Annotated in this window: 109 protein-coding genes, 4 tRNA genes and 1 rRNA gene (1 of these 114 only partly in view); 69 read left to right on the plus strand and 45 right to left on the minus strand. The window is 54.5% G+C overall.

The annotated features are described in order from the left end of the window. A 5S ribosomal RNA gene (rrf, locus tag JGF26_RS16810) occupies window positions 1-102 on the plus strand; the annotation flags it as partial. Between the two features lie 223 nt (window positions 103-325). Here rrf and JGF26_RS16815 read toward each other — a convergent pair. From JGF26_RS16815 to aspA, 6 genes are all read right to left on the minus strand, one after another. Further along, window positions 326-401, minus strand: a tRNA-Phe gene (locus JGF26_RS16815). A gap of 127 nt (window positions 402-528) precedes the next feature. Continuing rightward, window positions 529-1104 carry a transcriptional regulator gene (locus tag JGF26_RS16820; protein ID WP_028016412.1) on the minus strand — a complete coding sequence of 192 codons (576 nt, stop codon included), beginning with the start codon at window positions 1102-1104 and terminating at the stop codon, window positions 529-531. Window positions 1105-1153: 49 nt separating this feature from the next. Further along, a complete protein-coding gene (locus tag JGF26_RS16825) occupies window positions 1154-2845 on the minus strand; it encodes a protein-disulfide reductase DsbD (RefSeq protein ID WP_134708434.1) in 1692 nt (563 codons plus the stop codon). After that, window positions 2821-3144, minus strand: a complete 324-nt coding sequence (gene cutA, locus JGF26_RS16830; RefSeq protein WP_028016414.1) for a divalent cation tolerance protein CutA — start codon at window positions 3142-3144, stop codon at window positions 2821-2823. Before cutA ends, JGF26_RS16825 begins: the two co-directional genes overlap by 25 nt. Before the next feature lie 113 nt (window positions 3145-3257). After that, window positions 3258-4559 carry an anaerobic C4-dicarboxylate transporter gene (locus JGF26_RS16835; RefSeq protein ID WP_028016415.1) on the minus strand — a complete coding sequence of 434 codons (1302 nt, stop codon included), beginning with the start codon at window positions 4557-4559 and terminating at the stop codon, window positions 3258-3260. Window positions 4560-4674: 115 nt separating this feature from the next. Beyond that, complete coding sequence (gene aspA / locus JGF26_RS16840; protein WP_003855923.1) at window positions 4675-6111, minus strand: aspartate ammonia-lyase; 1437 nt, start codon at window positions 6109-6111, stop codon at window positions 4675-4677. Window positions 6112-6446: 335 nt separating this feature from the next. Between aspA and JGF26_RS16845 the strand changes: the two genes are divergently transcribed. After that, window positions 6447-6911 (plus strand): FxsA family protein, encoded by a 465-nt coding sequence (locus tag JGF26_RS16845; RefSeq protein WP_025758222.1) that lies wholly within the window; start codon window positions 6447-6449, stop codon window positions 6909-6911. Between the two features lie 32 nt (window positions 6912-6943). Here JGF26_RS16845 and yjeH read toward each other — a convergent pair whose 3' ends face one another. Further along, window positions 6944-8185, minus strand: coding sequence for an L-methionine/branched-chain amino acid transporter (yjeH, locus tag JGF26_RS16850; protein ID WP_134708435.1), 1242 nt, complete (start codon window positions 8183-8185; stop codon window positions 6944-6946). A 179-nt stretch (window positions 8186-8364) separates the two neighbouring features. Between yjeH and JGF26_RS16855 the strand changes: the two genes are divergently transcribed. The 3 genes from JGF26_RS16855 to JGF26_RS16865 all read left to right on the plus strand — a co-directional run bounded on the left by JGF26_RS16855 (window position 8365) and on the right by JGF26_RS16865 (window position 10821). Further along, a complete protein-coding gene (locus JGF26_RS16855; protein ID WP_003855929.1) occupies window positions 8365-8658 on the plus strand; it encodes a co-chaperone GroES in 294 nt (97 codons plus the stop codon). Between the two features lie 31 nt (window positions 8659-8689). Then, window positions 8690-10333 carry a chaperonin GroEL gene (gene groL, locus JGF26_RS16860; protein WP_014882201.1) on the plus strand — a complete coding sequence of 548 codons (1644 nt, stop codon included), beginning with the start codon at window positions 8690-8692 and terminating at the stop codon, window positions 10331-10333. Between the two features lie 134 nt (window positions 10334-10467). After that, entirely contained in the window at window positions 10468-10821 is a 354-nt protein-coding gene (locus JGF26_RS16865; RefSeq protein ID WP_023310115.1) for a DUF4156 domain-containing protein, read from the plus strand. A gap of 45 nt (window positions 10822-10866) precedes the next feature. On the opposite strand, the gene epmB is transcribed toward JGF26_RS16865, so the two are convergent. Continuing rightward, entirely contained in the window at window positions 10867-11895 is a 1029-nt protein-coding gene (epmB, locus tag JGF26_RS16870; protein ID WP_028016419.1) for an EF-P beta-lysylation protein EpmB, read from the minus strand. A 40-nt stretch (window positions 11896-11935) separates the two neighbouring features. On the opposite strand from epmB, the gene efp reads away from it, so the two are divergent. The 3 genes from efp to ecnB all read left to right on the plus strand — a co-directional run bounded on the left by efp (window position 11936) and on the right by ecnB (window position 12947). Then, window positions 11936-12502 (plus strand): elongation factor P, encoded by a 567-nt coding sequence (gene efp / locus JGF26_RS16875; RefSeq protein ID WP_010427766.1) that lies wholly within the window; start codon window positions 11936-11938, stop codon window positions 12500-12502. Window positions 12503-12560: 58 nt separating this feature from the next. After that, the gene (locus JGF26_RS16880) at window positions 12561-12692 is read left to right on the plus strand and encodes an entericidin A/B family lipoprotein (protein ID WP_024907352.1); all 132 of its coding nucleotides are present in this window, start codon (window positions 12561-12563) and stop codon (window positions 12690-12692) included. Between the two features lie 108 nt (window positions 12693-12800). Next, entirely contained in the window at window positions 12801-12947 is a 147-nt protein-coding gene (ecnB, locus tag JGF26_RS16885; RefSeq protein WP_003025482.1) for a lipoprotein toxin entericidin B, read from the plus strand. Window positions 12948-12984: 37 nt separating this feature from the next. Here the strand turns inward: ecnB and JGF26_RS16890 are convergent, their stop codons facing one another. Then, the gene (locus JGF26_RS16890) at window positions 12985-13584 is read right to left on the minus strand and encodes a LuxR C-terminal-related transcriptional regulator (protein WP_028016420.1); all 600 of its coding nucleotides are present in this window, start codon (window positions 13582-13584) and stop codon (window positions 12985-12987) included. A 262-nt stretch (window positions 13585-13846) separates the two neighbouring features. On the opposite strand from JGF26_RS16890, the gene sugE reads away from it, so the two are divergent. Next, complete coding sequence (gene sugE / locus JGF26_RS16895; RefSeq protein WP_028016421.1) at window positions 13847-14164, plus strand: quaternary ammonium compound efflux SMR transporter SugE; 318 nt, start codon at window positions 13847-13849, stop codon at window positions 14162-14164. On the opposite strand, the gene JGF26_RS16900 is transcribed toward sugE, so the two are convergent. Both JGF26_RS16900 and blaACT read right to left on the minus strand, forming a co-directional pair. Beyond that, entirely contained in the window at window positions 14161-14691 is a 531-nt protein-coding gene (locus tag JGF26_RS16900) for a lipocalin family protein (RefSeq protein WP_028016422.1), read from the minus strand. The two genes, sugE and JGF26_RS16900, sit on opposite strands and share 4 nt — an antisense overlap. 96 nt (window positions 14692-14787) lie before the next feature. Beyond that, window positions 14788-15933, minus strand: coding sequence for an ACT family cephalosporin-hydrolyzing class C beta-lactamase (gene blaACT, locus JGF26_RS16905; protein WP_134708436.1), 1146 nt, complete (start codon window positions 15931-15933; stop codon window positions 14788-14790). 132 nt (window positions 15934-16065) lie between these two features. Here blaACT and ampR point away from each other — a divergent pair, with 132 nt between their 5' ends. After that, window positions 16066-16941: a LysR family transcriptional regulator AmpR gene (ampR, locus tag JGF26_RS16910; RefSeq protein WP_028016424.1), complete on the plus strand. Its 876-nt coding sequence runs from the start codon at window positions 16066-16068 to the stop codon at window positions 16939-16941. Between the two features lie 30 nt (window positions 16942-16971). On the opposite strand, the gene frdD is transcribed toward ampR, so the two are convergent. The 4 genes from frdD to frdA are packed head-to-tail and all read right to left on the minus strand — an operon-like array spanning window position 16972 to window position 20265. Further along, the gene (gene frdD / locus JGF26_RS16915) at window positions 16972-17331 is read right to left on the minus strand and encodes a fumarate reductase subunit FrdD (RefSeq protein ID WP_013095272.1); all 360 of its coding nucleotides are present in this window, start codon (window positions 17329-17331) and stop codon (window positions 16972-16974) included. Between the two features lie 10 nt (window positions 17332-17341). Further along, window positions 17342-17737, minus strand: a complete 396-nt coding sequence (gene frdC / locus JGF26_RS16920; protein WP_134708437.1) for a fumarate reductase subunit FrdC — start codon at window positions 17735-17737, stop codon at window positions 17342-17344. A 10-nt stretch (window positions 17738-17747) separates the two neighbouring features. Continuing rightward, complete coding sequence (frdB, locus tag JGF26_RS16925) at window positions 17748-18482, minus strand: fumarate reductase iron-sulfur protein (protein ID WP_028016426.1); 735 nt, start codon at window positions 18480-18482, stop codon at window positions 17748-17750. Next, window positions 18475-20265, minus strand: a complete 1791-nt coding sequence (gene frdA / locus JGF26_RS16930; protein ID WP_028016427.1) for a fumarate reductase (quinol) flavoprotein subunit — start codon at window positions 20263-20265, stop codon at window positions 18475-18477. Before frdA ends, frdB begins: the two co-directional genes overlap by 8 nt. Before the next feature lie 310 nt (window positions 20266-20575). Between frdA and epmA the strand changes: the two genes are divergently transcribed. After that, on the plus strand, window positions 20576-21553 hold the full coding sequence (gene epmA, locus JGF26_RS16935) for an elongation factor P--(R)-beta-lysine ligase (protein WP_028016428.1): 978 nt from the start codon (window positions 20576-20578) through the stop codon (window positions 21551-21553). Between the two features lie 195 nt (window positions 21554-21748). Beyond that, window positions 21749-23248 (plus strand): glutamate/gamma-aminobutyrate family transporter YjeM, encoded by a 1500-nt coding sequence (gene yjeM, locus JGF26_RS16940; RefSeq protein ID WP_134708438.1) that lies wholly within the window; start codon window positions 21749-21751, stop codon window positions 23246-23248. 38 nt (window positions 23249-23286) lie between these two features. On the opposite strand, the gene mscM is transcribed toward yjeM, so the two are convergent. The 3 genes from mscM to rsgA form a co-directional block, all read right to left on the minus strand. Then, window positions 23287-26610, minus strand: a complete 3324-nt coding sequence (mscM, locus tag JGF26_RS16945) for a miniconductance mechanosensitive channel MscM (RefSeq protein ID WP_028016430.1) — start codon at window positions 26608-26610, stop codon at window positions 23287-23289. Between the two features lie 19 nt (window positions 26611-26629). Next, on the minus strand, window positions 26630-27598 hold the full coding sequence (gene asd / locus JGF26_RS16950; protein WP_134708439.1) for an archaetidylserine decarboxylase: 969 nt from the start codon (window positions 27596-27598) through the stop codon (window positions 26630-26632). Between the two features lie 97 nt (window positions 27599-27695). Then, entirely contained in the window at window positions 27696-28748 is a 1053-nt protein-coding gene (gene rsgA / locus JGF26_RS16955) for a small ribosomal subunit biogenesis GTPase RsgA (protein WP_032666746.1), read from the minus strand. Window positions 28749-28855: 107 nt separating this feature from the next. Here rsgA and orn point away from each other — a divergent pair, with 107 nt between their 5' ends. The 4 genes from orn to JGF26_RS16975 all read left to right on the plus strand — a co-directional run bounded on the left by orn (window position 28856) and on the right by JGF26_RS16975 (window position 29897). Continuing rightward, window positions 28856-29401, plus strand: a complete 546-nt coding sequence (gene orn / locus JGF26_RS16960) for an oligoribonuclease (RefSeq protein WP_028016433.1) — start codon at window positions 28856-28858, stop codon at window positions 29399-29401. Window positions 29402-29597: 196 nt separating this feature from the next. Continuing rightward, window positions 29598-29673: transfer RNA gene (locus JGF26_RS16965), tRNA-Gly, on the plus strand. Between the two features lie 36 nt (window positions 29674-29709). After that, window positions 29710-29785: transfer RNA gene (locus JGF26_RS16970), tRNA-Gly, on the plus strand. Window positions 29786-29821: 36 nt separating this feature from the next. Beyond that, window positions 29822-29897, plus strand: a tRNA-Gly gene (locus JGF26_RS16975). Between the two features lie 270 nt (window positions 29898-30167). Here the strand turns inward: JGF26_RS16975 and queG are convergent. Continuing rightward, entirely contained in the window at window positions 30168-31307 is a 1140-nt protein-coding gene (gene queG / locus JGF26_RS16980; RefSeq protein ID WP_028016434.1) for a tRNA epoxyqueuosine(34) reductase QueG, read from the minus strand. On the opposite strand from queG, the gene nnr reads away from it, so the two are divergent. From nnr to rlmB, 14 genes are all read left to right on the plus strand, one after another. Further along, window positions 31306-32829, plus strand: coding sequence for a bifunctional ADP-dependent NAD(P)H-hydrate dehydratase/NAD(P)H-hydrate epimerase (nnr, locus tag JGF26_RS16985; protein ID WP_134708440.1), 1524 nt, complete (start codon window positions 31306-31308; stop codon window positions 32827-32829). The genes queG and nnr overlap by 2 nt on opposite strands. After that, window positions 32822-33283, plus strand: a complete 462-nt coding sequence (gene tsaE / locus JGF26_RS16990) for a tRNA (adenosine(37)-N6)-threonylcarbamoyltransferase complex ATPase subunit type 1 TsaE (protein ID WP_128348298.1) — start codon at window positions 32822-32824, stop codon at window positions 33281-33283. Before nnr ends, tsaE begins: the two co-directional genes overlap by 8 nt. 16 nt (window positions 33284-33299) lie before the next feature. Next, window positions 33300-34634 carry an N-acetylmuramoyl-L-alanine amidase AmiB gene (gene amiB / locus JGF26_RS16995; RefSeq protein ID WP_128348297.1) on the plus strand — a complete coding sequence of 445 codons (1335 nt, stop codon included), beginning with the start codon at window positions 33300-33302 and terminating at the stop codon, window positions 34632-34634. A 9-nt stretch (window positions 34635-34643) separates the two neighbouring features. Beyond that, on the plus strand, window positions 34644-36488 hold the full coding sequence (gene mutL, locus JGF26_RS17000) for a DNA mismatch repair endonuclease MutL (RefSeq protein ID WP_028016438.1): 1845 nt from the start codon (window positions 34644-34646) through the stop codon (window positions 36486-36488). Beyond that, window positions 36481-37431, plus strand: coding sequence for a tRNA (adenosine(37)-N6)-dimethylallyltransferase MiaA (gene miaA / locus JGF26_RS17005; RefSeq protein ID WP_049005159.1), 951 nt, complete (start codon window positions 36481-36483; stop codon window positions 37429-37431). The genes mutL and miaA overlap by 8 nt, the downstream gene beginning before the upstream one ends. An 85-nt stretch (window positions 37432-37516) precedes the next feature. Further along, window positions 37517-37828, plus strand: a complete 312-nt coding sequence (gene hfq / locus JGF26_RS17010) for an RNA chaperone Hfq (protein ID WP_008502919.1) — start codon at window positions 37517-37519, stop codon at window positions 37826-37828. Between the two features lie 73 nt (window positions 37829-37901). After that, the gene (hflX, locus tag JGF26_RS17015; protein ID WP_028016440.1) at window positions 37902-39182 is read left to right on the plus strand and encodes a ribosome rescue GTPase HflX; all 1281 of its coding nucleotides are present in this window, start codon (window positions 37902-37904) and stop codon (window positions 39180-39182) included. A gap of 56 nt (window positions 39183-39238) precedes the next feature. Further along, entirely contained in the window at window positions 39239-40501 is a 1263-nt protein-coding gene (hflK, locus tag JGF26_RS17020) for an FtsH protease activity modulator HflK (protein ID WP_028016441.1), read from the plus strand. Window positions 40502-40503: 2 nt separating this feature from the next. Further along, on the plus strand, window positions 40504-41508 hold the full coding sequence (hflC, locus tag JGF26_RS17025) for a protease modulator HflC (RefSeq protein WP_028016442.1): 1005 nt from the start codon (window positions 40504-40506) through the stop codon (window positions 41506-41508). A gap of 71 nt (window positions 41509-41579) precedes the next feature. Further along, a complete protein-coding gene (locus JGF26_RS17030; protein WP_010427497.1) occupies window positions 41580-41777 on the plus strand; it encodes a DUF2065 domain-containing protein in 198 nt (65 codons plus the stop codon). Between the two features lie 104 nt (window positions 41778-41881). Next, on the plus strand, window positions 41882-43180 hold the full coding sequence (locus tag JGF26_RS17035) for an adenylosuccinate synthase (protein WP_024907332.1): 1299 nt from the start codon (window positions 41882-41884) through the stop codon (window positions 43178-43180). A gap of 193 nt (window positions 43181-43373) precedes the next feature. Next, window positions 43374-43799, plus strand: coding sequence for a nitric oxide-sensing transcriptional repressor NsrR (gene nsrR / locus JGF26_RS17040; RefSeq protein WP_023293453.1), 426 nt, complete (start codon window positions 43374-43376; stop codon window positions 43797-43799). A gap of 38 nt (window positions 43800-43837) precedes the next feature. Next, window positions 43838-46279 carry a ribonuclease R gene (gene rnr / locus JGF26_RS17045; protein ID WP_028016443.1) on the plus strand — a complete coding sequence of 814 codons (2442 nt, stop codon included), beginning with the start codon at window positions 43838-43840 and terminating at the stop codon, window positions 46277-46279. 69 nt (window positions 46280-46348) lie between these two features. Continuing rightward, the gene (rlmB, locus tag JGF26_RS17050; RefSeq protein WP_028016444.1) at window positions 46349-47080 is read left to right on the plus strand and encodes a 23S rRNA (guanosine(2251)-2'-O)-methyltransferase RlmB; all 732 of its coding nucleotides are present in this window, start codon (window positions 46349-46351) and stop codon (window positions 47078-47080) included. Window positions 47081-47121: 41 nt separating this feature from the next. Here rlmB and JGF26_RS17055 read toward each other — a convergent pair whose 3' ends face one another. Further along, window positions 47122-48396, minus strand: a complete 1275-nt coding sequence (locus JGF26_RS17055; RefSeq protein WP_028016445.1) for an MFS transporter — start codon at window positions 48394-48396, stop codon at window positions 47122-47124. 201 nt (window positions 48397-48597) lie between these two features. Between JGF26_RS17055 and JGF26_RS17060 the strand changes: the two genes are divergently transcribed. Continuing rightward, window positions 48598-50220, plus strand: a complete 1623-nt coding sequence (locus JGF26_RS17060; protein WP_134708441.1) for an isovaleryl-CoA dehydrogenase — start codon at window positions 48598-48600, stop codon at window positions 50218-50220. On the opposite strand, the gene JGF26_RS17065 is transcribed toward JGF26_RS17060, so the two are convergent. From JGF26_RS17065 to bsmA, 3 genes are all read right to left on the minus strand, one after another. Next, window positions 50217-52148 carry a methyl-accepting chemotaxis protein gene (locus JGF26_RS17065; RefSeq protein WP_128348294.1) on the minus strand — a complete coding sequence of 644 codons (1932 nt, stop codon included), beginning with the start codon at window positions 52146-52148 and terminating at the stop codon, window positions 50217-50219. The genes JGF26_RS17060 and JGF26_RS17065 overlap by 4 nt on opposite strands. A 170-nt stretch (window positions 52149-52318) precedes the next feature. Beyond that, window positions 52319-52594: a DUF1471 family protease activator YjfN gene (gene yjfN, locus JGF26_RS17070; RefSeq protein WP_028016448.1), complete on the minus strand. Its 276-nt coding sequence runs from the start codon at window positions 52592-52594 to the stop codon at window positions 52319-52321. A gap of 148 nt (window positions 52595-52742) precedes the next feature. Next, window positions 52743-53072, minus strand: a complete 330-nt coding sequence (gene bsmA / locus JGF26_RS17075) for a biofilm peroxide resistance protein BsmA (RefSeq protein WP_028016449.1) — start codon at window positions 53070-53072, stop codon at window positions 52743-52745. Window positions 53073-53209: 137 nt separating this feature from the next. Between bsmA and yjfP the strand changes: the two genes are divergently transcribed. Next, the gene (yjfP, locus tag JGF26_RS17080) at window positions 53210-53932 is read left to right on the plus strand and encodes an esterase (protein WP_028016450.1); all 723 of its coding nucleotides are present in this window, start codon (window positions 53210-53212) and stop codon (window positions 53930-53932) included. Here the strand turns inward: yjfP and ulaR are convergent. Both ulaR and ulaG read right to left on the minus strand, forming a co-directional pair. After that, the gene (gene ulaR, locus JGF26_RS17085) at window positions 53929-54684 is read right to left on the minus strand and encodes an HTH-type transcriptional regulator UlaR (protein ID WP_028016451.1); all 756 of its coding nucleotides are present in this window, start codon (window positions 54682-54684) and stop codon (window positions 53929-53931) included. The two genes, yjfP and ulaR, sit on opposite strands and share 4 nt — an antisense overlap. Before the next feature lie 109 nt (window positions 54685-54793). Next, the gene (gene ulaG, locus JGF26_RS17090; protein WP_028016452.1) at window positions 54794-55858 is read right to left on the minus strand and encodes an L-ascorbate 6-phosphate lactonase; all 1065 of its coding nucleotides are present in this window, start codon (window positions 55856-55858) and stop codon (window positions 54794-54796) included. A 358-nt stretch (window positions 55859-56216) separates the two neighbouring features. Here ulaG and ulaA point away from each other — a divergent pair, with 358 nt between their 5' ends. The 6 genes from ulaA to JGF26_RS17120 are packed head-to-tail and all read left to right on the plus strand — an operon-like array spanning window position 56217 to window position 60624. Beyond that, window positions 56217-57617, plus strand: coding sequence for a PTS ascorbate transporter subunit IIC (ulaA, locus tag JGF26_RS17095; protein ID WP_028016453.1), 1401 nt, complete (start codon window positions 56217-56219; stop codon window positions 57615-57617). A gap of 12 nt (window positions 57618-57629) precedes the next feature. Then, on the plus strand, window positions 57630-57935 hold the full coding sequence (ulaB, locus tag JGF26_RS17100; protein ID WP_000218355.1) for a PTS ascorbate transporter subunit IIB: 306 nt from the start codon (window positions 57630-57632) through the stop codon (window positions 57933-57935). Window positions 57936-57944: 9 nt separating this feature from the next. Continuing rightward, window positions 57945-58412, plus strand: a complete 468-nt coding sequence (gene ulaC, locus JGF26_RS17105; protein ID WP_028016454.1) for a PTS ascorbate transporter subunit IIA — start codon at window positions 57945-57947, stop codon at window positions 58410-58412. A gap of 12 nt (window positions 58413-58424) precedes the next feature. Then, window positions 58425-59075, plus strand: coding sequence for a 3-keto-L-gulonate-6-phosphate decarboxylase UlaD (ulaD, locus tag JGF26_RS17110; protein ID WP_023345304.1), 651 nt, complete (start codon window positions 58425-58427; stop codon window positions 59073-59075). A 9-nt stretch (window positions 59076-59084) separates the two neighbouring features. Beyond that, window positions 59085-59945 (plus strand): L-ribulose-5-phosphate 3-epimerase, encoded by an 861-nt coding sequence (locus JGF26_RS17115; RefSeq protein WP_028016455.1) that lies wholly within the window; start codon window positions 59085-59087, stop codon window positions 59943-59945. Further along, the gene (locus JGF26_RS17120) at window positions 59938-60624 is read left to right on the plus strand and encodes an L-ribulose-5-phosphate 4-epimerase (RefSeq protein ID WP_028016456.1); all 687 of its coding nucleotides are present in this window, start codon (window positions 59938-59940) and stop codon (window positions 60622-60624) included. The genes JGF26_RS17115 and JGF26_RS17120 overlap by 8 nt, the downstream gene beginning before the upstream one ends. Before the next feature lie 141 nt (window positions 60625-60765). On the opposite strand, the gene yjfY is transcribed toward JGF26_RS17120, so the two are convergent. Next, the gene (gene yjfY, locus JGF26_RS17125; protein WP_028016457.1) at window positions 60766-61041 is read right to left on the minus strand and encodes a DUF1471 family protein YjfY; all 276 of its coding nucleotides are present in this window, start codon (window positions 61039-61041) and stop codon (window positions 60766-60768) included. A 345-nt stretch (window positions 61042-61386) separates the two neighbouring features. Between yjfY and rpsF the strand changes: the two genes are divergently transcribed. The 4 genes from rpsF to rplI are packed head-to-tail and all read left to right on the plus strand — an operon-like array spanning window position 61387 to window position 62826. Next, window positions 61387-61782, plus strand: coding sequence for a 30S ribosomal protein S6 (gene rpsF / locus JGF26_RS17130; RefSeq protein ID WP_014830397.1), 396 nt, complete (start codon window positions 61387-61389; stop codon window positions 61780-61782). Between the two features lie 6 nt (window positions 61783-61788). Then, on the plus strand, window positions 61789-62103 hold the full coding sequence (gene priB, locus JGF26_RS17135; RefSeq protein WP_008502895.1) for a primosomal replication protein N: 315 nt from the start codon (window positions 61789-61791) through the stop codon (window positions 62101-62103). A gap of 4 nt (window positions 62104-62107) precedes the next feature. Next, window positions 62108-62335, plus strand: a complete 228-nt coding sequence (gene rpsR, locus JGF26_RS17140) for a 30S ribosomal protein S18 (RefSeq protein ID WP_000135199.1) — start codon at window positions 62108-62110, stop codon at window positions 62333-62335. A gap of 41 nt (window positions 62336-62376) precedes the next feature. Further along, a complete protein-coding gene (gene rplI, locus JGF26_RS17145) occupies window positions 62377-62826 on the plus strand; it encodes a 50S ribosomal protein L9 (protein ID WP_028016458.1) in 450 nt (149 codons plus the stop codon). 68 nt (window positions 62827-62894) lie between these two features. On the opposite strand, the gene JGF26_RS17150 is transcribed toward rplI, so the two are convergent. After that, window positions 62895-63533, minus strand: a complete 639-nt coding sequence (locus tag JGF26_RS17150) for an OapA family protein (RefSeq protein ID WP_032666753.1) — start codon at window positions 63531-63533, stop codon at window positions 62895-62897. A 233-nt stretch (window positions 63534-63766) separates the two neighbouring features. On the opposite strand from JGF26_RS17150, the gene fklB reads away from it, so the two are divergent. Both fklB and cycA read left to right on the plus strand, forming a co-directional pair. Beyond that, window positions 63767-64387, plus strand: coding sequence for an FKBP-type peptidyl-prolyl cis-trans isomerase (gene fklB, locus JGF26_RS17155; protein ID WP_028016460.1), 621 nt, complete (start codon window positions 63767-63769; stop codon window positions 64385-64387). Window positions 64388-64699: 312 nt separating this feature from the next. Continuing rightward, complete coding sequence (cycA, locus tag JGF26_RS17160; protein WP_024907315.1) at window positions 64700-66109, plus strand: D-serine/D-alanine/glycine transporter; 1410 nt, start codon at window positions 64700-64702, stop codon at window positions 66107-66109. Between the two features lie 86 nt (window positions 66110-66195). Here the strand turns inward: cycA and ytfE are convergent, their stop codons facing one another. Continuing rightward, the gene (gene ytfE / locus JGF26_RS17165; RefSeq protein ID WP_028016462.1) at window positions 66196-66858 is read right to left on the minus strand and encodes an iron-sulfur cluster repair protein YtfE; all 663 of its coding nucleotides are present in this window, start codon (window positions 66856-66858) and stop codon (window positions 66196-66198) included. A gap of 242 nt (window positions 66859-67100) precedes the next feature. Here ytfE and JGF26_RS17170 point away from each other — a divergent pair, with 242 nt between their 5' ends. Next, window positions 67101-68750, plus strand: coding sequence for a methyl-accepting chemotaxis protein (locus JGF26_RS17170; protein WP_028016463.1), 1650 nt, complete (start codon window positions 67101-67103; stop codon window positions 68748-68750). Here the strand turns inward: JGF26_RS17170 and JGF26_RS17175 are convergent. From JGF26_RS17175 to JGF26_RS17185, 3 genes are all read right to left on the minus strand, one after another. Continuing rightward, window positions 68747-69712, minus strand: coding sequence for a DMT family transporter (locus tag JGF26_RS17175; protein WP_028016464.1), 966 nt, complete (start codon window positions 69710-69712; stop codon window positions 68747-68749). The genes JGF26_RS17170 and JGF26_RS17175 overlap by 4 nt on opposite strands. A 75-nt stretch (window positions 69713-69787) precedes the next feature. Continuing rightward, window positions 69788-70612, minus strand: coding sequence for an AraC family transcriptional regulator (locus JGF26_RS17180; RefSeq protein ID WP_108089452.1), 825 nt, complete (start codon window positions 70610-70612; stop codon window positions 69788-69790). Between the two features lie 81 nt (window positions 70613-70693). Beyond that, window positions 70694-71542 carry an SDR family oxidoreductase gene (locus JGF26_RS17185; RefSeq protein WP_108089453.1) on the minus strand — a complete coding sequence of 283 codons (849 nt, stop codon included), beginning with the start codon at window positions 71540-71542 and terminating at the stop codon, window positions 70694-70696. Window positions 71543-71626: 84 nt separating this feature from the next. Between JGF26_RS17185 and JGF26_RS17190 the strand changes: the two genes are divergently transcribed. Further along, window positions 71627-72013, plus strand: a complete 387-nt coding sequence (locus tag JGF26_RS17190) for a helix-turn-helix domain-containing protein (RefSeq protein WP_134708442.1) — start codon at window positions 71627-71629, stop codon at window positions 72011-72013. Window positions 72014-72084: 71 nt separating this feature from the next. On the opposite strand, the gene JGF26_RS17195 is transcribed toward JGF26_RS17190, so the two are convergent. Continuing rightward, window positions 72085-74028 (minus strand): bifunctional 2',3'-cyclic-nucleotide 2'-phosphodiesterase/3'-nucleotidase, encoded by a 1944-nt coding sequence (locus JGF26_RS17195; protein WP_049005173.1) that lies wholly within the window; start codon window positions 74026-74028, stop codon window positions 72085-72087. A gap of 190 nt (window positions 74029-74218) precedes the next feature. On the opposite strand from JGF26_RS17195, the gene cysQ reads away from it, so the two are divergent. Beyond that, window positions 74219-74959, plus strand: coding sequence for a 3'(2'),5'-bisphosphate nucleotidase CysQ (gene cysQ, locus JGF26_RS17200; protein ID WP_028016469.1), 741 nt, complete (start codon window positions 74219-74221; stop codon window positions 74957-74959). Here the strand turns inward: cysQ and JGF26_RS17205 are convergent. Next, the gene (locus JGF26_RS17205; RefSeq protein WP_028016470.1) at window positions 74953-75510 is read right to left on the minus strand and encodes a YtfJ family protein; all 558 of its coding nucleotides are present in this window, start codon (window positions 75508-75510) and stop codon (window positions 74953-74955) included. The two genes, cysQ and JGF26_RS17205, sit on opposite strands and share 7 nt — an antisense overlap. Window positions 75511-75834: 324 nt before the next feature. Here JGF26_RS17205 and JGF26_RS17210 point away from each other — a divergent pair, with 324 nt between their 5' ends. Further along, complete coding sequence (locus JGF26_RS17210) at window positions 75835-76041, plus strand: DUF1107 domain-containing protein (RefSeq protein WP_028016471.1); 207 nt, start codon at window positions 75835-75837, stop codon at window positions 76039-76041. A 71-nt stretch (window positions 76042-76112) separates the two neighbouring features. Here the strand turns inward: JGF26_RS17210 and JGF26_RS17215 are convergent, their stop codons facing one another. Continuing rightward, a complete protein-coding gene (locus JGF26_RS17215; protein ID WP_028016472.1) occupies window positions 76113-77450 on the minus strand; it encodes a hemolysin family protein in 1338 nt (445 codons plus the stop codon). A 208-nt stretch (window positions 77451-77658) separates the two neighbouring features. Continuing rightward, window positions 77659-78300 carry a peptide-methionine (S)-S-oxide reductase MsrA gene (gene msrA / locus JGF26_RS17220; RefSeq protein WP_134708443.1) on the minus strand — a complete coding sequence of 214 codons (642 nt, stop codon included), beginning with the start codon at window positions 78298-78300 and terminating at the stop codon, window positions 77659-77661. A 224-nt stretch (window positions 78301-78524) separates the two neighbouring features. On the opposite strand from msrA, the gene tamA reads away from it, so the two are divergent. Genes tamA through JGF26_RS17235 form a run of 3 tightly spaced genes read left to right on the plus strand, consistent with a single transcriptional unit; the run spans window position 78525 to window position 84378 of the window. Beyond that, window positions 78525-80258, plus strand: a complete 1734-nt coding sequence (tamA, locus tag JGF26_RS17225) for an autotransporter assembly complex protein TamA (protein WP_049005175.1) — start codon at window positions 78525-78527, stop codon at window positions 80256-80258. Continuing rightward, complete coding sequence (gene tamB / locus JGF26_RS17230) at window positions 80255-84031, plus strand: autotransporter assembly complex protein TamB (protein ID WP_134708444.1); 3777 nt, start codon at window positions 80255-80257, stop codon at window positions 84029-84031. The genes tamA and tamB overlap by 4 nt, the downstream gene beginning before the upstream one ends. A gap of 2 nt (window positions 84032-84033) precedes the next feature. Further along, on the plus strand, window positions 84034-84378 hold the full coding sequence (locus JGF26_RS17235) for a gamma-glutamylcyclotransferase (RefSeq protein WP_014830431.1): 345 nt from the start codon (window positions 84034-84036) through the stop codon (window positions 84376-84378). 43 nt (window positions 84379-84421) lie between these two features. On the opposite strand, the gene JGF26_RS17240 is transcribed toward JGF26_RS17235, so the two are convergent. Both JGF26_RS17240 and ppa read right to left on the minus strand, forming a co-directional pair. Next, on the minus strand, window positions 84422-86005 hold the full coding sequence (locus tag JGF26_RS17240) for a methyl-accepting chemotaxis protein (protein ID WP_028016476.1): 1584 nt from the start codon (window positions 86003-86005) through the stop codon (window positions 84422-84424). Window positions 86006-86217: 212 nt separating this feature from the next. Beyond that, the gene (gene ppa / locus JGF26_RS17245; RefSeq protein ID WP_010427397.1) at window positions 86218-86748 is read right to left on the minus strand and encodes an inorganic diphosphatase; all 531 of its coding nucleotides are present in this window, start codon (window positions 86746-86748) and stop codon (window positions 86218-86220) included. A gap of 308 nt (window positions 86749-87056) precedes the next feature. On the opposite strand from ppa, the gene ytfQ reads away from it, so the two are divergent. The 5 genes from ytfQ to JGF26_RS17270 all read left to right on the plus strand — a co-directional run bounded on the left by ytfQ (window position 87057) and on the right by JGF26_RS17270 (window position 93269). Next, window positions 87057-88013, plus strand: coding sequence for a galactofuranose ABC transporter substrate-binding protein YtfQ (gene ytfQ / locus JGF26_RS17250; RefSeq protein WP_014068659.1), 957 nt, complete (start codon window positions 87057-87059; stop codon window positions 88011-88013). Between the two features lie 64 nt (window positions 88014-88077). Beyond that, the gene (gene ytfR / locus JGF26_RS17255; protein WP_129996829.1) at window positions 88078-89580 is read left to right on the plus strand and encodes a galactofuranose ABC transporter, ATP-binding protein YtfR; all 1503 of its coding nucleotides are present in this window, start codon (window positions 88078-88080) and stop codon (window positions 89578-89580) included. 10 nt (window positions 89581-89590) lie between these two features. Further along, window positions 89591-90616 (plus strand): galactofuranose ABC transporter, ATP-binding protein YtfT, encoded by a 1026-nt coding sequence (ytfT, locus tag JGF26_RS17260; protein WP_028016478.1) that lies wholly within the window; start codon window positions 89591-89593, stop codon window positions 90614-90616. Next, entirely contained in the window at window positions 90603-91604 is a 1002-nt protein-coding gene (gene yjfF / locus JGF26_RS17265) for a galactofuranose ABC transporter, permease protein YjfF (RefSeq protein WP_028016479.1), read from the plus strand. Before ytfT ends, yjfF begins: the two co-directional genes overlap by 14 nt. Window positions 91605-91697: 93 nt before the next feature. Next, window positions 91698-93269 (plus strand): methyl-accepting chemotaxis protein, encoded by a 1572-nt coding sequence (locus tag JGF26_RS17270; RefSeq protein WP_134708445.1) that lies wholly within the window; start codon window positions 91698-91700, stop codon window positions 93267-93269. Here the strand turns inward: JGF26_RS17270 and JGF26_RS17275 are convergent. Beyond that, window positions 93241-93597 (minus strand): LysR family transcriptional regulator, encoded by a 357-nt coding sequence (locus JGF26_RS17275; RefSeq protein ID WP_049005179.1) that lies wholly within the window; start codon window positions 93595-93597, stop codon window positions 93241-93243. The two genes, JGF26_RS17270 and JGF26_RS17275, sit on opposite strands and share 29 nt — an antisense overlap. A gap of 150 nt (window positions 93598-93747) precedes the next feature. Next, a complete protein-coding gene (gene fbp / locus JGF26_RS17280; RefSeq protein WP_049005180.1) occupies window positions 93748-94746 on the minus strand; it encodes a class 1 fructose-bisphosphatase in 999 nt (332 codons plus the stop codon). A 197-nt stretch (window positions 94747-94943) separates the two neighbouring features. Between fbp and mpl the strand changes: the two genes are divergently transcribed. Then, window positions 94944-96317, plus strand: a complete 1374-nt coding sequence (mpl, locus tag JGF26_RS17285; protein WP_028016483.1) for a UDP-N-acetylmuramate:L-alanyl-gamma-D-glutamyl-meso-diaminopimelate ligase — start codon at window positions 94944-94946, stop codon at window positions 96315-96317. 72 nt (window positions 96318-96389) lie between these two features. Here the strand turns inward: mpl and yjgA are convergent, their stop codons facing one another. Beyond that, window positions 96390-96941, minus strand: coding sequence for a ribosome biogenesis factor YjgA (gene yjgA, locus JGF26_RS17290; RefSeq protein WP_008501414.1), 552 nt, complete (start codon window positions 96939-96941; stop codon window positions 96390-96392). Between the two features lie 95 nt (window positions 96942-97036). Here yjgA and pmbA point away from each other — a divergent pair, with 95 nt between their 5' ends. From pmbA to JGF26_RS17350, 12 genes are all read left to right on the plus strand, one after another. Further along, complete coding sequence (pmbA, locus tag JGF26_RS17295; protein ID WP_032666755.1) at window positions 97037-98389, plus strand: metalloprotease PmbA; 1353 nt, start codon at window positions 97037-97039, stop codon at window positions 98387-98389. A 41-nt stretch (window positions 98390-98430) separates the two neighbouring features. Then, window positions 98431-98817 (plus strand): cytochrome b562, encoded by a 387-nt coding sequence (gene cybC / locus JGF26_RS17300; protein WP_134708446.1) that lies wholly within the window; start codon window positions 98431-98433, stop codon window positions 98815-98817. Window positions 98818-99137: 320 nt separating this feature from the next. Then, window positions 99138-99476 (plus strand): glycine dehydrogenase, encoded by a 339-nt coding sequence (locus JGF26_RS17305; protein WP_028016486.1) that lies wholly within the window; start codon window positions 99138-99140, stop codon window positions 99474-99476. A gap of 10 nt (window positions 99477-99486) precedes the next feature. Continuing rightward, window positions 99487-99849, plus strand: coding sequence for an SFCGS family glycine-rich protein (locus JGF26_RS17310; RefSeq protein ID WP_023293430.1), 363 nt, complete (start codon window positions 99487-99489; stop codon window positions 99847-99849). A gap of 2 nt (window positions 99850-99851) precedes the next feature. Next, on the plus strand, window positions 99852-100151 hold the full coding sequence (locus JGF26_RS17315; RefSeq protein WP_008501409.1) for a DUF4312 family protein: 300 nt from the start codon (window positions 99852-99854) through the stop codon (window positions 100149-100151). Between the two features lie 22 nt (window positions 100152-100173). Beyond that, window positions 100174-100950, plus strand: coding sequence for a DUF4311 domain-containing protein (locus JGF26_RS17320; RefSeq protein ID WP_006810337.1), 777 nt, complete (start codon window positions 100174-100176; stop codon window positions 100948-100950). Between the two features lie 13 nt (window positions 100951-100963). After that, window positions 100964-101605 (plus strand): DUF4310 family protein, encoded by a 642-nt coding sequence (locus JGF26_RS17325; RefSeq protein ID WP_015572508.1) that lies wholly within the window; start codon window positions 100964-100966, stop codon window positions 101603-101605. 42 nt (window positions 101606-101647) lie between these two features. Next, a complete protein-coding gene (locus JGF26_RS17330) occupies window positions 101648-102781 on the plus strand; it encodes an amidohydrolase/deacetylase family metallohydrolase (protein ID WP_129324123.1) in 1134 nt (377 codons plus the stop codon). Continuing rightward, entirely contained in the window at window positions 102765-103883 is a 1119-nt protein-coding gene (locus JGF26_RS17335) for a DgaE family pyridoxal phosphate-dependent ammonia lyase (RefSeq protein WP_134708447.1), read from the plus strand. Before JGF26_RS17330 ends, JGF26_RS17335 begins: the two co-directional genes overlap by 17 nt. Next, entirely contained in the window at window positions 103880-104620 is a 741-nt protein-coding gene (locus JGF26_RS17340) for a KDGP aldolase family protein (RefSeq protein WP_028016490.1), read from the plus strand. The genes JGF26_RS17335 and JGF26_RS17340 overlap by 4 nt, the downstream gene beginning before the upstream one ends. A 54-nt stretch (window positions 104621-104674) precedes the next feature. Continuing rightward, on the plus strand, window positions 104675-105811 hold the full coding sequence (locus tag JGF26_RS17345) for a lactonase family protein (RefSeq protein ID WP_134708448.1): 1137 nt from the start codon (window positions 104675-104677) through the stop codon (window positions 105809-105811). A 19-nt stretch (window positions 105812-105830) separates the two neighbouring features. Further along, a complete protein-coding gene (locus JGF26_RS17350; RefSeq protein WP_134708449.1) occupies window positions 105831-107741 on the plus strand; it encodes a PRD domain-containing protein in 1911 nt (636 codons plus the stop codon). Window positions 107742-107773: 32 nt separating this feature from the next. On the opposite strand, the gene nrdG is transcribed toward JGF26_RS17350, so the two are convergent. The 5 genes from nrdG to treR all read right to left on the minus strand — a co-directional run. After that, a complete protein-coding gene (nrdG, locus tag JGF26_RS17355) occupies window positions 107774-108238 on the minus strand; it encodes an anaerobic ribonucleoside-triphosphate reductase-activating protein (RefSeq protein ID WP_134708450.1) in 465 nt (154 codons plus the stop codon). 140 nt (window positions 108239-108378) lie between these two features. Beyond that, on the minus strand, window positions 108379-110517 hold the full coding sequence (gene nrdD / locus JGF26_RS17360; protein ID WP_028016496.1) for an anaerobic ribonucleoside-triphosphate reductase: 2139 nt from the start codon (window positions 110515-110517) through the stop codon (window positions 108379-108381). 371 nt (window positions 110518-110888) lie between these two features. Continuing rightward, window positions 110889-112532: an alpha,alpha-phosphotrehalase gene (gene treC, locus JGF26_RS17365; protein ID WP_028016497.1), complete on the minus strand. Its 1644-nt coding sequence runs from the start codon at window positions 112530-112532 to the stop codon at window positions 110889-110891. A 51-nt stretch (window positions 112533-112583) separates the two neighbouring features. Further along, the gene (gene treB / locus JGF26_RS17370) at window positions 112584-114002 is read right to left on the minus strand and encodes a PTS trehalose transporter subunit IIBC (protein ID WP_049005214.1); all 1419 of its coding nucleotides are present in this window, start codon (window positions 114000-114002) and stop codon (window positions 112584-112586) included. A 128-nt stretch (window positions 114003-114130) separates the two neighbouring features. Then, window positions 114131-114216, minus strand: partial view of a trehalose operon repressor TreR gene (treR, locus tag JGF26_RS17375; protein WP_028016499.1) — the end only. Its footprint extends 862 nt past the window's final position; only the last 86 of its 948 coding nucleotides appear in the window; its start codon lies beyond the right edge, outside the window; it ends in the stop codon at window positions 114131-114133.

Consider the following 114216-nt stretch of genomic DNA (forward strand, 5'->3'; position numbering starts at 1 on the left):
CGCGGTGGTCCCACCTGACCCCATGCCGAACTCAGAAGTGAAACGCCGTAGCGCCGATGGTAGTGTGGGGTCTCCCCATGTGAGAGTAGGGAACTGCCAGGCATCAATCAGGAAGAACCCCGTACCGCAAGGTACGGGGTTTTTTGCTTTTTGCGTCAAAAATGTCAGGTAGTGACTTTGCCCTGCCTTCAGTAGCGCCCATAGAACATGGTAAGGCCAGCCACTTGGTTTCTTTGAAAGATGATTTAAGCGGTGGAAACAACATTTGAGGTTTGATAAACGCAGAAAAGCAAAAACCCAGCCATAGGCTGGGTTCTTTAAATAGTGGTGCCCGGACTCGGAATCGAACCAAGGACACGGGGATTTTCAATCCCCTGCTCTACCGACTGAGCTATCCGGGCAACGGAGCGCATTAAACCGCAATCAGGCCTTATCGTCAACATTATTTCAGGAAAAGCTGTTCAACTGCTTAAGTTTGCGGCAATCTGACGGTTTACGCGCCGAATCAGCCCAATTTAGCCGATTCGTTTACGTCAATGCTCCGCCCATACGGCATTGAGCAAAGCGCAGAATGTCTTCAGCCAGGCGATGTGCCGTATCGACATCAGCCTGGCTACGGTTTACCAGCATGCGGCTCAGACAACCCTCCAGCACGAGCTCCATCTGCTTAGCCACCATTGCCGGGTCATCCACTTCCAGTGTGGTCAGCAGTTCGTGGGTGAAGTCATGCGCCGCCCGTTTTTGCTGATCCGCCAACTGATGGATAGGATGGCCAGGGTCAGGATAGAACGTACAGGCTGCAATAAACAGGCAGCCCGGATAACGGTTGTTACTGACACATTCGGTCAGGGCGGTATAGCGCGCCAGCAGCTTTTGTTCCGCTGTCAGTTCTTCGTTCAGCATCAGTTGCCTGCGCCAGACATCAACCTGCTGGCTGAGATAGCGCAGAGCATCATAAAGCAGAGCCTCTTTATCCGGCCAGAAGCGCTTAAGCTCATCCAGAGGGTAATCGATACGGTCGGCTACCATCTCAAGCGTGGTGCTGGCGATCCCTTGAATCTCAAGTAATTGCAGGGCTTGTCCCAGTACGTCTTCACGTTGCACGGTTTTCTCCTCCGCTATTCCCAACGGTTTGTCCCGTCTAAAGTGTTGTTTACGGTTGGCGATCGCGCAAATGTGTGCTGAAAGCAGCCGCATCCATAAACCCGGTTACGCGCTGTTCCGGCTGCTCTTTCCCCTGTTCATTGAAGAACAAAATGGTTGGCAGACCGAGAACATTAAGTTGTTTCAGCAGGGCCTTGTCCTGTGCACTGTTGGCTGTAACGTTCACCTGGAGGAGAACAGTCTCTTTCAGGGCGCTTTGCACCTGTGGATCGCTAAAGGTGTATTTTTCGAACTCTTTACAGGCGACACACCAGTCAGCATAGAGATCGAGCATCACCGGTTTACCTTTTGCCTCTGCCAGGGCGCTGTTGAGTTCATCCACGTTTTTAATTTGGGTGAAGTTCAGATGCGCTTGTGTCTGACCCACCGGTGTGCCGAACGCCCAGTCCTGCAGAGGGCGTATGCTCACCAGCGCGGCAGCCAGCAGCAGGATTTGCACCAGGCGCATCCATGGCTGTTTCGCCCCCAGGCTGACGAGAAATGCCCAGGCAAAGAATGCTACGCCGAGCATCGCCCATAGGCGCAAGCCCCAGACGTCGCCAATGATACGCTCAAGGAGGAATACCGGCAGCGCGAGGATGACAAAGCCAAACGCGGTTTTCACCGTTTCCATCCACGGACCACTCTTAGGCAGCAGACGATTACCAAATACTGTTACCAGAATGAGCGGTAGACCCATCCCTAAAGCATAAAGGTACAACGTACCCCCGCCGAGCCACATATTGCCGCTCTGGGCGATGTAGAGCAGGATGGCGCTCAGTGGGGCCGTAGTACACGGGGAACAAATAAGACCGGCAATCGCCCCCATCGCAAACACGCCGCCTGCAGAGCCCCCCTGCTGACGGTTACTCATCAGCGTTAAGCGGGTTTGCAAAGCCGACGGTAACTGCAGAGTAAACAGGCCGAACATCGACAGTGCCAGCAGGATGAAGATCACCGACAAGCCAATAAGAACGTAAGGATGCTGCAGTGCTGCCTGGAACTGTAATCCGGCAGCGGCGACCACAAGGCCGAGCGCCGTATAGGTAAGCGCCATACCCTGCACGTAAATAAAGGCCAGAAGCAGCGCGCGGGCGGTGGAAAGGCGTTTCTTACCGCCCAGCACGATGCCAGAGATGAGCGGATACATCGGCAGCACGCAGGGGGTAAAAGCAATGCCAATGCCAATCAGTAAGGCCCACAGTGCGGAGAACGGAAGGTCAGCGGGAGCTTCACGCTTCTCGCCCGAAGGAAGAGGGGTAACCGTGGTTGACGCTTTCACTTCACTGAGTGGAACCACCTTCGTTTCAGGGGGATAACAGAACCCGGCATCCGCACACCCCTGATAGGTCACCGTCAGCGTGGCGCCTTTATCGGCCTGATTCACCGTAACAGGCACGCTCAGGCGCTGGCGATAGATTTCACTTTTGCCGTAAAACTCATCCTTATGCCACTCGCCTGGGGGCATCTGTAAAGCGCCCACGTTTGCCTGAGCTGGCGTGATGCTTACCTGCTTGCGGTAGAGGTAATACCCCTCTTTGACCTGCCAGTTGAGATTTAGGTCGTGCTGATTTTGCTGAAAATCGAAAATGAACGCCTGGTCGGCAGGGATAAAATTCGAACGGCCGGGTGCGTCAAACAACCCGGCAAATACTGACGTGCTGCACAGCAGCAGGATCAGCGTAAGGAAGCGTTGAGCCATGAGAGATAGTCGTTATCGCCGTGGACTACTGGCAACACCAGCAGCTCTGGGGTTTGGTAAGGATGATGAGATTTGAGGCAGTCCAGGAGTGCCTGCTGGTTCGCCTGATTCGTTTTTAACAGCATCTGGACTTCGTACTCCTGCTCCAGTTTACCTTCCCAGCAGTAAAGGGAGGTGGCTCCGGGGAGGAGCGTCACGCAGGCAGCCAGCTTTTCGGCCAGCACTTTGGCGGCGAGATCCTGGGCAGAGGCTTCATCAGGGGCGGTGCACAATACGACAACAGCATCAGGCGTGTTCACAAGTCGACCTCCTCATCACGAAAGTCTTCACTATATCACGCGAGGCGATTGGTCATTAATGAATCGGGCCGCAGAGCGGCCCGATTTTAACTATTTTTACAACAACGCATGGTTTACAGCACGATGCCGCCGATGATAAATCCGAGGATCACGCACAACGTAATGGCGACCACACCCGGGATCAGGAACGCATGGTTAAACACGTATTTACCGATACGGGTTGAGCCGGTGTCGTCCATCTCCACTGCGGCCAGCAGAGTTGGATAGGTTGGAAGAACAAACAGAGCAGAAACCGCCGCAAACGAAGCGATTGCCGTCAGTGGCGTTACGCCCAGCATCAGGGCCGCAGGCATCAGTGCTTTGGTGGTCGCCGCCTGAGAGTAAAGCAGGGTAGCGGCGAAGAACAGGACTACCGCCAACAGCCATGGGTAGTTGTGCAGCAGGTCACCCGCAACGGTCTGAATGTCGCTGATGTGTGCTTTCACGAAGGTATCACCGAGCCATGCAACGCCCAGTACGCAGACACAGGCGCTCATACCGGATTTAAAGGTGCTGGCGTTCAGCACTTCGCTGGTGTCAATTTTGCAGGTGATGCTAATCAGCGTAGCGATGGTCAACATGAACACCACAATCGCTTCGTTACGCGGCAGCACCGGGTTCTGGATCAAGCCCACCGTGTCACTGATGGCGGTCGCGTAGAACATGACTGCGACGATACCGATCAGGAACAGCAATACCGAGCGTTTTGCATGCGGTTTCAGTTCGAAGACCTGGCTACCACGCAGTTTCACTTCACCCTTAGCCAGACGTTCCTGATACACCGGATCGTCTTTCAGTTCGGCGCCAAGGAAGTTACACAGTACGGCAGTAATCATCACCGCAATCAGCGTCACTGGAATACAGATCGCCAGCAGCGTCAGGTAACTCACGCCCATCGGTTCAAGAATACCGGCGAAGAAGACTACGGCAGCGGAAATTGGCGACGCGGTGATTGCAATCTGCGACGCAACTACCGCAATGGAGAGCGGACGAGAAGGACGAATACCTTGCTCTTTCGCCACTTCGGTAATCACCGGCAACGTAGAGAATGCGGTGTGTCCGGTTCCCGCGAGAATGGTCATAAACCAGGTCACCAGTGGGGCAAGGAAGGTGATGTATTTTGGATGGCGGCGCAGCATACGCTCCGCCAGACTCACCAGGTAGTCCATACCGCCTGCCACCTGCATCGCTGCGATAGCGGCAATAACTGCCATGATGATTTCGATAACGTCAAAAGGTATTGCACCGGGTTTGATCTGAAAGATAAGGGTAAGAACGAGCACCCCGAGACCGCCGGCAAAACCGATGCCGATACCCCCGAGTCTTGCTCCCAAATAAATCGCCAACAAGACGATGACGAGTTCTGCTCCAAACATAAGGACCTGCCTTGCTTATTAACAAGTTGATATTGAATTGTTGTATTTTGGTAACGCTTATAAAGAAAAAAGGCACGTCACAAGTGACGTGCCTTAAGAAGCCTAGCCTGAACGGTTACTGTTCGCTTTCATCGGTATATCGTTTCGCTTTATATGCCGGGTGCATCAGGTTTTGGGCCGAGAAAATATCGTCCAGCTCGGCTTCGGTCAACAGTCCGCGTTCCAGCACCACTTCACGTACGCTCTTACCGGTTTCGGCGCAAATCTTACCGACGATGTCACCGTTGTGGTGGCCGATGAACGGGTTGAGGTAGGTGACGATCCCGATGGAGTTATAGACATAACCTTCACAGACTTCTTTATTCGCTGTGATGCCGTTAATGCATTTTTCCAGCAGGTTGTAGCAGGCGTTGGTCAGGATGTGGATGGATTCAAACATCGCCTGGCCAATCACTGGTTCCATCACGTTCAGCTGCAACTGACCCGCTTCAGAGGCCATGGTCACGGTCGTGTCGTTACCGATGACTTTGAAGCAGACCTGGTTCACCACTTCTGGTACAACCGGGTTCACTTTGGCTGGCATGATGGACGAGCCCGCCTGCAGTTCTGGCAGGTTGATTTCGTTCAGACCCGCACGCGGACCAGAGGAGAGCAGGCGCAGGTCGTTACAGATTTTGGACAGTTTCACCGCCAGACGTTTTAGGGCGCTGTGTACCATCACGTAAGCGCCGCAGTCGGAGGTCGCTTCAATCAGGTCTTCTGCAGGGACAACCGGCAGGTTAGAGACTTCAGCCAGTTTCTGTACCGCCAGTTGCTGATAGCCATCCGGGGTGTTCAAACGTGTACCGATGGCGGTTGCGCCCAGGTTCACTTCAAGCAGCAACTCGGAGGTGCGCAGCAGGTTTTTCGTTTCTTCGTTGAGCAGCACGTTAAACGCGTGGAATTCCTGGCCGAGGGTCATTGGCACTGCGTCCTGTAATTGGGTACGACCCATTTTCAGGATATCCTGGAACTCAACCGCTTTACGCTGGAAGCCATCGCCCAGTTGGTTAATTGCGTCCACCAGTTTCACTACAGAGGCATACACCGCGATACGGAAACCGGTAGGGTAGGCGTCGTTGGTGGACTGGCATTTATTAACGTGGTCGTTCGGGTTCAGGTACTGGTATTCACCTTTCTGGTGACCCATCAGCTCCAGGCCAATGTTTGCCAGTACTTCGTTGGTATTCATGTTGACAGAAGTGCCCGCGCCGCCCTGATAGACGTCAACCGGGAACTGGTCCATGCATTTGCCGTTGTTCAGCACTTCATCGCAGGCCGCGATAATCGCATTTGCCGCGCTTTTAGGAATGGTTTGCAGCTCTTTGTTGGCCAGCGCTGCGGCTTTTTTCACCATCACCATGCCACGGACAAATTCAGGGATGTCGCTGATTTTGCTGTTGCTGATGTAGAAGTTTTCAATCGCTCTCAGAGTGTGGACACCGTAGTAGGCATCCGCTGGAACTTCCCTGGTACCCAACAAGTCTTCTTCGATACGAATGTTGTTTAACATGTGAACCTTCTTTTCAAGCTGCCGATGGATTGTACTAAACACACAGTATTAATGTGGTTTTGAATATTTTCTGACCGACGATTATTCCCTCAATCAGCCAGATGCTCGAGATCATATGCTGATGATAGCGAATTGCCGTAAGCTGGATCACTTATTATCGAGCCGATTCCATGATAATTATTAATCTGTGAAATGAGTCACCGCTTTAATATTTCCAAAAAAAATATCCGTGCAAACTGATTGAAATTTCGCTAACCGTCACCATCTCATACAAACGCGCGTCGCGAACACATTCAGACAGGGGCCCAACGGCACCTGCCACACAGGAGATGCCAGTGCGCTGGATACCGTTTATTGCTTTCTTTCTCTATGTTTACATTGAGATTTCCATTTTCATCCAGGTTGCCCATGTGCTGGGCGTCCTGCTGACGCTGATTCTGGTGATTTTCACCTCTGTCATCGGCATGTCGCTGGTGCGTAATCAGGGTTTCAAAAATTTCCTGATAATGCAGCAGAAGATGGCTGCTGGTGAAAGCCCGGCCGCGGAGATGATCAAAAGCGTGTCTCTGATTATTGCGGGTCTGCTGCTGATTCTGCCGGGGTTCTTCACCGACTTCCTCGGCCTTTTATTGCTTCTGCCACCGGTGCAAAAGCACCTGACCATGAAGCTGCTGCCGCATCTGCGCTTTAGCCGTATGCCGGGCGGTGGGTTCAGCACCGGCCCGGGTGATACGTTTGAAGGGGAGTATCAGCGTAAGGATGAACAGCACGACCGTTTAGACCATAAAGACGATCGGTAATTTTGTTGCCCGGTAGCTTCGCTTACCGGGCACTACAGGCACGCATCGCGCTTCGGTAAAAACACCCACAGCACCGTCAGCATGATAATGGCGTACAGACTCTTCCATCCCACCATCGCCAGTAGTAACAGGCAAAGCACGCCTCCGATGACCGCCAGTACTTTGTAGCGACCTTTCAGCAGCCGACAACCCGACAGCATGCACAGCAGATAGATCATAATGAAAATGCCGTTGGCGTAGACGATCAGCGCATCCAGATTGATATTCAGGGCGTAAATACACAGCGTACTCAGCACGCAACAACCCAGCACGGCATTCAGAGCAGTTAATGGAAGCTGGCGTTTTGACAGACGCGCGAGACGGCTTTCAGGCTTGTACAACGCTTGCGACCACACCAGGCGGGCAAAACTCTGAATGTAGATATTGAGGCTGGCAAAACAGGCGAGATAACCAATCACGCAGGCCACCCAAAGGGCTTTCACCCCAAACAATTGCACCACAATGCCTGGTAGCGAGGCGGCAGCCGCTTTATCCGCCCCGAATGCGTTAAAGTGCAGCACAAGCACGGTACACGCCCAATAGACCGTTCCCGCCAACAACAGACCAATCATCAGCGCGCGCGGGAAATCGCGTTCAGGTTGCGTAAACTCGGAAGCCAGATGGGCGAACGCTTCAAGTCCAACAAAGCACCAGAACATGACGGAAAGCGCAGCGAAAAGCTGCGAATGGTCGACATCCTTGAGTGCCGGGAAGGGAATTTCCGCTACGGTGAGATCTCCTGCCCACCAGATAGCGACAATCAGTGCGACGATAAGGATTGCGACCAGCGTTTGCAGATTGGCACTGGAACTGGCTCCGCGCGAACCGACCCACCAGACAATCGCCAGCGTACCTAGTTCGGCTAACAGCAACTGCTCATTATGCCAACCAAACAGCGCCTGGCCAAAGCCGGTCGCAATATGAAGCGCCGCAGGCAGGCCAACCGGAATGACGGAGAGAAACAGCCAGCCGGTAACACGCTGCAACCGCGGGCCAAAGGCCAGCCCGACAAAATGCGCCACGCCGCCTGCGCTGGGAAAATGCCGCCCCAGGATGGCAAACACAATGGCTATTGGGAAAACCAGCACAATCAGTACCGGCCACGCCCACAGGCTGTTATTTCCGGCAACCATCGCCGCCAGTGCGGGTACGGCAAACACGCCCGTCCCTAACAAGGAGGTTGAGAGCAGGCCAACGCCTTGCGCCAGCCCCAACTCCTGCTTGAGTCCACTCATTGACATCGCCCTGCCAGTACTAAAAGAGAGGCGATGGTAACACTTTCGCAAATTTTTTTTTCAACTCCCCCTTGAAGGGGGAAAAAGCTATCCCCATCTCTCAGGGCACTAGTCGGAAAACCGCATGCGGGCCGGCGTCATCCATAACTGATAATGACTTTCTCAAAGGAGAGCTATCAATGAGTATTCGTCCGTTACATGATCGTGTGATCGTCAAACGTAAAGAAGTTGAAACCAAGTCTGCTGGCGGTATCGTTCTGACCGGTTCTGCAGCAGCCAAATCAACGCGTGGCGAAATCATCGCTGTCGGTAAGGGCCGCATCCTGGAAAACGGAACTGTGCAGCCACTGGACGTTAAAGTTGGTGACATCGTAATTTTCAACGATGGCTACGGCGTGAAATCCGAGAAGATCGACAATGAAGAAGTGTTGATCATGTCCGAGAGCGACATTCTGGCAATTGTTGAAGCGTAATTTACGCACGAGAATTTGAGGAAATAAGAACATGGCAGCTAAAGACGTAAAATTCGGTAACGACGCTCGTGTAAAAATGCTCCGCGGCGTAAACGTACTGGCAGATGCAGTTAAAGTAACTCTGGGCCCGAAAGGCCGTAACGTAGTGCTGGATAAATCCTTCGGCGCGCCAACCATCACCAAAGATGGTGTTTCTGTAGCACGTGAAATCGAACTGGAAGACAAGTTCGAAAACATGGGTGCGCAGATGGTGAAAGAAGTTGCCTCTAAAGCGAACGACGCTGCAGGCGACGGTACCACCACCGCGACCGTACTGGCGCAGGCTATCATCACCGAAGGTCTGAAAGCCGTTGCTGCGGGCATGAACCCAATGGATCTGAAACGTGGTATCGACAAAGCTGTCGCTTCCGCTGTTGAAGAACTGAAAGCGCTGTCCGTACCGTGCTCTGACTCTAAAGCCATTGCTCAGGTTGGTACCATCTCCGCTAACTCCGACGAAACCGTAGGTAAACTGATCGCTGAAGCGATGGACAAAGTCGGTAAAGAAGGCGTGATCACCGTTGAAGACGGTACCGGTCTGGAAGACGAACTGGACGTGGTTGAAGGTATGCAGTTCGACCGCGGTTACCTGTCCCCATACTTCATCAACAAGCCAGAGACTGGTGCTGTTGAACTGGAAAGCCCGTTCATCCTGCTGGCTGACAAGAAAATCTCCAACATCCGCGAAATGCTGCCAGTGCTGGAAGCCGTTGCGAAAGCAGGCAAACCGCTGGTTATCATCGCTGAAGACGTTGAAGGCGAAGCGCTGGCGACCCTGGTGGTTAACACCATGCGTGGTATCGTGAAAGTGGCTGCGGTGAAAGCACCTGGCTTCGGCGATCGCCGTAAAGCGATGCTTCAGGATATCGCTACTCTGACTGGCGGTACCGTTATCTCTGAAGAGATCGGTATGGAGCTGGAAAAAGCGACCCTGGAAGACCTCGGCCAGGCTAAACGTGTTGTGATCAACAAAGACACCACCACCATCATTGATGGCGTAGGTGAAGAAGCCGCTATTCAGGGCCGCGTTGGTCAGATCCGTAAGCAGATCGAAGAAGCCACCTCTGATTACGACCGTGAAAAACTGCAGGAGCGCGTAGCGAAACTGGCAGGCGGTGTTGCCGTAATCAAAGTGGGCGCAGCGACCGAAGTTGAAATGAAAGAGAAGAAAGCACGCGTTGACGATGCCCTGCACGCGACCCGTGCTGCGGTAGAAGAAGGCGTGGTTGCTGGTGGTGGTGTTGCGCTGGTGCGCGTTGCCGCTAAACTGGCTGGCCTGACTGCGCAGAACGAAGATCAGAACGTGGGTATCAAAGTTGCACTGCGTGCAATGGAAGCACCTCTGCGTCAGATCGTATCCAACGCCGGTGAAGAGCCATCTGTGGTTGCGAACAACGTGAAAGCGGGCGAAGGTAACTACGGTTACAACGCAGCGACTGAAGAATACGGCAACATGATCGACTTCGGTATCCTGGACCCAACTAAAGTGACCCGTTCTGCTCTGCAGTACGCGGCATCTGTTGCTGGCCTGATGATCACTACCGAGTGCATGGTGACCGACATGCCTAAAGGCGACGCACCTGACTTAGGTGCTGCTGGTATGGGCGGCATGGGCGGTATGGGCGGCATGATGTAATCGTGCGTTCTACGTCGTAGAATGTGAAAAACCCCCGGGCAGAAATGCTCGGGGGTTTTTCTTTTGGTCATCTTTTAGGTATAAGGTTTACACACGGACAACTACTGTCCAGCTTATTGAAAACGAGGAATAACATGCGCGTAAAAGTCTGTGCAGGGATCGTAGGAGCAGCATTGCTGCTGGCGGGTTGTAGCTCCAGCAATGAACTGTCGGCAGCGGGCCAGGGCGTTCGCTTTGTGGAAGATAAGCCTGGCAGTGAATGTCAGCTGTTAGGCACCGCAACCGGTGAGCAAAGCAACTGGATGTCAGGTCAGCATGGCGAGGAAGGTGGTTCTATGCGCGGTGCGGCGAATGCCCTGCGTAACCAGGCTGCGGCCATGGGTGGGAACGTGATTTACGGCGTAAGCAGCCCAACGCAGAGTATGCTGTCCAGCTTCGTGCCGACCGCCAGCCAGATGAATGGCCAGGTCTACAAGTGCCCGAACTGATTGCCTTTTCCCTCTCCCGTTGGGAGAGGGTTAGGGTGAGGGGAATTAGTGTTGCCGCAACTGTAAATCCAGCGGCGTCTTGCTTGGCTCACCGCCAATCTCACGTGCCAGTTTCGGCACCATATAGCCTGAAACCAGCGTTAACAGTTCGCGCATAATCTGCCGGGCTTCTTCATCCGTTACCATGAAATGTGCCGCACCCTGAACGCGATCCAGCACGTGCAGGTAATAGGGCATTACTCCGGCATCAAACAGGGCATTGCTCAGGTCAGCCAGCACGTGGGCGCTATCATTCACGCCACGCAGCAGCACGCTCTGGTTTAGCAGCGTCACGCCCGCTTTACGCAGACGCGCCATCGCCGCGCGAAAATCATCGCCAATTTCGTTCGCGTGGTTAATGTGGTTCACCAGCAGCACCTGCAGTCGAGACTGCTCCAGGCGCGACACCAGGCCGTCAGTGATACGCGCCGGAATGACAATCGGTAAACGGCTGTGAATGCGCAGACGCTTAATGTGCGGGATGGCTTCAAGCTGAGTCAGCAGCCAGTCCAGCTCGTGATCTTTCGCCATCAGCGGATCGCCACCGGAAAAAATAATCTCGTCCAGCTCCGGATGGGCGGCAATATAGTCCAGCGCGACCTGCCAGTTGCGTTTATTGCCCTGATTTTCCGCATACGGGAAGTGCCGACGGAAGCAATAACGACAATTTACCGCGCAGCCACCTTTTACCAGCAGCAGGGCTCGGTTGAGATACTTATGCAGTAAACCTGGCACCACACTGTTCTGCTCTTCCAGAGGATCGGTGCTATAACCCGGCGCGGTGACAAATTCATTCTGCGAAGTAAGTGTTTGTTTTAAAAGTGGATCGTCGGGGTTGCCTTTCTCCATCCGTGCCACAAACGCACGGGGAACGCGCAGGGCGAAAAGGCGCTTTGCCTCGCGTCCTGCAAGCAACTCTGGGTGCTGATCGAGGTCTAAAAGACGCAGCAATTCATCAGGACTGGTGATTACATCGGCAAGTTGCGATAACCAATCTTCTCTGGACGGGGTGTTTAGGGTTACAATATGCGCCATTTTGTGGCTTAGCTACCAGTTAACAAATTTAGAGGGCCTTATGGCAACGTACTATAGCAACGATTTTCGTGCTGGTCTTAAAATCATGATGGACGGCGAACCGTACGCGGTTGAAGCCAGCGAATTCGTTAAACCAGGTAAAGGCCAGGCATTCGCACGCGTTAAGCTGCGCCGTCTGCTGACCGGTACCCGTGTTGAGAAAACCTTCAAGTCTACTGATTCCGCTGAAGGCGCTGATGTTGTTGATATGAACCTGACCTATCTGTACAACGACGGTGAGTTCTATCATTTCATGAACAACTCTACTTTCGAACAGCTGTCTGCTGATGAGAAAGCGGTAGGTGACAGCGCGAAATGGCTGCTGGATCAGGCCGAGTGCATCGTGACCCTGTGGAATGGCCAGCCTATCGCTGTGACCCCACCTAACTTCGTTGAGCTGGAAATCGTTGAAACCGATCCAGGTCTGAAAGGCGACACCGCAGGTACCGGTGGTAAGCCAGCCAAACTGTCTACCGGCGCAGTGGTTAAAGTTCCACTGTTCGTACAGACTGGCGAAGTGATCAAAGTGGATACCCGCTCCGGCGAATACGTATCCCGCGTGAAGTAATTTACGTTATGATTGAAGGCGCAGCGCCCGCTGCGCCTGATTTTTACAGGCAGGGATGATGAAACGTACCGTTAAAATTCTGCTTCTGTTAGCGCTTTCCAGCGCATTACTCTCCGGCTGTAACACCACGCGTGGAATGGGACAAGATATCCAGGATCTCGGCCATATCATTTCTCACGCCGCCAGCTAAGTTCGTCTAATTTTCCTAAAAATGCTTCCTTTTCCGTCAGCCGACGGGATCTTGTCTATTCTTAAGTTGCTATACACAAAACAACTTTGGCTATAAAAGGAAGATATTATGGTTAAGAAGACAATTGCAGCGATCTTTTCAGTCCTGGTACTTTCTTCGGTGTTAACGGCCTGTAATACCACGCGTGGCGTCGGTCAGGATATTTCTGAAGGTGGTAGCGCAATCTCTGGTGCGGCAACAAAAGCCCAGCAGTAATTAACAAACGGTACGGGACCTGATGGGTTTCGTACCGTCAGCTTTCTGATTCCTGCAAGGATAAAAACGGTGAAAAACGCGTATCCATATGCAGTTTCATGCGGATATTTCGTTTATAGGTATAGACCGTTTTCCCGTTGATACTCAGGTGAGCGGCAATTTTCTGATTGCTCGCACCGTCCATCCACAATGTCAGCACTTTCTCTTCCTGCCGGGTCAGCAAGGGGGCCGCCGTCGTCGGCCTGTCAGCGCTTGCGCGCGAGACTAATGCGTCGTTGATAACCGTTGCGACTTCTTCGAGGCTGGCGTTTTTCAACAATGACGACCAAACCGGGAACTGCCCGAGCCAGTCCGTCATGCTGTTGTCTTCTCCCGATTGCAGCAAGATAAAAGGCAATTTTTCACTGGCGTTAAGTAGGGTAGAGAGCTGTTGGAAATGGTGAATATCCTGCCTGAAGCCGTACAGGTCAGCGATAACCAGATTGGGTTTCCATTGCAGAATGTGCTCTCTGGCAAGAAATAGATTATTCAGCCCGGTCACAACGTAGTGCCCAGGGAACAAACCGGAGTGATTGAGCCATGCTTCAAACCCTGCGCGGGTGAAGTGACAACGGTCAATCAATAGAATTTTGAACATATTTTATTCGCAGTCGGCTAGTGGTTTGGCTTCCTGCCATCAGAAAGCACATCATCATAGAGAAGTCAGATGAGTGGTAAATGCTTGAACTCCGCGCCATACTGCGGCTATTTCTTGCCTTAACGTGTTCAGCAGAAAGGGATTGAAAAAAAATCGCACGCTAAGCAAAATAAAGGGCGTAATCTTTGCCTTACGGGACGACCCGTAAGCGTATCTTTCACCGGGGACGGCCCCAACTTACCTGTAAGTTAAGGAGCCTGAAATGTCCTGGATCGTTCTTTTAATTGCCGGCCTGCTCGAAGTGGTATGGGCGATTGGTCTCAAGTACACCCACGGATTTACCCGTCTGACGCCCAGCGTCATTACCGTTACCGCGATGATAGTCAGTATCGTCCTGTTGTCGTGGGCGATGCGTTCTTTGCCTGTGGGAACGGCTTATGCTGTCTGGACAGGCATCGGCGCCGTAGGCGCTGCCATCACGGGCATTCTGCTGCTGGGAGAGTCAGCGAGCCTGGCACGTATCGCCAGCCTCGCTCTGATCGTGGCCGGTATCATTGGGTTGAAACTCAGCACGCATTAATGGGGTTGTTCTACCCAGATGAGTTTTGACACATCAAACCCCTGCCGGGTCGCAACATCCAGCATCTGCTGTTTCATCTCAGACGAGATGGTTGGCGTGCGGGAGAGTATCCACAGGTAGTTGCGATCCGGCCCGCAAACCAGCGCATGGCGGTACTCTTTGTCGAGTGCTATCACGTTGTAGCCGCCATAGAAGGGGCCAAAGAAGGAGACTTTGAGCGCGGCCCTCCGTGGATCGCCAGTGAAGTATGCTTTTCCTGTCGACTGCTGCCACATCTCCCGGTCGGGATTATAGCCCCTGTTGATCACCTGAATACCGCCATCATCCATCGGACTGTAATTCGCAGTGACTTTCTCTAAGCCCCGTTCAAACCGATGGTCCAGGCGGGCGATTTCATACCATGTTCCGAGGAAGCGTTGTGCATCGAAAGGCGTGACAACGGTAACGCCAGAAGGTGGGGTAGGGGAACTACAGGCAACCACTAAAAACGCGGCTGTCACCGCGGCGATAACAGGCAGAATGCGCATAGGAGTTTCCTTACTGTTTTTTTGTTAAGTGTAGATGACGGCAAGGAAAATGCGGGGTGTTTTGCCGGGTAAGCAGAGTCGCCACCCGGCAATGTTTTACTTCAGCGCGTCGAGGATACGATATGCCGCCTCAACTCTCGCCGGGTTCGGGTAGCTTTTATTCGCTAGCATCACAATGCCAAGCTGCTTTTCTGGAATAAACGCCACATAGCTACCAAACCCGCCAGTAGAGCCCGTTTTATGCACCCAGGACGCTTTTACCGGAGGGGCCGTGGGATTCACTTCTACCGCAGGCAACGGTGCCAGGGCAACCTTATTATCACTACCCTCGACCACGGTTTTGGCTTCTACCGGCCAGTTCAGCATCTCCCAGCCTAACCCTTGATACATGGCACCTACGCGCCAGTATCGGGATTGCGCAAGGGCGATACCTTGCTTCAGAGAGGTATCCTGCAGAGTATCGGGAGACATGTTCGCCATCACCCAGCTCGCCATATCTTTGACGTTGGTTTTCACACCATAGGCTTCGGCATCCAGCATGCCCGGCGAAACGTGGACGGCTTTACCGTCACGGTATCCCCAGGCGTAATGCTCTCGTTCAGATTCCGGAACGTTAATCCACGTATGGTCCAGCTTGAGCGGCTTAAAGACCCGCATCGTTATGGCCTGCTCATAGTTCATACCGGAAGGTTTAACCGCAAGGGCGCCAAAAAGACCAATACTGGCGTTCGCATAAAGACGCGTGGTTCCCGGCTTCCACTCTGGCTGCCAGTCCTGATAGAAGCGCAGCAGAGAGGCGTTATCGGTCACCTCATCCGGTACCTGTAATGGCAGACCACCCGCAGTATAGGTAGCCAGATCCAGCATGCGAATTCCCTGCCACTGCTTGCCTGTCAGCTCAGGCCAGTATTTTGTTACCGGATCGCTCAGCGAAATTTCACCGCGAGCAATGGCATCGCCACCCAGGACGCCGGTGAAGGTTTTACTTATAGAACCCAGCTCGAACAACGTTTGCGGGGTAACAGGTTTGTTCGCCGCGATATCGGCTTTGCCGAAGGTAAAGTAGTGCGGCTGACCCTGATAAATTACGGCGACCGCCATCCCCGGGATGGTCTGCGCTTTCATCAGAGGGGTAACGGTACGTTTCACCACATCAGCCAGCTGTTTTTCTGACATCGGTGCAGCAAAGACGGAGCAGGAGGTGCTGAGTAACAGGGCGCAGCAAAGGGATTTTTTCATCATCAGTTATCTTCCGTAATAGCAGGTCAAAGGAGTGTCCGGGCCCGTCAGACAGCTGTAGTCTGTGGGATTTGACTGTCGCTGACAAACGGTTAAATTTAGCATTAGCTGTTAATTTTTCTAACGGATGGGCCGATGACTCGCAGCTATCTCCCGCTTAATTCGCTTCGTGCTTTCGAAGCAGCCGCAAGGCATCTCAGTTTTACTCATGCCGCGATAGAGCTGAATGTTACCCATTCTGCTATCAGCCAGCATGTTAAGACGCTGGAACAGCACCTGAACTGCCAGCTTTTTGTCCGTGTTTCGCGCGGGCTGATGCTGACGACGGAAGGTGAGAATTTGCTGCCAGTGCTTAACGATTCGTTCGATCGTATCGCCGGAATGCTGGATCGCTTTGCCAGCCATCGCGCGCAGGAGAAACTCAAAATTGGTGTGGTAGGAACCTTCGCGACCGGTTTTTTATTCTCGCGGTTGTCTGATTTCCGCCGCTGCTCTCCGCATATCGATCTTCACCTTTCAACCCATAACAACCGCGTCGATCCGGCGGCTGAGGGGCTTGATTACACGATCCGCTACGGTGGCGGGGCGTGGCACGGGACCGAAGCGCAGTTCCTTTGTGATGCGCCGATGGCTCCGCTTTGTTCACCCGATATCGCCGCCGGGCTCCATACTCCGGCCGACATTCTGAAATTTACCCTGCTGCGCTCCTACCGGCGCGATGAGTGGTCGGCGTGGATGCAGGCGGCGGGGGAGCATCCCCCGTCACCCACGCATCGGGTGATGGTGTTTGATTCGTCTGTCACCATGCTGGAAGCCGCGCAGGCCGGTGTGGGAATTGCGATCGCTCCGGTCGATATGTTTACGCATTTGCTCAACAGCGAGCGCATTGTACAGCCGTTTGCCACACAGATTGATCTGGGCAGTTACTGGTTAACAAGACTACAGTCGAAAGCCGAAACCCCGGCAATGCGTGAGTTTGCGCAGTGGCTGGTGGGCAAAATGCAGAACTAAAAAGGCCCGCCGGAGGGCGGGCCAGAAGGGTCAGATGGTGACCACGGCAATCAGCGTTACTACGGTCAGAATGGTTGCCAGGCCGTAGAACACCCATTTACCGCTCGGGACATGGATTTTCAGGTCATGCATCGCATGGTGAATACGGTGCAGGCCACACCACAGCGGCAGGACGATCATCAGGAAGATGAATACGCGGCCGATAAAGCTACCCGCAAACGCCAGCACGCGTTCGTAGCTCAGTGCATCACCCGGGAACAGCCCCAGCGGCAGCATAATGCCGACCAGCAGGATGATCACAGGTGCGATGATGGCACTCCACATGCCGCCAGCGCCAAACAGTCCCCAGAAGACCGGCTCGTCAGAACGTTTTGGATTTGGATTGATCACAGTAGTCTCCTTACCAGAACAGTGCGACAAACAGAATGACCACAGTGACCAGAAGCGTCACTGCCCAGAGGCCTTTAATTACCGGCTCTGGCCCCATTTTCTCGCCTTTTACGATGATGTTCGCCGCTTTTGGCGCCAGTTCAAACCAGGTTTTGGTATGAAGCAGCGCGGCCGCGAGCACGATCAGGTTCAGGACCACAATGATCGGGTTTTGTAGAAAGCCAACAAAGCTTGCCCAGGCTTCCGGACCATGCTTGAGGGCAAAAACACCGTACATCAGCTCAAGACTGAACCAGACCGCCGGCACCGCTGTGCCTTCACGCAGCATATAGAAGCGATAAAACGGCAGATTTTTCCACCAGGTGGACGGCACTGGCCGTACATAGGCTTTGCGTTTAGTCGTCATTATGCACTCCTTAGCGTGGTTTCAGGGTAGCGATAAGAAAGTCTTTCGAGCTTTCCACTTTACCCTGCTGAATAGCGGCGGCCGGGTCGACATGCTTCGGACAGACTTCGGAGCAGTAACCCACGAAAGTACAGCTCCAGACGCCGTTCTGGCTGTTAAGCTGCGCCATACGTTCTTTTTTACCGTGGTCGCGGCTGTCTTCGTTATAGCGGTGCGCCAGCGTAATGGCGGCCGGGCCGATGAATTCGGGATTCAGGCCAAACTGTGGACATGCGGCGTAACACAGGCCGCAGTTGATGCAGCCAGAGAACTGATGGTATTTCGCCATCTGGGCCGGGGTCTGGGTATTTGGACCCTGATCCGGCGTGCGCGGATTGCCGATGATGTAAGGCTTAATGGCTTCCAGACTTTCGATAAAGTGGGTCATATCGACCACCAGATCGCGCTCAATCGGGAAGTTGCCCAGCGCTTCAACCTTGATGCCCTTGGTGTAATCACGCAGGAAGGTTTTACAGGCCAGTTTCGGCACTTTGTTAACCATCATGCCGCAGGAGCCGCAGATGGCCATGCGGCAGGACCAGCGGTAGCTCAGGTCTGGTGCCAGGTTATCTTTGATATAGCCAAGCGCATCCAGCAGAGAGGTTTGCTCGTCATAGGGGACTTCATAGAAAGCGCTATGTGGTGCGGTGTCCACTTCCGGATTGTAGCGCACCACTTCAACTTTCAGTTTTTGCATCTCAGCCATTCGCCTTCTCCTTCTTCTCGGCGGCTTCTGCTTCTGCGCCGTACACGCGTTTAGCCGGTGGCAGCGTGGTGATTTTCACGTCACTGTAGTCCAGACGTGTGGTGCCATCTGCATCGCGCCAGGCGAGAGTGTGTTTCAGGAAATTGACGTCGTCACGTTCGGTACAGCCTTCATCAAGACGCTGATGCGCCCCGCGTGACTCTTTACGCGCCAGCGCAGAGTGCGCCATACATTCTGCCACGTTCAGGCCGTGACCCAGCTCGATGGTATAGAGCAGGTCGGTATTGAAGACGCTGGAGGTATCGGTAATGCGCACACGTTTGAAACGCTCCTGCAATTCCGCCAGCTTATCGACGGTTTTTTGCATCAGCTCAGGGGTACGGTAGATACCGCAGCCTTCTTCCATCGACAGGCCCATCTCGTCGCGGATCTTAGACCAGTTCTCGTTACCTTCCTGGTTCACCAGGTCTTTCAGGCGTTTTTCAACGTCAGTAACCTGAGCATCGAGCGCGGCACCGTTAGCTTCGCCCGCTGTAGCCGCGCGTTCCATTGCGCGCTCGCCCGCCATGCGACCAAAGACGACCAGCTCTGCCAGCGAGTTCGACCCCAGGCGGTTGGCGCCGTGCAGGCCCACAGAAGAACACTCGCCGACCGCAAACAGGCCTTTGATACGGGTTTCGCACTGCTGGTCGGTTTCGATCCCGCCCATGGTGTAGTGCGCGGTTGGACGTACCGGAATCGGTTCTTTCACCGGATCAACACCGACGTAGGCTTTTGCCAGTTCGCAGATGAACGGCAGGCGTTCCAGCAGCTTCTTCTCACCCAGGTGACGCAGGTCGAGATAGACCACATCGCCGCGTGGTGTGGAGATGGTGTTGCCTTTGCGCCACTCGTGCCAGAAGGCCTGGGAGACTTTGTCGCGTGGGCCGAGTTCCATGTATTTGTTTTTCGGCTCGCCAAGCGGGGTTTCCGGGCCCATGCCGTAATCCTGCAGATAGCGGTAGCCATTTTTGTTGACCAGAATACCGCCTTCACCACGGCAGCCTTCCGTCATCAGAATGCCGGAGCCCGGCAGGCCAGTCGGGTGATACTGTACGAACTCCATATCGCGCAGCGGCACACCGTGGCTGAGCGCCATGCCCATACCGTCACCGGTGACGATGCCGCCGTTGGTATTGTAGCGATACACGCGGCCCGCACCGCCCGTTGCCATCACCACCGCATTAGCGCGGATCTGGACGAGCGTGCCTTCCATCATGTTCATCGCCACCAGGCCGCGAGCCTGTCCGTCATCAACCAGAATGTCGAGGACGAAATGTTCATCAAAGCGCTGAATTTGTGGGAACTGAAGAGAGGTCTGGAACAGAGTGTGCAGCATGTGGAAGCCGGTCTTATCGGCGGCGAACCAGGTACGTTCGATTTTCATTCCACCGAAGCGGCGAACGTTGACGCTGCCGTCCGGACGGCGACTCCACGGACATCCCCACTGTTCAAGCTGGGTCATCTCCGTAGGACAATGGTGTACAAAGTAGTCAACCACATCCTGTTCGCAAAGCCAGTCGCCCCCTGCAACCGTGTCGTGGAAATGGTATTCAAAGCTGTCATGATCCTGCGCGACGGCGGCGGACCCTCCTTCAGCTGCAACCGTGTGGCTGCGCATTGGATAGACTTTTGAAATCAATGCGATTTTAGCGTTGGGATTAGCTTGTGCTGCAGCAATCGCAGCACGTAATCCAGCACCGCCAGCGCCAATTACGGCAAGATCGGCTTGAAAAGTTTGCACGACATTCCTCCAGATTTTTGTTATTTCGCAACGCGACAAACTAAAGGTAGTTCACCTGCCCAAAGGGACAATTGCGAAAGCGTTTCCACTGCTCCTTTATGGGTAAAACAGTATAACCGTGTAGATGTCAGGGAAATTTGACGTGTTCGATTTTTTTGCTGTTCTGTACGGTGATTTATCATCGTGATTGATGAATTGCGTCACGTAATTACGCACCTAAATGAAATGCGCGTTTTTACTGCGCAAAATTTGTCTCTGTCCCCGCTAACGAGTAGACTTCGTGCCCTTGTCTGAAATCGGAGAATTACCCATGAGCGAAACGGCCACCTGGCAGCCGAGCGCATCCATCCCAAATCTGTTAAAACGCGCTGCAATTATGACGGCGATCCGCCGTTTCTTTGCCGACCGCGGAGTCCTGGAGGTGGAAACGCCGTGCATGAGTCAGGCAACGGTAACCGATATTCATCTGGTCCCGTTTGAAACCCGTTTTGTTGGCCCGGGGCACTCTCAGGGCATGAATTTGTATCTGATGACCAGCCCGGAATACCACATGAAACGCCTGCTGGCGGCAGGATGCGGTCCGGTGTATCAGCTGTGCAGAAGCTTCCGTAATGAAGAGATGGGGCGTCACCACAATCCGGAATTCACCATGCTGGAGTGGTATCGTCCGCACTATGATATGTACCGTCTGATGAATGAGGTGGATGACCTGCTGCAGCAGGTGCTGGATTGCTCAGAAGCGGAAACTCTCTCCTATCAGCAGGCTTTCCAGCGCTATCTGGAAATCGATCCATTGTCAGCGGACAAGACTCAATTGCGCGAAGTGGCGGCAAAACTGGATCTCAGCAATGTGGCAGATACTGAAGAAGATCGCGATACGCTTCTGCAGTTGCTGTTCACGTTTGGCGTTGAACCGCAGATTGGCAAAGACCGCCCGACGTTTGTCTATCACTTCCCGGCAAGCCAGGCGTCTCTGGCGCAGATCAGCACGGAAGATCATCGTGTGGCAGAGCGTTTTGAGGTCTATTACAAAGGCATCGAGCTGGCGAACGGTTTCCACGAATTGACGGACGCGCGTGAACAGCAGCAGCGCTTCGAGCAGGATAACCGTAAGCGTGCCGCGCGCGGTCTGCCGCAGCAGCCCATTGATGTTAATCTGCTTGAGGCATTAAAAGCAGGTTTGCCGGATTGCTCCGGCGTGGCGCTGGGTGTTGACCGCCTGGTGATGCTGGCGCTGGGTGCAGAACAGTTGGGCGATGTGATTGCGTTTACGGTCGATCGTGCCTGAAAAAATGCCGGGTGGCGCTGCGCTTGCCCGGCCTACTCCCCCGGTGGCAATTTTCCTTTCCATTTCGCATAACAACATTAAAAACTGCCACATTCTCTATACACGGGTCTTTTTCTTAATTTGCTCCCTATAGGCACAATTTTTGTCTGGTCTTCTGCTACCATCCGCGCAGATTAATTTCCTTTGGATGGTTCTATGTCCCACTCACTCAAAAAGATGACCCTCACCGGGCTCATCCTGATGATTTTTACCTCCGTCTTTGGCTTCGCTAATAGTCCGTCGGCCTTTTACCTGATGGGTTACAGTGCGACGCCGTTCTATATCGTTTCAGCCCTGTTCTTCTTCATCCCATTCGCGCTGATGATGGCGGAAATGGGGTCGGCATACCGGAAAGAAGAAGGAGGGATCTACTCGTGGATGAATAACAGTATCGGCCCGCGCTACGCGTTTATTGGCACGTTTATGTGGTTCTCCTCTTACGTTGTCTGGATGGTCAGTACTGCGGCCAAAGTTTGGGTACCGTTCTCGACGTTTGTTTTCGGTAGCGATAAAACCCAGGTCTGGTCTCTGGCGGGCCTCAGTTCTACACAGGTGGTCGGGATTCTGGCCGTTTGCTGGATGGTGGTTGTGACGCTGGTCGCGTCTAAAGGCATCAATAAGATTGCCCGGATTACCGCCGTGGGCGGGATCGCAGTGATGTGTTTGAATCTGGTGCTGCTCCTGGTCAGTATCGCTATTCTGTGCCTGAACGGCGGTCACTTTGCGCAGGAGGTGAACTTTGTTGCTTCGCCTAACCCAAGTTATCAGTCCGGCCTTGCGATGCTCTCTTTCGTGGTATTCGCCATTTTCGCCTACGGTGGTATCGAGGCGGTAGGGGGTCTGGTCGACAAAACGGAGAACCCGGAAAAGAACTTCGCGAAAGGGATTATATTTGCCGCCATCGTCATTTCCATTGGCTATTCGCTGGCAATCTTCCTCTGGGGGGTCAGTACCAACTGGCAGCAGGTGTTGAGCAACAACACCACTAACCTTGGCAACATTACTTATGTGTTGATGAAAAGCCTGGGAATGACGCTGGGACAGGCGATGAACCTGACGCCGGAAGCGGCGGTGACAATGGGCATCTGGTTTGCGCGCATTACCGGCCTGTCAATGTTCCTCGCCTATACCGGCGCGTTCTTTACGCTGATCTACTCGCCGCTGAAAGCGATTATTCAGGGTACGCCAAAAGCGCTGTGGCCAGCGCGTATGACGCAACTGAATACGGCGGGAATGCCTGCCAACGCGATGTGGATGCAATGCCTGTTGGTGTGCGTGTTCATTCTGCTGGTGTCGTTTGGCGGTGATACCGCGTCAGCGTTTTATAACAAGCTGACCCTGATGGCGAACGTGTCAATGACGCTGCCGTATCTGTTCCTGACGCTGGCGTTCCCGTTCTTCAAAGCGAAGCAGGGTCTTGAACGTCCGTTTGTGATTTTTAAAACCCGCACGTCAACGCTACTGGCGACGACTGTGGTCGTGCTGGTGGTGGCGTTCGCGAATATCTTCACTGTCATTCAGCCAGTGATTGAGGCGAATGACTGGAACAGCGCGATGTGGATGGTTGGCGGCCCGATCTTCTTCTCGCTGCTGGCGATGGGGATTTATGAGAATTACCGCCGACGCTCAGTGGCGTACGTCACGGAAGCGGTGTAGCGGTTAAAACGCCCCTCCCGAAAGAGAGGGGCGAAGATTTACAGGCTTCCCGCCGGGCGCTTACGTGCCGCCGACGTCAATGTTCTTCCCGTTTTACGTCCGTCCAGACTTTCCAGACGCATCTGGAACGGTGGGAATGGCATATCAATACCATGCTCGCGGAAGCCAGCCAGAATCAGCTGGTGGATCTCGTGGCGCAGCGGCATACGGTGTCCCATTTCTGCAGCGTAAATACGCAGCTCGAAAATCTGAATCCCCTGCTGCAAATCGACCAGGAATACTTCCGGTGCCGGGTTATCGAGCACCAGCGTGCAGCGCTCGGCTGCGGTGTAGAGAATTTGTGTCACCTCTTCACTGTTGGCATCCGACGGTGCCGGTAGTGTCAGCACCACACGTGTGACCGAGTCTGACAGCGACCAGTTGATGAACTGTTCGGTGATGAATGCCTTGTTCGGCACGATGATCTCTTTACGGTCCCAGTCGCTGATCGTTGTGGCGCGGGTATTGATCTTCGTTACGCTACCGGTCAGATCGCGGATCGTCACCGTATCGCCTATACGAATCGGTTTTTCAAACAGGATGATCAGGCCGGAAACAAAGTTAGCGAAAATTTCCTGCATGCCAAAGCCAAGTCCAAATGTCAGCGCAGCGACCAGCCACTGTAATTTAGACCACTCAATGCCAATCATTGAGAAACCCACCATCCCGCCAAAGAGCAGGATCAGGTATTTAGTGATGGTGGTAATGGCGTAGCCCGTGCCGGGGGTTAAATCCAGATGTTGCAGCAGAGCCAGCTCCAGGAGCGCCGGGAAGTTACGTACCAGTTGGGTAGTAATGATCAACACCAGAATGGCAATCAGTACTGAACCTAAGGTTATAGGCTCCAGACTTTCCACGCCCTGAACTGTAGATGTCACGTCCCAGAGAGAGATGTTCTCCAGGAAGCCAAACGCGGAGTGAATTTCCGACCACAGCACGATCACCGACAGGAGAGCAATCAGCATCAGGATAGAGCGCACCAGGCGCAGGGACTGGGTACTGATGGCATCCAGATCCAGTTCGACATCGTCCGCCTCCGTCGTCCCTTCCGTGCTGTTGACGTGGTTTGGCTCATCCTCACCCCGCGCACGCTGAGCGAGGATTTCTGCCCGGCGATGCTTGGCACGGTCGAAGGCCAGACGGCGGCGCTGAATCAACATCCAGCGACGGATGACGTGATACACCACCAGAAGCAGGAACCAGATCGCCACCGAGGTTTCCAGCCGCGCCAGCAGCGCCTTCGAAGTCGCCAGGTAACCCACCGCCGCTGCCAGCATCGCAATCAGCGGAGCGCTCAGCAGCAGGTTCCAGAGCAGGCGGTTGAACATGTTGTCGCCGCTACCGGATTTATCAAGATAGAGCGGTATACCGGCGCGTTTCAGGCTGAGCGTGACGATGGCCAGCGCCCCGCATATCAGCATAAAGCAGAGGCGACCCAGTGAGCCTGAGAACTCCCGGTCGTTAAGATTATCGAACATAATCAGCGCCATAATGAGTGGCACAATCAGTCCGATGCTCATCAGATAGTAACGCATAGCGCGTGCAACACGATTACGCGGCCAGCCAAAGTGGGCGATGAACAGGCCATTTGGCCGCGCGAATGTGGCGCAAATCATCACGACCCACAGCAGTGGAACCGTCGCGGTGACGCCATCGCCTATCGCCACGGCGAGCGGATAGGGCCAGGCTTCCCGCAGGCCGTACCCCAGCGTCATCCACAATACCGGTAGGGGAGAGGCCACGAGAATCGACCAGAACACCGTGCGGAGCGTCAGCCAGAAGTGATCCTGGGTGACTTTCCCCACGCGCGAACTGGAACGCTCCAGAAAACGGGTGAAATGTCTGCGCGAGTAAATGCTAAAGCCCACCAGAATCAATGCGCCCAGCAGTGGGAAAATGGTCTCTTTGCTGGTGAGCATCATCACGCTGGCCTGTCCCAGCTGGCTGAAGGTGTCCAGTGAAATCAGGCGGCGCAGATCCTGAACAATCTCAATTGGCCACGAGAAAGTCATTGGACGCACGTCAGAGGTCCAGAAGAGGTAACGGTGCGTTGCCTCGTTTACCTCTTTCAGCGCATCTTCAAGCTGACTGTTTGATACCTTCAGCTTGGTAAGCTCGAGGATCAGCGTATCACCGCCCTGGAGCAGTGAGTTCAGGAGTTCACGCTGGGTGCGCAACTGGGCTTCAAGGATCCGGTTTTGCTCACTGCTCAGAGGTTGCCCGTCAGCCTGACGGATCTGGCGAATTTGCGGTTGTTTATTGAGAAGATCTTCAAAGTGCAGTCGCTGAACGCGTAGCTGGGCCATCTCGGTATCCAACTGCTGCGGCTTCGGCATTTCCGGCAGGCGTGCAACCTGAGCTCGTAACGCCTCGCCCAGCAGGTTTGATGACCCAAGCCACTGCGACTGTTCGCGCAGAGTGTTGAGCGCCTGGCGGACCTGCAGGGTTTGGTTCGTCGCCTGCCGCTGTTGTGAAGCGACCAGGTCCATACGCTGTGCCTGCTGGTTCAGTGCCGCTGAAAGCTCACGGTTGATCTTGAACTGATCGACGATGCCGACGGGCAGGTTAGCGCTGTTTTCCGCCAGTAGCTCGGTACTTTCCAGCGCGCGTTCGGCCTCGCGCTGGCGCTGGCTATTCAGCTGGTTACGTAGCGCCTGGAGATAAGCATCAAGCTGTTCGCTCTGTTTTTGCGCCAGTTCTGAACGCATCCGCGATAGCTCCTGGCGGTTATTGGCGGAGAGCTGCGCCAGCTCCAGTTCATCGACCAGCGCTTTCAGGCGGGCAGACTCAGCCTGCAGCCCAAGGTTTTGTGCCTGGTTTTGCGGCGTGTTGCCGGTTTGTGTGCCGACGCGGCGTTCAACCTCGTTGAGCTGACGGCGGGCATCGGTTTGCTGTTGCGGAAGCTGGCTGAGGGAGTCGGCAATTTCACGCGCTCGCTCCTGCTCCTGCTGGGCAAGGCGGCTCTTTTCCAGAAGCTGGCTGCTGACCTGCAGGATCTCCTGGTTCAGGGCGTCCGAGGTCATGCCTGCGGGCACGTCGCGCGGTTCGTCACGCAAATTATTGAGCTGCGCGCGCAGCGTCTGCGAGAGTTTGGGGAAGTTGTCGATAACCTGCTGATATTGCTGAGCGCGCTCAAGGGAGCCTTTCCGCTCCTCAAGCGCGTTCAGGGCAGACTGGAGCGACTCGACGGTCTCTGGCTGAGCGGGTTTGGCCGCTTTTGCCTGCTCCAGTTCCTGCGTTATCTGTTTGGCGTCGGGGGCTGTCGCTGCGTACGCCCCCATGCTGAGGCACCAGGCCATCAGTAGAACGATAATCGGGCGCACGTCAGCGATCCTTCTGTTGTTAGCCTTCGTCTTTTTTGTCGTCAACCAGCGGGCTGGCGTCGTGCTCGGCGTTAATCTCTTCCTGTGACAGCGGAGCAGGTTCTGCATCTGGCGTCACGAAGGTTTCGGTAGAGACCGCCAGCGGCTGGCCCAGTTTGGTGACCGACAGGCTTTCGAGCTGTTCAGCCAGCTTCACTTTGCCCGGCGCAAAAAGGTTGATCACGGTAGAGCCCAGCTTGAAGCGACCCATCTCCTGACCTTTCAGCAGGGCGACAGAGCCTTCCGCTTCACCGGCAGGCCAGGTCCAGCGCTTGATCACGCCTTCACGTGGCGGAGTGATGGTGCCTGCCCAGACGGTTTCGATGCTGCCTACGATGGTGGCACCCACCAGAATCTGCGCCATTGGGCCAAATTCAGTATCAAACAGGCAGATGACGCGTTCGTTACGGGCAAACAGGTTTGGTACGTTTTGCGCGGTCAGATGGTTCACGGAGAACAGATCGCCCGGAACGTAGATCATTTCACGCAGAATACCGTTGCACGGCATGTGCACGCGGTGGTAGTCGCGCGGTGACAGATACGTGGTGGCAAACGTACCGTCACGGAACAGGTCTGCCATCAGGTAGTTACCCGCCAGTAAGGCCTCCAGGCTGTAGTTGTGGCCCTTCGCCTGCAGGATTTTGTCGTCTTCGATGTTACCTAACTGGCTAATCACGCCATCTGCAGGCATCACCAGCACGTTAGGATCGGTATCAACCGGACGAACCTCGTCGCGCAGCGGACGGACGAAAAACTCGTTGAAGGTGCGGTAGCTGGCGGTATCCGGCTTCTGCGCCTCTTTCATGTCGACCTTGTAATATTTTACGAAAAGGTCGATGACCAGTTTGGTCAGCCAGCCTGCTCGTTTGCTTGCGCCCCAGCCCGCCAGGCGAGTGAGCCACAGTTTCGGCAGAATGTATTGAAGCGAAAGTTTAAATGCGTTTAACAAGGTAGCCTCCAGGCCATTGTTTTGTCGTTCCTGATCCGGTGGCAGAGCACCGGAACCTGAAAAAAGGGGACGATTTTAGCGATGCTTAGCTTAGTTGTCAGTTATCAGAATCAGAAAAGTTTTTACGCGTTTTTACTTGATCCATGCTCTCAAGAATACGGTGGTAATTCTCGAAGCGAGTCTCCGCGATTTCACCGTTCTCTACCGCTTCACGGATAGCGCAACCTGGGTCGTTATCGTGTTTACAGTCGCGGTATTTGCAAGCGCCTAAATAATCATGGAATTCGACAAATCCGTTGAAGATTTGTTCCGGCTCGAGATGCCATAAACCGAATTCGCGCACCCCCGGAGAGTCGATCACATCGCCGCCATGTGGGAAGTGATACAGGCGTGATGCGGTGGTCGTGTGCTGGCCCAGACCCGAGACATCAGACACATCGTTGGTGAGGATCTCCTGCTGGAGACCAAGCAGGTTATTCAGCAGGCTCGATTTACCCACGCCGGATTGACCCGCGAAGATGCTGATACGATCGGTGAGCGCCTCTTCCAGCGGTTTCAGGCCATCTTTGGTGTAGCTGGAGACCATCAGAACGCGGTATCCAATCTTGCGATAGATATCCATCTGTTCATTGACGAAAGCCATTCCTTCGTCATCCAGCAGATCGATTTTGTTCAGCACGATAATCGGTTCAACCTGCAGTGTTTCGCAGGCGACGAGGTATCGGTCGATAATATTGAGTGAAAGTTCAGGCAAAATCGCCGAGACGATAACGATTTGGTTAATGTTGGCGGCAATCGGTTTCACGCCGTCGTAGAAATCGGGACGGGTTAACACAGACGTGCGCTCATGGACCGCTTCAACGATACCTTTTACCGTAACACCTTCCGCCGCCTCTTTACCCGGACGCCAGACGACGCGGTCACCGGTCACCAGAGAACGAATGGTCCGGCGGATGTTGCAGCGGTGGATCTCACCATCGGCGGATTCCACGTCGGCATGCATACCGAAACGGCTGATGACTACGCCTTCCGTTGGTTCGCCAAAGAGGTTGTCGTCGTAATCGACCTTCTCCGAAGTGGTTTTAAGACGGCGCTGGTGATTGGCATTCACGCGGCGCTGCTGCCCTTTGGAGAGTTTATTTTTACTCAATCGCGCTGGCTCCTGGTCGCCCGTAAGGGGCAAAACCTCTATGATACACTCTAATTAATACTAGTTAACCTGCTACTGCCGGTTATGCGAGAAGGGTGGAAAATAACATGAGCGCGGATGAAAACAACCTGATTTGGATCGATCTTGAAATGACCGGGCTGGATCCCGAGCGCGATCGCATCATTGAGATTGCAACCCTGGTGACCGATGCCAACCTGAATATTCTGGCGGAAGGACCGACGATTGCTGTTCATCAATCTGATGAACAGCTTGCATTGATGGATGACTGGAACGTGCGTACCCATACCGGCAGCGGTCTGGTGGATCGCGTGAAGGCCAGTACTCAGGGTGACCGTGAGGCGGAGCTGGCGACGCTTGAATTCCTGAAACAGTGGGTTCCGGCAGGCAAATCGCCAATCTGTGGTAATAGCATCGGCCAGGATCGCCGCTTTCTGTTTAAGTACATGCCGGAGCTCGAGTCTTACTTCCACTACCGCTATCTGGATGTGAGCACCCTGAAAGAGCTGGCTCGTCGCTGGAAACCTGAAATCCTGGATGGCTTTAAAAAACAGGGGACGCATCAGGCAATGGACGATATTCGTGAGTCTGTTGCGGAGCTGGCGTATTACCGCGAAAACTTCATTAAGCTGTGATTTTGAGATCCGGCGCCTTGCGTGGCCGGGTTTTTGCCGTTAAATTGTGCAGCTTGCCGATTAAATAAGCATTTGAACTGAATTTCGAAAAAATCGCTTTCAGGGGGGTTGCAGCTAAAAGGATTTCTCGTATAATGCGCCTCCCGTAACGACAGAGAATTACACGTTACGACAGCAACAAAAGCAGTACAGATTTGCGGGAATAGCTCAGTTGGTAGAGCACGACCTTGCCAAGGTCGGGGTCGCGAGTTCGAGTCTCGTTTCCCGCTCCAAAATTTGAAAGTGCTTTTAAAGCATGCACCACCCAAGCGGGAATAGCTCAGTTGGTAGAGCACGACCTTGCCAAGGTCGGGGTCGCGAGTTCGAGTCTCGTTTCCCGCTCCAAAATTTGAAAGTGCTTCCACAGCACGCACCACCCAAGCGGGAATAGCTCAGTTGGTAGAGCACGACCTTGCCAAGGTCGGGGTCGCGAGTTCGAGTCTCGTTTCCCGCTCCAAATTCTTCTTCATCTTTAAAATATCCACAGCGAAAAGAGTCGTTGGGGACGTTTTCTGTTGTCTCTGAAATACTCTTGTGAACAGAGTTATCCACAGAAATTACGTTTAATCGGAATCGGCTAAAAACTTAGCAGGGTGAATAGTATTCGTGTAATTGGCTGTATTATATGAATAAAATTTGATTTCAAAATGTTATTGAGATCACTTGACCTCTTCTCCAGTCCCGATGCTGCTTGAGTTTGTATTTTTATACACAGGCTGTGAATATATTATGCGTCGCGCGTAAGCCCTTTCTCAATCACCCTCACCAGGCGTTGTTTCTTCGGTAATTGCACCTCGACTACGCAGGCATTTCGCTTCTCGATTTGCTGTGCAACCGCCCATTCTATGTGTTCATCGAGAAGTGGGTGCTCACCTCTGCGGCTTTCGAGCGCCTGAATATTGGCTTCATCCCAGGGCGCATTCCCCAGTGCAACGGCAACATTACGTAGCCAGCGCAGATGGCCAATGCGACGAATGGCAGACCCTTCTGTCACTTTCAGGAACCAGGCTTCGCTCCAGGCGAACAGCTCAACGAGTTGCGGTGCGTGCAGAGCTTTACGCGGACTGAAATCTTCTTCATCCGTGAGTTGTGAATAGCGGTTCCATGGGCAGATCAGCTGACAGTCATCGCAGCCGTAGATTCGGTTGCCGATAAGCGGCCGGAACTCCTCAGGGATCGCACCTTCCAGTTCGATAGTGAGGTAGGAGATGCAGCGGCGAGCATCAACAGTATAGGGTTCAACGATCGCGCCGGTGGGGCAGATGGTCATACAGGCCACGCAGCGGCCACAACCTTCCTCTACCGGGCCGTCTACCGGCAGCGGTAAATCAATCAGCAGTTCCCCGAGGAAGAAGAACGATCCGGCGTCGCGGCTAAGGATAAGTGAGTGCTTACCTGTCCAGCCAAGCCCGGCTTTTTCAGCGATCGGGCGCTCAAGAATAGGCGCAGAATCGACAAAGGGTCTAAAATTCAGCGAAACACAGTGCTGCTGAATAGTTTCCCCGAGTTTTTTTAAACGGTTACGCAGAAGTTTATGGTAATCACGTCCAAGGGCGTACCGGCTGACGTAACCCAGCGAGGGGTTTTTTAGCGTGCGCGCAAAAGCCGCGTTGGCGGGCAGGTAGTTCATGCGTACGCTGATGACACGTAATGTGCCCGGCAAAAGCTCGTGCGGACGGGCGCGCATCATGCCATGACGCGCCATCCACTCCATTTCGCCGTGGTATTGTTTGTCCAGCCAGGCTTGTAGTTTCGGCTCGCTGGCGGAGAGGTCGGTATCGGTAATGCCTACCTTCTGGAAGCCAAGCTCAGCACCCCACTGTTTAATTTTTTGCGCTAACTGATTGAGATCGAGGGGCTGTGACATGACGGACCATACAGTGAAGAAAAACCCCGCAAGTATACCACATTCCATCTGGCATGCGGACGACCTCTGGCGCGCCGAAAAAGAGGCAGCAGACAGCCTCGGTATCACCCTATATGAACTCATGCAGCGTGCTGGCGAAGCCGCGTTTAACGTTGCCCACAATGCATACCCGCAATCCAGACACTGGTTGGTTTTGTGCGGGCACGGCAATAACGGCGGTGACGGTTATGTTGTCGCCCGTCTCGCCGTTGCAGCGGGTATCCGCGTCACGTTGCTGGCGCTGGTGAGTGATAAACCGCTGCCGGAGGAGGCCAGCGCGGCCCGAGATGCCTGGCTGAATGCCGGCGGTGTGATTCATGCACCTGATATCCTCTGGCCGGAGGATATGGATCTGATTATTGATGGTCTGCTCGGGACCGGTCTACGCAGTGCGCCGCGTGAGAACATTACCGCGTTGATTACACATGCCAATTGCCATTCCGCGCCGGTGGTGGCGCTGGATATTCCCTCAGGCCTGATAGCACAAACTGGCGCGACGCCGGGGGCAGTGATTCAGGCGGCGCATACGGTAACATTCATCGCCCTGAAGCCGGGTTTACTGACCGGCAAAGCGCGGGGTGTGGTCGGCGTACTGCACCACAATGCGCTGGGTCTGGACAGCTGGTTAGCTGGTCAGGAAACGCACCTTTCGCGCATTGATGCTTCGCAGCTTGCAGAGTGGCTGCCCCCGAGACGTCCCACATCCCATAAAGGCGATCATGGCAAACTGGTGATTGTCGGGGGGGACTACGGTACGGCGGGGGCTATCCGCATGGCGGGTGAAGCGGCATTGCGAAGCGGTGCTGGTCTGGTGCGAGTCCTCACGCGCATCGAGAATATTGCGCCGATCGTTACTGCCAGACCCGAGTTGATGGTGCATGAGCTTACGCTCCCGATGCTCGAGGAAAGCCTCGAGTGGGCAGATGTGGTCGTTATCGGCCCCGGGCTTGGGCAGCAGGCGTGGGGTAAACAGGCCCTGCAAAAGGTCGAGAATTTTCGTAAACCGATGCTGTGGGATGCTGACGCACTGAACCTTCTGGCAATCAACCCGGATAAGCGTCACAATCGCATTCTGACGCCACACCCCGGCGAAGCCGCGCGTCTGCTTAACTGCAGCGTGGCAGAAATTGAAAGCGATCGCTTACTTTCTGCTCAGCGTCTGGTAAAACGTTACGGAGGTGTTGCCGTTTTGAAAGGGGCAGGAACCGTCGTCGCCAGTGACGAGGCGCTGGGCATTATTGATGCCGGAAATGCGGGCATGGCGAGTGGCGGAATGGGTGATGTGCTTTCAGGCATCATTGGCGCATTGCTTGGACAGAAACTTCCCCTTTATGATGCAGCCTGTGCGGGCTGCGTGGCTCATGGTGCAGCGGCAGATCAACTGGCTGCACGTTACGGTACACGCGGTATGCTGGCCACCGATCTTTTTTGCACGCTGCGGCGTGTTGTTAACCCGGATGTGATTGACGTAGAAAATGACTAATCGAGCGATTCCTTTACCTGATGAACAAGCCACTTTAGATCTCGGCAAGCGCGTGGCGCAGGCCTGTCAGGGGGCAACCGTCATTTATCTGTATGGTGATTTAGGTGCGGGTAAAACCACCTTCAGCCGGGGCTTTTTACAGGCGTTAGGGCATAGGGGGAATGTGAAAAGCCCAACCTACACGCTGGTAGAACCGTACACCCTTGAAAATCTCATGGTGTACCACTTCGATTTATACCGCCTTGCGGATCCTGAGGAGCTGGAATTTATGGGGATCCGTGATTATTTTGCCAATGATGCCATTTGCCTGGTGGAGTGGCCGCAACAAGGTGCGGGTGTGTTGCCTGACCCGGATGTCGAAATTCACTTAGATTACCAGGCACAAGGGCGTGAGGCACGCATCAGTGCGGTTTCCTCATCAGGGTGTTCCTTACTGGCTCGTTTAGCCGGTTAAGCTTAGGGATAACGGGATGATTAATCGCGTTAAAAGTTGGTTATTGGCTGCCACCGTGCTGCTGTGCGCGCAGGCCGGGGCGGCTAACCTCTCAGATATTCAGGTATCGAACGGTGAAAGCCAGGCCCGGATCACATTCAGTTTTATGGGTGACCCTGAATACGCTTTTTCACAGCCAGACAGCCACAGCGTGGCGCTGGATATCAAACAAACCGGAGTGATTCAGGGATTACCGCTGCAGTTCAGCGGTAACAATCTGGTGAAGAGCATTCGCTCAGGCACACCACAAGATAGCCAGTCATTGCGCCTGGTGGTTGATCTCACCGAAAAGGGCAAAACGAAGGCGGTCAAGCAACAAAACGGCGCGAACTATACGGTGGTTTTTACCATCAATGCTGATGTACCTCCACCACCGCCTCCGCCAGTGGTGGCAAAACGCGTCGAAGAACCAGTTTACACGCCGCGTCCTTCTGAACCTGCACGTAATCCGTTTAAATCGGACAGCGACCGCATTACCAGCGTCACCAGCAGTAATACCGTCACGCGTCCTGCGGCCAGCACACGGCACGCGGTTAGTGGTGATAAGGTGATTATCGCGATTGATGCAGGGCATGGTGGTCAGGATCCCGGCGCGATTGGTCCTGGTGGCACACGGGAGAAAAACGTCACGATTGCGGTAGCTCGTAAGCTGCGGACGTTGTTAAACGATGATCCGATGTTCAAAGGCGTTCTGACTCGCGACGGCGACTATTTTATCTCTGTAATGGGCCGCTCAGATGTGGCGCGTAAACAAAATGCCAACTTCCTGGTCTCCATTCATGCGGATGCAGCGCCAAACCGTAGCGCGACTGGCGCATCGGTATGGGTGCTTTCGAACCGCAGGGCGAACAGCGAAATGGCAAACTGGCTGGAAGAGCACGAGAAACAGTCTGAACTGTTAGGCGGTGCGGGTGATGTGCTGGCAAACAGCCAGTCAGATCCATATCTCAGCCAGGCAGTGCTGGATTTACAGTTCGGTCATTCCCAGCGCGTCGGTTATGATGTCGCCACTAACGTATTGAATCAGTTGCAGGGCATCGGAGCATTGCATAAGCGTCGTCCGGAGCATGCGAGCCTGGGGGTTCTGCGTTCGCCGGATATTCCATCCATTCTGGTGGAGACAGGCTTTATCAGCAATAACAGTGAAGAGCGTCTGCTGGGCAGCGACAGCTACCAGCAGCAACTTGCCGAAGCCATTTATAACGGTTTGCGTAAATATTTTGAGGCGCATCCTCTGCAGTCCGCGCCACAGGGCGGGGCAGCTCAGACGGCCAGTGCCGCGCAGCCTGGCGAGATAACTGCGACCAACTAAGGAGAATTCATGCCGATTCAGGTTCTACCGCCGCAGCTTGCGAACCAAATCGCCGCCGGTGAGGTGGTAGAACGCCCTGCGTCGGTGGTGAAGGAGCTGGTGGAAAACAGCCTCGATGCGGGCGCGACCCGCATTGATATTGATATTGAACGCGGTGGCGCGAAGCTAATCCGCATTCGTGATAACGGCTGTGGTATCAAAAAAGACGAGCTGGCGTTAGCGCTGGCTCGTCACGCTACCAGTAAAATTGCTTCTCTGGATGATCTGGAAGCCATCATAAGCCTCGGTTTTCGCGGTGAAGCGCTGGCCAGTATCAGCTCGGTTTCCCGTTTGACGCTGACCTCCCGCACGGCTGACCAGGCAGAAGCCTGGCAGGCCTATGCTGAAGGGCGCGATATGGATGTGACGGTCAAACCTGCGGCGCATCCTGTCGGTACGACGCTGGAAGTCCTGGATCTGTTCTACAACACTCCCGCCCGACGCAAGTTCATGCGTACCGAAAAAACCGAGTTCGGCCATATCGACGAAATCATCCGTCGTATCGCGCTGGCCCGTTTCGATGTCACCATTAACCTCAGTCATAATGGCAAAGTGATGCGCCAGTACAGAGCGGTGGCCGAAGGCGGGCAGAAAGAGCGTCGACTGGGAACTATCTGTGGAACACCGTTTCTGGAACAGGCGCTGGCCATTGAGTGGCAGCATGGCGATCTGGCTTTACGCGGCTGGGTGGCTGACCCAAACGCCAGCAGCGCGGCGTTCGCGGAGATCCAGTATTGCTACGTGAATGGCCGCATGATGCGGGACCGTCTCATTAATCACGCCATTCGTCAGGCCTGCGAAGATAAGCTCGGAGCCGACCAGCAACCTGCTTTTGTGCTTTATCTGGAGATCGACCCGCATCAGGTCGACGTGAACGTCCATCCAGCCAAGCATGAAGTAAGGTTCCACCAGTCACGACTGGTACACGATTTTATCTATCAGGGCGTGCTGAGCGTATTGCAACAGCAGGTTGAACCGGTGTTGCCACTGGAAAATGAAGAGCCTGCCCCACGTTCGTTCCCGGAAAACCGTGTTGCTGCGGGCCGGAACCATTTTGCGGAACCCGCTGCGGTACGTGAGCCGGAAGCGCCGCGTTTCTCCTCTGCAGGGAGCGCTCCGCGCCCAACGGGAGCAAACTACCCGAACGCCCAGCCTGGCTATCAAAAGCAGCAGGGGGCGTTGTATCGCAAACTGCTGGAAACCCCAGCCGCGGAGCGCAAAGAACACATCCCGGTAGCGTCGTCTTCCCTGGACGCTCATAGCCAGAGCTTTGGCCGGGTGTTGACGATTGTCGTACCGGATATGGCACTGCTTGAGCGTGACGGCAAATTGATGCTTCTGGCATTGCCGGTAGCCGAACGCTGGCTCAAACAGGTGCAGCTCACTCCGGGAGAAAATTCGGCCTGCGCGCAGCCGCTGCTGATCCCGGTTCGTCTGAAAATATCCGCTGAAGAAACAAGGGTATTGCAACGTGCAGAGGCCCAACTGGCGCAGATGGGCATTGAAATTGTGCTCGAACCACAACATGTGACAATTCGTGCAGTGCCTTTACCCTTACGCCAACAAAATTTACAAAACTTGATTCCTGAACTGATAGGCTACCTGGCGCAGCAAACATCCTTTGATGCCGCCAACACCGCGCAGTGGATCGCCCGTCATCTGGCAAGCGAACACACGCCGTGGAGTATGGCGCAGGCCATTAGCGTGCTGGCAGAGGTTGAACGTCTTTGTCCGCAACTGGTGAAATCGCCGCCAGGGGGTCTATTACAACCTGTTGATTTACAAACGGCGATGAACGCCCTGAAACATGATTGACGTAAGCAAGGCGAGCCTGCCTAAGGCGATTTTTTTGATGGGTCCAACGGCCTCCGGCAAAACGGCACTGGCCATTGAGTTGCGTAAAGTTTTGCCCGTAGAGTTGATTAGCGTTGATTCCGCCCTCATCTATCGGGGGATGGACATCGGCACGGCGAAGCCTGACGCAGAAGAGTTGCGTGCGGCACCGCACCGTTTGCTGGATATTCTCGACCCTGCTCAGGCTTACTCCGCAGCGGATTTCCGCCGGGATGCCTTAGCTGAGATGGCCGAGATAACAGCGGCGGGACGTATACCGCTATTGGTTGGCGGAACCATGCTCTATTTCAAGGCGTTGCTGGAGGGGCTATCACCACTGCCATCAGCGGATCCTGAGGTAAGAGCGAAAATTGAGCAGCAGGCGGCAGAGCAGGGCTGGGACGTTTTGCACAAGCAACTGGCAGAGATTGATCCGGTTGCTGCAGCACGGATCCATCCAAATGATCCGCAAAGGCTTTCCCGGGCACTGGAAGTTTTTTTCATTTCGGGTAAAACTTTAACGGAACTGACGCAAACGTCAGGAGAGGCTCTGCCGTATCAGGTGCATCAGTTCGCCATCGCCCCGGCGAGCCGTGAACTGCTCCATCAGCGAATTGAGCAGCGTTTTCATCAGATGTTAGCTTCAGATTTTGAAGCAGAAGTGCGGGCGCTATTTGCCCGTGGAGATTTGCATACGGATATGCCTTCCATTCGTTGTGTGGGATACCGCCAGATGTGGTCGTATCTTGAAGGTGAGATTTCATACGATGAAATGGTTTATCGAGGTGTTTGCGCCACGAGACAGTTAGCGAAGCGCCAGATCACCTGGTTGCGCGGTTGGGAGGGGGTTCACTGGTTAGACAGTGAAAAACCGCAACAGGCGTTAAACGAAGTGATTGAGGTTGTTGGTGATATCGCTCACTGAATGTGTACAATTGAGACGTATCGTGCGCAATTTTTCAGAATCGCAAGGTTCTAAGTACAAAACAAGCATATAAGGAAAAGATAGAATGGCTAAGGGGCAATCTTTACAAGATCCGTTCCTGAACGCATTGCGTCGGGAACGTGTTCCAGTTTCTATTTATTTGGTGAATGGTATTAAGCTGCAAGGTCAGATTGAGTCTTTCGATCAGTTCGTGATCCTGTTGAAAAACACGGTCAGTCAGATGGTCTACAAGCACGCGATTTCTACTGTTGTTCCGTCTCGTCCGGTATCTCATCACAGCAATAACGCTGGCGGCGGCACTGGCAGTAACTACCATCACGGCAGCAACGCGCAGGGTTCTTCAACGCCAGCGCAGGACAGCGACGAGACCGAATAAGGTCTCTGCTGTTATCCACACGGGGAGCCAGGGATCCTGCGTTCCCCGCTGATCTTTTTAGAGAGGTTTACGCTTGTTTGACCGTTATGATGCCGGTGAGCAGGCGGTGCTGGTACACATCTATTTTTCGCAAGACAAAGATATGGAAGACCTCCAGGAGTTTGAATCTCTGGTCTCTTCCGCCGGTGTCGAAGCAATGCAGGTGATTACCGGTAGCCGTAAAGCGCCGCACCCAAAGTATTTTGTTGGTGAAGGTAAAGCAGTTGAAATTGCGGATGCCGTAAAAGCAACTGGCGCTTCAGTTGTGTTGTTTGATCATGCGCTGTCTCCGGCCCAGGAACGTAACCTGGAAGCGCTTTGCGAATGCCGTGTTATCGATCGCACGGGTTTGATTTTAGACATTTTTGCTCAGCGTGCGCGTACCCATGAAGGTAAGTTGCAGGTTGAGCTGGCGCAGTTGCGCCATCTGGCAACGCGGCTTGTGCGTGGCTGGACCCACCTTGAGAGACAGAAAGGCGGGATTGGTTTACGCGGTCCGGGGGAAACCCAGCTCGAAACCGACCGTCGTTTGCTGCGTGGCCGTATTACCCAGATCCTCTCACGTCTGGAACGCGTTGAGAAACAGCGTGAGCAAGGTCGTCGTGCACGCTCAAAAGCCGACATCCCAACGGTGTCGCTGGTGGGGTATACCAACGCCGGTAAATCCACCCTGTTTAACCAGATTACTGAGGCACAGGTTTATGCCGCAGACCAGTTGTTTGCGACCCTGGACCCAACGTTACGTCGTATTGACGTCGCCGATGTGGGTGAAACAGTGCTGGCGGATACCGTAGGGTTTATCCGCCATTTGCCTCACGACCTGGTGGCGGCGTTTAAAGCTACCCTGCAGGAGACGCGACAGGCGACCCTGCTGGTGCACGTGATTGACGCGGCGGATGTTCGTGTGCAGGAGAACATCGACGCGGTAAACGTGGTGCTCGAAGAGATCGACGCCCACGAGATCCCAACGCTGTTGGTAATGAACAAGATCGATATGCTGGAGGATTTCGAGCCGCGTATTGATCGAGATGAAGAGAACAAACCGATTCGGGTCTGGCTTTCTGCCCAGTCCGGTATTGGTGTGCCACTGCTTTTCCAGGCTTTGACAGAACGTCTTTCCGGTGAGGTAGCTCAGCACACGCTGCGATTGCCGCCACAGGAAGGCAGGCTGCGCAGCCGGTTTTATCAGCTTCAGGCGATAGAAAAAGAGTGGATGGAGGATGACGGCAGCGTGGGGATGCAGGTGCGTATGCCGATCGTTGACTGGCGTCGCCTCTGTAAACAAGAACCTGCGCTGGTCGACTATATCGTCTGATCAGAAAGGGGATGCCTGAATAATTCGCCCTTGCATAACAAATATGGAGCATATACATGGCGTGGAATCAGCCCGGTAACAACGGACAAGACCGCGACCCGTGGGGAAGCAGCAATAATCAAGGCGGCAACTCTGGGGGAAATGGCAACAAAGGTGGTCGCGAGCAGGGGCCGCCGGATCTGGATGATATCTTCCGCAAGCTGAGCAAAAAGCTTGGTGGCCTTGGCGGAGGTAAAGGTTCTGGCTCGGGTGGAAATTCTACCCAGGGGCCGCGCCCGCAAATGGGTGGCCGCGTGGTGGGCATTGTTGCCGCTGCGGCGGTGATCATCTGGGCTGCCACCGGGTTCTACACCATTAAAGAAGCGGAACGCGGTGTCGTCACCCGTTTCGGTAAGTTCAGTCATCTGGTGGAGCCAGGTCTTAACTGGAAACCGACCTTCATTGACGACGTTACCGCGGTAAACGTGGAATCCGTCCGTGAACTGGCGGCGTCTGGTGTGATGCTGACCTCTGATGAGAACGTGGTGCGCGTTGAGATGAACGTGCAGTACCGCGTAACCGATCCTGAACGTTATCTGTTTAGCGTGACCAGCGCCGATGACAGTCTGCGCCAGGCGACTGATAGCGCCCTGCGTGGTGTTATCGGTAAATACACCATGGATCGTATCCTGACCGAAGGTCGTACCGTTATTCGTAGCGATACCCAGCGTGAGCTGGAAGAGACCATTCGCCCGTACAACATGGGTATTACCCTGCTGGACGTCAACTTCCAGGCTGCTCGTCCGCCGGAAGAGGTGAAAGCGGCGTTTGATGACGCGATTGCTGCCCGTGAAAACGAACAGCAGTACATCCGTGAAGCGGAAGCGTATACCAACGAAGTGCAGCCACGTGCTAACGGCCAGGCGCAGCGTATTCTTGAAGAAGCTCGCGCATATAAAACCCAGACCATCCTGGAAGCACAGGGTGAAGTGGCGCGTTTCGCGAAAATTCTGCCGGAATATAAAGCGGCTCCGGAAATTACCCGTGAACGTCTCTATATCGAGACCATGGAAAAAGTGCTGAGCCACACGCGTAAAGTACTGGTTAACGACAACAAAGGCGGAAACCTGATGGTACTGCCACTGGACCAGATGCTGAAAGGCGGTTCGGCTCCGGCGGCGAAAGCTGACACCAGCGGTTCCAATAACCTGCTGCGTCTGCCACCTGCGTCGTCCAGTAGCTCAAGCGCAACAACCACGCCTTCTTCGAACGATGGTGACATCATGGACCAACGCCGTGCTAACGCGCAGCGTAACGACTACCAGCGTCAGGGGGAATAAGGATGCGTAAGTCAGTTATTGCGATCATCATCATCGTACTGGTCGTGCTTTACACCTCTATTTTCGTTGTGAAAGAGGGTGAACGAGGGATCAAATTCCAGTTCAGCAGCGTCGTCCGTGATAGCGACAAGCGTCCGGTGATCTATGAGCCGGGCCTGCACTTCAAAGTGCCGTTCATTCAGTCGGTGAAAACGCTTGATGCCCGTATCCAGACCATGGATAACCAGGCTGACCGTTTCGTGACCAAAGAGAAGAAAGACCTGATCGTTGACTCTTACATCAAGTGGCGTATCAGTGATTTCAGCCGTTACTTCCTGGCGACAGGCGGCGGCGACGTTTCTCAGGCTGAAGTGCTGTTGAAACGTAAGTTCTCTGACCGTCTGCGTTCTGAGATTGGACGTCTGGATGTGAAAGATATCGTGACCGATTCCCGTGGTCGTCTGACGCTGGAAGTGCGTGATGCGCTGAACTCCGGTACCGCAGGCACCGAAGACGAAGTCTCAACACCGGCAGCGGATGATGCGATTGCTAAAGCGGCTGAACGCGTTCAGGCTGAAACCAACGGCAAAGTGCCGGTGATCAACCCGAACAGTATGGCGGCCCTGGGTATTGAAGTCGTTGACGTGCGTATTAAGCAGATCAACCTTCCTGTGGAAGTGTCCGAGGCGATCTACAACCGTATGCGCGCCGAGCGTGAAGCGGTCGCCCGTCGTCACCGTTCACAGGGTCAGGAAGAGGCTGAGAAGCTGCGCGCGGCAGCGGACTACGAAGTCACCAAGACGCTGGCGGAATCTGAGCGTCAGGGACGTATTCTGCGCGGTGAAGGTGATGCAGAAGCCGCGAAGCTGTTTGCAGATGCCTTCAGCCAGGATCCGGACTTCTACGCCTTTATCCGTAGCCTGCGAGCTTACGAGAATAGCTTCCAGAGCAACCAGGATGTGATGGTCCTCAGCCCGGACAGCGATTTCTTCCGTTATATGAAGACGCCAACCAACGCGACGCGATAAACTCAGGCTCGTTTGAGTATTCAAACCACCGCTCTTCACGGAGCGGTGGTTTTCTTTTATAAGGAATAAAAATGAATTCAACCATTTGGCTCGCGCTGGCGCTGGTGTTAGTTCTGGAAGGTCTTGGCCCGATGCTTTATCCGCGCGCATGGCGTCGTATGATTGCGACGATGAGTCAGCTCCCTGATAATATTTTGCGTCGTTTTGGTGGCGGTCTTGTGGTTGCTGGCATCGTGATCTACTACATGTTGAAGAAAACGATTGGCTGATCAAAAAGTGGTCGGATTTGGCGTATTTTGAGGTCAAAAAGTGCTGTATATCTGAAAAAGCGATGGTAGAATCCATTTTTAAGCAAACGGTGATTTTGAAAAAAATGGGTAACAACGTCGTCGTACTGGGCACCCAATGGGGTGACGAAGGTAAAGGGAAGATTGTTGATCTTCTGACTGAACGGGCTAAATATGTTGTACGCTACCAGGGCGGTCACAACGCAGGCCATACTCTCGTAATCAACGGTGAAAAAACCGTCCTCCATCTTATTCCATCAGGCATTCTTCGTGATAACGTCACCAGCATCATCGGTAACGGCGTTGTGCTGTCTCCTGCTGCGCTGATGAAAGAGATGAAAGGTCTGGAAGACCGTGGTATCCCTGTTCGTGAGCGTCTGCTGCTCTCCGAAGCTTGCCCGCTGATCCTGGATTATCACGTGGCACTGGACGTTGCGCGTGAGAAAGCGCGTGGCGCGAAAGCGATCGGTACCACCGGCCGTGGTATCGGCCCGGCTTACGAAGACAAAGTAGCTCGTCGCGGTCTGCGCGTGGGCGACCTCTTCGACAAAGCAACCTTCGCTGAAAAGCTGAAAGAAGTGATGGAATATCACAACTTCCAGCTGGTGAACTTCTACAAAGCTGACGCTGTTGACTACCAGAAAGTACTGGATGACGTCATGGCGATTGCTGACATTCTGACCGGTATGGTTGTTGATGTATCCGATCTGCTGGACCAGGCGCGCAAGCGTGGCGATTTCGTCATGTTTGAAGGTGCGCAGGGTACGCTGCTGGACATCGACCACGGTACCTATCCGTACGTAACCTCTTCTAACACCACCGCGGGTGGCGTGGCGACCGGCTCTGGCCTGGGCCCACGTTACGTGGATTACGTTCTGGGTATTATCAAAGCTTACTCCACTCGCGTGGGTGCAGGTCCATTCCCGACCGAACTGTTTGATGAAACCGGCGAGTTCCTGTGCAAGCAGGGTAACGAGTTTGGCGCGACCACCGGTCGTCGTCGTCGTACCGGCTGGCTGGATGCGGTTGCAGTGCGTCGCGCAGTGCAGATCAACTCCCTGTCTGGCTTCTGCCTGACCAAGCTGGACGTACTGGACGGCCTGAAAGAAGTGAAAATCTGCGTAGGCTACCGTATGCCAGATGGCCGCGAAGTGACCACCACTCCGCTGGCGGCTGACGACTGGGAAGGCATCGAGCCAATCTACGAAACCATGCCGGGCTGGTCTGAGACCACTTTCGGTGTGAAAGAGCGTAGCGGCCTGCCACAGGCGGCGCTGGATTACATCAAGCGTATTGAAGAACTGACCGAAGTGCCGATCGATATTATTTCTACCGGCCCGGATCGTACTGAAACGATGATCCTGCGCGACCCGTTCGACGCATAATCTTCGTGACTGCTGGCCTGCGGGGGTGACCCGTAGGCCGGATAAGCGTAGCGCCATCCGGCGACCACTCCTCGATCTCTGCTTTTTCGCCCCGTCAGTCAAATAAATTAGCCGCTAACTATCTGGCTGGTTTATCATCATTAATGAATATCTCAGCGGTTTGTCCGCGATTTCCCTTTTTCCTGAGGTTGATGTGCAGTTAACAAGTTTCACCGATTACGGCTTACGCGCGCTGATCTACATGGCGTCGTTACCCGATGGGAAAATGACCAGTATCTCTGAAGTGACAGAGGTCTACGGCGTGTCTCGTAATCATATGGTCAAAATAATCAATCAACTTAGTCGTGCCGGATATGTTGCTGCCGTTCGCGGGAAGAATGGGGGGATCCGTCTCGGTAAACCGGCGCAGAGTATTCGTGTTGGCGATGTGGTACGTGAGCTGGAGCCATTGTCTCTGGTGAACTGCAGCAGCGAGTTCTGCCACATTACGCCCGCCTGCCGTCTGAAAAAGGCGCTTTCTAAGGCCGTGCAAAGTTTTCTCAAGGAACTGGATAACTACACGCTGGCCGATTTGGTTGAAGAGAATCAACCGCTTTATAAATTATTGCTGGTGGAATGAAGAAAATTTCCACCGGAGCTGACAACGGAGGAACCGACATGTCACAAGATCCATTCCAGGAACGCGAAGCCGAAAAATACGCGAACCCTATCCCCAGCCGCGAGTTCATCATTGAACACTTAACAAAACGCGAAAAACCCGCCAATCGTGAAGAACTTGCCGTTGAATTAAATATTGAAGGTGAAGAGCAAATTGAAGCCCTTCGCCGTCGCCTGCGCGCCATGGAGCGTGACGGGCAACTGGTCTTTACTCGCCGTCAGTGCTATGCGCTACCAGAACGCCTTGATCTGCTGAAAGGAACCGTCATTGGTCACCGTGACGGCTATGGCTTCCTGCGCGTGGAAGGTCGTAAAGACGATCTGTACCTTTCATCTGAACAGATGAAAATGTGTATCCACGGTGACCAGATCCTGGCCCAGCCGCTGGGCGCTGACCGTAAAGGTCGCCGCGAAGCTCGCGTGGTGCGTGTGCTGGTGCCAAAAACCAGCCAGATTGTTGGCCGCTACTTTACCGATGCGGGCGTCGGCTTTGTGGTGCCGGACGACAGCCGTCTGAGTTTTGATATCCTGATCCCACCTGAAGAGGTTATGGGCGCGCGCATGGGCTTTGTGGTGGTGGTTGAGCTCACCCAGCGTCCTACCCGTCGCACTAAAGCGGTCGGGAAAATCGTGGAAGTATTGGGCGATAACATGGGCACCGGCATGGCTGTTGATATGGCGCTGCGTACCCATGAGATCCCTTACATCTGGCCGAAAGCGGTTGAAGAACAAATTGAAGGCCTTCGTGAAGAAGTGCCTGAAGAGTCTAAAGCTGGCCGCGTGGACCTCCGCGATCTGCCACTGGTGACGATTGATGGCGAAGACGCCCGCGACTTCGATGATGCGGTGTACTGCGAGAAAAAACGCGGTGGCGGCTGGCGCCTGTGGGTTGCCATCGCGGATGTGAGCTACTATGTTCGCCCGCACACCCCGCTGGATAACGAAGCACGCAACCGCGGTACCTCGGTTTACTTCCCGTCACAGGTTGTGCCGATGCTGCCGGAAGTGCTCTCTAACGGCCTGTGCTCCCTTAACCCGCAGGTTGACCGCCTCTGTATGGTTTGTGAGATGACCATCTCCACCAAAGGGCGCTTAACAGGTTACAAATTCTACGAAGCAGTCATGAGCTCACATGCGCGCCTGACCTATACCAAAGTCTGGCATATGCTGCAGGGCGACCAGGATCTGCGCGAACAATATGCGCCGCTGGTGAAGCACATTGAAGAGCTACATAACCTCTACAAAACGCTGGATCAGGCTCGTGAAGAGCGCGGCGGGATCTCCTTTGAGAGCGAAGAGGCGAAGTTTATCTTCAACGCGGAACGTCGCATTGAACGTATCGAACAGACCCAACGTAACGACGCGCACAAGCTGATTGAAGAGTGTATGATCCTGGCGAACATCTCGGCGGCACGTTTTGTTGAGAAAGCCAAAGAGCCTGCGCTGTTCCGTATTCACGATAAACCGTCGACGGAAGCCATCACCGCGTTCCGTTCAGTACTGGCTGAACTGGGTCTGGAGCTGCCTGGTGGTAACAAGCCAGAGCCGCGTGATTATGCCGAGCTGCTGGAATCCATTGGCGACCGTCCGGATGCAGAAATGCTGCAGACCATGCTACTGCGCTCCATGAAGCAGGCGATTTACGATCCGGAAAACCGTGGGCACTTCGGTCTGGCGTTGCAGTCCTACGCGCACTTTACGTCGCCAATTCGTCGATACCCGGATCTTTCCCTGCACCGTGCAATCAAGTATTTGCTGGCGCAGGAGCAGGGCCATAAAGGGAACACGACTGAAACCGGAGGCTACCACTATTCAATGGAAGAGATGCTGCAACTGGGTCAGCATTGTTCCATGACCGAACGCCGCGCGGATGAAGCGACCCGTGAAGTCTCAGACTGGCTGAAGTGCGACTTTATGCTGGATCAGGTCGGTAACGTTTTCAAAGGTGTGATCGCCAGCGTGACCGGTTTTGGTTTCTTTGTTCGTCTCGATGAGCTGTTTATCGACGGTCTGGTGCATGTCTCCAGCCTGGATAACGACTACTACCGTTTTGACCAGGTCGGGCAGCGTCTCATTGGCGAATCTGGCGGTCAGACCTATCGTCTGGGCGATCGTGTGGAAGTGAAGGTCGAAGCGGTCAATATGGACGAACGCAAGATCGACTTCAGCCTGATCTCCAGCGAGCGTGGCCCGCGTAATGTGGGTAAAACGGCGCGTGAGAAGGCGAAAAAGGGTGGCAACGGTAATACCAGCGGCAAACGTCGTCAGGCGGGTAAGAAAGTGAACTTCGAGCCAGATAGCGCCTTCCGCGGCGAGAAGAAAAAGAAACCGAAGGCAGCGAAGAAAGAAGCTCGCTCCGCGAAAAAGCCTTCCGCTAAGACCCAAAAAATTGCCGCCGCTACCAAAGCGAAGCGCGCGGCGAAGAAAAAGCAGGCGGAGTAATTCCGCCCCTTACCCTGACCCTCTCCCCATCGGGGAGAGGGAAAAGTATCGTCATAATGAGAACCATCAATGAGTGAAATGATTTACGGCATCCACGCGGTGCAAGCCCTGCTGGAGCGCGCACCGGAGCGTTTTCAGGAAGTGTTCATTCTGAAAGGGCGTGAAGACAAGCGTCTGATGCCGCTGATCCACGCCCTGGAGGCACAGGGTGTGGTGATCCAACTGGCAAACCGCCAGTTCCTGGATGAGAAAAGTGACGGCGCGGTTCACCAGGGGATCATTGCCCGCGTGAAGCCGGGTCGTCAGTATCAGGAAAACGATCTGCCGGATCTGATTGCCGAGCTGGATAACCCATTCTTCCTGATCCTCGATGGCGTTACCGATCCGCACAACCTCGGTGCATGTCTGCGTAGTGCTGATGCTGCCGGTGTACACGCGGTCATCGTGCCAAAAGATCGCTCTGCACAGCTGAACGCCACGGCCAAAAAAGTGGCCTGCGGCGCGGCAGAGAACGTTCCGTTGATCCGTGTTACCAACCTGGCGCGCACCATGCGTCTGCTGCAGGAAGAGAATATCTGGATTGTCGGTACCGCCGGTGAAGCCGATCATACCCTCTATCAGAGCAAAATGACTGGCCGTCTGGCGCTGGTGATGGGAGCCGAAGGTGAAGGTATGCGTCGTCTGACGCGCGAGCACTGCGATGAGCTAATCAGCATTCCGATGGCGGGCAGCGTGTCGTCTCTGAACGTTTCTGTTGCGACGGGCATCTGCCTGTTTGAAGCGGTGCGTCAGCGGGGCTAGCCTTTCGTGCCCGGTAAGCACAACGCCACCGGGCATTAGCCTCACTCCTCTAACGACCGCAAATGGTCATCCTTCCTGAGCGTCATCAGCGCCGCAATGCTCACCACTGCTGTCGTCATGACGTAGTACGCTGGAATATCCAGATTGCCCGTCTCTTTAATCAGCCCGGTAATAATCAACCCTGCGCAGCCTGAAAAAATAGCGTTCGACAGGGAGTAAGCCAACCCAAGCCCGGTATAGCGCACACGCGTCGGGAACATCTCAGAGAGCATCGCCGGGCCAGGCCCTGCCAGCATTCCCACCAGACCACCTGCAATCAATACCACCAGCGCTTTCACTGCCAGCGTACTGGATTCGGCCTGCAGGATTTTCAGGAGTGGCAGGGCGAGGATCAGCAGCAGCGTGGTGGCGATAATCATCACCGTGCGACGCCCGATCCGGTCGCTCAGGATCCCAGAGGGAATGATGGTGAGTGCAAAACCAATATTCGAAATCACCGCTATTAATAACGCCTGGTTAAAGCCGGTGTGCAGCGCTGACTGCAGGTAGGTTGGCATAATCACCAGATAGGTATACCCCGCCGCTGACCAGACCATCACCCTGCCAATCCCCATTATGATAGCTCTGAGGGTCGCAGCGGTATCCGCCCGAGCGGTGACCGGTTTGTCCTGCTGCTGCACAAAGCTGGGGGTCTCTTCCATGCTTACCCGAAGCCATAGTGCGACGACGCCCATGGGCAGCGCCAGGAAGAACGGAATGCGCCAGCCCCAGTCATGCAAAGCTTCAGGGGTGAGGAGGGCGGAGAGCAGCGCGACAATGCCTGCGCCTGCCAGCAATCCCAGCGCCACGGTGAAGGATTGCCACGCGCCGTACAGGCCGCGCTTGCCGCGCGGGGCAAACTCCGTCATCAGCGAGACCGCACCGCCGTACTCGCCGCCCGCGAACAGCCCCTGCAGGATGCGAAGCAGTGTAATAATGAGCGGTGCGGCAATCCCGATGCTGGCGTAGACCGGCACCACGCCGATAGCGGCGGTAGCGAGCGTCATCAATACCAGCACAATGATTAGCGTTGGCTTACGGCCAATCCTGTCGCCAATGCGGCCAAACACCACCGCGCCCAGGGGACGGAAAAAGAAAGCGATGGCAAACGAGGCGTAGGTCAGGATCAGGCTGGTTAGCCCCGCTTCCCCCTCAAGCTGGAAGAAGTTTTTCGCAATAACGGTCGCCAGAAAACCGTAGACCGCAAACTCATACCACTCGATAAAGTTACCAATGGAGCCTGCAATTAATGCTCGCTTGTGCGCATCCGGTTGCATAACGATCCTCACTGAAGGGGGTAAGAATAAATTATTCAACAAAAGAGAAGTGATGAAATAGTTTATTCTTATGTTCTGTGAGCTATTTCACGAATGATATCAGCAGGATCGCCACTGTGTGACTTCACTCCCATGCAGCGTGTATGCGGTCTGTCCATACTTACCTTCATTGCCACCGAGCCACTGAAGGAGGGAGACAGCATGCACTGGCAGACCCATACCGTTTTTAATCAACCAGCCCCACTCTCAAACAGTAACCTTTTCCTCTCTGACTGCGCCCTGCGTGACGCAGTTTCCCGGGAGGGTGCCGAGTGGGATAGTGAGTTGCTCGCCAGCATCGGGCAGCAGTTAGGCACCGCTGAGTCACTGGAGCTGGGCAGGCTGGCGAACGTGAATCCACCTGAGCTATTACGCTATGATGCCACCGGGGAGCGGCTGGATGATGTCCGCTTTCATCCCGCATGGCACTTGCTGATGCAAGGACTCTGTGCCAACCGTGTACACAACCTGGCGTGGGAAGAGGAGGCGCGAAAGGGCTCTTTTGTCGCCAGAGCCGCACGGTTTGTTCTACATGCGCAGGTCGAAGCCGGCACGCTTTGTCCCATAACCATGACTTTTGCTGCGACACCCTTGCTACAGCAGACGCTCCCTAAAATATTTCATGAATGGCTGACGCCGCTACTCAGCGATCGCTACGATCCTCATCTTGCTCCAGGATCGCAAAAGCGTGGTCTGCTGATCGGCATGGGGATGACGGAAAAGCAGGGCGGATCCGACGTTCTCAGCAACACCACCAAAGCAGAAAAATGCAGCGATGGTAGCTACCGGCTGGTGGGACACAAATGGTTTTTCTCGGTACCTCAAAGCGATGCGCATCTGGTGCTGGCCCAGGCGAAAGGCGGACTCTCCTGCTTTTTTGTTCCCCGTTTTTTGCCTGACGGACAACGGAATGCCGTGCGTCTGGAGCGGCTGAAAGACAAGCTCGGTAACCGATCCAACGCCAGCAGCGAGGTGGAGTTTCTTGATGCCTCCGGCTGGCTGCTTGGGGAAGAGGGCGAAGGCGTGCGGCAGATCCTGAGAATGGGCGGGCTGACGCGTTTTGACTGCGCACTAGGCAGCCACGGGCTGATGCGCCGGGCGTTATCTGTGGCGCTTTACCACGCCCATCAGCGGCAGACGTTCGGGAAAAACCTTATCGATCAACCCTTGATGCGCGATGTGCTGAGCCGTATGGCCCTGGTGCTGGAGGGGCAAACTGCACTGTTATTTCGTCTGGCGCGGGCGTGGGATAAACGCGCGGATCCGCAAGAAGCCGCCTGGGCTCGGTTGTTCACCCCTGCGGCGAAATTTAGCGTGTGCAAAGCCGGAATCCCCTTTGTGGCAGAAGCAATGGAAGTCCTCGGCGGTATGGGCTACTGCGAGGAGAGCGAACTGCCACGACTCTACCGCGAGATGCCGGTAAACAGCATCTGGGAAGGATCGGGCAATATTATGTGCCTGGATGTGTTGCGCGTACTGACTAAGCAGCCCGGTGTCTTCGACCTGCTGGCCGACGATTTTGCGCAGGTGAAAGGGCAGGACAGACACTTCGATCGTAGCTGGCGGCAACTACAGCAAAAACTGCGTAAACCTCAGGAGGCACAGGGGCGGGAGATCGCGCAGCAGCTTTTCTTACTGGGGGCCGGGAGCCAAATGCTGCGGCACGCATCGCCACCCGTGGCGCAGGCGTGGTGCCGCATGATGCTTGATACCCGCGGTGGGACGCTGATGAACGAGCAGGTGCAAAGTGACCTGCTGCTGCGTGCCACCGGCAGGGTTGGCTAGTTTTTCAGCTGGAACAAGCTCACCAGTTGGGTGAGGTGTGAACCCTTCTCGCGCAGCGTTTGTGCCGTTTGTTCGCTGCGTGAGACGCGATCGGCGTTGATGTGTGATGCTTCGCCAATATGGGTCATAGCAAGATTAACCTGACCGATTCCTGCGGATTGCTCGCGTGACGCGTGGTTAATCTCCATGACCAGCTGGCTGATGTTATCAATATGAAGAATGATGGAGTCCATCGCCAGACGCGTCTGTTCGGACAGCGCGTGTCCTTCACTGACTTTCCTGAGCGTATCGCCAATCAGCTGTTCAATCTCCTTCACTGCGTTAGCGCTACGTCCAGCCAGAGCGCGAACTTCCTGCGCGACCACCGCAAAACCTTTTCCGTGTTCACCAGCACGAGCCGCCTCTACTGCCGCATTGAGCGCCAGGATATTGGTCTGGAAAGCGATTGACTCAATCACGCGCGTGATGTCTTCGATGCGTTTTGACGCTTCCCGGATGTCATCCATGGTGGCAACCGCATGGGTTACCGTCTCGCCACCCTGATGTACCGCGAGCGAGGTTTCACTTACCAACTGCTGTGTTTGCTCCATATTGGCCGCGTTTTGCTGTACGGTTGCGGCCAGTTGCTCCATGCTGGCGGAGGTCTCTTCCACGCTGCTGGCCTGTTTGTTGATCTGCTCGGAAATCTCGCCGGTATCGGAGGCCAGGGCGTTTGTCCCCATATGGATTTCACCTGCCGCTTCACGAACCTGCAGAACCATTTTTTGCAGTCCGCCACCGATACCATTGATGGCATCAACCAACTGACCAACCTCATCCTGGCGCGTTACGGGAAGGCTGGAACGCAGATCGCCCGCAGCATACTGACGAGCCAGATGAATCACATTTCTCAGCGGTTGGGTAAGCATCCGACGAATAATCATCACAAAGAGGCCCGCGAAGAGTACAGACAACACCACACCAGCCAGCAGGAAACGGTCACGCAGAGTGGTCACGCTTGAGAGCAGTACGGATTTATCCACTTCGCCGACGATGGTCCAGTTCCAGCCGGGCAGCGGGGTATAGGCCATTTTCACCGTGCTGCCATCTTCAGTGATGCGTTCCAGTGTGCCGGATTTGTCACTCAGCAGCTGCTGTTGTGTTGCACTGTCCCATTTCGGGAACTGGCCCTCCTCGCTGGAATGGAACAGATACTGGCCGTGCGTTTTGCCGTTGCTGCGATCCAGCACAAAGAAGTGGCCGCTCTCACCCAGGCGGCGGTTGAGGATTTTCTCGCGCATGACGTTCCAGGAGCGGGTGATGTCCACGCCGACAAAGACGATCGCAATGATCTGTCCTTCGGCGTTTTTAACGGGCTGGTACTGGGTGATGTAACGCTTGCCAAACAGCAGCGCCAGTCCACGGTAGACTTCGCCTTTGCTTACGGCAGCGAAGGCCGGGCTGGAGACATCCAGAACAGTACCCATTGCACGCTCGCCATTCTCTTTGCGCAGGGAAGTGGCCACGCGAACAAAGTCGTTACCGCTGCGTACAAACAACGTTGAGATCGCTCCCGTACGATTCAGGAACTCGTCCGAAAGGGTGTTATTTTCATGCAGCCCGGTTTCTCCGCCTTTCAGAAGCGGAACGCTAAGCCCGTTTATCGTCTGGGGTTGGGAACGATCAATATTCAGAGGCTGCGGTAAAAAGGTGGAAAACAGGCGGGTATAACTCTCGACCTCTTCACTCAGGCTGGTGTTAAACATCTGCACCATATCGACCATGCCAGTGGACTGGTTATGCAGATCCTCGACCGCAAGCTCTTCAAGCTGCTGGCTGGCTTTTTGGCTGAGCAGAAAAGTGAAAAGCAAAAACAGTATGGCGACACTGACACCCGTAAGCAGTGACAGCTTCGTACCAAGTCCTGCACGGCGAAAAAAATTGATCATAAATTGCTCATCATTGAAAAGGTATGGTTCTTCAACGGCAGAGCGGGGATGACGTTTATCCCTTTAATGTAACAAAGTGTTATTTAATTGTTTTTAATATGTTTGTTGCGAGGGGAAAAATTTGCAAAAACGAAAAGCCACTAAAAGTAAGTGGCTTTTATTGGGAGGGGTTAAACATAAAGAATGGCCTGTACGCGCCAATGATCAACATGGTTATCTTCCTGCATCTGGATGATTCGATACCAGGAAGCGCCCTGCTCATCGGCCTTCAATGCAACTACACGTTCAACGTCTTGCGGGCTCCCTGAAATATTATTCACGGAGATCTGGCCTATTTCATTCAGACCCGTTACACAATCAGCACTGGCGAATTCTGCTGACTGTGCGGTTGTGCTCACAAGGCCAGCTGAGAGCAACAGAGAGGTCAAAGCAAGAGTTCGTTTCATCGTCAGCTCCATTTCACATATTTCCGGTATCCGCCGGGCAATCCTTCGCAAATAAACTCACTTCCATTGTCGCGGGCATGGAGTTTATTGTGGACAGGAAAATGTCTATGGACGCAAAGCAGTGTAAATGTCGTTCAAAGGAAGACCATTACTTATGGTACAAAATTGCCTGTGAGTACCACTGTCCCGTTATGATGGTTTCATCGATCATAATGATGACGTAATAATCTGCTTTGGCGGCGACGGCTTGTGCTTTTATTGCCTCTTCAGCGTCATCCGGAGAGCCGCGAACCAGCGCGGAGACCGTGCCCATTCGCTGTAATCCTTCCGTCTGATTACGACGAATCTCCTGTGGATGATCGGCGACCGGCGGAGCGGGCTGCGGCGTTCCCTGCAGTGCGTTACAGCCACTGAGCAGAGACACCAGCAATAAAGCAGCAAACCTGCGCATAACCATATCTCGTTTCCTGATAGCCATAGTGTAGTTGTCTGTGAATTTAGTTTTGGGGGAATGTTCCCGAAGTGTTATCTGGGACGTATATTTCGAATGAAAATGACGTGAAAGCGTAACCCAGTTCTCAACATTATGAATCATACATTCGGACAGGGTCGACAATGATTGAAATTGAAATACGCCATCTCGGCGGCCATGAAATTTTACACGCGATACCAGCGGGAAAACGTGATGTGCCGCTGCCTGTTATCGTTTTTTATCATGGGTTTACGTCTTCGAAGCTGGTTTACAGTTATTTTGCGGTGGCGCTGGCTCAGGCCGGCTTTCGAGTGGTAATGCCGGATGCACCTGACCACGGCGCACGCTTTACGGGTAATGAACAGGCGCGGCTTGGACAGTTCTGGCACATTCTGCACGGCAGTCTGACCGAGTTTGCCGGGTTGCGTGATGCGCTCTATGAGGCAGGGCTGGTGGCTGATGATCGTCTGGCCGTGGCCGGGGCGTCAATGGGGGGCATGACGGCGCTGGGGATTATGACGCATCACCCAGAGGTGAAATCCGTCGCCTGCCTGATGGGCTCGGGCTATTTTACCTCACTGGCGAAGACGCTTTTTCCCCCTCAGGATTTAACGGAAATGACCGCGACGCTGGCAGAGTGGGAAGTGACCCGGGCATTGCCGCGTCTGGCCGATCGTCCCCTGTTGCTGTGGCATGGTGACGCGGATGATGTGGTCCCACCCGATGGAACCTTCCGTCTTCAACAGTCGTTGCAGCGCGAGGGACTGGATAGCAACCTGACCTGCCTGTGGGAAGCGGGCGTCCGCCACCGCATCACGCCCACGGCACTGGACGCCACGGTGGCATTCTTCCGCCAGCATTTTTAAACGCGCAGGACTTTGACGCCCTGATCCTCCAGTTTCTGGAGGATCTCTGGGTTGGCCCCTTTGCCGGTGATCACCATGTCGATCTGTTCGGCGCGGCTGAATAACATCCCTGCGCGCTCGCCCACTTTGCTGCTGTCGACCAGCACAACGAGCTTGCCCACAACGTTAAGCATGTTTTGCTCCGCCATCGCGGTCAGCATATCGGTTTTATACAGGCCATCTGCCGTCAGGCCTTTGCCGCTGGTAAACATCCAGTGCCCGGCATAGAGACTGTTTTCGCTGTCCTGAGGGCTAAGGGTGATGGACTGGCTTTTGTTGTACTGCCCGCCCATGATCACCACGCTCTCATGCTCCTGGTCGATGAGATAGTTGGCGAGCGGTAAGTAGTTGGTGATGATTTGTACCGGTTTTCCGCACATCTCCCGGCCCAGAAGAAACGCCGTGGAGCCGCAGTTGATGACCACGCTCTCGCCGGGATTCACCAGCTGCGATGCGGCTCTGGCAATACGCACTTTTTCATCATGATTTTGTGCCTGATGAATGTTCATTGGCGTCCAGCGTGGGCGTTGTTGGCTGATCGCTTCTGCGCCGTTGCGGACTTTTTTCAGTTTCCCGCTCTCATCCAGCTTGTTGATATCCCGCCGTGCTGTCGCCGGGGAAATCCCTAAATGCTCGATGACTTTCTCGACGGTGATGAAACCTGTTTGCGCCAGGAGTTCCAGGAGAATTTGATGCCGTTGCGCTTCCGTCATGAGCTATTCCGATAAGAATTGATTTGAAAAGATGATATTTGAAATAGCATGAAATTACTAAAATAATTATGGAATCGCCAGACAGAAGTCTGGCGATTTGGCTTCACAATCAGAGGAAGGACTTGAACGGCAGGTCGGGTTCGATGGTGAAGCAATCATCAAAGCCACGCGGGTAGTGATACTCGAGATTGTCTTTGTCCAGTGGCCAGGTGAACTTGCCTCCAACCTGCCAGATGAATGGCTTGAAGCCATATTTCAGACGATCTTTTTTCATCTCCCACAGTACGCGGATTTCCTGTGGGTCGGCCTGGAAATTGGACCAGATATCATGGTGGAACGGGATCACCACTTTGGTGTTCAATGCTTCCGCCATGCGCAGCATATCAGCGCTGGTCATCTTGTCAGTGATGCCTCGTGGGTTCTCGCCGTAGGAGCCCAGCGCCACGTCAATCTGATGTTCATTACCGTGCTTCGCATAGTAGTTGGAGTAGTGAGAGTCACCGCTGTGGTACAGAGAGCCGCCAGGGGTTTTAAACAGATAGTTAACCGCGCGCTCGTCCATGCCATCTGGTAGTACCCCAGCGGCTTTCTGATCGGCAGGCAGAGTAATCAATGCGGTACGGTCAAAGGCATCAAGCGCGTGGATTTCAATGTCTTTAATTTTCACCACATCGCCCGGCTTCATGACAATGCAGCGCTCTTTCGGTACACCCCAGCCAATCCAGAGATCCACGCAGGTCTGCGGTCCGATAAACGGGACGTCATCGGCACAGTTTTGCATGACCGCTGCCGCTACATTTACGTCGATATGGTCGTTGTGATCGTGCGTTGAGAGAACAGCATCGATCTGCCGAATAGCAAATGGATCAAGCACAAAAGGTGTCGTACGCAGGTTTGGCTGCAGTTTTTCCACACCCGCCATACGCTGCATCTGATGGCCTTTTTTCATCAACGGGTTGCCGTGGCTCTGTTTGCCCGTACCGCACCAGAAATCGACGCAAATGTTCGCACCACCTTCTGATTTCAACCAGATACCGGTACAACCCAGCCACCACATTGCAAAGGTACCGGGAGCAACCCGTTCCTGCTCGATCTCTTCGTTCAGCCAACTACCCCATTCCGGAAAGGTGCTCAGAATCCATGATTCGCGGGTGATGGTGTTTACTTTACTCATCGTTTGACTCCTGGTTTTAATCAAAAGTAATCACAATGTGATTTGTTGTGATTAATGCTGGCACCATTTGACGTACTTTGCAACGGTAAAAATGAGGAATTTTATCTGTTCGACTTCACGGATTATCCGCTTTTACCTTGTTAGACTATCTCTTATTAATTATTAATTACATGAATTATAAAGATTAAATTATTTATCTCAGAGGGCGGTGAAAATCATTACTCACAGCATGGAAATAATTTGCGTGATACGTCACAAATAATCAAATTCAATCTTGTGGTGATTATTTGTGATTACTAGAGTGATGGCACCAACCACACAGGGATTGCCCCTCGTGTTCTCATTTCTGGAGAGAGTTATGGAGATCCTCTACAACGTCTTTACCGTGTTCTTTAATCAGGTAATGACTAACGCCCCGCTGCTGCTGGGTATCGTGACGTGCCTGGGCTATATCCTGCTGCGCAAGAGCGTCAGCGTTATTATTAAAGGCACGATTAAGACCATCATTGGTTTCATGCTGTTGCAGGCAGGGTCAGGCATTCTGACCAGCACGTTTAAGCCTGTCGTGGCCAAAATGTCGGAAGTGTATGGCATCAATGGTGCGATCTCTGACACATATGCATCAATGATGGCCACTATCGATCGCATGGGTGATGCCTATAGTTGGGTCGGTTATGCGGTGCTGCTCGCACTGGCGCTGAACATTATTTATGTTCTTCTGCGCCGCATTACAGGCATTCGCACCATCATGCTGACGGGACACATCATGTTCCAGCAGGCGGGGCTCATTGCGGTTTCTCTCTATATTTTCGGCTACCCAATGTGGACCACGATTATCTGCACCGCAGTGCTGGTATCGCTCTACTGGGGTATCACCTCCAACATGATGTACAAGCCAACACAGGAAGTGACTGATGGTTGCGGTTTTTCCATCGGCCATCAGCAGCAGTTTGCCTCCTGGATTGCTTACAAAGTTGCACCGTACCTGGGTAAAAAAGAAGAGAGCGTTGAAGACCTCAAGCTGCCTGGCTGGCTGAATATCTTCCACGACAACATCGTTTCTACGGCGATTGTGATGACTCTCTTCTTCGGCGCCATTCTGCTCTCCTTCGGCATTGATGTAGTGCAGGCGATGGCAGGGAAAACCCACTGGACGGTCTATATCCTGCAGACCGGCTTCTCCTTCGCAGTGGCAATTTTCATCATCACTCAGGGCGTGCGTATGTTCGTTGCCGAGCTGTCTGAAGCCTTCAACGGGATTTCCCAGCGCCTGATTCCTGGCGCAGTACTGGCGATTGACTGTGCGGCTATCTACAGCTTCGCACCGAACGCGGTGGTCTGGGGCTTTATGTGGGGCACTATCGGCCAGCTGATTGCGGTGGGCATCCTGGTAGGCTGCGGCTCCTCAATCCTGATTATCCCTGGTTTTATCCCGATGTTCTTCTCCAACGCCACCATCGGCGTCTTTGCAAACCACTTTGGCGGCTGGCGCGCGGCGCTCAAGATCTGCCTGGTGATGGGCATGGTGGAAATTTTCGGTTGTGTGTGGGCGGTCAAGCTCACCGGCATGAGCGCCTGGATGGGCATGGCGGACTGGTCAATTCTGGCGCCACCAATGATGCAGGGCTTTGCATCCGTCGGACTGGTCTTTATGGCCGTCATCATTCTGATTGCTCTGGCTTATATGTTCTTCGCGGGCCGCGCTCTGCGCGCTGAAGAAGATGCGGAAAAACAAACAGCAGAAGTGTCTGCTCATTAAGGAGTTTCGATTATGACCGTACGTATCCTGGCTGTGTGTGGCAATGGGCAAGGTAGCTCCATGATCATGAAGATGAAAGTGGACCAGTTTTTAACCCAGTCAAACATCGACCACACGGTGAATAGCTGCGCAGTGGGTGAATACAAAAGTGAACTGAACGGCGCGGACATCATCATCGCCTCTACCCACATCGCTGGTGAAATCACCGTGACGGGCAACAAATATGTGGTGGGCGTGCGCAACATGCTGTCGCCTGCGGATTTCGGACCAAAACTGCTGGAAGTGATTAAAGAGCACTTCCCACAAGACGTGAAGTAAGGACGCCACATGAAACTACGTGATTCTCTGGCAGAGAATAATTCCATTCTTTTACAGGCTGAGGCCAGCACCTGGCAGGAAGCGGTGAAGCTGAGCGTGGATTTACTGGTTAAAGCTGATGTTGTCGAGCCACGTTATTACCAGGCCATTCTGGATGGCGTTGCTCAGCACGGCCCTTACTTTGTCATTGCACCGGGCCTGGCCATGCCGCATGGCCGGCCGGAAGAGGGGGTGAAGAAAACCGGCTTTGCCCTGGTGACGCTGAAAACGCCGTTGGTGTTTAACCATGAAGATAACGACCCGGTAGACATTCTTATCACCATGGCCGCTGTTGATGCCAATACCCACCAGGAGGTGGGCATCATGCAGATCGTGAATCTGTTTGATGACGAGGCCAATTTCGACCGTTTACGTGCCTGCCGCACCGAGCAGGAAGTGCTGGATTTAATTGATATCGCCACTGCGGCGGCAGTTTAAGAGGAATTGAACATGTCATTACCAATGTTGCAGGTTGCGCTGGATAACCAGACGCTGTCCCACGCTTACGAAACGACCCGTCTGATTGCAGAAGAAGTGGACATCATCGAAGTTGGAACCATTTTGTGCGTGGGCGAAGGTGTCCGTGCCGTTCGCGACCTGAAGGCGCTCTATCCGCACAAAATCGTGCTGGCGGATGCCAAGATTGCGGACGCAGGCAAAATTCTCTCTCGTATGTGTTTTGAAGCTAACGCCGACTGGGTCACCGTGATCTGCTGTGCGGATATCAACACCGCCAAAGGCGCGCTGGACGTGGCAAAAGAGTTTAACGGCGACGTGCAGATTGAACTGACCGGCTTCTGGACCTGGGAGCAGGCGCAGGAGTGGCGCGACGCGGGCATTCAGCAGGTGGTTTACCACCGTAGCCGTGATGCACAGGCTGCAGGCGTGGCGTGGGGTGACGCAGATATAAGTGCGATTAAACGTCTGGCTGATATGGGCTTTAAAGTGACCGTTACGGGCGGCCTGGCGCTGGAAGATCTGCCGTTATTCAAGGGTATTCCAATTCACGTCTTCATTGCGGGTCGTAGCATCCGCGATGCTGCCTCCCCGGTAGAAGCGGCGCGTCAGTTCAAACGCTCCATCGCTCAGCTTTGGGGCTAAGGAGCGGGTATGTTGTCAAAACAAGTCCCGCTTGGCATCTATGAAAAGGCACTCCCCGCGGGGGAGTGCTGGCTGGCGCGGTTACGGTTGGCAAAAGAGCTGGGTTTCGATTTTGTCGAAATGTCAGTGGATGAGACAGACGATCGCCTCTCTCGCCTCGACTGGAGCCGTGAACAACGCCTGGCGCTGGTGGGCGCTATCGCTGAAACGGGTGTGCGCGTGCCCTCCATGTGTCTCAGTGCCCATCGGCGGTTCCCGCTTGGGAGTGAAGATGATGCCGTGCGTGCTCAGGGTCTGGAGATCATGCGGAAAGCCATTCGCTTTGCTCAGGACGTCGGCATCCGGGTGATCCAACTGGCGGGTTATGACGTTTACTATCAGGAAGCCAACGATGAAACGCGCCGTCGTTTCCGTGACGGCCTGAAAGAGAGCGTCGAGATGGCAAGCCGTGCGCAGGTGACGCTGGCGATGGAGATCATGGATTATCCGTTAATGAACTCGATCAGCAAAGCGCTGGGCTACGCGCACTATCTGAATAATCCGTGGTTCCAGCTCTATCCTGATATTGGCAACTTGTCGGCATGGGATAATGACGTGCAGATGGAACTGCAGGCAGGTATAGGTCATATCGTGGCGGTTCACGTCAAAGATACGCGGCCTGGTGTGTTCAAAAATGTTCCGTTCGGCACCGGGGTGGTGGATTTCGAACGGTGCTTCCAGACGCTCAAGCAGACAGGGTATTGCGGGCCTTACCTGATTGAGATGTGGAGTGAAACGTCGGATGACCCGGCCGCGGAAGTGGCGAAAGCGCGCGACTGGGTGCGTGAGCGAATGGCGCGGGCGGGTATGCTGGAGGCTGAACATGCTTAAGCTCAAACAGCAGGTCTTTGAGGCCAATATGGATCTGCCGCGTTACGGCCTGGTGACCTTCACCTGGGGTAACGTCAGTGCTATCGATCGCGATCGAGGGGTGATCGCGATTAAGCCGAGCGGTGTGGCGTATGAAACCATGAAAGTGGACGATATGGTGCTCGTGGATCTCGAAGGAAATGTTGTCGATGGCAAATGGCGACCTTCTTCCGATACGGCCACTCACCTGGCGCTTTACCGGCGTTATCCTTCACTGGGTGGTGTTGTGCATACGCACTCAACGCATGCTACGGCCTGGGCACAGGCGGGTCTGGCAATACCCGCTCTGGGAACTACGCATGCAGATTACTTCTTTGGCGACATCCCCTGTACACGGGCACTTACGCAGGATGAAGTGGAAGGTGAGTACGAACTCAACACCGGTAAGGTGATTATTGAGACCTTGGGAGACAGTGAGCCGCTGCATACACCGGGCATTGTGGTGTACCAGCACGGTCCGTTCTCGTGGGGTAAAGATGCCCACGACGCTGTCCATAATGCGGTGGTCATGGAGGAGGTGGCACGAATGGCGTGGATTGCCCGCGACATTAACCCACAGCTTCAGGGCATTGATGATTACCTGATGGACAAGCACTTCAAGCGTAAGCACGGCCCAAACGCATATTACGGGCAAAAGTGAATAAGTGCTCTGGAATACCAAAAAACAGTTGTAACCGGTGGTATTTCAGAGCCATTCATAAAAAAAAGCCCCCGGGCTGGGGGCAAGTTAAACTATGGCTATGTTCTCGTTGTTGGGCTTCCTGGTGCTAGCGTTAAAACGTTATCTGTATATATCTGCACTGGCGTGCATGTTGCCGTTGCTACCGGGTTCACGCATCAGAATGACGTGATAGTATGTAGCACCCTGAGCATCGGTTTCTTTGTTAAGAGCCTGATCTGCTTCACTTTCAGTGGCGAAATTATGATTGATGTAGATTACGCCCAAGCTTTGCACATCATCCATGTTTCTGGCCTGTCGGCTGTCTATTTTGATAGCTGCCATCGCGTTTGCACTGAGCAAAAGCGCAGCCATTATGGCTAATACGATTTTTTTCATGATATGCGCTCCACGACTGCGTGCTGTGAGAGAGTGGTGTGATACTCCTTCTTTAATTCAGATGACCTCTGATTAAAGTGTAATCACTCATTCGGCGGGAAAGCGTGACCATTTCTGATGCTGTTGTTCAAAAAAACAACGCTTTCGGATGTGAATAATTTTAAATCATCCACTTAGACCAGCTTTGCGCTTTGTGCGAATTATTTGTGCAATCAGCTTGAGTTTCCAGGGGTGTGCAAGTATTATGACGCGTCAATTTTTCAGCCGACCTTTAACACGTTCCTTGCCTCCCCGGGCCTCGGCTGACCCAGACAGGAGGCTGAATAATCCGTAAGGAGCAATTCGATGCGTCATTACGAAATCGTTTTTATGGTCCATCCTGACCAGAGCGAACAGGTTCCGGGTATGATCGAGCGCTACACTGGTGCAATCACTGCAGCAGCGGGCACGATCCACCGTCTGGAAGACTGGGGCCGCCGTCAGCTGGCTTACCCGATCAACAAACTGCACAAAGCTCACTACGTTCTGCTGAACGTTGAAGCGCCGCAGGAAGTGATCGATGAGCTGGAAACTAACTTCCGCTTCAACGATGCCGTTATCCGCAGCATGGTTATGCGTACTAAACACGCAGTTACCGAAGCATCTCCGATGGTTAAAGCGAAAGACGAGCGCCGCGAGCGTCGCGATGATTTCGCAAACGAAACCGCAGATGATTCTGATGCTGGGGATTCTGAAGAGTAATTTCTGATGACCAACCGTCTGGCGTTGTCCGGCATCGTATGCAGGGCTCCCCTTCGAAAGGTCAGTCCATCAGGAATTCCGCATTGCCAGTTCGTGCTTGAGCATCGTTCTGTGCAAGAGGAAGCCGGGTTTCACCGGCAGGCATGGTGCCAAATGCCCGTTATTATTAGCGGACACGAAAACCAGGCCATTACTCACAGTTTAACGGTCGGTAGTGCAGTAATCGTTCAGGGGTTCATCTCTTGCCACAAGGCAAAGAACGGTCTGAGCAAAATGGTTCTGCATGCCGAGCAGATTGATTTGATAGATTCTGGAGACTAGCCATATGGCACGTTATTTCCGTCGTCGCAAGTTCTGCCGTTTCACCGCGGAAGGCGTTCAAGAGATCGACTATAAAGATATCGCAACGCTGAAAAACTACATCACCGAAAGCGGTAAGATTGTCCCAAGCCGTATCACCGGTACTCGTGCAAAATACCAGCGTCAGCTGGCTCGCGCTATCAAACGCGCTCGCTACCTGTCCCTGCTGCCGTACACTGATCGTCATCAGTAATCGGGCACGGTCCATTAATACGACTTTAAGAGGATAAGGTAATGCAAGTTATTCTGCTTGATAAAGTAGCAAACCTGGGCAGCCTGGGTGATCAGGTAAACGTTAAAGCGGGCTACGCTCGTAACTTCCTGGTTCCACAGGGTAAAGCTGTTCCAGCTACCAAGAAAAACGTAGAGTTTTTCGAAGCACGTCGCGCTGAACTGGAAGCCAAACTGGCTGACGTTCTGGCGGCTGCTAACGCTCGCGCTGAGTCAATCAACGCACTGGGCACCGTTACCATCGCTTCCAAATCTGGCGACGAAGGTAAACTGTTCGGTTCCATCGGTACCCGCGATATCGCTGATGCAGTTTCTGCAGCAGGCGTTAAAGTGGCTAAGAGCGAAGTTCGTCTGCCGAACGGCGTTCTGCGTACCACTGGTGAGCACGAAGTTGACTTCCAGGTTCACAGCGAAGTGTTCGCTAAACTGGTTGTTAACGTTGTAGCTGAGTAATTTTTTACTCTGCTCACGTCGAGACGCCGGCCTTGTGCCGGCGTTTTGCTTTTTAAAGAACCGGGTTCTTAACGTGCCCTGATAAAACTGCCATCTGGCTGACGGGTAAACAGCACCTGCTGACCATTTCCCGTATCAATCGTTAGCCCGGTGACCACACCGCTGGCATTCTGACGAATCTGCACCATCTGACCATTTTGCAGGTTGCTGAGCGGCTTACCTGAACCCTCCACCTGCGCCATGGCATACACATCCGTTGGCGGCAGGTTATGGTCGCGGAACAGCTGCGCCAGGGTTTTGCCTGGTTCTACGCGATAAGAGCGCCACTGCTGCTGGATACCGGTGGGCTGCTGCGTCTGTGGCTCAGCAGCGGCCTGTTCCTGCGGCTGTTCATCCTGGACCGGTTCTGGCTCAACTGGCGCGACCTGACCCGGATCGTTAGACGGCGTGACCAGCTGCGTCTGCATGGGTTGTGCATCAGGCTGAGGCCGCGTCTGCGACTGAATGTCCAGCTGTGCATTGCGGGTGACGGGCGCGGTATTGACATCATCGCCGCCGGAAGGAAGCAGGAAGCCCACGATCACCATCAGCGCGCCGATGATGATCCCTCTGCGATGCAGGGGAGGCAGCGGGTCCATGATGCGAAAATTGTCCGGCGCCTGCCAGATTTTCGCCAGGGTAGGTTTCAGTTCAAATCGCCCGGGCATGGCTCTCCTCCTGCTCCGCGTATTTTTTATCCTGTGCTCCGAAGTATAGTTTGCTAACTGCCTGAACGACGTAGCAAACCCGACATCCGTGGCATCAGTTCGGGATTAATCCTGGTTATCTCTATTGTTTCTGTTTCGTCGCGGTTTGTCACCTTAACTTCAGACAAAGTTTTACCCATAAGGGCATGGCTGATATGCTGCCCGCTACTTTAAATGTGATGGAAGGAAATCCCATGACCACCCCGACTTTTGACACTATCGAAGCGCAGGCAAGTTACGGTATCGGCTTGCAGGTAGGACAGCAGCTGAGCGAATCCGGCCTGGAAGGTCTGTTACCTGAAGCGCTGGTGGCGGGTATCGCTGATGCGCTGGAAGGCAAACAGCCTGCCGTTCCGGTTGATGTTGTGCATCGTGCGCTGCGTGAAATCCACGAACGTGCTGACGCTGTACGTCGCGCACGTTTCGAAGAGATGGCAGCAGAAGGTGTTAAATTCCTGGAAGAGAACCGCGAGCGTGAAGGTGTGAACAGCACGGAGTCAGGCCTGCAGTTCCGCGTGATCAACCAGGGCGATGGCGCAATCCCGGCTCGCACTGACCACGTTCGTGTGCATTACACCGGTAAACTGATCGACGGTACTGTGTTCGACAGTTCTGTTGCGCGTGGCGAACCGGCTGAATTCCCGGTGAATGGTGTTATCGCGGGCTGGATCGAAGCGTTGACCCTGATGCCAGTCGGTTCCAAATGGGAACTGACTATCCCGCATAACCTGGCTTACGGCGAGCGTGGTGCTGGTGCATCCATCCCGCCATTCAGCACGCTGGTCTTTGAAGTCGAGCTGCTGGAAATTCTGTAATCGACTTTTCTTATTTCCTCTCCCCGATTGGGGAGGGGAAAATAGTGTTAAAACCTATAGTTACGATGTAATCAATATTTTATCTTGCAAACGAAACTGTTGCGTGTATTTTTGTGAGCTGTTTCGCGCTGTATGAGTGATATGACACTCACTTTCAACATATTATTAACATAATATCTAAATCATAGTATTCATCCCGCCGATTCTTACCTAATATCGATAAGCCCTTACAAAGGGATCGTCATTTTTTGACGTATTTAAAGGCCAGAAGAGCCTTAACAACACAGACAGGCATAAACAGGAAAATATCACATGGTAGATCAGGTCAAAGTCGTCGCCGACGAAGAGGCGTCGTCTGAACAGTCGCTACGGCGCAATCTCACAAACCGTCATATTCAGCTCATTGCCATTGGAGGAGCCATTGGTACCGGGCTGTTTATGGGGTCAGGCAAAACTATCAGTCTTGCCGGGCCGTCGATCATATTCGTTTATATGATTATCGGTTTTATGCTTTTCTTCGTGATGCGTGCAATGGGTGAATTGCTGCTCTCGAATCTCGAATACAAATCCTTCAGCGACTTTGCTTCTGACCTCCTCGGGCCATGGGCGGGCTATTTCACTGGCTGGACCTACTGGTTCTGCTGGGTCGTCACCGGTATGGCGGATGTTGTAGCGATTACGGCTTACGCGCAGTTCTGGTTCCCCGGCCTTTCTGACTGGGTGGCTTCGCTGGCGGTCATTGTTCTGCTGCTGAGCCTTAACCTCGCCACCGTTAAAATGTTCGGTGAGATGGAATTCTGGTTCGCGATGATCAAAATCGTGGCCATCGTAGGGCTCATCGTGGTGGGGCTGGTGATGGTTCTCACGCACTTCCAGTCGCCAACGGGCGTTCAGGCCTCGTTTACTCATCTGTGGAATGATGGCGGTTGGTTCCCGAAAGGCATTAGCGGCTTCTTTGCGGGCTTCCAGATTGCGGTATTTGCTTTCGTGGGCATTGAACTGGTGGGGACCACGGCTGCAGAGACCAAAGATCCTGAGAAATCTCTTCCGCGCGCCATTAACTCCATTCCGGTTCGTATCATCATGTTCTACGTTTTCGCGCTGGTCATCATTATGTCCGTGACGCCGTGGAGCTCTGTCGTGCCAACCAAGAGCCCGTTCGTTGAGCTGTTCGTCCTGGTGGGTCTGCCAGCGGCAGCGAGCCTGATTAACTTCGTGGTGCTGACCTCTGCGGCCTCTTCTGCCAACAGCGGCGTATTCTCCACCAGCCGTATGCTGTTTGGTCTGGCGCAGGAGGGCGTGGCGCCGAGCGCGTTCGCCAAGCTGTCTAAGCGGGCGGTACCGGCAAAAGGGCTGACATTCTCCTGCATGTGCCTGCTGGGTGGTGTGGTGATGCTCTACGTGAACCCAAGCGTGATTGGCGCGTTCACCATGATTACCACGGTCTCTGCGATCCTGTTTATGTTCGTCTGGACCATCATCCTCTGTTCATACCTGGTGTACCGCAAGCAGCGTCCACACCTGCATGAAAAATCGATCTACAAGATGCCACTGGGCAAGTTGATGTGCTGGGTGTGCATGGCGTTCTTCGTCTTCGTGCTGGTTCTGCTGACGCTGGAAGATGATACCCGTCAGGCACTGATCGTCACGCCGCTGTGGTTTATTGCGCTGGGGCTGGGTTGGGTGTTTATCGGTAAGAAACGTATGGCGGGCGTGCGTTAAGCATGTTGCCGGGTGGCGCTAGCGCTTACCCGACCTACGTTCCAGGACGTTGTAGGCCCGGTAAGCGCTAGCGCCACCGGGCTTTTTTATTCCCCGGATAATGCACGCGGGAACAGAACGTTATTCTCAAGACTGATGTGTTCCATCAGGTCGTCGATCGTTTCGTTAATGCCGTTGTACATCGCTTTCCAGGTGGTACAGGCTTCTGGCGGCGGTGTAACGTTGCCGGTAGTGTGTTTGATCACTTCCAGCAGTTCACCTGCTTCATCGTGTTCGCTTTCCATCACGCTGATAGGCCCCATTGCCTGACTGCCCATTCCCTGTTTGATCATCGGGAAGAGGATCTGCTCTTCTTTCATCATGTGGCTGGAAAGTTCTTCGTGCAGCATAGTCAGGTATTTTGCCAGGCCGCGCGGTACGGAAGGTTTGTCGGCATGTACGCGCTCGACTTTGGTTGCCTGCAGGATCAGTTCCGGCAGCTGTTCACGGTGACGGTCATGGTATCGTACGATGATATGGTCGATGATTTCAGCGAGCGGGGCAGTTCGCCAGTCTTTGTCGACGGGCTGCTCGGCCAGCAGCGCCAGCTCTGCTTCAATCACCTCAACATCCAGCTCTTTGCGCGAGGCTGCACGCGCCAGGGTTTGCTTACCGCCACAGCAGTAATCCATGTCGTATTTACGAAACAGCGCAGAAGCGCGAGGGATGGAGAGCGCCAGCTCGCCGAGGGGTTGGTCGCGATAGGCCATAGCAGTTACCTCGTTATCAATAATATAAGATGCATATTAAATGCATCTTTAAGCAAGCGCTATAACCCTTTAGAGGGAAGGGGGAAAATGAGATTCGGATCACAAAAAATCGCTCTTATTAACTCCCTGAATGGACTTAAGAAAGTGGTTTAGAAAGTTTTTAAAGGCGTAGAAACAGTAAACAACCCGCCGCGCCTGCCGATATATCCACGTCAAACAAACCTGCATATAAAAGGCAACGCATGTTTAAACGTATAAAAGTTATTACCCTTCTGATTTCGGTGCTGCTTGTACTCGGCATTATGCAACTGATCTCCGCTGGTATCTTTATCAACGCGCTGAACAACGATAAAGACAACTTCACCGTGTCGCAGCTTTCCAGCAAGAATGTGGCGGAATTCACCGATGCGTGGATCAGTCTGAACCAGGCCCGCGTCACCCTGAACCGTGGGATGTTGCGCCTGCAAAGCAGCATGGCCTCTCAAATTAACGGTGGTCAGCTCAATGAGCTGGTGACGACGGCTAAAAATCTGCTGACTGAAGCACAGGTTCATTATGATAAATACAATGCCTTGCCGAATACTCCTGGTCTTGATGAGAACCTGACGAATCGCCTGGAGGAGCAGTACCGCAATTATTCTGCGACGCTGGCACAAATGAACGTGTTGCTGAGCCAGGGTAATCTGGAAGATATGTTCAAGCAGAATGCCGAGCAAAAACAAAACGCGATGCAGACGGTTTATCGTGAATGGCGTGAAGCGCAGGCCGCGCTCAGTGATAAAGGCATCAGGGATAATGAAAGTGACTACAAACGCATCTTGTGGATCCTTTCTGCGGTGATGCTGCTGGTCATTGTGGTCATTATCTCCAGCTGGATCGCCATGCGCCGCGTGCTGTTGCTGCCGCTGGAAGAGATTATCAGCCATATCCGCGCCATTGCGGCAGGCGATTTAACCCAGCCGATTCAGGCTGACGGTAAGAACGAGATGGCGATCCTTGCGCACAACGTCCAGGAGATGCAAGCCTCACTGGCGAATACCGTGGGTGTCGTGCGTCAAGGCGCTGATACTATTTACACCGGGGCGGGCGAAATCTCTGCGGGCAGTAACGATCTCTCTTCCCGTACCGAGCAGCAGGCCGCTTCTCTGGAAGAAACGGCAGCCAGCATGGAACAGCTGACGGCAACCGTGAAACAGAACGCCGATAACGCGCGTCAGGCTTCTCGTCTGGCACTGGATGCTTCTTCAACCGCGAAGAAGGGCGGTCATGTGGTGGAAGGAGTGGTTCGCACCATGGATGAAATTGCTACCAGTTCCAGCAAAATTGCGCAAATTACTAACGTGATCGACGGAATTGCCTTCCAGACGAATATTCTGGCGCTGAACGCGGCGGTGGAAGCTGCCCGTGCAGGCGAGCAGGGACGTGGTTTTGCGGTGGTAGCCGGTGAAGTGCGTACCCTGGCACAGCGCAGCGCCCAGGCCGCGAAAGAGATCAAAGCGCTGATCGATGATTCCGGTGAGCGCGTGAATGCAGGTTCTCAGCTGGTGAATGAAGCGGGCGCGACGATGGCGGAAATTGTCAATGCAGTCACTCGCGTCACCGACATCATGGGCGAAATTGCCTCTGCGTCTGACGAACAGAGCCGTGGTATTGATCAGGTTGGCCAGGCCGTGGCAGAGATGGATCGCGTCACTCAGCAGAACGCCTCGCTGGTGGAGGAGTCTGCGGCAGCGGCAGCAGCGCTGGAAGATCAGGCAGCTCGCCTGAACGAAGCGGTGGCGGTATTTAAAATTATCCGCAACCAGACGGTCAAAGCGGCTCCGGTGAAAACCTATGCACCAAAGGCGCAGCCCGTAGCGGCTGCGTCTGAGGCCAACTGGGAAACGTTCTAACTCTCCGACGCCGGAACAACCATCGGTTTTTCCGGCTTCGCTCTTACCGCCATCACCACCCCGATGACCAGCAGCGCGATCCCGCAGGCCGTGAATAACGGCGGCACGCTCTGGCGCATCAGGAAGGTGTAAAGCAGCCCGGCCAGGGTTTCGAAAACAATCAGCGGCCCTAAGATCACCGTCGGCAGCTTCTGGCTGGCAATATTCCAGCACAGCGCGCCCACCCATGAGCACAGCACCGCAATCGCAACCATCAGGCCAATAAACACCCACGGTCTTGGCCCGAAGGGCTGGGTGAAGTCTGGCTGTTGATGGCCTAACCAGATGCACGCCCCGGCATATCCCACCAGTGAGACGGGCAGCGTCACTAGCGCCTGCGCCGTTGCCCACATCATCGGATGCTTGTCCGGGTTCTCCCGCAGCCAGCGTGCATTTCGCAGGGCATACCATGCCCAGCACGCCACGGAAATGAACGCCAGCATAATGCCAGAACCGTACCGCCACAGGTCAACATTCACCTGCCCATGACGCAGCTCGGCAATATTGACGCATACCAGCCCCACGGCGGTGCATCCCAGCGCTGGCACCATTTTTGACCACGCCAGTTTGCCATCGCGCTGGCTATAGAGCAGGTTAGCAAAGACGGGGATAACGACCGGCAGCGTGCCGATAATCATGGTAGACACTGGCGCCCCGGTACGCTGAATGGCGCTCGCGAGGCAAACGTAATAGATAAGATTGCCCATCATGGTCAGCGCCAGCGCGGTACCCCAGTCCTGACGGCTGAGCTGACGCAATCGCGCGCGTCCCAGCCACGCCAGAGGCAGGGCAATCAGCCCCAGCGCCAGGTAACGTCCGGTCGACTGCAGTATTGCCGGATATTCGGGCACGATCAGCGGGCCGACAAAGATTAACCCCCACATCATCCCTGCCAGCAGGGCATACAACACACCACTAATCATTTTTCCATCCACAGGTATTTTCTCTGTACTCAGTGTAGGAGGGGAAAAGGGGCGCGTATTGTATGAGATTGCGCTTTAACGTCGGGTGACCTGCTTCTGGTAGCGCACGGGGGTAATGCCGTAGCGGCGGGTAAACGCGCGGGTTAAATGTGACTGATCGGTCAGCCCGGTTGCGGCGGCGACTTCGGCTGCAGGCATACCGTGCGTGAGGAACGCTTTGGCCCGCCACAGGCGGATGGCCATCAACATCTGATGCGGGGTAACGTGAAAATGGGCTTTGAACTGGCGCAGAAAATGGTACGGGCTCAGCGAGACAACGTTGGCCAGTTCATCCAGCGTCAGGGCGTGCATATAGTTATCGTGCAGATATTCGCGTACCCGTTCGAAGCGGTGTGCGCCTTCGCGGATCAGCGGCGCGTGATGGGCGAGCGGCTGGAAAGTGTCAATGAGATCCAACAAAAGCCCTTTTTGAGCCAGCGGGTCGTCCGTATGCCACAGACCATAGATGAGCCTGCCGATTTGCTGTGAGCGTAGCGGGTCATACCGGGTGACATCGCTAAACCACCAGTGACGAAGGCCGGTCACCTCTTCCAGCAGATCGGGGTCGATATAGACCATCCGGTAACGCCAGCCATCTTCGGTGGCGGACTCGCCGGTGTGGATCTCGTCCGGATTCATGGTGACGACGGATTTTTCAGACGCGAGGTGTTGGGTACCGCGATAGCGAAAGCGTTCCGCACCGGTCTCGATGGTGCCGATGCCAAAGGCTTCGTGGGTGTGAGGCTCAAAGGCGTATTCAGAAATATGCGCGTGATAAAGTTCAAGGCCCGGCAGTTCCGCCAGATGGCGAAAGCGCGCACTGTCTCTCTCATCAATAAACTGTTCCGGTACGCCTTGCACGTTGAACCTCCTCATGGGTCATCTCTCCATTATCAAAGATGACCCGAGGGGATGCCACAAAAAATAACCAGTTCGTAACAATTACAGAATTGCGTTGACGCTGTCTGCCAGCGAAGTGGTTGGGTGACCGATCAGTTTGCTCAGGGTATGGCTGTCATCGAACAGGCCGCCTTTGGATGCGCCCACGTCAGAGTCCGCCAGCATATCCGCCAGCCCGGCCGGAAGACCAACCCCCTTCAATGCGGCGGCAAAGTCCGCTTCACTCAGGTTCTGATACGCCACGTTTTTGCCGCTTTGCTTGCTGAGTTCTGCAGCCAGATCGCTCAGTGTCCAGCTATTGTCACCCGCCAGTTCGTAAACTTTGCCTGCATGACCTTCTTCAGCGATGACTTTTGCTGCCGCAGCAGCGTAATCCGCACGTGTGGCTGAGGCAATTTTGCCGTCACCCGCAGCCCCTATAAACACGCCGTGCTCCAGGGCTGGTGGTGCACTCGCCAGATAGTTTTCGGTATACCAGCCGTTGCGCAGCAGGGCATAAGGAATGCCGGAGGCCGCCAGCGCTTTTTCAGTGGCAACGTGTTCAACGTGCAGGCCGAGCGGTGATTTATCTGCATGCAGCAGGCTGGTGTAGGCGATGAATTTCACGCCCGCCGCTTTAGCGGCGTTAATCACATTCTGGTGCTGAGTGGCGCGCTGGCCGACTTCGCTGGAGGAGATCAGCAGGAGTTTATCCACGCCGTTCAGCGCCGTGGTAAACGCTGCCTGGTCAGTATAATCCGCCTGACGCACGACAATACCTTGCTGGCTGAGTGCCCCGGCTTTTGCCGGATTACGCACAATGGCCACAATCTGGTTGGCCGGAACGGATTTTAAAAGTTGTTCGATAACAAGATGGCCAAGCTGGCCGGTAGCACCGGTAATTGCGATCATGATGAATCTCCTTCGTGTTTGTCTCGTGTTGTGGCACACTAACACCTTAACTAACTTTTAGTAAGTACGCACAAAAAGGTAAGTATGAAGACAACGATACCGACGCTCAGCGAACAAATGCGCGATGGCAATCTCTTCGCGGAACAGTGCCCCTCCCGGGAGGTACTCAAACATGTCACCAGCCGCTGGGGGGTACTGATTTTGGTCGCCCTGCGCCAGGGGAAGCATCGTTTCAGTGACCTGCGCCGGAAAATGGGCGGCGTGAGCGAGAAGATGCTGGCTCAGTCGCTTCAGGCGCTGGAGCAGGACGGGTTCGTTGATCGCGTTTCGTATCCTGTTGTGCCGCCGCACGTAGAGTATAGTCTGACGTCGTTAGGTATTGAGGTAAGTGAGAAAGTCGCCGCGCTGGCGGACTGGATTGAGGTGAATACGCCGAAGGTGATGGCGAATCGGGACGATCGGGCGGCCTGATGCCCTCACCCTCTCCCGGCCGGGAGAGGGAACAAACACTAATAACGGCAACGTGCGTTGCCGGTTTGTTTTTACCTGCTCAAATCCACCTGATAAATCGCGAACCCGATATCGTCCGTCGCTACCTTCTTCATCGGGTACTGCGCCTTATCCTTAATGAACGTTGCCGCCTTATCGGACGGTGATGTTTCAAAGCGGATGTCCAGCTTCGTATCGCTGTGAATCGGGGCCAGGCGCCAGTTGTTATCCACCGCCGGGTGAATTTCGCCTGCTTTTTTCGATTCTGCACTGATCCATGCGGCCAGTACTGAGCGGTTTTCATCCGGTGAGGCAAAGGCGATATGGCTGTCGCCTGTCCCGGCAAACTTACCGCCATAGGCGCGATAGTTATTGGTCACGACCAGGAACGTGGCATTCGGATCAATGGCTTTGCCATTGAAGGTCAGGTTTTTGATGCGCTCCGCCTGCGGGTTAATGGCCTGACATTCGCCGTCATATTTTGCAGGTTGGGTGACATCAATCTGATAATTTACGCCGTCGATCACGTCGAAGTTATAGGTGCGGAATCCGTCCCAGTTAATCAACGATTGCGGTTTACTGCTGTGTGGATCAATCTGGTTGAACTGCCCGGCGGAACACTCCAGCCACTCTTTCACCTCTTTGCCCGTCGCTTTAACCACCACCAGGGTGTTCGGGTAGAGATAGAGGTCGGCGGCGTTACGGAAGGTCAGCTTGCCTTTTTCGACTTCAACATAGCTGGCTGGGTCGTTCTTACGTCCACCCACTTTGAACGGTGCGGCGGCAGACAGCACCGGCAATTTTGCCAGATCCGGATCCCCTTGAACGAAGTGCTCGGCGTAGGCTTTCTGCGCCATGTTGACGACCTGGACGGTCGGATCGTCCTGCACCAGCGCCAGGAAGCTGTACATATTGTCAGCGGATTTACCGATCGGCTTACTGACGAATTCGCGCGTGGCGTCGTGATCGTGCTTCAGCACGTTGACCAGTTTTTTATCTTCAGCGGCCAGCGATTTTTTGGCGGCAGCATCATAAATGGGGCGCGCTTCGGCTTTCGACTGGGTAACCTTCCAGCTGCCGCTGTCATTATTCAGCACCAGATCGACGACGCCGAGGTGGTCACCCCACATCCCGGGCATAACCGACGGTACGCCGTTGAGCGTCCCTTTTTCGATGTCAGCCCCTTTGATGCTGGCAAAGTCTTTACCGGGGAAGACCGCGTGAGCGTGGCCGAAGAGGATCGCGTCGACACCCGGCACTTCACTCAGGTAGTAAACCGAGTTCTCCGCCATCGCCTGGTATGGATCGGCTGAAAGACCTGAGTGAGCAACAACGACCACTAAATCGGCCCCTTTCTCGCGCATCTCCGGCACGTAGTGGCGCGCGGTCTCGGTGATGTCATTAACGGTCACTTTACCGCTGAGGTTTGCCTTATCCCACGTCATGATTTGCGGCGGTACAAAGCCGATATAGCCGATTTTCAGCGTCTGTTTTTTACCGTCCTTGTCGACAACCTCGGTCTCCTTAATCAGGTAAGGGGTAAACAGTGGCTTTTGGGTCTTAACGTCGATGATATTGGCATTAACATACGGGAATTTGGCCCCTGCCAGTGCATCATGCAGGTATTTCAACCCGTAGTTAAATTCGTGGTTTCCCAGGTTGCCGACGGTATAGTCCAGCGTGTTCATCGCTTTATAAACAGGATGGATCTCGCCTTTTTTCAGTCCCTTTGCTGCCATGTAATCGCCAAGCGGACTCCCCTGAATGAGATCGCCATTGTCGACCAGTACGCTGTTTTTTACTTCTTCGCGGGCGGCGTTAATCAAACTGGCCGTGCGTACCAGTCCGAATTTTTCCGTAGGGGTATCTTTGTAGTAATCGAAGTCCATCATGTTGCTGTGCAGATCTGTCGTTTCCAGAATACGCAGATCGACTGTCGCTGCCTGCACGCTTGCTGCAATCAGCGTCGCCAGGAGCGTTGCGCTAAACTTAATCATCAGAGGAGTCCTTTTTTCGATCCAGGCCACAAAAGAGTATGTATCTATAGCTTGTTGCTTACAGAAATGTGAATCCTGACAGAAAAATGTGTGCTGAAACCGGAATTACTTCACAGATAGCGGAATTGTTCACATTACGATATAACTAAAACAAAGAGTTAACCTCACTGCGTTAACAAAGAGGTGGAGAATGTTAGATAAAATTTGTCAGCTCGCACGGGATGCGGGGGACGCCATCATGCAGGTGTATGACGGTGTAAAACCCATGGAGGTCGTCAGTAAAGCAGACGACTCTCCGGTCACGGCAGCAGATATCGCGGCGCATAAGGTGATCCTGCAAGGATTGCAGGCCTTAACGCCGGAGATCCCTGTATTGTCAGAAGAGGCACCACAGAGCTGGGATGAACGTCAACACTGGCAACGTTACTGGCTTGTCGATCCGCTGGACGGAACTAAAGAGTTCATCAAGCGTAACGGTGAATTCACCGTCAATATCGCCCTGATTGAGAAGGGCAAAGCGGTGCTGGGTGTGGTCTATGCGCCGGTAATGAAAGTGATGTACAGCGCCGCAGAAGGGAAGGCCTGGAAGGAGGAGTGCGGTGTGCGCAAGCAGATTCAGGTTCGCGATGCGCGCCCGCCGCTGGTGGTGATTAGTCGCTCTCACAGCGACAGCGAATTGCAGGAGTATCTGCAACAGTTGGGTGAACACCAGACCACCTCAATTGGCTCATCGCTGAAATTCTGCCTGGTGGCGGAAGGTCATGCGCAACTGTACCCTCGCTTTGGGCCAACCAACGTTTGGGATACTGCCGCCGGACATGCCGTTGCTGCGGCAGCCGGGGCGCATGTTCATGACTGGCAGGGAAAGACGCTGGACTACACCCCACGCGAATCCTTCCTCAACCCCGGCTTCCGCGTCACGATTTATTGAGCCAGTAGCTTGTGCAGCAGGGCAACCACCTGCTGCACCTCTTCCTGGGTTAACGCCCCGTCTTTCACCCACTGTACCCGGCCGTCTTTATCCAGCACGATAATGGCGGAGCTCTCTTCTTCCAGCTGCCAGGCCTGACGCGTCACGCCGTTACTGTCGACGATAAACTGCGACCACGGGTAGAGCTTTTTATTGCTCTCAAGGCTTGAACGCACAAACATACCGGAGCCAGGAATGGCGTCATCGGTATTCACAATCGTGGTGGTCTGATAGCGGTCATGGGGGAATTTTGCCGCCTTGATCGCTTCCACCAGGTTGGCATTTTTCTCTTTTGCGGATGTACGACCGGCAATATGTTGTACAACTCTCACTTTGCCTGCGAGCTGCGCGCTATTCCAGGGTTTGTAGCTAAACTTATCATTGTCGAGAATCAATTCTCCCCGGTCAGCAATACCGACTGGCGGTACACGTTGTCCTTTTTCAATGTTGTGAGCGCAAGCCCACAGGGGCAGCAGCAGGCAGGCTGCTGCAAGGATATTACGTAGGGTCATGGCGTTTCCTTATTGTTTGCAGGTGATCCGACCACTTGGTCTTACGCTTTTAATCATAAGTGCGATCAATGTGGTTTTCCCGCAATCCCGATGCCAGTTTGCGGGTGAACGCACATATCCATGAAAAAACGACGGCTTATACTGCCCTGAGTCACGGTTTGCAAAGATTATTCTGAATAATTGTAATCAAACGGTAAATAAACTTATGCATACTGGGTATCAAGGTTGTTCTGGTCTATAGTCAATGGGCATTAAAATTTGCGCTCAGGACAGTCGGGCCGATTGTGGCGCCGCAAGAGCGTATGATTCGCAGGAGATACAAGAATGAAAATTTTCCAACGCTACAACCCGCTTCAGGTGGCGAAGTACGTGAAGATCCTGTTCCGTGGACGGTTGTATATCAAGGATGTTGGCGCTTTTGAGTTTGATAAGGGCAAGATCCTCGTCCCAAAAGTGAAGGATAAGCAGCACTTGTCTGTGATGTCCGAAGTCAACCGTCAGGTTTTGCGTCTGCAAACTGAGATGGCTTAACCAGCGTGCTATGCAGTAGTTAAAAAAACGGCTCCCGATGGGAGCCGTTGATGTTTGTGGGGGCAGGAATTTTACGCTGACACCTTCTCTTCCACATCCGGCAGCTTCGGTACCAGCACGGTCGGTTTATTGTCGATACGCGTCACCAGCAGCTGGTCGATGCGGTAGTTATCAATATCCACCACCTCAAACTTGTAGCCAGAGAACTTCACGGAGTCGGTACGTTTCGGGATTTTGCGCAGCATAAACATCATAAAGCCGCCGATGGTCTCGTAGTTACCGGACTGAGGGAACTCGTCAATATCCAGCACGCGCATCACGTCTTCAATCGGTGTGCCGCCATCAATCAGCCATGAATTATCGTCACGCTGAACAATCTGCTCTTCCAGGCCCTGGCCAACCAGGTCACCCATCAGAGTAGTCATCACGTCGTTCAGGGTGATAATACCTACCACCAGCGCGTATTCGTTCATGATCACCGCGAAGTCTTCCCCGGCGGTTTTGAAACTTTCCAGCGCTTCTGAAAGGGTCAGGGTGTCCGGCACAATTAGGGTATTGCGGATTTGCACGCCGCTGGTGAGCGCCAGGCTCTGGTTTGCCAGCACGCGGTTGAGCAGATCTTTGGAATCGACATAACCGATGATGTGGTCGATATCTTCATTACAGACGAGGAACTTGGAGTGAGGATGCTCCGCCACTTTGTTCTTCAGACTCTGCTCATCTTCATGTAAATCGAACCAGATAATGCTTTCACGACCCGTCATGGAAGACGGCACGGTGCGGGATTCCAGTTCAAATACGTTCTCGATCAGCTCGTGTTCCTGCTTACGCAGCACCCCGGCCAGCGCACCCGCTTCCACAACGGCGTAGATATCGTCTGAGGTGATGTCATCTTTGCGCACCATTGGCAGCTTAAAGATGCGGAAAATCACGTTCGCCAGACCGTTGAAGAACCATACCAGCGGGCGGAAAACAAACAGGCAGAAGCGCATCGGGTTGATGATACGCAAAGCCACAGCTTCTGGCGCAATCATACCGATGCGTTTCGGGGTCAGATCAGCGAAGAGGATGAACAGGCCTGTCACCAGCGAGAAGGAGAGAATAAAGCTCAACTGCTCGGCGAGTTCGGCGGACATGTACTGAATAAAGAGGCTATAAAACGCCGGCGAGAATGCCGCATCGCCCACGATACCACCCAGAATCGCGACTGCGTTCAGGCCAATCTGCACCACGGTGAAGAACGTACCGGGGTTTTCCTGCATCTTCAGAATGCGTGAGGCGTTGATGTTGCCTTCATCGGCAAGCAGTTTGAGTTTGATTTTACGGGACGCGGCCAGCGAGATCTCAGATATCGAGAAAAATGCACTGACGGCAATAAGACAAAGTATTACTAAAATACTGTTTAACATAGTTTATCCGGCTTCTCGCCAGATCCTCGGAAGGGAAGTTGATACCATTTGTGTGAAAACACGTAGAACGTCAGCTCGTAGCGTTGAGCTGATTATTTCAGCGGGTAGTATAGCGTAAAGGAGTGTAAACCTGCCAGAGGTCACGTTTTGGCAGAAAAAGTGATGATTTTCAAACCCGGCGAAATCCATTTCTGCCAGATTCAAGCGGCTATTCTGCTTGCGGCGGCAGGCAGACGCCAATGCCACCAATGCCACAGTAGCCGTACGGGTTTTTATGCAGATACTGCTGGTGATCGTCTTCGGCATAGTAGAACGGTTTCGCGGTGGTGATTTCCGTCGTCACCTCGCGCGTATCACCAGCGTCACGCATGGCTTTCTGGAAGCGCTCAAGGCTGGTGCGCGCGGCGGCATCCTGCTCCGGTGTGAGCGGATAAATGGCCGAACGATATTGTGTGCCGTGGTCGTTACCCTGACGCATGCCCTGCGCCGGGTCGTGGTTTTCCCAGAACACCTGCAGAAGCTGCTCGTAGCTAATCACCGCAGGGTCATACACCACACGAACGGCTTCCGCATGGCCGGTTTCGCCAGAGCATACTTCGCGGTAGGTTGGATTTGGCGTGTAACCGCCAGTATAACCGGCTGCCGTGCTGTAAACGCCGGGCAGTTGCCAGAACAGGCGTTCCACACCCCAGAAACAACCCATCGCAAACAGGGCGATTTCCATTCCATCAGGAACGTTGGTCATTGAATGGTTGTTTACGGCGTGTAAGGTCGCCACAGGCATAGGCGTGTTGCGTCCCGGTAATGCATCAGCTTGTGAAACAAGATGCGTTTTGTCGAATAAACTCACGATGGGGTCTCCCGGGGGCCGATGTTTCGGTTAAGGTTGTCACGAAGCGTTTAATTGAACACAATAAATGCGCTAAATGAGTCTAGATTTAATCATAAGAAATATTTGGGTGTTGCACCCATTTTCAACCCGCGATTTGGGTTTTTGGCTAACAGGCCGTATTTTGCCGCGGAGCGGCAGTGCATTTGCTTCCAGGGTGGAAACAGGGATATTCAGGAGAAAACGTGATAAAAATCCGCCAGTTATGTTTGGTCAGTTTGCTACTAACAAGCGGGATTGCCAGTGCGGCGAACGTTCGTTTGCAGGTTGAGGGGTTGTCCGGGGCGCTGGAAAAAAACGTGCGTGCGCAGTTGTCGACCATCCAGAGTGATGAGGTGACGCCGGACCGCCGTTTTCGCGCGCGCGTAGATGACGCGATCCGCGAAGGGCTAAAAGCGCTGGGTTATTACGAACCTACCATTGATTTTGACCTACGCCCGCCGCCAAAGAAGGGGCGCCAGGTGCTTATTGCCCGCGTCTCGCCGGGTGAGCCGGTACTGATTGGCGGCACAAACGTCATCCTGCGCGGTGGAGCGCGCACAGACCGGGATTATCTGGATCTGCTCAGTACGCGGCCGAAAATCGGCACGGTACTTAATCACGGTGATTACGACCATTTCAAAAAAGAGCTGACGAGCGTTTCCCTGCGTAAGGGCTACTTTGACAGCCAGTTCAACAAAAGTCAGCTTGGTATTGCGCTGGACAGACATCAGGCCTTCTGGGATATCGATTACGACAGTGGGGAGCGCTATCGTTTTGGCGATGTAACCTTTGAAGGATCGCAAATCCGTGAAGAATATCTGCAAAATCTCGTGCCCTTCAAAAAAGGGGATTACTACCAGTCAAGCGATCTGGCGGAACTGAACCGTCGCCTTTCAGCCACCGGATGGTTTAATTCCGTGGTTGTCGCGCCGGAATTTGATAAGTCGCGCAAAACCAAAGTGTTGCCACTGCATGGCGTCGTCTCGCCACGGATCGAGAACACCATTGAGACCGGTGTGGGTTATTCGACGGATGTCGGCCCGCGCGTGAAGGCCACATGGAAAAAGCCGTGGATGAACTCGTACGGCCACAGCCTGACGACCAGCGCGAGTATCTCCGCCCCGGAACAGCAGCTCGATTTCAGCTATAAAATGCCCTTGCTGAAAAACCCGCTGGAGCAATATTACCTGGTTCAGGGGGGCTTTAAGCGTACCGACCTGAACGATACTAAGTCCGATTCCACCACCCTTGCTCTGTCACGCTACTGGGATCTCTCCAGCGGCTGGCAGCGTGCCATTAACCTGCGCTGGAGTCTGGACCACTTTACGCAGGCCAACGTCACCAACACCACGATGTTGCTCTATCCGGGGGTGATGATCAGCCGTACCCGCTCACGCGGCGGCCTGATGCCTGACTGGGGCGATTCCCAGCGTTATTCCATTGATTACTCCAACACTATGTGGGGTTCCGATGTCGACTTCTCGGTGATTCAGGCACAAAACGTCTGGATCCGTACGTTGTATGACAAACACCGCTTTGTGATGCGCGGCAACCTCGGCTGGATTGAAACCGGCGACTTCGACAAAGTCCCGCCGGATCTGCGCTTCTTCGCCGGTGGCGACCGCAGCATTCGCGGCTATAAATACAAATCCATTGCGCCAAAAGATGACAGCGGCAAGCTGATCGGTGCGTCGAAACTGGCCACCGGCTCGCTGGAGTATCAGTACAACGTCAGCGGTAAATGGTGGGGGGCGATGTTTGTCGACAGTGGCGAAGCGGTGAGCGACATCCGCCGCAGTGATTTTAAAACCGGCGCGGGCGTGGGTGTGCGCTGGCAGTCACCCGTCGGGCCCATCAAGCTCGATTTCGCCGTTCCGGTGGGCGACAAAGAAGAGCATGGTTTACAGTTTTACATCGGTCTGGGGCCTGAATTATGAGTTTATGGAAGAAGATAAGCCTCGGGGTGCTGATTTTTATCGTACTGCTGCTCGGTACGGTGGCGTTTCTGGTGGGAACGACGACCGGGCTGCACCTGCTGTTTAACGCCGCTAACCGCTGGGTGCCGGGACTTGAAATTGGTCAGGTGACGGGCGGCTGGCGCGATCTGCGTCTGAAGAACATTCGCTATGAGCAACCTGGTGTGGCCGTAAACGCCGGGGAGTTCCATCTTGCGGTGAAGCTGGGCTGTCTGCGGGACAGCAAGCTGTGCGTCAACGATCTGTCGCTAAAAGATGTTAACGTGGCGATAGATTCAAAGAAAATGCCGAAGTCTGCGCCGGTCGAGGAAGAAGACAGCGGCCCGCTGAATCTCTCCACGCCGTATCCGATCGCGCTCTATCGGGTGGCGCTTGATAACGTCAATATCAAAATCGACGACACCACCGTCTCCGTGATGGATTTCACCTCCGGCCTGCGCTGGCAGGAGAAAAACCTCACCCTGACGCCGACGTCCCTGCAGGGATTACTGATCGCGCTGCCGAAAGTGGCCGACGTGGCGCAGGAAGAGATCGTCGAGCCGAAGATCCAGAACCCGCAGCCGGAAGAGAAGCCGCTGGGTGAAACGCTGAAAGACCTCTTCTCGAAGCCCGTCCTGCCGGAAATGACCGATGTTCATCTGCCGCTGAATCTCAACATTGAGGAGTTCAAAGGTGAGCAGCTGCGCCTGACCGGCGATACCGATCTGACGGTCTATAACATGCTGCTTAAAGTCAGCAGTATTGACGGCAATATGAAGCTCGACGCGCTGGATATCGACACCAACCAGGGCTCGGTGAATGCCTCTGGCAATGCCCTGCTGCGCGACAACTGGCCGGTGGACATCACACTTAACAGCGCCCTGAATATTGACCCGCTGAAAGGCGAAAAAGTGAAGGTCAAAGTGGGCGGTGCGCTACGCGACAAACTGGACGTCGGGGTAAATCTCTCCGGCCCGGTAGATATGGTCCTGCGGGCGCAAACTCAACTGGCAGAAGCGGGTTTACCGCTCAATGTTGAAATGGTCAGTAAACAGCTTTACTGGCCGTTCACCGGCGAAAAACAGTTCCAGGCCGATGACCTGAAGCTGAAGCTGAGCGGCAAGATGACCGATTACACGCTCTCATTCCGTACCGCGGTGAAGGGGCAGGGCGTGCCGCCCGCCAATATCACGCTGGATGCAAAAGGCAATGAACAGCAGGTTAATCTCGACAAACTGACCGTTGCGGCACTGGAAGGCAAAACCGAGCTGACCGCGCTGCTCGACTGGCAGCAGGCGATCAGCTGGCGCGGTGAGCTGAAGCTGACGGGTATTAACACCGCCAAAGAGGTGCCGGACTGGCCGTCAAAACTGGATGGTCTGATCAAAACCCGCGGCAGCCTGTACGGCGGCACGTGGCAGATGGACGTGCCGGAAATCAAACTCACCGGGAACGTGAAGCAGAACAAGGTTAACGTTGAGGGCTCGGTCAAAGGTAACAGCTACCTGCAGTGGACGATCCCGGGTCTGCACGTAGCGCTGGGCCGCAACACGGCGGATATCAAAGGCGAGCTGGGGGTGAAAGATCTCAATCTGGATGCCACTATCGACGCGCCGAATCTGGATAATGCTCTGCCGGGCCTGGGTGGCACGGCGAAAGGGTTAGTGAAAGTGCGCGGGACGGTAGACGCCCCCCAACTTCTGGCGGATATCACGGCCAATAACCTGCGCTGGCAGGAGCTGACTGTCGCCCGCGTTCGCGTTGAAGGGGATGTGAAATCCACCGATCAGATCGGCGGTAACCTGAACCTGCGCGTGGAGCGCATTGCTCAGCCGGACGTGAACATTAATCTGGTGACGCTGGAAGCGAAAGGCAACGAAAAGCAGCACGACCTCCAGCTGCGTGTGCAGGGTGAGCCGGTCTCCGGGCAGCTTCACCTGACAGGAAGCTTTGATCGTAAAGAGGAACGCTGGAAAGGTCTGCTTGATAACACTCGCTTCAACACACCGGTCGGGCCGTTGGCGTTGTCACGCTCTATTGCGCTGGACTACCGTAACGCGGAACAAAAGATCAGCATCGGACCACACTGCTGGACCAACCCAAATGCTGAGCTGTGTATACCTCAGACCATTGATGCAGGGGCGGAAGGGCGCGCGCAGATCAACCTCAATCGCTTTGACCTGGCGATGCTGAAGCCGTTTATGCCAGATACCACGCAGGCCAGCGGCGTCTTTAGCGGGAAGGCCGATGTCGCCTGGGACACCACTAAAGAAGGGCTGCCACAGGGTAGCGTCACGCTTTCGGGTCGTAACGTGAAGGTGACGCAACAGGTGAATGATGCGCCGCTGCCGGTAGCCTTTGACACCCTGAACCTGAGTGCGGATCTACATAATAACCGTGCAGAGCTGGGATGGCTTATCCGTCTGACCAACAACGGTCAGTTTGATGGACAAGTGCAGATTTCCGATCCGCAAGGACGGCGTAATCTTGGCGGCAACGTCAATATCCGTAACTTCAACCTGGCGATGGTGAACCCGATTTTCGACCGCGGGGAAAAAGCGGCAGGCATGCTGAATGCCAATTTGCGTCTGGCTGGAAACGCGCAAAGCCCGCAGCTGTTCGGTCAGATGCGGCTCAGCGGTGTGGATATCGACGGTAACTTCATGCCATTTGATATGCAGCCTAGCCAAATCTCGATGAATTTCAACGGCATGAGTTCAACGATTAGCGGCTCGGTGTTGACTCAACAAGGGCAGATCAACCTGAGCGGCGACGCAGACTGGAGCCAGCTCAATAACTGGCGCGCCCGTATTGCCGCAAAAGGCAGCCGAGTGCGTATCACCGTACCGCCAATGGTTCGCCTGGATGTCTCACCTGATGTGGTCTTTGAAGCCACGCCAAGCCTCTTCACGCTCGACGGACGCGTCGATGTGCCATGGGCACGCATTGTGGTTCACGACGTGCCTGAAAGTGCGGTGGGTGTTTCAAGTGATGAAGTTATGCTCAATGAAAATCTGAAACCTGTCGAACAGAAGAGCGCTGGCATACCGATTAATAGTAACCTTATCGTGCACGTGGGGAATAACGTGCGGTTGGATGCGTTTGGGCTGAAGGCAAGGCTCACGGGTGATCTGAAGGTGGCGCAGGATAAACAAGGGCTTGGCCTGAACGGGCAGATTAATATTCCTGAAGGGCGCTTCCACGCCTATGGTCAGGATCTGATTGTCCGCAAAGGCGAGCTGCTGTTCTCTGGTCCACCGGATCAGCCTCTGTTGAACATCGAAGCGATTCGTAACCCGGAGGCAACGGAAAACAACGTTATTGCTGGTGTACGCGTCACCGGTTCCGCCGACGAACCGAAGGCGGAGATCTTCTCTGACCCGGCGATGCCGCAACAGGAGGCCCTCTCTTACCTGCTGCGTGGACAAGGTCTGGACAGCGGTCAGAGCGACAGTGCGGCGATGACCTCGATGTTAGTGGGTCTGGGGGTTGCACAAAGTGGGCAGGTTGTGGGTAAAATCGGCGAGACGTTCGGCGTAAGCAATCTGGCGCTGGACACCCAGGGCGTGGGTGACACCTCGCAGGTGGTGGTCAGCGGCTATGTACTGCCGGGTCTGCAGGTAAAATATGGTGTGGGGATCTTTGACTCACTGGCAACACTCACGTTACGCTATCGCCTGATGCCTAAGCTATATCTGGAAGCAGTGTCCGGCGTAGACCAGGCACTTGATCTGCTCTATCAGTTTGAGTTTTAGCAATGCGAATATTTGTCTACGGCAGTTTACGAACCAAGCAAGGCAACAGTCACTGGATGACTAATGCCCTGCTGCTGGGGAATTACAATATCGAGAACTACCAGTTGTACAGCCTGGGCCACTATCCAGGCGCGGTTCCCGGCGAAGGAACAGTACAGGGTGAAGTCTATCGTATTGATAACGCGACACTTGCCGAACTTGATGCCTTGCGCACCAGGGGCGGTGAATACGCGCGCCAGTTGATCCAGACACCGTACGGAAGCGCGTGGATGTATGTCTACCAGCGTCCGGTCGAAGGGTTAACGCGGATTGTAAGCGGTAACTGGTTAGACAGAGACCAGTACTGAAAAAAAAACAACGCCACCGAAAGGTGGCGTTGTTTTTTATGGGCTAAACGGCTTCCCGACGCAGCTTGAATATCTGCACCGATTCCAGAAGCTGTTCCGCCTGGCGATGCATTGCCTGCGCCGCGGCGGAAGATTCTTGCGACAAGGTCGCATTTTGCTGTGTTGCCGTATCCATATGCGTGACGGCCACGTTGACCTGATCGATCCCGGTACTTTGTTCGTGGCTGGCATGAGAAATTGCCTCAATCAGTTCACTCACCTTACTGACGCTGTGCAGAATATCCGCCATCGCTGCGCCGGCTTGCTGCACCTGGCCATTCCCCTCGTCAATGCGGTTAACGGAGCGGTCGATCAGAACGCGGATATCTTTGGCGGCGGCGGCTGAACGTTGCGCCAGGGCGCGCACTTCTGCTGCAACGACGGCAAAACCGCGGCCTTCAGTTCCCGCGCGCGCCGCTTCAACAGCAGCGTTAAGTGCCAGGATATTGGTCTGGAAGGCGATACTGTCGATCATGCTGATGATGGAGTTGATCTCGCTGGAGAAATTATGAATTTCACTCATGGTGTGCATCGCACGTTCAACGGCCTCTTCGCCCTGGCGGGCTACCTGACGGGCATTACGGGCAAGATCGCTGGCAGTGCGTGAATGTTCTGCGTTGCTTTTCACGACCGATGTCAGCTCCTCCATGGATGCTGCAGTCTGTTCCAGTGCACTGGCCTGCGCTTCGTTGCGGGAAGAAAGCTCATGACTACCGCTGGCAATCTGCGCTGATGCGGTGGCGATGGTTTCGGTACCCTTACGTACTCCAGAGACAATACGCGTGAGGTTTTCATTCATCTCCTGCAGAGCGCGCATGAGCTCAGCCGTTTCATCTCGACCGGCCACGGTAAAGCGGGACTGCAAATCACCGGCGGCTACGGTACGCGCTATCGTGACGGCTTGTGCCAGCGGAAGAGTAATGCTGCGAATCAGCCACCAGGTAACTAGCATCCCGGCCGCCAGCGTGAGGGCCATTGCCAGCACCAGCATCCATTTTGTCTTCTGATACTGCTCCTGATTGCGGGCGATGGTCTGCTGGTGAATAGTCTCGGCATGCTGCAATGTACGGGCCACGACGTTGTCGATCATTTTTGTCGGCTCGCGGTCAATCCCTGTAACCTGCTTGTCCACGCGCTGGGCGCTGGTGGGATCTCCCACCTGGTAGGTAGCCAGTGCCGCCAGGTATTTCTGTTCGAGGCTGGCGTGGATGTCGCGCGTTGCCAGCACTTGTTGATTATCCATGCCAATTTTCGGCAGAAGCTCACTTAGCCGGGTCAGCAGTGTCTGCGTGTTCTGACTTTCTGCGACAAAGGCCTTTTTGTATTTATCGAATGCTTCTTGCCCCTGCGCGCCACGAATCAGGGTGTTTTTCCACTCCTGGACCTGGATCTTGAATTGCACCTGAGCATTGCGTGCAGTATCTATGCTGCTGGTAATGGTTTGCTCCATCGCCATAATCTGTTCGTTCTGCGCCTGGCTGTCGCTGTTGATCAACAGGCCACGCAGACCAATAAAAAGTGTTGCAAGCAGCAGAAGTGACGCCAAAAGGCCCAGTCGCTGCCCAATTGTGAGTGTGTTGAGTTTCATGATTTCCTGTTATATGAAAAAGCGATTGCGCTCATATCACGGGAGGTATCGACCGTCGGCAGGGAGACTTTAAGAAGAAAAGTGGGGATAAGGCAGGTAAAAAGCGATATCTAATTAATATTATGAGACAAAATCTCTTTATGACGTTTTTGTGACAGTTCAGAGAGACAAAAAAGCCCCGACTTGCGGGGCCTTAATATCAGCAGTAAGAATTACTTCTTAGCAGCGCGTTCGAAAGAGGCGATGATTTCTGCTTTCGCCGCTTCTGCGTTGTCCCAGCCGTCAACTTTAACCCACTTGCCTTTTTCGAGGTCTTTGTAGTGCTCGAAGAAGTGAGTGATCTGCGCTTTCAGCAGCTCTGGCAGGTCGTTCACATCTTTGATGTGATCGTATTCTTTGCTCAGCTTGGTGTGCGGTACCGCAACCAGCTTCGCATCTTCACCGGATTCGTCGGTCATTTTCAGCACGCCAACTGGACGGCAGCGAATGACGGAGCCTGGCTCCAGTGGGTATGGCGTTGGGACCAGTACGTCAACCGGGTCACCGTCCAGAGACAGGGTGTGGTTGATGTAACCGTAGTTGCACGGATAGAACATTGCGGTAGACATGAAACGGTCTACGAACAGGGCGCCGCTCTCTTTGTCCACTTCGTATTTGATAGGATCTGCGTTAGCCGGGATTTCGATTACTACGTAGATATCTTCTGGCAGTTCTTTACCCGCTGGGACGTTGAGTAAGCTCATGTCGGTGTCCTTTAAAATGGATGGTAAACAAGTGGCAGGTATTATAGCCAACTCGCGCTGAATGTCTTCGCCTGTTTTCGCCTTCTCTCACCGCTAACCCCACTTTTCAGACCGATTCCATGACAGAAAAATCCATAAACTCAGCTGCATTTTTCATGGCGAAATGAAAGCGATTACAAACTTGTGATTAACGTTTTATTCACTTTCCCGAAGTGTGATGTAACGCAATTCGTTACATATTTCATTGGCTATAGTCATTTCGCAGAACATCTTTTCACCAACAATAATCCCCCTACGAGGACGTTCATATGTGGAAGCGCTTACTCCTGGTCACAGCAGTTTCGGCAGCCATGTCGTCTATGGCGATGGCCGCCCCTTTAACCGTAGGTTTTTCGCAAGTCGGCTCTGAATCCGGCTGGCGAGCAGCAGAAACCAACGTTGCAAAAAGCGAGGCCCAGAAACGTGGTATCACCCTGAAAATTGCCGATGGTCAGCAAAAGCAGGAAAACCAAATCAAAGCCGTGCGTTCGTTTATCGCCCAGGGCGTTGATGCCATCTTTATTGCGCCTGTCGTTGCGACGGGCTGGGAACCTGTCCTGAAGGAAGCGAAAGACGCTGAGATCCCGGTTTTCCTGCTCGATCGTTCCATCGATGTCAAAGACAAATCGCTCTATATGACCACCGTCACCGCCAACAACATTCTTGAAGGACAGTTGATTGGTGACTGGCTGGTGAAACAGGTGGATGGCAAGCCGTGTAACGTCGTTGAGTTGCAGGGCACCGTTGGCGCGAGCGTGGCCATCGACCGTAAGAAAGGGTTTGCTGAGGCTATCGCTAAAGCACCAAACATCAAGATTATCCGCTCTCAGTCCGGTGATTTCACGCGCAGTAAAGGCAAAGAGGTCATGGAGAGCTTTATCAAGGCTGAAAACAACGGCAAGAACATCTGCATGGTTTACGCCCACAACGATGACATGGTGATCGGTGCGATTCAGGCCATTAAAGAAGCGGGCCTGAAGCCGGGCAAAGATATCCTCACCGGCTCAATCGACGGCGTGCCAGACATCTACAAGGCGATGATGGACGGTGAAGCGAACGCCAGCGTGGAGCTCACGCCGAACATGGCGGGTCCGGCATTTGATGCGCTGGAGAAATTCAAGAAAGACGGCACGATGCCTGAAAAACTGACCATCACCAAATCCACACTCTACCTTCCTGACACAGCAAAAGAAGAGTTAGAGAAGAAGAAAAATATGGGTTACTGATCCAGTGTAATTGCCGGGTAGCGCTACGCTTACCCGGCCTACGATTTGTGCCGGAGGCGTAAATATGAACTCGGAACAACATCAGGAAATCCTCCGCACAGAGGGCTTGAGTAAATACTTTCCTGGCGTAAAAGCGCTGGATAACGTTGATTTCAGCCTGCGGCGCGGTGAGATTATGGCGCTGCTGGGTGAGAACGGAGCAGGGAAGTCGACGCTGATTAAAGCCCTGACTGGCGTCTATCATGCCGATCGCGGCACTATCTGGCTGGAAGGCAATGCCATTTCGCCAAAAAATACCGCTCACGCCCAGCAGCTTGGGATCGGGACGGTCTATCAGGAAGTGAACCTGCTGCCGAACATGTCGGTGGCGGATAATCTGTTTATTGGCCGTGAACCACGACGCTTTGGCCTGCTGCGGCGCAAAGAGATGGAGGCGCGGGCGACAAAGCTGATGGAATCCTACGGCTTTTCTCTTGACGTTCGCGAGCCGCTGAACCGCTTTTCCGTTGCCATGCAGCAGATCGTCGCGATTTGTCGCGCTATCGATCTCTCCGCAAAAGTACTGATCCTCGATGAGCCCACCGCCAGTCTCGATACCCAGGAAGTGGAAATGCTCTTTACCCTGATGCGCCAGCTGCGCGATCAGGGCGTGAGCCTGATCTTCGTGACTCATTTCCTCGACCAGGTGTATGAAGTGAGCGATCGTATTACGGTACTGCGTAACGGCAGTTTTGTCGGCTGTCGGGAAACCCGTGAATTACCACAGATTGAACTGGTCAAAATGATGCTCGGGCGCGAGCTGGAGACCAATGCGCTCCAGCGTGCGGGCCGCACGCTGCTGAGTGAAAAACCCGTCGCGGCTTTCAGTGATTTCGGCAAAAAAGGGACTATTTCACCGTTTAACCTGGAGGTTCGTCCTGGCGAAATTGTCGGTCTGGCCGGATTGTTAGGCTCTGGACGAACAGAAACCGCCGAAGTCATCTTTGGAATTAAGCCAGCAGACAGTGGCACCGCATTAATCAAAGGCAAACCGCAAACGCTGCGATCGCCGCATCAGGCCTCGTGTCTGGGCGTTGGCTTCTGTCCGGAAGACAGAAAAACGGACGGTATTATTGCCGCCGCCTCGGTGCGGGAGAATATCATTCTGGCGTTACAGGCGCAGCGAGGCTGGCTGAGGCCAATCCCACGCAAAGAGCAAAACGCCATTGCGGAACGCTTTATCCGCCAGCTTGGCATTCGTACCCCGAGCGCAGAACAACCTATTGAATTCCTTTCAGGGGGTAACCAGCAGAAGGTCTTGTTGTCGCGCTGGCTGCTGACCAAACCCCAGTTCCTGATCCTCGATGAACCGACGCGCGGGATTGACGTCGGTGCACATGCTGAAATCATCCGGCTTATTGAAACGTTGTGTGCGGACGGCCTGGCGCTGCTGGTCATTTCGTCTGAGCTGGAGGAACTGGTGGGGTATGCCGATCGCGTTATCATCATGCGCGATCGTAAACAGGTGGCAGAGATCCCGCTGGATAAACTGTCCGTTCCGGCGATCATGAATGCCATCGCGGCGTAAGGAGTGAATTGTGATGTCTCGTTCGCTTTCGCAAACAGGGGAGTCAAAGCGCCGCTTCAACTGGCCAACCGGCACACCGCAAATCGCGGCACTGCTGGTGGTACTGTTGGTTGACAGCCTTGTCGCGCCGCATTTCTTCCAGATTATTGTCCAGGATGGCCGTCTGTTTGGCAGCCCGATCGATATTTTGAACCGTGCGGCGCCGGTGGCGCTGCTGGCGATTGGCATGACGCTGGTCATTGCCACTGGCGGGATTGACCTCTCCGTCGGCGCGGTGATGGCTATCGCCGGGGCTACGGCAGCCTCAATGACCGTGGCCGGGCACAGTCTGCCGGTGGTGCTGCTTGCCGCCTTAGGCACTGGCGTACTCGCCGGGCTGTGGAACGGTATTCTGGTGGCAGTCCTCAAGATCCAGCCGTTTGTCGCCACCCTGATTTTAATGGTCGCCGGGCGCGGTGTGGCGCAGCTGATCACATCCGGGCAGATCGTCACCTTTAACTCTCCGGGCCTGGCGTGGCTTGGCAGCGGAAAACTGCTGTTCTTCCCGACTCCGGTGATCATTGCCCTGGTGACGCTGGTGGTGTTCTGGCTCTTTACCCGCAAAACGGCACTGGGCATGTTCATCGAGGCCGTCGGGATCAACATTCGTGCCGCGCGAAACGCCGGGGTCAATACCCGGTTGATGGTGATGCTGACCTATGTGCTGAGCGGCATATGCGCCGCCATTGCCGGGACGATCGTCGCGGCAGATATTCGTGGGGCCGATGCCAACAACGCAGGACTCTGGCTGGAGCTGGATGCGATCCTGGCGGTGGTGATCGGCGGCGGATCGCTGATGGGCGGGCGTTTTAACCTGCTGCTCTCGGTGATTGGCGCGCTGATTATTCAGGGGATGAACACCGGGATCCTGCTCTCTGGTTTCCAGCCGGAACTCAACCAGGTGGTGAAAGCGGTGGTCGTGCTCTGTGTGCTGATCGTCCAGTCGCCGCGCTTTGTCAGCATCATTAAGGGGATCCGTGGCCATGATAAAACGTAATTTGCCGCTAATGATCACGCTGGGCGTGTTTGTGCTGGGTTATCTCTACTGTCTGACCCAGTTCCCGGGGTTTGCCTCCACGCGTGTGATTTGCAATATCCTGACCGATAACGCTTTTTTAGGCATTATCGCCGTCGGGATGACCTTTGTGATCCTTTCAGGTGGGATCGATCTCTCCGTTGGTTCGGTGATCGCATTCACCGGCGTGTTTCTTGCGAAGGCGATCGGTTTCTGGGGGATCTCACCGCTGGTGGCTTTCCCGCTGGTGCTGGTGATGGGGTGCGCGTTTGGTGCCTTTATGGGGCTACTGATCGATGCGCTGAAAATCCCAGCTTTTATTATTACCCTCGCCGGGATGTTCTTCCTTCGCGGCGTGAGTTATCTGGTGTCGGAAGAATCTATTCCGATTAACCATCCGATTTACGATACGCTCTCCAGCCTGGCGTGGAAAATACCCGGCGGTGGTCGTTTGAGCGCGATGGGGTTACTGATGCTCGGCGTCGTGGTGATTGGTATTTTCCTTGCGCATCGCACCCGGTTTGGCAATCAGGTTTACGCCATTGGCGGCAACGCCACGTCGGCAAACCTGATGGGGATCTCCACCCGCAGTACAACTATACGCATCTATATGCTCTCAACGGGTCTGGCGACGCTGGCGGGGATTGTCTTCTCGGTTTATACCCAGGCGGGTTATGCCCTGGCAGGTGTAGGGGTGGAACTGGATGCCATTGCCTCGGTGGTGATCGGTGGAACCCTGCTCAGTGGTGGCGTGGGGACGGTGCTGGGAACGCTGTTTGGCGTAGCAATCCAGGGCCTGATACAAACCTACATTAACTTTGACGGCACGCTCAGCTCCTGGTGGACCAAGATTGCCATAGGCATTTTGCTGTTTATTTTTATCGCCCTGCAGCGTGGCCTGACGGTGCTCTGGGAGAATCGTCAAAGCTCGACGGTTACACGCGTAAACACATCAGTAACAGAGCGATAACACGCTGAATTTGCTTAAAGTCTAAACATTTTCCGGTAGCGGCCGATACTCTTTTTTTATGCCCAGAAATATCTCGCTACCGGAAATAATATCATGCTTAAAACGCTATCGATTCGTACCGGCTTGCTCTCTTTACTGGCCGTTATGACCCTTCTGCTGCTGATTGTCAGCGGTATTGGCATTTATGCCCTCACACAGAGTTCTTCTTCACTACAGCGCATCAACCACCTTCAGGGTGAGCAGATGGTGCAGCTTAATTCCGGCTATACGCTGATCCTCCGCGCCCGCAATGAGGCGGGTCAGGCTGTCCGAATGATGGAAATCGGCATGCTGGATGATGCGGCCAAATCGGTAAAAAATATCAATCAGGAAGTCACCCTGGCTCAGAAAACGCTGAAAGGCGTGATCGATGGCGGCGTGGCCGATGAGCAAGGCCAACAACTGCTTGATAAAGTGGCGGCCAGCCTCGCGACGTACAACCAGCAGGGGATTAACCCGATGCTGAAAGCGCTGAAAGAACAGAGCGCGGACAGCTATTACGACCTACTGGAAAACAAGCTGATTCCGGTGGCCTCCCGGTTTGATAACGATATGCAGGCCTTCCAGAAATGGAGTGAAGCGCGCGGCAAAGCGGAAGTGAGTGCCGTGCAGTCCAGCAAAAATCGGGTACTGATCCTGATCGTGGTGGCGGCTCTGCTGACGGCGGGCATTATTGTGCTGGCCTGGCTGGTACTGCGCCACATGTTGCTCAAACCGCTCTCGACCTCTATTGCTCAACTGGAGAATGTGGCAGCAGGCGATTTAACCCACACGCTAAATCCACCGGCAAGCCAGGAATTTAATCGCCTGAATGCGGCAATCGAAGAGATGCGCCATTCGCTGATGAACTCGGTTCTGCGGGTACGTGATGCCAGCTCGCAAATTGATACCGGCAGCCGTGAGCTGACGGCGGGGAACAGGGATCTTGCTGAGCGTACGGAATCGACCGCCACGTCGCTGGAGCAGACCGCCGCCAGCATGGAACAGATCACCGCGACGGTGAAACTCAACGCCGATAATGCCGAGCAGGCTCACCAGCTGGCGAAATCGGTGTCAGACACGGCCGATCACGGCAGCGAAATGGTCTGCTACGTCATTGAAAAAATGCGTGATATCTCCGGCAGTTCGGCACGTATCGCGGACATTCTCAGTGTTATCGACGGTATTGCCTTCCAGACCAATATCCTCGCGTTGAACGCCTCCGTGGAAGCGGCGCGCGCGGGTGAGCAAGGACGCGGGTTTGCCGTCGTCGCGGGCGAAGTGCGAAACCTTGCCAGCCGCAGTGCCGATGCAGCGAAAGAGATCCGAGCGCTTATCAGTGATTCCCAGACCCACGTCAGCGAGGGCAGTGAACTGGCCCAGCAGGCTGGCGAAACCATGGATGAGATCGCAACCGAAGTGCTGCGCATGACGAAACTGATGCGTGAAATTGCGACTGCGTCCCAGGAGCAGAGTCGCGGCATTGAGCAGGTGAATATTGCGGTGAATCAGATGGATGAGACTGCGCAGCAGAATGCGGCGCTGGTACAGCAATCCTCCGCCGCGACTCGCTCCCTTGAGGAGCAGTCGCGCCAGCTAATGGAAGCCATGTCATCATTCAAGCTGTCGGCTCAGACTGCAGCATAATATTATCCAGCCCCGGTGCATGATGTGCCGGGGTTTTATTCTTCCCTGAATTTACTTCAGCAATATTATCGTGAATATTACCCACTAACATTTCCAGTGCGCTGGTTAAGGCTAACGCATTTTCCGTCGGCTCAAGATATAAACCTTTGCGGAAAAATAGCGGCTCATCAAACAGTTGATTAAAGCGTTTCAACGCCAGACTGACCGCTGGACGGGACATCTCCAGGCGCAAAGAGGCTTTTGCCATGCTGCCGCAGCGGACAACTTCAATAAATACCGGGATAAGATTTAAATCAATGCCGGTATTAGCACGGGAATAATTTTTCATTGCGATTTTGCTCCACGAAATATTTGCCAAACTGTTATGGAAATAATGCAGGAGCAGTGATGAATATTAAAGCGTGTTTTTTATAAACACTTATACGGTTAAATATATAAATGACCAGGGGAGCCGGATGGGCTCCCCTGAAGAAAGGTATTACGCGTCCGGATACTCACGAATAAAACGTTCAACGTCTTCAACCATATGGTTGTTGCCGACGAAGAACGAACGGCGCTGGTGAAGGCTTTCTGGCACGATTTCCAGAATACGATCTTTACCGTCGCTCGCCTTGCCGCCAGCCTGTTCGGCCAGGAACGCCATCGGGTTGCATTCGTACAGCAGGCGCAGTTTCCCGTCCGGGTGGCTTGCAGTGCTTGGGTAGAGGTAGATACCGCCTTTCAGCAGGTTACGGTGGAAATCCGCGACCAGAGAGCCGATATAGCGGGAGGTGTAAGGGCGCTGAGTGGCTTTATCTTCTTCCTGGCAGAATTTGATGTACTTCTTCACGCCGTTCGGGAATCGGATGTAGTTTCCTTCGTTGATGGAGTAGGTGTTGCCCTTCTCCGGGAAGCGCATACGTTCCTGGCTCAGACAGAAAACGCCCAGTGAAGGATCGTACGTAAAGGCGTGAACCCCACACCCGGTGGTATACACCAGCATGGTGGAGGAGCCATACACGACGTAACCGGCAGCAACCTGATTAATGCCCGGCTGCAGGAAATCTTCTTCGGTCACCGGCGTGCCAACAGGCGTGACGCGGCGGTAGATGGAGAAAATGGTACCGACAGAAACGTTAACGTCGATGTTAGAGGAGCCGTCCAGCGGATCCATCAGAACAACGTATTTAGCGTGTTCACACCCGTCGAAAACAACAATTTCATCTTCTTCTTCGGAGGCGATACCCGCCACGATGTCGCGTGCGCGCAGTGCAGCTTTCAGTTTTTCATTTGCGAACAGATCGAGTTTCTGTTGAACCTCGCCCTGAACGTTCTCGGCACCGCTGGCACCCAGGATATCGACCAGACCGGCCTTGTTGATATCACGATGGATGATCTTAGCGCCCAGCTTTATTGCCGACAGCAAAGCAGTGAGTTCACCCGTAGCATGAGAAAACTCGTGCTGCTTTTCGACAATAAATTCACCTAACGTTTTCATAACACTTTCCCTGCATCTTTGTGAGTAGAGCGATTGTATGTTCACTAAAACGACTAAAGCCCAACAATCTTAACAAATATTCAAATAGTAGCGCAGTGGTGAATCGCGCCAGCAGTATACGGATTTACCTGAAATGCATTTCACAGCCGCTAACATGTGAGTAAAATGTGCGCCACATTGAAGAGGGATAGTGACGTATGCGCATTCATATATTGGGGATTTGTGGCACTTTCATGGGCGGACTGGCAATGCTGGCGCGCTCGCTGGGCCATGAAGTGACAGGTTCGGACGCCAATGTGTATCCGCCAATGAGCACACTTCTGGAGAAACAGGGCATCTCTTTGATTCAGGGCTACGATGCCAGCCAGCTGGATCCTGAACCGGATCTGGTGATCATTGGTAACGCCATGACGCGTGGGAACCCGTGTGTTGAGGCGGTGCTGGAACGCAATATTCCGTTCATGTCCGGCCCACAATGGCTGCATGATTTCGTCCTGCGTGACCGCTGGGTGGTTGCTGTTGCCGGAACGCACGGCAAAACCACGACCGCCGGTATGGCGACCTGGATCCTTGAAGCCTGTGGCTACAAGCCGGGCTTCGTGATTGGCGGTGTGCCGGGTAATTTCGATGTTTCTGCGCGCCTGGGTGACAGCCCGTTCTTTGTGATCGAGGCCGACGAATATGACTGCGCGTTCTTCGACAAGCGTTCCAAGTTTGTTCACTACTGCCCGCGCACGCTGATCCTCAACAACCTTGAGTTCGACCATGCGGATATTTTTGACGATCTTAAAGCGATTCAGAAACAGTTCCACCACCTGGTGCGCATCGTTCCGGGCCAGGGACGCATCATCCTGCCGGAAAACGACATCAACCTGAAGCAGACCATGGCGATGGGCTGCTGGAGCGAACAGGAGCTGGTGGGCGAGCAGGGCCACTGGCAGGCGAAAAAACTCAACGCCGATGCCTCCGAGTGGGAAGTCCTGCTCGACGGGGAAAAAGTGGGTGAGGTGAAGTGGGGCCTGGTGGGCGAGCACAACATGCACAACGGCCTGATGGCGATTGCTGCTGCACGCCATGTGGGTGTTCTGCCTGCGGATGCGGCCAATGCTCTGGGTTCGTTTATCAACGCCCGTCGTCGTCTGGAACTGCGTGGTGAAGCCAATGGCGTCACGGTGTATGACGATTTCGCACACCACCCAACGGCCATTCTGGCAACGCTTGCCGCCCTGCGTGGCAAGGTCGGCGGCACAGCCCGTATTCTGGCGGTGCTGGAGCCGCGCTCAAACACCATGAAAATGGGCATCTGCAAAGACGATCTCGCGCCGTCGTTAGGCCGCGCCGATGAAGTCTTCCTGCTGCAGCCGCAGCATATTCCGTGGCAGGTGGCGGAAGTGGCTGATGCCTGTATTCAGCCTGCACACTGGAGTGCGGATGTGGATGCGCTCGCGGATATGGTGGTGAAAGCCGCTCAGCCTGGCGACCACATTCTGGTGATGAGCAACGGCGGTTTTGGTGGCATCCACCAGAAGCTGCTTGATGGTCTGGCGAAGAAAGCCGAGGCCGCAGAGTAAAAAAGAGCCCGGTGGCGCTAGCGCTTACCGGGCCTGCATTCTTTTCTCCCTCGCCCCTATGGGGAGAGGGGATTACTCTTCGTTCTCTGACAGCTCGCGCAGATACTGGAAAATCAGGCGCGCAGACTTCGGCGGCTTATTCCCTTCTTTCTCTTTCTTCGCGTTGCGGATCAATGAACGCAACTGCTGGCGATCGGCGTCTGGCCACAGATTTAAGACTTCCGGTACCGCGTCATCACCCTGTTCAATCAGACGATCGCGGATCTGCTCCAGCTTATGGAACAGTGCAACCTGCTGGTTATGGCGGTTTTTCAGCTTGTCCAGCGCCTGGCGGATCGGATCAACGTCGCGCTGACGCAGCATTTTACCGATAAGCTGAAGCTGGCGACGACGGCCTTCTTTTTTGATTTTCTGTGCCAGTTCAATGGCATCACGCAGATCCTGGTCGAGCGGGATCTTATCCAGCGCGTTTTTACCCAGTTCTACCATTTCTGCGCCAAGCTGTTTTAACTCTTCGGCGTCACGTTTAATTTCACTTTTACTGACCCAGATGATTTCATCATCTTCGTCTTCGATGTCATCACCGGGAACGTCGTCGAGCCAGTCTTCGGGCTGCTTAGTCATGTCAGGCTCCTTAAAAAAAGAGGCTAATGTTACCAGTTAAGACGCGCACTGAAAAACGGTTCTCTGTTAGACTTCAGTTAACTCTCTCTTACAGTATGGCATTTGCGATGAAAGTAACCTCACAAGTTGAAGCGCAGCGTAAGATTCTGGAAGAAGCCGTCTCCACCGCGCTGACGCTCGCTTCAGGTAAATCAGATGGCGCCGAAGTGGCGGTCAGCAAAACCACCGGCATTAGCGTGAGCACCCGCTATGGCGAAGTGGAGAATGTAGAATTCAACAGTGATGGCGCGCTTGGCATCACGGTGTACCACCAGAATCGCAAAGGCAGCGCGTCATCGACCGATCTCAGCCCGGATGCGATTGCTCGTACGGTGCAGGCGGCGCTGGATATCGCCCGTTATACCTCCCCGGATCCTTACGCAGGCGTGGCCGATAAAGATCTGCTGGCGTTTGACGCCCCGGATCTCGATCTTTTCCACCCGGCAGAAGTTACCCCGGACGAGGCGATCGAGCTGGCGGCGCGTGCCGAACAGGCTTCTTTGCAGGCGGATAAACGCATCACCAATACCGAAGGCGGCAGCTTCAACAGCCACTACGGTATCAAAGTGTTCGGCAACAGCCACGGCATGTTGCAGGGCTACTGCTCAACCCGTCATTCACTCTCCAGTTGCGTCATCGCCGAAGAGAACGGTGATATGGAGCGTGACTACGCCTACACCATTGGCCGTGCGCTCGGTGATTTGCAGTCTCCGGAGTGGGTGGGTAAAGAGTGTGCCGAACGCACGCTGTCACGCCTGTCACCGCGCAAACTCTCCACCATGAAAGCCCCGGTGATTTTTGCCAATGAAGTGGCGACCGGCCTGTTTGGTCACCTGGTCGGGGCCATTGCCGGTGGCTCTGTGTACCGTAAATCAACCTTCCTGCTCGACTCACTGGGCAAGCAGATCCTGCCGGAATGGCTGACCATCGAAGAACACCCGCATCTGCTGAAAGGACTGGCCTCCACACCGTTCGACAGCGAAGGCGTGCGCACGGAACGTCGCGACATCGTCAAAGACGGCGTGCTGACCCAGTGGCTGTTGACCAATTACTCCGCGCGCAAGCTGGGGCTGAAAAGCACCGGTCACGCGGGTGGTATCCATAACTGGCGTATCGCCGGACAGGGCCTCAACTTTGCGCAAATGCTCAAAGAGATGGGCACCGGTCTGGTGGTGACCGAACTGATGGGCCAGGGCGTAAGTGGTATTACCGGGGATTATTCTCGCGGTGCGGCGGGCTTCTGGGTGGAAAACGGCGAAATCCAGTATCCGGTAAGCGAAATTACCATCGCCGGAAACCTGAAAGATATGTGGCGCAATATTGTTACGGTCGGTAACGATATTGAAACACGTAGCAATATACAGTGTGGTTCTGTACTTCTGCCGGAAATGAAAATCGCCGGCCAGTAATACCCGTAAAGGCGTTTTAATAATAAAAAAGGAAGTGAGCAATGCGTAAACATCTGTTAGCGATCGTCGCGGCTTCAACGCTGGTTATTGGCTCTTCTGCGTTTGCTGCCGATCTTGAAGAAGACATGGGCACCCTCGGTCAAAACCTGAAGGTGGTGCAGAAAACCGACAATGCGGCGGAAATGAAAGACGCACTGACCAAAATGCGTGAAGCGGCGCTGGACGCCCAGAAAGCGACACCGCCGAAGCTGGAAAGCAAAGCGGCAGACAGCGCGGAAATGAAAGATTACCGCCACGGTTTTGATATCCTGGTCGGCCAGATTGACGGTGCGCTGAAGCTGGCGAACGAAGGTAAAGTGAAAGAGGCGAAGGCGGTGGCCGAGCAGTTCGTGACCACCCGCAATACCTACCACCAAAAATACCGCTAACAGAGACTGCATCTGACACAACAGCAAGGCGAGGGCGAAATGCCCTCGCTTTTTTTATGCGTCGTAATAAGTAAACCCTATCGCTGTCACATTTCTGCGACTCCCTTGCCAGATGTTTTCGTTTTCTTCCCTGCCGTTTTGCCAATGGATTGCGTGATATTCATCACGTAAATCCAGCGAATTGTCATTATTCACCGCATTTATGTGGCACAGATCACTGCTGCTGCTCGCCTTTCCACTTCGAAGTGGAAAACAACTCGCTACAAACATTTCCCACCCAACGTTAGTTTTATTCCAGAGCCATTAACGGGGTAAGACGAGTGATTAACGGAGCGGTAATGAACGACGTTGGGGATCAGGCGAAGCAAACAGAGCAGCTCGCTAACACCATGCTGCAGCAGGTTTATGACCTGCTGGCCCGGCACAACATCATCCCCAACGCAGTACAGGAACAGATGCTGACCTCCCACGTTCGCGCAATGGCGCACCGGTCGGTGACCGGCGAGCCGCTGCCGGAGGTTGAAGCGGAACTGTTTGACGAAATTTCACCGGATTCAATGCGGCTCGCCCGTGAAGTGGTCGCGCAGTTTGGCAATCTTCCTGATGAAGAAGCCTGGCTGCTCTCCGTTCACTTTGAAGTCGCAAAAGACAACCTTTAAGGAGCAATACATGGAACAGATTACAGTCGTGATTGGCGATCGCCTGGGTAAAGGTCAGAAAGTGGCTGCAGGTGTGGAAAAAGCCGGTGGACGCGCGGTTGTCGTACCGGGTATGGCGGCAGACATGAAGCTGGGCGACGTCATGAAAGCGGAAAACGCCACCTTCGGCATCTCCTTCTGCGGCAGCGGCGGCGCGGGTGCCATTACTGCACAAACCAAATATGGCTACAAGGCCAAATACGGTATGCGTTCAGTGGAAGAGGGCGTGACCGCTATCAACGAAGGCTGCAACGTGCTGGGCTTTGGCTTTATGGATAAAGAAGAGCTGGGCGAGCGTCTGGTACAGGCGTGGCAGAAGAAATACGGCGCATAAGCATGAAAGAACAATTCACGACCACGGTGAGAGTGAAGGGGAAAGGCGACGCCAAAGCGCGCGCCTTTGCCGATGCGCTCAACCACGTTCAGGCCGCGGTGATGAAAGCGTCACCGCATATCTTACTGCGTATTGAGCCACAGGATGTGCAGGTCGTTCAGGCGCAAGAAGCGGTGCGTAAAGAAGCGTTTCTGTTCTTCTTTTTGCGCCGGGAAAGACGCACCTACAGCGTGGAGCTGGATGTGACCGTCAACGTGACCGCCATCAATCTCGATCGGGTGGATTTCGTCACGCAACGCTGATTATTCATAAAAGGGCAGACTGATGTTCTTAATTATATTAATAAAATCGCTCATCATTGGCGGCCTGGTTGGTGTCGGTGTGGGTGCCGGGGCTGCACGCATGTTTCATGCGCCTACCACACAGGGTATGGGCGCGTTTCGTACGTTGGGGGAACTGAACTCCTGCGAAGGGGATCCGGCTTCTCACTTCTCCTTTGGGTTAGGCTTCTTCTTTAACGCCTGGGCCTCTTCCGTGGCCGCAGGTGCCTTCACACAGGACGTAGACCACCGCATCATCCCAAACTGGGGTGCTGCTGCACTGATGATCAAAAACCGCAACGTCGGCGAAACGCTGCATGATCCCCGCAAAATGGCGATTGCCTGCGGCATCATCGGCATGATTGTCGTCACCTTCCTTAACTTGACTGCCTCGTCTGTTCCGGCCGCACTGCAGGTCACCGCCGTGAAGGTACTGGTACCGGCGGCAAACCTGCTGGTGAATACCGTGATGCCGGTGATCTTCTGGCTGGCGGCCATCGACGCGGGCAAAAAGTCGGGTTTCTGGGCCACCATCTTCGGCGGCGCGGCGCAGCTGATTATGGGGAACGCCGTACCGGGCCTGGTACTGGGGATCCTGATCGGTAAAGGCGTCGAAGAGAGCGGCTGGAACCACGTCACCAAAGTGATGATGGCGGCTATCGTGCTGCTCTTCGTGCTGAGCGGCTTCTTCCGCGGCTTCGACATGAAGATGATCGAATCCTTCCATCTGACCGTGCCGAACTGGCTCGATATGATCCACAACTCGCTCAGCGGTAAATAACAGGAGCCTCTACATGGAACAGAATAAAGGTTTTTGGTATGCCGACTGGTCGTTCCCGATCTTCGTTGGCCTGCTCTCCTCCGGCGTGTTCGCCGGGACGCACATGTACTACCTCTACGGCATTGGCGCGTTCAACGAAGTGGCCTTCGTGGCGATGCTGAAAGCGGGGATTGATACCGGCGTGTACGGCGCGGTGGCGGCATTCGGTGCGAGCTTCCTGTTCGCCCGTATTATCGAAGGCTCGCTGGTCGGTATTCTCGATATCGGCGGGGCGATCCAGACCGGCGTGGGCCTCGGTGTCCCGGCGCTGCTGCTGGGCGCGGGCATCATGTTCCCGGTGACCAACTTTATTGCCGCGCTGATCACCGGCCTGGTGATTGGTCTGGCGATTGGCTACGTCATCATCCTGGCGCGCAAGTTCACCATCAACCAGAGCAACTCCACCTACGGAGCGGACGTGATGATGGGCGCGGGTAACGCCTCCGGCCGCTTCCTCGGGCCGTTGATTATCCTCAGCGCCATGACTGCCTCCATTCCTATCGGTGTCGGTTCACTGGTGGGGGCGCTGCTGTTCTACATCTGGCAGAAACCGATTACCGGCGGCGCCATCCTCGGCGCAATGATTTTGGGCTGGCTGTTCCCGGTCGCCCTTTAATACCCACGGGCGCTCCGGCGCCCGTCTTATCAGGAGATCCTCATGTTTGATTTACTCCTGCGCCGTGCGCGCCTTGCCGACGATACCCTGACCGATATCGCCATTCAGGACGGGAAAATCGCGGCGTTGGGCGAGATTACTGCCCCTGCCCGTAAAACGGTTGAGTTGAACGGCGATGTGTTCGTCAGCGCAGGCTGGATTGACTCCCACGTTCACTGTTACCCGAACTCCCCGATTTATCACGACGAACCAGACAGCGTAGGTATTGCTACTGGCGTCACCTCCGTGGTGGATGCAGGCAGTACCGGCGCGGATGACGTGGACGATTTTTACGAAATCACCCGCAAAGCCTCAACCGACGTCTTTGCCCTGCTGAACATCTCCCGCGTGGGGCTGATAGCCCAGAACGAACTGGCCAACATGGCGAATATTGATGCAGATGCCGTGAAGCAGGCGGTAAAACGCCACCCGGATTTCATTGTCGGCCTGAAAGCGCGTATGAGCAGCAGCGTGGTGGGTGAAAACGGCATTACGCCGCTGGAGCGCGCCAAAGAAATTCAGAAAGAGAACGGCGACCTGCCGCTGATGGTTCACATTGGCAACAACCCGCCGAACCTCGACGAAATTGCCGAACTGCTGAGCTCGGGCGACATCATTACCCACTGCTACAACGGCAAACCCAACCGCATTCTGACGCCGTCCGGCGAGCTGCGAGCGTCCATTACGTCTGCGCTAAAACGCGGCGTGCGGCTGGACGTCGGCCACGGCACGGCGAGCTTTAGCTTTGAAGTGGCAAAACGCGCCATCGCAATGGGCATTCTGCCGCACACCATCAGCTCGGATATCTACTGCCGTAACCGCATTAATGGCCCGGTAGGGTCGCTGGCGAGCGTGATGTCGAAATTCCTCGCCATCGGCATGTCGCTGCCGCAGGTGATTGACTGCGTGACCGCGAACGCCGCCGACGGCCTGCGCCTGGCGCGTAAAGGCCGCATTCAGGCGGGTCTCGACGCTGACCTGACGTTGTTCACCATTAAGCGTCAGCCAACGGTATTAACCGATGCCGAAAACGACAGCCTGCAGGCTGAACACATTTTGGTGCCGCTTGCCGCGATTCGTGCGGGCAAGGGCTACATGACAGAACAAGGGAGCACGGAACATGCCTTCGATTTATGAGAAATACCACTTAAAGCAAGTCATCAACACCTCCGGCCGCATGACGGCGCTGGGTGTCTCCACGCCGCGCCCGGAAGTGGTGCAGGCGGCGATGGACGGCATGAACCACTATTTCGAGATGAAGGATCTGGTCAACAAAACCGGTGAATACATCGCGAAACTGCTGGAAGTAGAAGGCGCGACAGTGGTTTCCTGCGCGTCAGCAGGGATTGCCCAGTCCGTGGCGGCAGTGCTGGTAAAAGACAGCGACTGGCTGCTGGAAAACCTGCACGTTACCCCGATTGAGAACAACGAGATCGTGCTGCCGAAAGGCCACAACGTGAACTTTGGCGCGCCGGTAGGCACCATGGTCGCATTGGGCGGCGGCAAGCTGGTAGAAGCGGGATACGCCAATGAATGTTCAGCCGATCAGCTGGCGGCGGCAATCACCCCGCGCACGGCAGCGATCCTCTACATCAAATCTCACCACTGTGTGCAGAAAAGCATGCTCAGCGTAGAACAGGCGACGGTTGTGGCACGTAAGCACGGCCTGCCGCTGATTGTCGATGCGGCGGCGGAAGAAGATTTGCATGTTTACTACCGTTCCGGTGCAGACCTGGTCATTTACAGCGGCGCGAAGGCGATTGAAGGGCCAACCAGTGGTCTGGTGATCGGCAAAACCCAGTACGTTGAATGGGTGAAACGCCAGACGGCGGGCATTGGCCGTGCGATGAAGGTCGGCAAAGAGGGCATTCTGGGCCTGACCTGCGCCATCGAACATTACCTCACGGCAACCAAAGAGAGCGGCGAAGAGATGGTGGCGAAGATGACGCCGTTTATCGAGGCGCTCAACACCCTGAACGGCGTGACGGCACGCGTGGTCTGGGACAGCGCCGGGCGCGATATCGCCCGCACCGAAATTAAGTTCGATGAAGCGACAACCGGCGTCGGCACCGGGGATTTGGTAGCGAAACTCAAGCAGGGTGACTACGCCATTTACTTCCGTGGCTACAAGGCCAACGAAGGGATTATCGAAGCGGACGTGCGCAGCGTGAATGCTGACCAGCTAAACATTGTTTACCGCCGCATAAGCGAAGTATTAGGACAGGAGAAAAACGCATGAAACTGACCCCCAACTTTTACCGTGATCGCGTCTGCCTGAACGTGCTGGCGGGCTCTAAAGCCAATGCCAGCGCCATTTACGAAGCGGCAGAAGGTCATGTGCTGGTGGGCGTGCTCTCCAAAAATTACCCGGATGTGGCAAGCGCCGTTGCGGATATGCGTGAATACGCTCAGCTTATTGATAACGCGCTGTCCGTTGGCCTGGGGGCGGGCGATCCGAACCAGTCGGCGATGGTGAGTGAAATTTCCCGCCAGGTGCAGCCGCAGCACGTGAACCAGGTCTTTACCGGCGTAGCAACCAGCCGCGCGCTGTTGGGACAAAACGACTCCGTGGTCAACGGTCTGGTTTCTCCAACCGGAACCGTCGGCATGGTGAAAATCTCTACCGGTCCGCTGAGCAGCGCGGCACCGGACGGTATCGTTCCGGTGGAAACGGCAATTGCTCTGCTGAAAGATTTTGGCGGTAGCTCCATTAAATATTTCCCGATGGGTGGCCTGAAATGCCGTGATGAGTACAAAGCGGTGGCGGAAGCCTGCGCGCGTCACGACTTCTGGCTGGAGCCAACCGGCGGTATCGATCTGGAAAATTACGAAGAGATCCTGCAGATCGCCCTGGACGCGGGCGTGAGCAAAATCATTCCGCATATCTACAGCTCGATTATCGACAAAGCCAGCGGCGATACGCGTCCGGAAGATGTGCGCACGTTGCTTGCGATGACGAAAAAGTTAGTTAAGTAGTCCCTCACCCTAACCCTCTCCCACCGGGAGAGGGGATAATGATCAGGAGCCACCATGCACACCCGTAACCTGCTTGTTGCTTCACTCTCTCTGCTTGCTACTTCCGCTGTTGCCCAGACTCATTACGCCTGGGTCGGAACCTATAATCCTAACGGTGAAGGGCTGTACCGTTTTACCGTCGATCCGCAAAGCGGTGCGCTTGCGGATAAAACGCTGGTCAGCACGTTGCCGAATGCTTCACAGCTTACCGTCTCGCATGATGGCAAAACGCTCTATCTGGCGAGTGAAGTAGAGCAGGGCGTGGTGCAGGCGCTGCGGGTGGGGGATAACGGTGAGCTGAGTGAGCTCAATCAGGTGGCTTCCGGTGGTGCAGGGCCGGTTTACCTTTCGCTGACGCCAAATGGTCGCCATCTGCTGGTGGCCAACTACGTCAGCGGAACGATTGCCGTTCTGCCGGTCAAAGCCGATGGCAGCCTGGGTGATGCCACGGACAAACATCAGGATCAGGGCGAACCGGGTGCGGCGAAGCCGGAAGCCGCTGCGGAGGGCAGTTTCGCTATCAGCGATCATAACGGGCCTCATGCACACATGATCGCCGCCGATCCGAGCGGAAAATACGTGTTTTCAACCGATCTGGGGCTGGATCGCATCTATCAGTATCGCTTTGACGATCGAAGCGAAAAGCTGACGCCTAACGATCCACCGTTTATCAACGCCTCCTCGAAAGGGGCCGGGCCGCGCCACTTTGTCTCTACGCCAAAAGGCGATGCTCTGTGGTTGATTAACGAAGAGGCGTCTACGCTGACTCACTATACTGTGGATGCAAACGGCATCCTGAAAGAGGGCAAAACGCTCTCCGCCCTGCCGAAAGGTTACAAAGGCACCAGTTTTGCTGCTGGTCTGGCGTTAAGTGCGGATGGTAAGCAACTGTATGTGGCTAACCGTTTGCATAACAGCATCGGGCACTTTACCGTAACAGCGGAAGGCACGCTGACGCATCAGGATGATGTCTGGACCCGTGGCGACTACCCGCGCACCCTGACGCTCGATAAACAGGGGCGTTGGCTGTACGTCATGAATCAACGCAGCGATAACATTACCCGTTTCCGCGTGGCGCAGGACGGCAAGCTCAGCTTTGAGCCAGACTATACGCCGGTCGGTAGCCCATCTCAGATGGTCATTTCACCCTAAGCCGTAAGAGGACAACGACGTGCGATTTCCGAATCAACGTTTAGCGCAACTTTTCGATCTGTTGCAAAACGAGACGCTGCCGCAGGATGAACTGGCGCAGCGGCTGTCGGTTTCCACGCGAACCGTCCGCGCTGATATCACGGCCCTGAACGCGCTGCTGGCGAGCCACGGCGCGCAGTTTATTCTGAGCCGGGGGAATGGTTATCAGCTTAAAATTGATGACGCCGAGCGTTATCAGCAATTGCAGGCCTCCCACCCGCGCGCGCTGCGTATTCCCCGAACCGGGATGGAGCGCGTGCATTATCTGGTGGTGCGTTTTCTTACCTCGGCATTTTCTCTCAAACTTGAGGATCTGGCTGACGAGTGGTTCGTCAGCCGCGCCACGCTGCAAAGCGACATGGCGGAAGTGCGCGAGTGGTTCCACCGTTATAATCTGACGCTGGAAACCCGACCGCGCCATGGTATGAAGCTGTTTGGCAGCGAGATGTCGACCCGTGCCTGCCTGACGGACTTGCTCTGGGAGCTGGCACAGCAGGACAGTCTGAACCCGTTGGTGACCGACGTGGCGCTCAATGCGGGTGTGGCAGAACAGATGGTGCCTGTACTGCACGATGCGCTAACACGCCACCATATCCGCCTGACCGACGAAGGTGAGTTGTTCCTGCGCCTGTACTGTGCGGTATCGGTACGTCGTATCAGCGAAGGCTATCCACTGCCGGAATTCCATGCCGAAGATGTGGAAGAGAACGTGCGTGAAGCCGCGAAAGATATCGCAGTGTCCATTCAGCATCTGGCGGGCAAAACGCTTTCGCCGTCGGAAGAGAGCTGGCTTTGCGTACACATTGCCGCGCGGCAGATCCAGGAGATAGCACCCAGCGCAATCAACGCTGACGACGACGAAGCGCTGGTCAACTACATCCTGCGTTACATCAACACCCACTATAACTACAACCTGCTCAGTGACGAGCAACTGCACGCGGACTTGCTCACGCACATTAAAACCATGATCACCCGGGTGCGGTACCAAATCATGATCCCCAATCCGCTGCTGGAAAACATCAAGCAGCACTACCCGATGGCATGGGATATGACCCTCGCGGCGGTATCGAGCTGGGGTAAATACACACCGTATGTGATCAGCGAAAACGAGATTGGTTTTCTGGTATTACATATTGGCGTTGGGCTGGAACGCCACTACAACATTGGCTACCAGCGACAGCCGCGGGTGCTGCTGGTGTGTGACGCCGGGAATGCGATGGTGCGTATGATTGAGGCGGTGCTTCAGCGCAAATACCCGCAGATTGAGGTGACGCGCACGCTCACTCTGCGCGAGTACGAGCTGGCGGAAATGATTAGCGAAGACTTTGTGATCGCCACCGCCCGCGTCAGTGAAAAGTCGAAACCGGTGGTGATGATCGCCCCATTCCCGACCGATTATCAGTTAGAACAGATCGGCAAGCTGGTGCTGGTGGACCGCACCCGCCCGTGGATGCTGGATAAATACTTCGATGCAGCCCATTTCCGCATTATCGACACGCCCGTTGATCAGCAAACGCTGTTCCGTGAGCTGTGCGAACAGCTTGAAAGCGAGGGGTTTGTTGGCGCGGAGTTCCTGGATTCCGTCGTCGAGCGTGAAGCCATTGTCAGCACCATGCTCGGCGATGGCATTGCGCTGCCGCACTCACTCGGCCTGCTGGCGCAGAAAACGGTAGTCTATACCGTGCTCGCCCCGCACGGCGTCCCGTGGGGCGACGAAACCGCACACGTCATCTTCCTGCTCGCTATCAGCAAAAGCGAATACGAAGAGGCGATGGCGATTTACGATATCTTCGTCACCTTCCTGCGTGAACGGGCGATGTCGCGGCTCTGTAGCTGCGGAGATTTTGCTGAGTTTAAGGCAGTGGCGATGGAGAGTTTGAGCCGGTTTTGATGTAAGGGCGGACGGATAACATCCGCCTTTCTTCAACGCAGATGATGCACAACCTGATTGCTGCTGCCGCGCCAGATCAGCGCCGGGTCTTTTAAATCTTGCACGAATTTGCCGTCGACCAGCACGTTAATCAGATCCACCACTTCCATTTGCTGCGCGTTCAGCTCATCCAGCTTGTAGCCTGTCCAGACCCAGATATCTTTTCCCGTACATTCGCGGCGAATGCGTTTAACCAGCTTCAGGATTTCCGGCACGTTTTGCGGGTGGAGCGGGTCGCCACCGGAAAGTGAAATCCCCTGACGTTTGATGCGCGTGTCGTTGAGATCGTTAATGATCCGGTCTTCCATCTCTGCGGTGAACGGCATACCAGTATTTAAACGCCAGGTGCTTTTGTTGTAGCAGCCGGGGCATTCGTGGACGCAGCCTGAGACGAACAGGGTGCAGCGGGTGCCGGGACCGTTGACGATGTCGACGGGATAATATTGATGATAATTCATAGCGTTAACCTGATGCCCTCACCCCGGCCCTCTCCCACAGGGAGAGGGAGAAAACCGGCGTCAGGCTTGCAATGTGCTCGATCGGTTCCCTCTCCCTTGAGGGAGAGGGGTAGGGTGAGGGGGAAAACCCGGCGAAGAACTTACCCGATCTGCCCATTCCCCAAATGCTTCACGCGGCGCTTCACCTCTTCCTGCTTGCCGGCGTTGAACGGACGCGCATCCGGGCTGCCGAGATAGCCGCACACGCGGCGGGTCACAGAGACGCGAGCCGCATCGTGGTTGCCGCATTTCGGGCAGGTGAAACCTTTGCTGGTGCACTCAAACTCACCGGTAAATCCGCACTCGTAACACTCGTCGATTGGCGTGTTGGTCCCGTAATACGGCACGTGCTGATAGCTGTAATCCCACACGTCTTCCAGCGCTTTCAGGTTATGCTGAATGTTTGGGTACTCGCCATAGCAGATGAAGCCGCCGCTGGCGATCGGCGGGTACGCCGCTTCAAAGTCGATTTTGTCGTACGGGTTCACCTTCTTCTCCACGTCGAGGTGGAAGCTGTTGGTGTAGTAACCTTTGTCGGTTACCCCTTCCACAATCCCGAACTCGGCGGTGTCCAGACGGCAGAAACGGTCGCAGAGGTTTTCGCTCGGCGTACTGTACAGGCTGAAGCCGTAGCCGGTTTCCTCTTTCCACTGATCAACGGCGTCGCGCAGGCGCTGAACGATGGCGATGCCTTTCTCACGCAGGGCTTCGCTGTCATACATATGCGTGCCGCCAGCCAATGCGTTGATGGTCTCGTGAATACCGATATAGCCCAGCGAAATCGACGCACGACCATTTTTGAAGATCTCAGACACGTCATCGTCCGCTTTCAGACGCACGCCGCAGGCCCCTTCCATGTAGAGGATTGGCGCCACGCGGGCTTTGACCCCTTCCAGACGCGCAATGCGGGTCATCAACGCTTTGCGCGCCAGCTGCAGGCGCTCGTCCAGCAATTTCCAGAACTCGGCCTCATTGCCTTTGGCTTCCAGCGCGATGCGCGGCAGGTTCAGGCTGATGACGCCGAGGTTGTTGCGCCCGTCGTGGATCTGCTCGCCGTTTTCATCTTCGTAGACGCCGAGGAAGCTGCGGCAGCCCATAGGCGTTTTAAACGAACCGGTGACTTTAACGACCTGATCGTAGTTCAGGATGTCCGGATACATACGTTTGCTCGCGCACTCCAGCGCCAGCTGTTTGATGTCGTAGTTCGGATCGCCAAACTTATGGTTGAGACCGTCGCGGATGGCGAACACCAGTTTCGGGAACACGGCGGTTTTGCGGTTTTTGCCGAGGCCGGAAATACGGTTGCGCAGGATCGACTGCTGAATCAGGCGCGATTCCCAGCTGGTGCCCAGGCCAAAACCGAAGGTCACAAACGGTGTCTGGCCGTTGGCGGTGTGCAGCGTGTTCACCTCATATTCCAGCGACTGGAAGGCGTCGTAGCACTCTTTCTCGGTGCGGGAATGGGCGTAGCCGTCCGCGTCCGGGATCTGCCACTCTTCGGCCGTTTTACGATGCTTGTTGAAGCTTGCCGTCACGAACGGGGCCAGCACTTCATCAATGCGGTTAATGGTGGTGCCACCATAAATATGGCTGGCGACCTGGGCGATAATCTGCGCCGTGACCGCCGTGGCCGTGGAGATTGATTTTGGCGGTTCAATCTCGGCGTTACCCATTTTAAAACCGTGGGTCAGCATGCCCTTCAGGTCGATCAGCATGCAGTTGAACATCGGGAAGAATGGCGAGTAGTCGAGATCGTGATAGTGGATCTCACCGCGCTCGTGCGCCGACACCACGTCGCGCGGCAGCAGGTGCTGGCGGGCATAGTGTTTAGCGACGATACCGGCCAGCAGGTCGCGCTGGGTCGGGATCACTTTACTGTCTTTGTTGGCGTTTTCATTCAGTAGGGCGGAGTTGGTCTGCTCTACCAGGCCACGGATCTCCTGGTTCAGACGGCCGCGCTTCTCACGCTCAACGTCACGATCGTGACGGTATTCAATATAGGCACGGGCTAACTGCTTGTAAGGACCCGCCATCAGCTGGTTCTCAACCGCGGTCTGGATCTCGTTGATATCCACCTGGTTGCGTTCATTCATCTGGCTGCTAACGACTTCTGCGACGGTGGCGCAGTAATCTGCGTCATCGACTCCCGCTGCTTTAGCTGCACGCAGAATGGCTTCCTGGATGCGCTCTGATTTAAACGGCACTTTACAGCCATCACGTTTCATCACATGCGGTGTCATGATCACTCCATTTTAAAAACAGGTTATCCACAGAGGTGGAGAAGTATTCAGAGGCTGTATTGTCAGCCAGGTGAGTGACTTCCCTCGTTCCCGACATTTGTTATCCACAATTCCGGAGAGCTGAGTCGCCGTCTTGTTGTTGGAATAGTAGACGATAAATACAATATGTAGGGTCGGCGTGCATTTTAAGTGCTACATATAGTGATTTGCATCAAACATGTTTGCGTTTTATTTGATTCAGAACAAAGTAAAAAGACGAGAGTACAAACGACGGGCGCTTCAGCGATTGTAAATACGGGCAGGAAAAATCTGATTAATTATTCAACAAAAACAGTAAATAAGCCGGGCACGGTATTGTGCCCGGCGTCGCATTACGGTTGCAGCCACCAGACGGCTTCAAACGGACGTAGGCTGGTGGTTTGTGGCGCGGCATAGTTGCTCATTACTGGCTGCCATTCGCCACTGAGGGCGTCATTCTGCCATGTCTGGCTCTCGCCGCTGAGGTTCGCCACCACAATCAGCGTCTTTCCCTGCCACTGACGACGGTAGCACCACAGAGAAGGATGTTCTGGCAGGAGATCCTCATAATCCCCCCACGTCAGTACCGGCAGGGTTTTACGCAGGCTAATCAACGACTGATAGGTGTAAAACACCGAATCCGGGTCGTCCAGCGCGGCGCGGGCGTTTACCGTCTCATAGTTGTCGCAAACGCCAATCCACGGCTCACCCTCGGTGAAGCCCGCATTGTGCGAAGCGTCCCACTGCATTGGCGTGCGGCCGTTATCGCGGGATTTACTCGCCAGAATCGCCAGTAATTCGTCCGGATCGCGCTCGCTGGCCCGCAGTTCGGCGAACATGTTCAGGCTTTCCACGTCACGGTAATCGGTGATGCGGCTGAAGTGCGGGTTGGTCATGCCAAGTTCTTCACCCTGATAGATATACGGCGTACCTTGCATGCCGTGCAGCACCATGCCGAGCATCTTCGCAGCCTGAACGCGGTATTCGCCTTCGTCACCAAAGCGCGACACGATGCGCGGCTGGTCGTGGTTACACCAGAACAGCGCGTTCCAGGCTTTGTTGTGCATGCCCTGCTGCCAGTGGCGGAAGAGGGTTTTTAGCGCCACGAAGTCCGGTTTCGCCTTCGTCCACTTTTCGCCGCCGGGATAATCCACCTTCAGGTGGTGGAAGTTAAAGGTCATCGACAATTCACTGCCATCAAGAGAGGCGTACTGCTGGCAGTTTTCCAGCGAGGTCGAGGACATCTCGCCCACCGTCATCAGATTGCGCGGCGTAAAGACGTCGCGGCTCATCTCCCGCAGATATTCGTGAATGCGCGGCCCGTCTGTGTAGAAACGGCGGCCATCGCCTGCCTCGTCATTCGGGAAATCCTGATCTTTTGAGATCAGGTTAATCACGTCGAGACGTAAGCCGTCCACGCCGCGATCGGCCCAGAATTCGCACACCTTTTTCAGCTCGGCGCGCACTTCAGGGTTTTCCCAGTTGAGATCCGCCTGCTCCGGAGCAAAGAGGTGCAGGTAGTACTGTTCGCTCTCGGCGTGCCAGCGCCAGGCGTTGCCGCCAAACTTGGAGCGCCAGTTGTTGGGAAGCTGCTCCGGCGTGCCGTCGCGCCAGATATAAAACTGGCGGTACGGACTCTCTTTATTCAGTGATTCGCGGAACCAGGCATGCTGCGTTGATGTATGGTTAAACACCATATCCAGCACGATGCGAATGCCGCGCTCATGCGCCCTGGCGACCAGTTCATCAAAATCATCCAGAGTGCCGTAGGCGGGATCGATGGCGGTGTAATTCGCCACGTCGTAGCCGTTATCCACCTGCGGGGAGATATAAAACGGTGTCAGCCAGATGGCGTCGATACCGAGGGTTTTCAGGTAGTCCAGACGCTGCGTCACGCCGCGTAAATCACCGGTGCCGCTGCCAGTGGTGTCCTGGAAACTCTTTGGATAGATCTGATAGATGACGCCGTTCTGCCACCAGTGAGGAAGGGTATTCATAATGCGTTCCTGCAAATGCGAAGGGGCGCAACTGCGCCCCGAAAGATAAAGTTAAACAATCTGCAGCGAGCCCTGACGGAACTTACGCTGGTAAACCACGGTGGTGAGCGCCATTGGGACGATAATCGCGATGGCCATCGCCAGGGCAAACACCTGCCAGAAAGCGGGCTGGATGGAGAGAATGCCCGGCAGACCGCCAACACCGATACCGTTCGCCATTACGCCGTTCAGACCGCACACCAGCCCTGCCAGACCGGAACCGATCATCGCGCAGAGCATCGGGAAACGGTATTTCAGGTTGATACCGTACATCGCCGGCTCGGTCACGCCGAGGTAGGCGGAGATGGCAGCCGGAACGGAGATTTCACGCTCGTTATGTTTACGGCTGACCAGAATAATGCCGGTTACCGCAGACGCCTGTGCGATGTTAGACAGGGCGATAATCGGCCAGACCGGCGTACCGCCAAGGCTCTGAATCATCTGCATATCAATGGCCAGGGTGGTCTGGTGCACGCCGGTGATCACCAGCGGGGCGTACAGGAAGCCAAACAGCGCGGCACCAATCGGCGCGAAGCTGCCGGTCATCAGGTGACGAACCGCGAAGGCCACGCCGTCGCCGATCATGCGGCCAAACGGACCGATAAAGGCATGCGCCAGGAATACGGCAATAATCAGTGAGCAAACCGGAACCACCACCAGATAAAGGTAATCCGGGACGATGCGTTTTAAGCGAGTCTCAATGAATCCCAGCGCCAGACCTGCCAGCAACGCCGGAATGACCTGCGCCTGATAGCCCACTTTAGCGATGGTAAACAGACCAAAGTTCCACACTTCCGGCACCTGCTGACCAAGTAAGTAAGCGTTCATTAACTGTGGAGAGACCAGCGTGACGCCCAGCACGATACCGAGAATCGGCGTGCCGCCCATTTTGCGCACTGCGGACCAGCAGATCCCGACCGGCAGGTAGAAGAAGATCGCTTCGCCAATCAGCCACAGGAAGTCGTAAACGGTTTTCAGCGCCGGGTACATCTGCGCCAGGGTTTTGCCGTCGCTCATCGGCACATCACCGATGACGTTACGGAAGCCTAAAATTAAGCCCCCGCTGATCAGCGCTGGCAGCAGCGGGAAGAAGATTTCCGCGAAGTGGGAAATCAGCTGCTCGTGCCACTTCATGTTCTGGCGCGCGGCTTTCTTTGCCTGCTCTTTATCGGCAGAGGAGTGCCCGGTAGTCGCCAGCAGAGCCTGATAGTAATCGCCCACTTCGGTACCTATAACGACCTGGAACTGACCGGCGTTGGTGAAGCAGCCTTTAACCATGGAGAGTTCTTCAATGGCTTTCGGGTTGGCCTTGGCCGGATCGTTCAGCACGAAACGCAGGCGGGTAATGCAATGGCTGACGGTTGCGATGTTTTCGCGCCCGCCGACCAGGACGATCAGCCGATCGATATCTGCTTGTTTGACTTTACTCATCATGAAACCTCATGACAGATGGTTAGGGGTGTAATGACCTGAGCGCAAGCCTACTCCTTCAGCGTGACGGCGAAAATGGGAACGTTCCCGAAATCGGGCGAAGATCACAATAAACCGTTGAGCGGGGGTTAAGAGAGGTGGGCAGGAATAACGATCTGGCGCGGCTCAGTTCGCCCGTTGATCTGCTCGATCAGCTGTGTGGCGGCCTGTCTGC

Origin of the sequence: Enterobacter sp. E1, from assembly GCF_016809815.1 — a bacterium.
GTDB classification, from domain to species: domain Bacteria; phylum Pseudomonadota; class Gammaproteobacteria; order Enterobacterales; family Enterobacteriaceae; genus Enterobacter; species Enterobacter adelaidei.

Bases quoted from the DNA above. Each gene is read 5' to 3' on its own strand.
- JGF26_RS17215 (WP_028016472.1), bottom strand. From the start codon at position 77,450: ATGTTAAACAGTATTTTAGTAATACTTTGTCTTATTGCCGTCAGTGCA.
- tsaE (WP_128348298.1), top strand. From the start codon at position 32,822: ATGACTAATCGAGCGATTCCTTTACCTGATGAACAAGCCACTTTAGAT.
- ulaG (WP_028016452.1), bottom strand. From the start codon at position 55,858: ATGAGTAAAGTAAACACCATCACCCGCGAATCATGGATTCTGAGCACC.
- treB (WP_049005214.1), bottom strand. From the start codon at position 114,002: ATGAGTAAAGTCAAACAAGCAGATATCGATCGGCTGATCGTCCTGGTC.
- JGF26_RS17055 (WP_028016445.1), bottom strand. From the start codon at position 48,396: ATGCAACCGGATGCGCACAAGCGAGCATTAATTGCAGGCTCCATTGGT.
- rpsR (WP_000135199.1), top strand. From the start codon at position 62,108: ATGGCACGTTATTTCCGTCGTCGCAAGTTCTGCCGTTTCACCGCGGAA.
- JGF26_RS17170 (WP_028016463.1), top strand. From the start codon at position 67,101: ATGTTTAAACGTATAAAAGTTATTACCCTTCTGATTTCGGTGCTGCTT.
- JGF26_RS17340 (WP_028016490.1), top strand. From the start codon at position 103,880: ATGAAACTGACCCCCAACTTTTACCGTGATCGCGTCTGCCTGAACGTG.
- rlmB (WP_028016444.1), top strand. From the start codon at position 46,349: ATGAGTGAAATGATTTACGGCATCCACGCGGTGCAAGCCCTGCTGGAG.
- aspA (WP_003855923.1), bottom strand. From the start codon at position 6,111: ATGTTAAACAACATTCGTATCGAAGAAGACTTGTTGGGTACCAGGGAA.
- cysQ (WP_028016469.1), top strand. From the start codon at position 74,219: ATGTTAGATAAAATTTGTCAGCTCGCACGGGATGCGGGGGACGCCATC.
- ulaR (WP_028016451.1), bottom strand. From the start codon at position 54,684: ATGACGGAAGCGCAACGGCATCAAATTCTCCTGGAACTCCTGGCGCAA.
- JGF26_RS17335 (WP_134708447.1), top strand. From the start codon at position 102,765: ATGCCTTCGATTTATGAGAAATACCACTTAAAGCAAGTCATCAACACC.
- nrdG (WP_134708450.1), bottom strand. From the start codon at position 108,238: ATGAATTATCATCAATATTATCCCGTCGACATCGTCAACGGTCCCGGC.
- ytfQ (WP_014068659.1), top strand. From the start codon at position 87,057: ATGTGGAAGCGCTTACTCCTGGTCACAGCAGTTTCGGCAGCCATGTCG.
- JGF26_RS16880 (WP_024907352.1), top strand. From the start codon at position 12,561: ATGAAACGTACCGTTAAAATTCTGCTTCTGTTAGCGCTTTCCAGCGCA.
- ulaC (WP_028016454.1), top strand. From the start codon at position 57,945: ATGAAACTACGTGATTCTCTGGCAGAGAATAATTCCATTCTTTTACAG.
- ytfR (WP_129996829.1), top strand. From the start codon at position 88,078: ATGAACTCGGAACAACATCAGGAAATCCTCCGCACAGAGGGCTTGAGT.
- JGF26_RS17030 (WP_010427497.1), top strand. From the start codon at position 41,580: ATGAATTCAACCATTTGGCTCGCGCTGGCGCTGGTGTTAGTTCTGGAA.
- amiB (WP_128348297.1), top strand. From the start codon at position 33,300: ATGATTAATCGCGTTAAAAGTTGGTTATTGGCTGCCACCGTGCTGCTG.
- JGF26_RS16825 (WP_134708434.1), bottom strand. From the start codon at position 2,845: ATGGCTCAACGCTTCCTTACGCTGATCCTGCTGCTGTGCAGCACGTCA.
- JGF26_RS17210 (WP_028016471.1), top strand. From the start codon at position 75,835: ATGAAAATTTTCCAACGCTACAACCCGCTTCAGGTGGCGAAGTACGTG.
- JGF26_RS17345 (WP_134708448.1), top strand. From the start codon at position 104,675: ATGCACACCCGTAACCTGCTTGTTGCTTCACTCTCTCTGCTTGCTACT.
- orn (WP_028016433.1), top strand. From the start codon at position 28,856: ATGAGCGCGGATGAAAACAACCTGATTTGGATCGATCTTGAAATGACC.
- JGF26_RS16835 (WP_028016415.1), bottom strand. From the start codon at position 4,559: ATGTTTGGAGCAGAACTCGTCATCGTCTTGTTGGCGATTTATTTGGGA.
- JGF26_RS16855 (WP_003855929.1), top strand. From the start codon at position 8,365: ATGAGTATTCGTCCGTTACATGATCGTGTGATCGTCAAACGTAAAGAA.
- yjfY (WP_028016457.1), bottom strand. From the start codon at position 61,041: ATGAAAAAAATCGTATTAGCCATAATGGCTGCGCTTTTGCTCAGTGCA.
- efp (WP_010427766.1), top strand. From the start codon at position 11,936: ATGGCAACGTACTATAGCAACGATTTTCGTGCTGGTCTTAAAATCATG.
- ecnB (WP_003025482.1), top strand. From the start codon at position 12,801: ATGGTTAAGAAGACAATTGCAGCGATCTTTTCAGTCCTGGTACTTTCT.
- JGF26_RS17150 (WP_032666753.1), bottom strand. From the start codon at position 63,533: ATGCCCGGGCGATTTGAACTGAAACCTACCCTGGCGAAAATCTGGCAG.
- yjgA (WP_008501414.1), bottom strand. From the start codon at position 96,941: ATGACTAAGCAGCCCGAAGACTGGCTCGACGACGTTCCCGGTGATGAC.
- ulaA (WP_028016453.1), top strand. From the start codon at position 56,217: ATGGAGATCCTCTACAACGTCTTTACCGTGTTCTTTAATCAGGTAATG.
- groL (WP_014882201.1), top strand. From the start codon at position 8,690: ATGGCAGCTAAAGACGTAAAATTCGGTAACGACGCTCGTGTAAAAATG.
- JGF26_RS17035 (WP_024907332.1), top strand. From the start codon at position 41,882: ATGGGTAACAACGTCGTCGTACTGGGCACCCAATGGGGTGACGAAGGT.
- JGF26_RS16890 (WP_028016420.1), bottom strand. From the start codon at position 13,584: ATGTTCAAAATTCTATTGATTGACCGTTGTCACTTCACCCGCGCAGGG.
- hflC (WP_028016442.1), top strand. From the start codon at position 40,504: ATGCGTAAGTCAGTTATTGCGATCATCATCATCGTACTGGTCGTGCTT.
- cybC (WP_134708446.1), top strand. From the start codon at position 98,431: ATGCGTAAACATCTGTTAGCGATCGTCGCGGCTTCAACGCTGGTTATT.
- yjfF (WP_028016479.1), top strand. From the start codon at position 90,603: ATGATAAAACGTAATTTGCCGCTAATGATCACGCTGGGCGTGTTTGTG.
- nnr (WP_134708440.1), top strand. From the start codon at position 31,306: ATGACGGACCATACAGTGAAGAAAAACCCCGCAAGTATACCACATTCC.
- ytfE (WP_028016462.1), bottom strand. From the start codon at position 66,858: ATGGCCTATCGCGACCAACCCCTCGGCGAGCTGGCGCTCTCCATCCCT.
- JGF26_RS17115 (WP_028016455.1), top strand. From the start codon at position 59,085: ATGTTGTCAAAACAAGTCCCGCTTGGCATCTATGAAAAGGCACTCCCC.
- JGF26_RS17320 (WP_006810337.1), top strand. From the start codon at position 100,174: ATGTTCTTAATTATATTAATAAAATCGCTCATCATTGGCGGCCTGGTT.
- ppa (WP_010427397.1), bottom strand. From the start codon at position 86,748: ATGAGCTTACTCAACGTCCCAGCGGGTAAAGAACTGCCAGAAGATATC.
- JGF26_RS17195 (WP_049005173.1), bottom strand. From the start codon at position 74,028: ATGATTAAGTTTAGCGCAACGCTCCTGGCGACGCTGATTGCAGCAAGC.
- JGF26_RS17270 (WP_134708445.1), top strand. From the start codon at position 91,698: ATGCTTAAAACGCTATCGATTCGTACCGGCTTGCTCTCTTTACTGGCC.
- JGF26_RS17205 (WP_028016470.1), bottom strand. From the start codon at position 75,510: ATGACCCTACGTAATATCCTTGCAGCAGCCTGCCTGCTGCTGCCCCTG.
- mpl (WP_028016483.1), top strand. From the start codon at position 94,944: ATGCGCATTCATATATTGGGGATTTGTGGCACTTTCATGGGCGGACTG.
- cycA (WP_024907315.1), top strand. From the start codon at position 64,700: ATGGTAGATCAGGTCAAAGTCGTCGCCGACGAAGAGGCGTCGTCTGAA.
- yjfN (WP_028016448.1), bottom strand. From the start codon at position 52,594: ATGAAACGAACTCTTGCTTTGACCTCTCTGTTGCTCTCAGCTGGCCTT.
- hfq (WP_008502919.1), top strand. From the start codon at position 37,517: ATGGCTAAGGGGCAATCTTTACAAGATCCGTTCCTGAACGCATTGCGT.
- ulaB (WP_000218355.1), top strand. From the start codon at position 57,630: ATGACCGTACGTATCCTGGCTGTGTGTGGCAATGGGCAAGGTAGCTCC.
- JGF26_RS17325 (WP_015572508.1), top strand. From the start codon at position 100,964: ATGGAACAGAATAAAGGTTTTTGGTATGCCGACTGGTCGTTCCCGATC.
- sugE (WP_028016421.1), top strand. From the start codon at position 13,847: ATGTCCTGGATCGTTCTTTTAATTGCCGGCCTGCTCGAAGTGGTATGG.
- JGF26_RS17310 (WP_023293430.1), top strand. From the start codon at position 99,487: ATGGAACAGATTACAGTCGTGATTGGCGATCGCCTGGGTAAAGGTCAG.
- blaACT (WP_134708436.1), bottom strand. From the start codon at position 15,933: ATGATGAAAAAATCCCTTTGCTGCGCCCTGTTACTCAGCACCTCCTGC.
- treC (WP_028016497.1), bottom strand. From the start codon at position 112,532: ATGAATACCCTTCCTCACTGGTGGCAGAACGGCGTCATCTATCAGATC.
- queG (WP_028016434.1), bottom strand. From the start codon at position 31,307: ATGTCACAGCCCCTCGATCTCAATCAGTTAGCGCAAAAAATTAAACAG.
- fklB (WP_028016460.1), top strand. From the start codon at position 63,767: ATGACCACCCCGACTTTTGACACTATCGAAGCGCAGGCAAGTTACGGT.
- JGF26_RS17330 (WP_129324123.1), top strand. From the start codon at position 101,648: ATGTTTGATTTACTCCTGCGCCGTGCGCGCCTTGCCGACGATACCCTG.
- bsmA (WP_028016449.1), bottom strand. From the start codon at position 53,072: ATGGCTATCAGGAAACGAGATATGGTTATGCGCAGGTTTGCTGCTTTA.
- JGF26_RS17240 (WP_028016476.1), bottom strand. From the start codon at position 86,005: ATGAAACTCAACACACTCACAATTGGGCAGCGACTGGGCCTTTTGGCG.
- epmB (WP_028016419.1), bottom strand. From the start codon at position 11,895: ATGGCGCATATTGTAACCCTAAACACCCCGTCCAGAGAAGATTGGTTA.
- frdB (WP_028016426.1), bottom strand. From the start codon at position 18,482: ATGGCTGAGATGCAAAAACTGAAAGTTGAAGTGGTGCGCTACAATCCG.
- nrdD (WP_028016496.1), bottom strand. From the start codon at position 110,517: ATGACACCGCATGTGATGAAACGTGATGGCTGTAAAGTGCCGTTTAAA.
- JGF26_RS17060 (WP_134708441.1), top strand. From the start codon at position 48,598: ATGCACTGGCAGACCCATACCGTTTTTAATCAACCAGCCCCACTCTCA.
- ulaD (WP_023345304.1), top strand. From the start codon at position 58,425: ATGTCATTACCAATGTTGCAGGTTGCGCTGGATAACCAGACGCTGTCC.
- yjfP (WP_028016450.1), top strand. From the start codon at position 53,210: ATGATTGAAATTGAAATACGCCATCTCGGCGGCCATGAAATTTTACAC.
- yjeM (WP_134708438.1), top strand. From the start codon at position 21,749: ATGTCCCACTCACTCAAAAAGATGACCCTCACCGGGCTCATCCTGATG.
- miaA (WP_049005159.1), top strand. From the start codon at position 36,481: ATGATTGACGTAAGCAAGGCGAGCCTGCCTAAGGCGATTTTTTTGATG.
- JGF26_RS16865 (WP_023310115.1), top strand. From the start codon at position 10,468: ATGCGCGTAAAAGTCTGTGCAGGGATCGTAGGAGCAGCATTGCTGCTG.
- tamB (WP_134708444.1), top strand. From the start codon at position 80,255: ATGAGTTTATGGAAGAAGATAAGCCTCGGGGTGCTGATTTTTATCGTA.
- JGF26_RS17275 (WP_049005179.1), bottom strand. From the start codon at position 93,597: ATGAAAAATTATTCCCGTGCTAATACCGGCATTGATTTAAATCTTATC.
- priB (WP_008502895.1), top strand. From the start codon at position 61,789: ATGACCAACCGTCTGGCGTTGTCCGGCATCGTATGCAGGGCTCCCCTT.
- mutL (WP_028016438.1), top strand. From the start codon at position 34,644: ATGCCGATTCAGGTTCTACCGCCGCAGCTTGCGAACCAAATCGCCGCC.
- JGF26_RS16900 (WP_028016422.1), bottom strand. From the start codon at position 14,691: ATGCGCATTCTGCCTGTTATCGCCGCGGTGACAGCCGCGTTTTTAGTG.
- hflK (WP_028016441.1), top strand. From the start codon at position 39,239: ATGGCGTGGAATCAGCCCGGTAACAACGGACAAGACCGCGACCCGTGG.
- rplI (WP_028016458.1), top strand. From the start codon at position 62,377: ATGCAAGTTATTCTGCTTGATAAAGTAGCAAACCTGGGCAGCCTGGGT.
- frdC (WP_134708437.1), bottom strand. From the start codon at position 17,737: ATGACGACTAAACGCAAAGCCTATGTACGGCCAGTGCCGTCCACCTGG.
- JGF26_RS17190 (WP_134708442.1), top strand. From the start codon at position 71,627: ATGAAGACAACGATACCGACGCTCAGCGAACAAATGCGCGATGGCAAT.
- JGF26_RS17185 (WP_108089453.1), bottom strand. From the start codon at position 71,542: ATGATCGCAATTACCGGTGCTACCGGCCAGCTTGGCCATCTTGTTATC.
- JGF26_RS17235 (WP_014830431.1), top strand. From the start codon at position 84,034: ATGCGAATATTTGTCTACGGCAGTTTACGAACCAAGCAAGGCAACAGT.
- epmA (WP_028016428.1), top strand. From the start codon at position 20,576: ATGAGCGAAACGGCCACCTGGCAGCCGAGCGCATCCATCCCAAATCTG.
- rpsF (WP_014830397.1), top strand. From the start codon at position 61,387: ATGCGTCATTACGAAATCGTTTTTATGGTCCATCCTGACCAGAGCGAA.
- rnr (WP_028016443.1), top strand. From the start codon at position 43,838: ATGTCACAAGATCCATTCCAGGAACGCGAAGCCGAAAAATACGCGAAC.
- ampR (WP_028016424.1), top strand. From the start codon at position 16,066: ATGACTCGCAGCTATCTCCCGCTTAATTCGCTTCGTGCTTTCGAAGCA.
- JGF26_RS17120 (WP_028016456.1), top strand. From the start codon at position 59,938: ATGCTTAAGCTCAAACAGCAGGTCTTTGAGGCCAATATGGATCTGCCG.
- yjeH (WP_134708435.1), bottom strand. From the start codon at position 8,185: ATGAGTGGACTCAAGCAGGAGTTGGGGCTGGCGCAAGGCGTTGGCCTG.
- JGF26_RS17315 (WP_008501409.1), top strand. From the start codon at position 99,852: ATGAAAGAACAATTCACGACCACGGTGAGAGTGAAGGGGAAAGGCGAC.
- pmbA (WP_032666755.1), top strand. From the start codon at position 97,037: ATGGCATTTGCGATGAAAGTAACCTCACAAGTTGAAGCGCAGCGTAAG.
- fbp (WP_049005180.1), bottom strand. From the start codon at position 94,746: ATGAAAACGTTAGGTGAATTTATTGTCGAAAAGCAGCACGAGTTTTCT.
- JGF26_RS17065 (WP_128348294.1), bottom strand. From the start codon at position 52,148: ATGATCAATTTTTTTCGCCGTGCAGGACTTGGTACGAAGCTGTCACTG.
- JGF26_RS17175 (WP_028016464.1), bottom strand. From the start codon at position 69,712: ATGATTAGTGGTGTGTTGTATGCCCTGCTGGCAGGGATGATGTGGGGG.